The organism is Desulfovibrio inopinatus DSM 10711 (assembly GCF_000429305.1).
Lineage (GTDB): Bacteria > Desulfobacterota > Desulfovibrionia > Desulfovibrionales > Desulfovibrionaceae > Alteridesulfovibrio > Alteridesulfovibrio inopinatus.
The window spans coordinates 115,344-200,190 of record NZ_AUBP01000012.1 but is presented as its reverse complement, the minus strand read 5'-3'; the positions used below and the strand labels follow the sequence as shown (position 1 = coordinate 200,190).

Here is an 84,847-nt window from a genome sequence, read left to right as displayed (position 1 = left end):
TTTTACCGATCGCCAAGCGCTCCAAAACGTCCATAGGAAACTCCTTATTGGATAAGGTTTCGTCTGTGGAGAGCTGGGGGGAGGGGAAGAGGGAAGAAACCGCTTTCCTCAAAAGGGGTTTTTTCCCTCTTCCCCTCCCCCCAGCTCTCCACAGACGAAACCTTATCCAATAAGGAGTTTCCTATGGACGTTTTGGAGCGCTTGGCGATCGGTAAAAATTTGACGGAAGAAGAAGCCTTGGAATCGTTTCGCGCCATGTATCGCGGGGATATGCCGGCATCATGTGTCGGAGCCTTTTTGATGGGGCTGAAAACCAAGGGCGAAACCAGTATGGAACTCGCCTGCGGTGTGCGGGCAGCGCTTGAAGAAGCTCGGCTGGTCCAAGGTTTGAGCGGAAAGCGTATCGATACTTGCGGTACCGGCGGCGACAACAAATGCAGCTTCAACTGCTCCACAGCCGTGGCCCTGACATTGGCTGCCATGGGGTACGATGTCGTCAAGCATGGCAACCGGGCCGTCTCCAGTTCCTGCGGGAGTGCCGATATTGTTGAAGCGTTAGGATTACCCCTTGTGGTGGAACCCGATGCGGTACCCGCTGAATTGGCGAAAAACCACTTTGTTTTTCTGTTTGCTCCCAATTTTCACCCCGTCTTCAAGCGCATTATGCCCATTCGAAAAGAACTTGGTGCACGCACATTGTTTAACTTGATGGGCCCCTTGCTCAACCCGGCCCGCCCCACGCACCAACTCCTGGGCGTTCCGACAGCTCGGTTTGTCCCGCTCTTGGCTGAAGCTCTGAATTTAACCGGCTTGCAAAAAGGCGCGGTTGTGCATGGCCATGGTGGGTTTGATGAAATCAGCCCGTTTGGTCCGGCCGATGTCATGTGGGTGAAAGACGGTTGGATGCGGAAAGATCTGATCGACCCCAAAGATTACGGCTTCGGTGCTCACAAACAATCCGATGTCGTGGTGTCCGGTCGAGATGAAGCGCTTGGTGTTATTACCGAACTGCTGTCGGGCAAGGGGCCTGAGGCTATGCGTGACATGATTGTTCTGAACTTGGGCGTGTGCTTGCACTTGCTTGAAGACGACCTGCCGCTTCGTGATGCCTTTGAAAAAGGGATGGAAGCAGTAAAAGCCGGCGTTGCCGCCAAGGTCTTTCCCAATGTCATCAATGCTTGAGAAATTTGCAGAAGCCAAAGCCGAGGAAATCGCATCACTAAAGGTCCTGGCCGCAAGTGGCGCCTTTCCTGAGCCGTTAATCGTTCAACGTCCTCAATTTAAAGCGGGGCTTCTCCAACCAGGGCCACAGGTTATTGCCGAATACAAGCGGGCATCTCCGTCAAAAGGAGACATTAACCTCGCGGCGTCTCCGGCAGAAACGGCCGAGGCCTATGCTAAAGCCGGTGCGGCGGCCTTGTCGGTGTTGACCGAAGAAGTCTACTTCAAAGGGAAGTTGGAGTTTTTGGCACAAATGACCGGTCCCGGCCTACCGCTGTTACGCAAAGACTTTATTTTGCACCCGCTGCAGGTTCGAGCCACGCTGGCCACCCCGGCATCAGCCATTCTTTTGATTGTTCGCATGGTTACGGATGCAGAACTGCGCAATTTATATGAAGTCTGTACGGAGAACGGATTGGAAGCCGTTGTGGAAGTTTTTGACCAAGTCGATCTCGATCGTGCACAAATGATTTCTCCAGAGATTATTCAAGTCAACAATCGCGATCTCGACACTCTACAGACCGATCTTGCCGTATCTGAACGACTTATTGCCGGTAAACAGGATGGTCAAGCATTCATCTGCGCCAGTGGCATTTCTCGACCGGATGAAGTGACTCGATTGCATGAACTGGGTTTCGATGCGTTTCTTGTGGGAACGTCGCTGATGTCGGGAGCTGATCCGGGCCAGGCACTTGCAACGCTTACAGGACGGAATACATGAGCGTGGTAACGATTAAAGTTTGCGGTATGACCCGGCCCGAAGATGCCGCAGCATGCGTTGCGCTTGGTGTCAATATGCTTGGGTTTATTTTTGCCAGTAAAAGTCCTCGCAACATCACTCCCGAGCATGCTGCTTCCATTGAGACACCGGGCGTGTTGCGGGTCGGAGTTTTCGTTGAACAAACGGTTGATGACGTGTTGGCGATCATAGACGAGGCCAAACTTGATATTGCCCAACTTCACGGTGGACAAGATCAGGCATTCTGCCAGGCAATCGGACCGGAGCGCGTTATGCGTGTCTTTTGGCCCATGCGCTATGATTCAACCGCAGCTTTCGAAGCGGAGTTGGCCGCTTATGCTGATTCTGCTCATCGTTTCCTGTGTGATGCCGGTTCAAGTGGAGGCGGGCATGGGGTCAGCCTTGATTTTTCTCGATTGACCAACCTCCAATCTCCGCGTCCCTGGCTTATCGCCGGCGGGCTCGGACCGAATAACGTCCTTGATGCGTTGACAACCACGGCAGCCGGCGTGGACATCAATTCGGGTGTGGAAGAGGCACCCGGTAAGAAAGATCATGATAAACTCCGCCAGACCATTGAGCGGATTCGGAGTCGATATGAGTAAAGGGTATTTTGGCGAATTCGGTGGGCTTTATGTTCCCGAATTGCTTATTCCCCCGTTAGAGGAAGTGGAAGTCGCCATGCGCGACATTGTCCCCAGTGAAGCATTTCAGAAAGAGTTTAAAGAGATTCTCACCGACTATGTGGGACGTCCGTCTCCTCTCTATCGGTGTCCCAACTTGTCGGCCGATCTCGGTTTCAATCTTTACCTGAAGCGCGAAGACCTGAACCATACCGGTGCGCACAAGATCAATAATACGATCGGCCAAGCGCTTTTGACCAAACATTTGGGCAAGCCCTGTATCATGGCTGAGACCGGTGCCGGTCAGCACGGTGTGGCCACGGCAACGGCGGCGGCTATGCTTGGTTTGTCCTGCATTGTGTTTATGGGCGCAACCGACGTGAAACGTCAGGCCCATAATGTGCGACGTATGGAACTTCTGGGAGCCGAAGTGGTTGCGGTGGAATCGGGAACCAAGACGCTGAAAGACGCGATCAACGCGGCCTTGCGCTATTGGATCGCCGAACAACGCACCACGCACTATTGCTTTGGTACCGCTGCCGGTCCGCATCCCTTTCCGTTGCTGGTACGGGAATTTCAATCCATCATCAGTCGGGAAGCCAAAGCGCAATTTATGGACAAATGCGGCAAACTTCCCGATCTAGTTGTTGCGTGTGTGGGTGGTGGGTCCAATGCGATTGGTGCCTTCCATGAATTTGTCCCCCATCCCGAAGTCGAGCTTATCGGGGTGGAAGCTGGCGGAACGGGTGAACCCGGTTGCTATAACTCCGCAACCTTGAACCAGGGAACGCTCGGCGTTTTTCATGGCGCGAAGACGCTGTTGCTGCAGACCGAAGAAGGTCAGATTATGCCGTCGCATTCTGTTGCTCCCGGTCTGGATTATCCCGGCGTGGGACCGGAGCATGCGCAACTCTTAAAATCCGGTCGTGCTCGATATGAAACCATTATCGATGAAGTGGCTTTGAAAGCCTTTCATACTTTGTGTCGGCGCGAAGGCATCATCCCGGCGTTGGAAAGCTCTCACGCCCTGGCCTGGGTGCTTGAAAATGCCAGCACGATCACGCCGGGCAGTAACGTCATGGTCTGCCTCTCCGGTCGCGGTGATAAAGACCTCGGTATTATTGAAGAATATATGAATGCAAAGAAGTAAGGGGGATGCCTCCGGCGGCTCTGCACTCACTTTTCGAGAAGGATTCTCGAAAAGTGAGTGCAGAGAATCTTCAAAAACTTTCGCTGGTTATTGAGCAATGCTTGCTTTATCGGTGCGTCATTCGCATTCTGATCACAAAGCGATCCTCATAAAAAGACCCGATAAAAGTTTTTGAGAGAGAGGATGGGGTCTGGGGAAGGGGAGAGAACTTTTTTCAAAAAGTTCTCTCCCCTTCCCCAGCCGCCGGAGGCCGCCTTGTACTGTAATATCAATTTGATAAGGACCATGCCATGAGTACGTCGCTTTTGACGAAAAAGATAGAAGAGGCCAAGAGCCAGGGCCGAAAGGCGTTGATACCGTTTTTGCCGGGCGGATTTCCCGATCGGGATCGCTTCTGGCAGGAACTGGAAGCCCTGGATGCAGCTGGTGCCGATATTATTGAGATCGGGGTACCGTTTTCTGATCCGGTGGCCGATGGACCGGTGGTAGAAAATGCATCGTTGGATTGCTTGCGTGACGGAGTCTGCCTGTCCTGGATTCTGTTTGAATTGGAAAAGCGCAAAGAGAAACTTTCGGCAGGCATCGTGCTGATGGGGTATTATAACCCGTTTTTGCAATATGGCCTGAAAAATTTTGCACGGGACGCCGCAAAAGCTGGAGTGTCCGGTGTAATTGTTCCGGATTTACCACTTGATGAAGCCAGAGAGTTCAAAGATGCTCTGGCGGCACATGGGCTTGATCTGGTGTTTCTTGTTGGGCTCAATACGTCGGGTGAACGCCTGGATAAATACGCGGCCGTTGCGTCGGGATTTATTTACTTTGTTTCAGTGCTCGGCACGACTGGCGTACGAGAAACGCTTCCGGAAGAAATCGCGGCGAAACTCGCTGATGCTCGGAAACATTTCAATGTTCCCATGGCGCTTGGGTTTGGCATTAAAACACCAGAACAATTAACGGCATTCGGAGACAGTATCGATGCGGTTGTGTTCGGAAGCGCACTGATTAAATATATTCGAGATGGTGGCGATGCGACTGGCTTTATGGCGGGCTGGCGGTAAATTTTCGCCAATGTAATTGTGTGACAGGGAGGCCAATGGCCTCCCTTTTTTTGGGATGTAAAACTATGTGGTTCCTGTTCGCATTATGCACAGCTTTGGGCCAAGCACTAAAAGACGTGCTGATGAAACATACGGTCAAATCCGTTGATGTCCTTGTGGTGACATGGAGCTACTATGCCGTTGCTTCTCTTTTTACTGGCATTGTTGTTCTGTTCCACGGCATTCCATCAATTGGGCCAGGATATATGCCGTCACTCGCCATCACCTCGGTGGTGTTGAGTATTGCCGCCATTTTGTACACCACGGCGCTGAAGTCGTCGGATTTGTCATTGAGTGCGCCTATGCTCACCACGACACCACTTTTTTTGCTCGTGACATCGCCACTTATCGTTGGAGAATTTCCAGATGTGACAGGACTTTTCGGTGTGGTGTTCATCGTGGTGGGATCTTATGTTCTGAATCTTGGTGAACGGAAGCGGGGACTGCTTGCTCCACTAACAGCCATTGTCCGAGAGCGTGGCCCACGATATATGCTTATCGTCGCGCTCCTGTGGAGTATTTCCGCCAATATTGATAAAATTGGCATACGCGACAGTGATCCTTTGTTCTGGTTGTTTTCTGTTTTCTCAGGCGTCTGTTTGATTTTGACACCATTGGTTCTTCTTCGAAGCCGTGACAAATTGCACGTGTTGCTTCATCGTCCCTTGCCGTTTCTCGCCATGGGCATGTTGGAGTCGACATCGATCATGGCCCAGATGTATGCTCTCACATTGGCCATTGTGCCGTATGTTATTGCCGTAAAACGTATGAATGCAATTTTCGGTGTGCTTTTTGGCGCGTTGTTTTTTAAAGAACAGGGGTTGCGGCATCGCCTTCCCGGCGCTGGACTTATGGTTGCCGGCGTCGCCCTCATTGCACTTTCCGGATAGAGACTTATAAAGAAAAGCAGGTTGCACAACGACGAGTTTGACAGGAGAAGGCCATGCACGAAGAAAGCCTAGGGCGTACGATAGAGGATTACCTCACCGGCGAATCGATTGAAGAAACGTCGTATGAAGAGTTTCGGCAGGCGTTGGCGCGGTTGCTTGTGGAAGAAAAAGGCTATCCGAAGGCAGCTCTTGTTGCAAAAACAGGAGTGTGTTTTCCCGTTGAAAATCAAGATTACACACGTATGGTTGACCTTGCGGCCTATGACCCGTCGGGCGACCCTCTGATGATCATTATTTTCTGTTCGGGGTCCGTCGGATCATATATTCGTGAAACGCTTGCCTCGGCCCGACTTTTCGCACCGAAGCCTGCGCCGCTGGCATTGGTGACGGATACGAAAGAAGCCGTCTTGCTCGAAACCGCGTCGAGTCATACCTTGGCCGAAGGAGGAACTCGCGTCATTCCTAGCTATGAAGAGGCGATGACACTCGCCCGTAATGCCCCGGTTGAACCGCTCAATGAAGAGGCCGCGAATCGTGAAGGGCGCATTCTCTATACATACAGTGAATTTTTATCCGGTGGCTGCTGTGGTGCGGCATGCCGACCGCAAGCGCAATAACTCGATGCATGAATGAGGCGGCGTGATGTCGCCTTCTCTTCGACAGCTTCAAGTCCCACCTGTGTGTAGGTGGGACTTTTTTTGTTTTCTTGACGCAATTCGTCTCCAGAGGCATAGGAGTAGAATGCTGAAACATGCTCGGCATACTGTCGTTTTCTGTAGAGAGAAACAGACTGTATGTACTTCCAGCAATTTTACATATCGTGGAGACAGCAGACATGAACAAGGCTATCGCAGAGGATGACCGATGTAATGATGTGCGGCTTGGAACGCATCCCGAAGAAATAAAACAGGCTGTTTTAGATAATCTGTACTATAATCTTGCTCAACACCCGGTGATTGCTCAACCGCGTGATTGGTTTATGGCTGTCGCCTATACGGTGCGTGACCACATGCTTGGCAAGTGGATGAAGACACTTGACCGTATCGTGGATGGGGAAAACCGTCGGATTGTTGCATATCTTTCCGCGGAGTTTCTCATTGGTCCACAGCTAGGAGCCAACTTGCTCGATCTTGATCTTCTTGAACCGATGCGACATGCGCTGGCACTGTTGGGACAAGATCTTGACGAAATCATCATGCAGGAAAACGAACCCGGATTGGGAAATGGTGGACTTGGGCGTTTAGCAGCCTGTTTCATGGATTCCATGGCCACGTTGGATGTACTCGCCGTGGGATACGGCATCTACTACGAGTTCGGCATGTTTCGTCAGCAAATTCAGGATGGTCGCCAAGTCGAAATGGCCGATAAATGGCTGGCTCAAGGAAACCCCTGGGGGATGCATCGTCATGATATTCACTATGACGTTGCGTTCGAAGGGACAACCGAAGCGTATACGACTGACGATGGCGCCGTACGGGTACGCTGGAATCCTGGAGGAAAAATTCGGGGAGTGGCAATGGATATTCCGGTTGTCGGCTACCGGAGTGAAACCTGCGATATTCTGCGATTGTGGCGGTCCGAAGCGGTGGAAGGCCTTGATTTCGAGGCTTTTAATCAGGGTGATTATTTCGGTGCTGTACAAGATAAAGTTATTTCGGAAACGCTTTCGAAAATTCTGTATCCCAATGATGAACCGGAAATCGGGAAGCGTTTACGCTTGGCTCAGCAGTATTTTTTCGTGTCCTGTTCGTTGCAAGATATGATTCGCATGCAAAAAGCATTGGAGAAACCACTCGAAGCTTTCCATGAACAGTTCACGATCCAACTCAACGACACACATCCCTCTATTGCCGTGGCTGAACTCATGCGGTTGTTCGTCGATGAGTATGACATGGATTGGGACACGGCCTGGAACACGACCACGAAGACATTTTGCTACACGAACCATACACTCTTACCCGAAGCCTTAGAACGGTGGGCAATCCCTTTATTTGCTCAGATGCTTCCTCGACATTTGGAAATCATATACGAGATCAATCGCCGTTTTCTCGAGGTCGTGGCCGACATGGCGCCAGGTGATGAAGAACTTGTGAAACGATTGTCTCTCATTGACGAAACCGGACCACGGTATATTCGGATGGCGCATCTTGCGTTTGTGGGGAGTCGAGCGGTGAACGGCGTGGCTGCACTCCATTCAGAGTTGGTGAAAACCGATGTACTCCGAGACTTTTATGCACTGTGGCCGAAAAAGTTCTATAACGTGACCAATGGCGTGACTCCGCGACGATGGGTAGGGCAATCTAATCCTGGGTTATCGGACTTGTTTGCAGATACCCTTGGTACGGATTGCTTGAAATGTCTTGAAAGTTCCTTACCCAAGCTGGAAACACTGGTTGAAAAAGAACAATTCCGAATGGCCTGGCATGCGGTGAAGCAGGAAAACAAAATTTTGCTTGCCGATGCCGTGAAGCAGCGCACGGGAGCAGACATCAACCCAGACAGCATGTTGCAGGTTCTTGTCAAACGTATCCATGAATACAAACGTCAGCACTTGAGCGCTTTGCATGCCATTACGCTGTATAATGCGATCAAGCGTGATCCGGGTCGGGATTGGACGCCTCGCACGATTCTCTATGGCGGGAAGGCCGCGCCCGGATATTACATGGCCAAGCTCATTATTCAGCTCATCAATGCCGTAGCCGACGTGGTCGACAACGACCCCGATGTGGATGGGCGGCTGAAGCTCGTATTTGTTCCGAATTTCAATGTGAAAAACGGGCAGATGATCTACCCGGCGGCCGATGTCTCCTTACAGATTTCCATGGCCGGCAAGGAAGCATCGGGAACAGGGAATATGAAATTTACCCTGAACGGCGCACTGACTCTGGGAACACTCGACGGGGCCAACGTCGAAATCCGGGAACGCGTCGGCGCAGAGAACTTTTTCCTGTTTGGTCACACGACGAATGAAGTCAAAGACATCAAACGGCACGGGTACAATCCGCGTGCGATTGCCGAGTCCGATCCAGTTATTATGGAAGCTCTGGACCAGATCGCTGGCGGCGTCTTCTCCAAGGGAGATAAAGATGTCTTCCGTCCGCTCGTTGATAACCTGCTCTACCAGGATGATTATCTTGTCTTGGCAGATTTTGATTCCTTTGCCAAAGCGCAAAACGACGTCGTCAATGCCTGGGCTGATCAGGACCACTGGACGCGCATGTCCATTCTCAATGTCGCCCGTGCCGGCTTCTTCTCGTCGGATCGTTCGATTCGGGATTATTGTCGGGATATTTGGAATATTACGGTTTAGAGCGTTTTGCAGTGAAGCGGAAGAATGCCTCCGGCGGATCAAGAAACTTTTTGGAAAAAGTTTCTTGATAATCTTCAAAAACTTTAGATGGTTACAGTGTGGATTGAAATGAACGATATATCTGCCGGAATCTCAAATTGTTTTACATAAACGGGAAACGTTCTCATAACATGTCCCCTCCGGTGTTTCCGGAGGGGACATGTTATTCCCAAAAAACGTTGATGATATTCAGCGATCAACGCCCGTGAGCCACCGTGCCAGAAAGGGATCGACAACGCGGTAGGCACCAGACGCATCTTTTTCAATGAGATCTTGTTCCAACAGCTTGTGTTGTGCGTCGACAATGGTTGAGGCGGCCATTTCCGAACGACCGATAAAACGCGCACTCGTGAGCTTGCCTTCCTTCTGTTGGGCCAAAGTCTTGAGAAGGCGAAGCTGTTGCAGAGGCAGGCCTTGGATGATGCCGGCAAAACCGTACTGTTCTTTGGCCAAGACGGCCTCTTCTGCGCGCTCCAGGTCTTTCAGCGTGGCCTCTGTGTCTGCCATGTAGAAGAGCTCTTGCGCGACATATTGCATATAGTAGGCATGACCTCTGGAATGCATCGCAATACGTCGTGCGATGTCTTCGGGAATGGTTTTGCCGGCTTGGGTGAACTGTTCCTGAAGAAACACGACGACATCGTCTTCCGGGAGTGGTGCCAATTCTTCGTTACGAGCGAGTTTGAAAAACGGTCGTTTTTTATCGTTGAACATGGCCAGTAAGACGCTTCGCCGACTGCCCAGAAAAAAGAAACTCGCCGGAACGCCTTGAATGTTTGACCGGAGAATACCTTCCAATTCAGCCGTCTCACGCAGTCTTGTCAGCTCCTGAAATTCATCCATGATAAAGCAACACCGCACATCATGATTGGTCACAAAAGCTGCCAGCTCTTTCACTGTTTGACGAAACAGGGTGATGTCATCCAGGTTGGTATCCGGAGCCACCGTCAACTTGTAGCCGGTTTCACTGATTTTCACGATCGGTTTGAACGTGGTCAATACGCGTAGATACCGCGTCCCTTTTTCCAACAGCGATTCTTTGCGGTGAAGTGCCGAAAACAATCCTTGCATGATTTCTTCAGCAACGCCTCGCACCGTGGTGACGGTCGAAAAGTCCGCGTACGCACACACAAACCCTTTCTTCATGAGTCGGTCTTGCACCCGAAGAAGCAACGATGTTTTGCCAAAACGACGGGGCGAAAACAGGACGACCTTGAGATTATCCTCAGCATAGCGCTCGAAGGTCGTCAGCTCGTCTTGGCGATCACAGAACGCGGCCTGTGTCGAAAGTCGTTCAATGGTGAAGGGATTAGACACGGCATTCCTCCAGATATATTGAATCGATATTTCCGGATCATTTTATTCAATACTATTGAAACGGCAAGTCCGAATTTTTTGTGTGATTGTTTGATGGAACGTTGGCAAGAGCCTGTGAATACGAAGACAATTGTTGCGGATGAGGGAATACGGTCGGAACCAAAAGGGTCGAGATTCAGAAAAAAAGACGCCCTCATACAAGGGCGTCTTGAGATTGACAATATGTTGGTATTGCTTGGCGTTACTTCCGCTTCAACGCCGCCAATCGATCGGATATGGCGGTCGGCTTTGCCGGTTCGCCGGCGGCTTCTTTCATGGCTTCGGCGAGAGCGTCGTTGCCGACGGTTTCCTGCTTGGTGGGTGCCAAGAGTTTGGCTTTTGTGCGGGCGGCGTCGGCCTGGGCATTAGCTTTATCGGCTTCGCGGCGCATGGCGTCCAGGGCGCTGCCCAGGTCGTCGGACTGTTTGCGCAGACCGGCGAGTTCGGCGGCGCGTTCCGATTGTTCCTTGGCCTGACCTTCGCGGATTTTGGCACGTTCCATATCGCGTTTGGCGGCGTCCAGGGTCTTTCGAGCGGTCTTGAGCTTGTCGGCTGCAATTTTTGCAACGTCTTCAAGTTCCTGCATGAAAGCTTTGGCCTCTTCGGCTTCCTGGATTTCGCGTTCGATATCGGGCTGCATCTCTTCCAGCGTGGCCACGACCTGTTCCATGGCGGTTTCAATCTGGCTGTTGCCCGGATCGGCGGTCAGCTTTTCCTGGAGAATTTCCGCTGCTTTGAGGCGCTGATTGTAGAGCGCTTCAATTTCATCGGCCTCTTTCTTTTCTTTTTGGTAGCTTTGCCGAGCTTCGGCAACTTTTTGCGTCAGGCTGTTGAGTCGTTCTTCCATGGATTCGATTTCAGCGGCCGAAGCGGCTTCAGGATCCCACGATGCCAATGACTGGACAATGGATTTGCCCGCATCCTGGGCCTTTTGTTTGCCGAAATTCTTGACGAACTGAAAAAAACTCACACTTTCCTCCTTGTTCTCAAACAGGTGCTGGAAAAAATGGCGTAAATTGCCTCCGGCAGCGCTGCAGAATGACTGCAGAAAATCATCAATCACTTCTCACGGGTGCTCCAGCTGCCGGCATGAACGTAAAGGAATAATCACGATTTGCCAGAAATCAATAGATGGTTTTGACAGAAATTGGATTGAGATTGAGGCCGAGCATGATGTGAATGGCGGTCTCGTCGTTATCGGATTCCACGGAGACCAATGCGAATTCGGCCAGCTCAGGGTCTTTGGAAATGAGACGACTGTACAGCATGCAAGCGTGCTCCACGACATCGGGATCAGCGGCGACGGGATCGGAAGCGATAGTCTCCGTAAAGATGACCGGCGTGAACCGCTCCTGGTTGCGGTCGCCCCACATACGTGCGTACTCCATGCCGTCAATAGCGAAACCACGCCATCCGAGGAGGCCGGATTCTTCATTGAGCCAGAAGTCCCAATCCTCTGAGCTGCCCGGATAGATTGTGTCATGACTGACAAAAATGCGGCATTCGCTAATGGCATCCGGCCGTGTGCTTTTTGCATCGGGAACAATTTGTAGCATGGCATGGTTATCGTCGTCATCTTCCAGATAAAAACGATAGACCGTATTTCCTGCCCAGGAAACGGTGCCCATCGCTGAAATAACCATTTCCGGCGCATAGGGCTCTATCACGAGGTTGTCTCCCCCGAGAATCAAGGGCGTCTGGTCGAGTTGTACCTTGCCGCCGAGGTGTAAACCCAGCGGTGCGTCCGCGTCCACTCTCGTCGGGTTGCCTGTGGGGATGCCAAATAATCCATCCTTCAAGGCTGCTGCTTTTTTCCCGGCAATTTTTTTGAAAAGTCGAAACGAAGACATGGTTACTCCAGTTGTTGTCATGTGTATATTGCATCAGAAAAGAGAATACGTTTTCCCCAAATTCTCTCTCACGCGATCCCTTCGTGTATCACCGTTTTACCAAGCATTTCGTTAAAGAGGTTTGCGGAAGAGGGGTGAGAGGAAGGGGGTTCCGGGGGAGGGAGAGCGGGGAGAAACCGCTTTCCTCAAAAGGGGTTTCTCCCCGCTCTCCCTCCCTCGGATCGCCGCAGGCGAAATCTTCTTCGTTACCTATTGAATTCCGGCACGCCGCAGCATTTCGGGTTGCGCCTGCGTGAGCTGAAAGGTCAGGGCATCAAGGGCTTGCATGCCGCTTTCTTTTACCCATTCGGTGCGAACAACGAAAATGGCTTCCACGGCCAGTGTTTCGACGGCGCCACTGAACAGCCAGCCGCGTTGAAGGTAGGGATAGATATTGCCCGGAATGGTGACGAACGTATAAATGCTATTCCCGTTTTCATCGGTTTCGTCATTGAAATCCCAGTCATCCACGGCCACGAGCCGCAGCGGCGCGTCATTTTTAGCCATAGCTTCAGCTTTGTCGAGCAGGGGACTGCGCAGACCAGAAACGAACATCATGATGGCGTTGTCGTTGTTTGCAACTTTTTCCAGAGCGGTGTCGTAATCCATGTATTCCACGGGAATGGCAGCATAGGAGGCATCCTCGCGGCACAGGCCTTCCCAGGTCATCGCCGTTCCCGATCCCTTGGGACCGATGTAGAGCACATGTTTTTTCGGATTGATATCCTTGACCGACGAAACGCCGGCATTGCGATTGGCGATCATTTGGATGGCTTCAGGATACAGCGCGGCCTGTTCGGAAACGAGTTTCGAATCGGGATAGAGTTTCTTATACATGATGAAGGCATCGGACTGCACAAGACCGGCATCGGCTTTACCTGTGTGGAGGAGCTTGAGATTGTCGAATGAACCGGAGGTATTGAGAAGCTGAATGTCAATGCCGACTTCTCCTTGTTGGAGAAGCGTGCCGAAGTAATAATAATTGCCCGATTTGGAACCGGTCGCAACGCGTAATACGGGAGCTTGATCGGCTTTGGCGGCGAGGGCATCGGCCGACAAGGCCACATCGGCTGGCGTGTCCGACGGGAGATAGGACGGATCGGCCGGGCCGGATATTTGTCCGGTCTCTTTGTCGAGTTCATTGAGCTTGGCCTTGAGTTCGGCGTTGTCTGCGGCAAGTTTATCAGCCTCGGCACGCCATTCCTGGTAGCCGGGATCATTGGCGTGATTGTGGGCAAATTGGGCCGCATGACGATTACTGCCGATATTGTCGAGTATCATCCATAAAAACATGGCATCCCACATGCCGAACGAGGGGCGGGAGGCGTACACCCAAGGGCTCGCACTCCAGCCGCGGGAGTTGTAATAGGCGTTACGCTGAGAATAGTGGGTGTCATAGCTAAAATTGTTTGGTTTTTTCGTGTTTTTGAAAATTGGCTCGTTCGCGTACTGCTCCGCATAGGACTTGGAGCTGGACGGAGACGATGATTGTTTGAATTTCGACTGCTCGGCCTTGTAGGCATTATATGATGATGTCGACTGCCTTTTGGCAGAGGTGGACGAGACGGATTTATCAAACGAAGACGACGAGCCTGGCGCCGACGAACTGCCGGATTTGGAATAGGTCGATTTGCTCGAAGAAGACGATGACGAGCTGCTTGAAGACGGCGCGGAAGAGGTCGAACCGGAGCTGGGCTTGCTGTATGTGGACTTGGACGACGATGTTGATTTCTTTGACGACGATGAACGCGACTTCGAGGACGACGACCCGAAAATACCTCCGCCGCTTCGGCTTCCGAAAATTGAGGAAGACGATGAACCTCGGCTATACGACGATGAACTCCGATACGATCGGGAAGAACTACTGCGACGCCTGGCGAACGCATCATGGTCAAGCGTTAGGCTGAGTCCGATAAGGACAAGTATCGGCAATATAAAGAGCAAACGGCGATTTTGCATGGAATCTCCTTGGCCGGTTGGATGCTGTGTCAATCGAAAACGCCGGCTGAAACAATGGACAACCGGACGATGAGAATACTCTAAAAGAGGGGATTCGTACAGAATGGTAATGTGCGAGAAGAAGTCAAGTGAGGGCCGGCCGAAGCCGGCCCCGCTGGAGGTGGGCTGAATGCAGGGAAAGCGTTATTTAAAGCCTTTGCAGTTAGCGTAATACGTCACCGTGGCGGCCCAGTCAGAGAAGATACCGATGACGCCGACATCTTGAGCAAGAACATCGATGGTGTTCATGATATCACCGGGATTGTTGGTAATATCGTTGACAGTCTGGTAATACCAACCACCGCCGTCACGCAGAGGGCCGGAGCGTTCCAGGCTCCAGGTGATGATGTCGAGACCGGCCGCTTTCGCCTGTTTGGCGTATTCCGACGCGGCGAGTTTACCGTCTTTGACCGTCATGAGCATCCACAAAGGCGGGGCGATGATGTTGACGTCTTTGGCGGCGAGTTCTTTCATGGACGGTTTCCACGTGGCGGGGTCTTCGATATTGAAGCCGTCGAGCGTTTCATCGCGATCGTCGAGGAACACCGCTTGTTTGCCGAATTCGGGATCGGCTTTGATCCAATAGAGAATATCATTGAGATTAAACGATTGTGCAAAAACGTTTTCCGGCGCAACACCGGCTTCTGTATACTCATCGATCATCTTCTGCGCGTAGGCTTCCTGTGTGAAATTGCCGTCATAGGGCATGTCCACGCTGGCACTCTTGAGTTCCGGCGTCATCTTCACGCCAAGTTCCTTAAACAGGGCGATGCTTTCCTTGTGCGTCATGACCGTGCCGGGGGAATAGAGGTCGGTGCGCCAGCTCGGGGTGGCATCCATGTATTCTTCCACTGTGGTGGCTTTGGGATTGCTCGCATCCATCTTGGCTTTCAGCGTCTTGAATTCGGCCAGGGTGATGTCGCTCGTGCAGCATTTGGCTGAAGCCGGCTTTATGACTTCGCCGGTTTTGGGATCGATTTCAGCCGGGGTAAACTGCTGGGTGCATTTCGCGGCCAGTTCCGGAATGGCGAGGATATTCGTGGTCGTGTGGAGATCGCATTGGGAATGGCGGCAAACGAGTTCCTTGTCTTTCGTGAAGGTAACATCGCATTCAATGATGCCGGCACCCATGCGGGCAGCGGCAATGTACGATTCGCGAGAATGTTCGGGAAACATCATGCAGGCACCACGGTGCCCGATGGAAAAGTTGGAGGTGGAGGGTTTTGTATTCACACATTTTTCAAGTTCGCTTTTCAGCGGGCTCGCATCCATGTCGTTGACAAGATAATAAGGCCGGGGGCCCAGCTGGACATTTTCTGCGGCACAGGATTGCCCAGGGCAGAGAAAAAATACCGTACACAAACCGAGCAAGGCGGATACGCGAGAGAAGTTCATACTGTTTTCCTTGTAAAGGTTATCTCCGTACTCATGTTCCGTGCATGTCAAATCAGCATCCTGTACAGTATTGATATGGCAAGTTGGTCAACGGTACGTGTCAATATGAAGTTCTTTGCAACGATGTATTGTCAATGCGATTCGTTTTGGAGCCAGGTTCGAGGAGGAAAAGCACCTCTGGAGAAAAACGCGCCATTCTTGCTTGGATACCGAGAATTGGATACGGAACCTGAAACTAATTGAACGTATTTTAACCATTGAGAGTTTTTCATGGAGCAGTCTATACATATCCTTCCATCCAAGCTTGCTCCGGCAGTGGCTCCGGATTTGGTACCTCGCGAAAATATCCAAGCCTTCGTGAAAGCTGTTATCGAATCACCGATTTGTCTCTATGTCGCAGGAGCCGGATATGGGAAAACATCATTGGCCGCTCAGGTTGTCGAACAGGCCGGTATGCAAACGCTCTGGTATGGGCTCGACGAGTTCGACAGAGATTTCAATACGTTCTTGAGCTACTTGATTGCCGGGGCACGACAGTATGTGCCCGACTTTGGAGCAGAGATTCTTCCTCGACTTGCAGCACCTCTTGTTCTGGATTCTGTGCGACAATCGGTGCTGTGTGCGTTTGCGAGTGAAATCGGAGAGCACATTCAGGCCCCACTCTTGATTGTTCTGGATGATTGCCACCGTCTTGGGGAAAATCCCGATATTTCTTCCTGCGTTGAATTTCTCATGGAGCGCCTTCCAACCACGGTGCATTGGCTCCTCTTGAGTCGAACACAACCTGCGTTTCGACTGTCGTTGTTTCAAAGTCGCCGTCAGGTGCGTGCATTCGGGGAAGCGGAACTTGGATTGTGCCAGATGGAGAGTGACCGACTCTGCCGGCATCTTGTTGGAGAAAGCATCGATTCGATAACATTAGTTGAAAATTATCGTCGAAGCCGTGGGTGGGCGGCCGGGATCGTTTTGTTGTGCTTGGCATCGCCTGAGTCACGAGATGTGACCACGCATGAGACCGTCACAAACTACTTTGAAGAGAATGTGTTATCAGGCTTGCCTGATGAACTCTCTGACTTTATGTGCAAGACGGCGTTGTTGGACTGGATGGAACCGTCGATTTGCAATGCTGCGCTCCAGCGCAGTGATACGTCTGCCGTTTTGGAACAGCTTTGCCGAAATCATGTGTTTACCTTTCGTTTACCTGGCGAGAACAGTTACTGTTATCATCATTTGTTGCGCGATGGTCTGCGCCGTCAAGCCAAATTGCGCTATAATCGGCAAGAGTTGACGGATCTCCTCTGTTCCTTTGGTCGGATATTGGAAGAAAAAGGTCACGGGCAACAGGCGTTACGCTTGTATATGAGCGAAAATTTACACGATGAAATCTGTCATGTGTTGGAGCCGTTGGTGCGAGTGGAAGATTGGGCTTCATATTCATTTGCATTGCTCAGTGAAGCGCTTGATACACTGCCTGATGAAATCGTGAAGCGGCACCCCCGTGTTTTTCTTTTCAAAGCTCGCCTCGCCTCCATTCGTGGGAACATGGATCAAGCCGTTGCTCAGTTTCAAAACGCATTGCATCTTTTCCGGGCGGCCAACGACACGCTTGGAGAAGAATCCTGCTTGAGGGAAATCGGCGTCCATGAATATTTTCGAGGCAATATCGTGAGTGCCTATGAGAATATGTATGCACTGTGGGAGACATCACAATCTGATCCCTGTGTTCGAAGTGATATTGCCGGTTACTGCATTTTCTTTGCATCGATATTGGGAAAATTCGAGGCTGCCGATACACTGCTTCATGAGGCCATGGGTTTAACAGCCCAAAGCGGAAATCCCATGAGGAACTTCAGTCGTCTGTGGATTCGGTTTTGCCATATCATGCGGCAACAGGCTGCAGGGCATTTTGTTGAGGCCGATATTGCAACGACCCGAAGCCTGGAGGCCTTCGAGGCCATGGGAGCAGAATTGATTTTGCCCCTTGTGCATGCGCACAGTGCATTGATTGCACGGTATCGACGGGATTTCCATCGTGGAAAGGCTTTGGCTGAAAAAGGGTTGGAAATGGTCAAACACCTTGGTGTCTTTGATCATCAATACGGATGGTTAAGTTACTCTAAGGCTCGCAATGCAATAGAGCTGGGTGATCTTGACGATGCCCGTCAGTCCGCGGAGGTGGTGTATGATATATTTACAGCTCTGGGGCATCCTTGGGGAAAATCTGTCTACCATGAATTGATGGGCGTCCTGTGTACAGCCGATGATGATTGGCATGGAGCACACGCTTCGTTTGCGCGAGGTCTTGCGTGTATTGAAGGGAAAGGCCTTGTAGCGTGGCAAGGAGAACTTGCGCTTCAACTGGCCCGTACTTTGGTGGAGTTGGAACGGTATGACGAGGCGCTGCACATGATGACAACAAACGGTGCAGGCATTGATCTCTCGACCTTTCTTCGTTTTCAACGTGCCGTGATTACGGCGCGCATTGATGCATTATCCGGGCGATCCGCTTCGGCCGATGTCCATTTTGCCGAGGCTATTCGACTCGGTTCACAGTATGATTATGGGGCATGGTTGGTTGAAGATATTCCCCATTTAGTCCCTGTTTTGGTTCGCTATGTTGCGTCAGAAGAAAAAAGCGCATTTATTGATTCGGTGATGAAACGTCTCGATCATGAGACTGTTATGCAGTTGCGTCATGTTGCCCGCACAGGAAAAGGCGTGGAACGAACCACAGCCGCTGCCATGGTGACATCAAGTCCGTCTCCGGTGCCTGTTCCATTACATGTTACGTTGCTGGGGCGTTTTACGGTGACGCTCGGTGAGACCCCTCTTGTTGATGAAGTGTGGCGGAACTTCAAAGCCTTAACGATCTTCAAGTATTTGGCGCTCAAAAGCGAAAGCGGATTTATTGATAAAGATATTTTACTTGAGCTGGCATGGCCGGATGAAGATCCGCAGGTGACAGGAAAACGGTTTCATGTCGCAATGACCTTTTTACGCAAGTTGCTGGAACCCAGCCTTCAGCGAGGGCAACCGTCCTCGTATCTGTTGCGACGCGATAATAGTTATCGTCTGGAGACGGGGCAGGATGGTTCGATTGATGTGAAGCAGTTTTATTGTGCGGTTCGAGATGCCCGGTCGCTGGACCGTCATTCTTCGGACGAGGCGGCTCCCGTCTGGAACAAGGCGAAGTCCTTGTACCACGGTCCGCTCTTTGGGGAAGACCCGGAAGAAGACTGGTTTCGAGGAGAGCGACTGAACCTGCACAACGAATATGTGGAATGTATGTCTCGGCTTGTTGCCTCAGCGTGGGGAAATCAGGATTGGCAAGGCTGTATCGAGCACGCTGAAGCCTGTCTTTGTGTGGATGGGCATGTCGAGCCCATTTATCGATACTTGATGCAAGCGCATGCCGAACGTGCAGATATGGCCGCTGTCCACGATATCTTCGAACGGTGTCGCTGTTGTCTTCAAGACGAACTTGGGATTTTACCGAGTACAGAAACCAAAGCGCTGTATCAACGTCTTGTGTCCGACCTCGTGGAAAGCTGAGTTCCGCAATGTGATACGTTCAATTTTGCTTATTTTTAAAATTTCGCTTTGATTAATTCCCACCCGATTAATTCTCGCTTAATTCGTCCGGTGTAGAGGCTCCATTGATGTGTTGATTGGCTACGCAGTGATGCGTGGTGAACATTCTGGAGGTCTATCATGCTGGATTTGGTGATTCGGAGTGGAGGACGATTTTGGAGCTGGATAGGATTGCTTGTGGCCGTCATTGTCGGAGCAGGCATTGCCTACTTATGGCAGTTGAAAATGGGGTTGACCATTACAGGGTTGTCCCGGGATGTGTCCTGGGGGTTCTATGTGGCGCAACTCACGTTTCTCGTTGGGGTCGCTGCTTCTGCCGTCATGCTCGTGTTGCCGTATTATTTGCATAATTTCAAAGAATTCGGAAAAATAACGATTGTTGGTGAATTTACCGCAGTCGCGACAATTTGCATGTGCCTCCTGTTTTTGTTCGTCGACCTGGGACAACCGGCTCGCGCATTCAATGTTTTTCTTCATCCCACACCGAATTCAGTTATTTTTTGGGATGGAACCGTGTTGTCCGCATATATGCTGGTGAATATCATTGTGGGGTGGAATGTGCTGCAAGCCGAGCGTAACGGCATGGCGCCTCCGACATGGATAAAACCGCTTATTCTTTTCTCTATCCCTCTGGCATTTTGTATTCATACCGTGACAGCGTTTCTCTATTGTGGCTTGCCTGGCCGGAGTTTTTGGCTGACCGCCATTTTAGCGCCGCGTTTTCTTGCATCGGCATTTGCTTCCGGACCGGCCTTTCTTATTCTCTTACTATATATTTTGCGACGAGTGTCTGGGTTTGATGTTGGTGAAAAAGCTATTGCCGCTTTGATGACGATTATTCGGTATGGATTGTTGGCAAACCTGTTTTTTCTTGTGTGCGAAGCCTTTGTCGTGTTTTATTCGAACATTCCCGAGCATACCGCGCATTTCATGTATTTATATGCAGGGTTGGAGGGGAAGCATGCGCTCGTTCCTTGGATGTGGCTCTCGGTCGTGCTCATGGTAGCGGCCATGTGGTTATTGCTTGTGCGCAGAGCCTACAGCAATCCCCGCCTTATCCCTGCGATATGTATTATGGTGTTTCTTGGAACATGGATCGATAAAGGACTGGGGCTTATCGCCGGCGGGTTCATTCCATCTATGACACATGAGATCACTGAATATGTTCCGACAGTGCTTGAGGTTGTCATATCGATTGGAGTCTACGGGATTGGAGCCCTCATTTTGTCAATCCTTCTTAATGTCGTCGTCCGGGTCAGGCAGGATCGGGCTGGCCGCTTAGCGAAGGCGTAGTTAATCGCCCATTTCCAGTTCCTCCTCGCGTTACAGCATGCAGAGGTAACGTGGCTTTTGAACATACAATCAGGAGCATCCAGTGCAACACGCTGAAATGATGGAGTCATTACGTTCCTTGTTAGAAAGTGCCGACCATGTCGACGTGAAAACCGTCACGAGCTCAGTTGATATGAAATCGTTTGTGGCAGGACTGATCAATTGGAGACCAGCATGGGCTCGTGTGTTGTTTCGTATTCGTAATATCTTCGCCAAATGGTGCGGGTTGGAATATGACTTTCAACCGTCTCCGAAGTTGACGGCGGAAACCGTACCGACCACACCGGGTGATCCTGTCGATTTTTTTGAGCTGCATGCATACAGCCCGGAGCGGTTGTATGTGATGTTTGCGAGTGACAAACACCTCGATGCGTATCTTGCTGTTGTGCCTGAACCTGGGTCCGAAGGTTTGGTCAATTACAGCGTGTATACCATTGTCATGTATAACAATAGGTTGGGGCCGATCTATTTCAACGTTATTCGGCCGTTTCATCATCTTATCGTTCAGGCGATGGTCCAAGCGGCAGCCAAGGGAGTGGAAGAAGTCCCTTGTGCTGCATGCTGAGGGCTATTTCACCCCGTATCGTTTCAGCTTCTTGTGTAAGGTTGCGCGAGTGATACCAAGACGTCTCGCCGCTTCGGACTTGTTGTTGTCGCATGCGGCAAGGGTATCGAGAATGGCGCGTTGCTCGATATCCTCCAGGGTATGCGAATCTCCCGCCATGGGTGATGGTATGCTCGATTCTCCTGGATAGGCTTTCATGATGGCAAGGGGGAGTTCGTTTTCACCGATGCGGTCCGTCTGCGTGAGTATGACTGCACGCTCTACGGCATTTTCGAGTTCTCGAACATTGCCCGGCCAAGTGTATTTGAGCATCATATCCATAGCTTTGGGCGTGAAACCGCGAACGGATTTTCGGTTCTTGTCGGCAAAAACATTGAGGAAATGCTCAACAAGAAGCGGAATATCGTCCAAACGTTCGCGCAGTGGTGGAACATGAATCGAAACGACATTAAGCCGGTAATAAAGATCTTCACGGAATCGGCCGGCTTCAACTTCTTTGATAAGGTCACGGTTGGTTGCCGCTAAAACGCGAACATCAACTCTGAGCAGATCGTCACTGCCTAAGCGTTGAATTTCACCCTGTTGAATGGCTCGGAGCAGTCGGGCTTGGATTTGCGGGGCAATCTCGCCGATTTCATCAAGAAATAGAGTGCCCCCATGTGCCTTTTGAAAACGTCCTTCACGGCGTTTGTCCGCTCCGGTAAACGCGCCTTTTTCATGGCCAAACAGTTCGGATTCGAGAAGAGTTTCGGTTAATGCGGCACAATTGACACTCACCAGGGGGCCGGCGTTTCGGGCACTGGCCATGTGCACGGCTTTGGCGATGAGTTCTTTGCCTGTTCCCGATTCACCGGTAATGAGCACGGTTGCTTCGCTCGGTGCGACGGTTGCGGCAAGCTCCAGTACATCACGCATAGCGCGGCTTGATCCGATGATGCCGGAAAACACATCCGTATTCGCCAGTTTATCGCGTAAGTCTCGATTTTCCGTTTTGAGCTTGAGATGTTCGATGGAGCGTTCCAAGGTGATGCGCAAATCATCGAAATCGAGCGGCTTCAATAAATAATCGTACGCCCCTCCCTTGACGGCATCGACGGCGGCCGATACCGAACCGTACGCCGTCATAATGAGGACGGGAATGGCCGGGTTATAGGCTTTGATATGTCCCAGTGCGGTAATGCCATCCATACCGGCCATACGCACATCCATGAGAACGGCATCAAATGGTCGATGATGGATGATTTCCACAGCCTCTTGGCCATCTCCGGCTTCAACAGTGCCATATCCCCACCCCGACAACATGGTTTTGAGCATGAGACGGTGTGCGTTGTCGTCATCGACAATAAGGACCGTTGGTTTCATTCTGGCTCCTCTATGCTTCCAGAAGAACACCCCACTCAGGCACGAGGGAATCTGAGCGAAACCGTTGTTTCCTGACCGGGGAGGGAAGAGATGGTGACATCTCCTCCGTGAGCTTCCATGATTTTTTGAACAATGGACAAGCCAAGTCCTGTCCCACTCGGCTTGGTGGTGAAATACGGATCGAAAATCTGAGCGAGATCTGTTTCGGCAACGCCTGGGCCGTTATCGGTGATGCGTACAACGAACATGCCATCTTCGGTTATGGCCGCGATGTTAAGTTTGCCTCCTTCTGTCATGGCCTGAATGGCATTCAGACAAACATTGAGTAGAGCTTGAGAAAAGCGATCGGGGTCAAGGTGAGCGACATGTGGGGCATGGGATGTCGAAATCGTCAGTTCGATGTCGGCGTCTCGTGCATCGTGTTCGACGAGATGCGCCACCCGCTCCACAATGGGGATGGGATCGACTTCACGCGGGTTGACATCGGTCGGCCGAGTGAAATCCAGAAGCTGCGTAATGACTCGGTTGACACGATCGACTTCACCCACCATAACCTTGGCGATATTTTTGTCGTCCGATCCTTCCTGGAATCGGTTTCCGAGATGAATGGCGAATCCTTTGATGGAGCTTAAAGGATTACGGATTTCATGGGCAACACCGGCAGCCAGACTGCCAACGGCCGCTAATTTTTCCTTACGTCGGACTTCATTCTGCAATCGTTCCAGTTCCGACAAATCCTCGAAGACAAACAGTCGCCCGGCGATATCGCCCGCTTCAGCGGCAATAGTTGAAACGCCGACACTGAGTGGTAGGGCGCTTTCATTGGAGGGGTGGATCGTGATATGTCGTCCGGCTATTTTTTCGCTTGTGTCTTGATCAAAAAAGCGATGCAGCTCGGCCGGCATGACTTCTGATGCCGGTTTGCCTGGTTGTATGTCGGAGGGCAGAGCAAAAAGTCGCATGGCGACATCATTGACATAGGTGACGTTATTCTGGCGATCCGTAACGACCAGACCAACGGGCAAGCTGGAGATGACTTCCGAGGCAAAAATACGAGATTGTTTGAGTTTCTGTCGCGATGCCCGGATACGTTGTCCAAGGTACAGTATTCCTACTCCGGCCAGACCGATAATGAACAAGATGACGGCATTGAGGATGGTGCCGTGAATATCGGCATCTCGGGCGTCGGCATAGGGCGTGTCGTCAAGTCCGACAAAGATGACAAGTTTATCGTCATACAGCTTTGCTGCTTCGTCACTCGGACACGTTCCGGGGCAAAGGAAGCGAGGCATACCACGGTGCTTTCCTCCTCCTCCTTCTCCGCCGCCTCTTCCTCGCCATTCTCCCTGACCTTTGAGAAAGGTACGATAGACCGTAAACGACTTTTTTCCGGTATCGTCCGTGGACAACTTCCACTTTTCTTCAGGCGTCGGGTCGAGCGTTTTCATGGTTTCCGGAGAAAACAGTCGTGTTCCAATCATATCTTGATTGCTGTGAGCTAATACCAGACCGGTGGCATCGGTGATGGCAAGAAAATGTACATCTTCCAGTTTGGCCGTTTCTGTCAGAAGAGATTGCAATCGGACACCCGAACCAAAATGTCCTCGCATCCCCGTACGCGTTCCAGCTTCGAACGCCCGGATAAGGCCGGCTCCTTTTTGAACCATGATGCGCGTCAGATCGATTTCATGACGATGGATGTTCAAAAAAGCCATGATTGTCACAACTAAAGCCAAAATGCCCGTTGCTCCAAATAAAAGCCACGGAGAGGCAAAGCGATTTGTATCGCGGTCCATGTCTTCAAACGAAAATTGCATTGCTGACGTGGTCCTGGTCAATGTGTTTAATTTTGATACGTTCATACGGCACTTTGTGTTTAAAAGCTATACGCTTTGTGGGGGACGAATTGAGAAGCCTCAGGATCTTTGGTTAAATATGTTTGGTATTTCAGTGTGATAAAATTTTTTAACTCTGTGGCACATGCCTTGCTGGTGTGATATTGCAATCAATGAACCACCAACCTCCCAAGGAGTGAGTCACATGAAAAAGATCTTTATCCCTTCCCTGTTTGTTATCTCCATTCTTCTCATCGGCTCGGCCGTCAGCTTTGCTGGTCCTGGATGGGGCCGCGGCGGATGTCCTGGCTACGGAAACACTAACACTGCACAAGTACAGATTCCGGCAGACAAGCAGGATGCCTACAATGCGTTGCTCGAAGATCACCAAAAGACCATGTATAATTTGCGTGAAGATATTTGGGCCAAGAACGCAGAGCTGAAGGCCATTTCGGGAAGCGCCAATGTTGATCAGGCGAAAGTACAGTCGCTTATTTCGGACATTCGGAATTTGCGTCAAAAGATGTACGACTCCAATCAAGCTTTTGTCGCGAAGGTTCAAAAGGAAATTGGTGTTGATATCAGCGCTGGCTGTCCGGGATATGGCTCCGGTCGTGGTATGGGGTACGGTCACGGCATGGGCTATGGTCACGGTATGGGCTACGGCAATGGAATGATGGGTGGATACGGGAATACGAACTAGTACCAATCCTTGAAATTTCTTTTGAAAAAATCCCCGGGACTTCGACGAAGTCCCGGGGATTTTTTCAGCACGCCTTTTCGCCTGAGTTTCAGGACGGAAATACCATCATGATCTTGTTGTTCGTTCTTGAAATTGCTCATTTTTCTATCTAAGAAAGGGAAATGGGTTGACTCGCGCTTTCGCGCCATATCTTTAATACGGAAACTTCAACGCATGCATTGCAAGGGACGACGTTCATGCGCAAAATAACTTCTCTTACGCTGTTTCTCTCTGGTTTTTTTGTCATTCTCACCAGTGTCATTCTCTATCTTGAGCCCCATGGTCGTGTGGCGTATTGGGCAGATTGGACCATGCTAGGTTTGACCAAGGATCAATGGGATGCCATGCATCTGACAACGGGATTCCTGTTTCTTTTCGCCTTGCTTTTGCATATTTATTATAACTGGAAGCCTATTTTGGCGTACATGAAGAATAAAGCCAAAGAAATGGTTGTGTTTACTAAGCCATTTACCATTTCTTTGATTATTACGTTGTATGTCGCTATCGGGACACTGTTCCAGTTGCCTCCTATGCAGCAAGTGCTTGATCTTGGAGTCTGGATTAAAGAAGGGCATATCGAAACATATGGCAATCCTCCGTTTGGGCATGCCGAACTGTCATCACTCAAGAAATTTTCTGCGTACCTCGGGCTGAATGTCGATGATGCTATAGCGGCCTTGAAAGAAAATGGTGTCCGCGTCGAATCGGCCGATGAAATCATCAAAGATATTGCACGGAACAACAATCTGTCGCCACATGGGGTTTTTGAAAAAATGAAACTGTCTGGAGCCGTCAGTTTGCCGCAACAAGCTCCGGAAGGGACAGGACGGTTAACCATTGCCGTGTTTTCCAAACAATTCGATATCAATCAAGATGAGCTTATTGCCTTCTTGAAAACAAAAAATATAACGGCTACGCCTGAGATGACATTCAAAGAAGCGGCGAATGCTTCGAATCAATCTCCGCATGATGTGTATATGATGATTCGTGCGTGGAGAGCCGGAAAAGAGTAGCGCATACATTCTTTCTCATCTCGGGAGGGGATGACGAGTCCCCTCCTGCTGCCATCTCCCCTCACTATATTTTGTATTGATACGTTCTGCTTTTGCAACTTCCTGTATTCGCATCCCTTACGATCCTGAGGGAATTGCGTTATCATTTTATTCGTTATGATGACGAGTTACGTCATGGCGGTTTCTTGTGGAGTGGGGGGCTTTTTCTCTCTCCTCGATGAATCCGTTGGGAAAAATATTATGGTTCACACGAAGCGTTTAACCATAACGATTCGTGTGTTGCCGGAGGCTCATATCGTGTTGGTAAAGGGTCGTCTTGCCCCAAGTCCGAGTGGGGTGATGCATTTAGGCAATGTATGGGCGGGGTTGCTCGCGTGGCTTGCTGCTCGGCAAGCTGGTGGGAGCATGGTGTTGCGCATCGAAGACTTGGATCCGGCCCGATCAAAACCGGAGTTTGCACAGCGAATCATCGCCGATTTCCGTCGACTCGGTATTGATTGGGACGAGGGGCCCGATGTTGGAGGGCCGCATGGTCCGTATGTGCAGAGCGCGCGGCGAGAGATATATCAGCATGCGCTCGACCGGCTGAGTCATGAGTGTCGGTTATATCCATGTTACTGTACGCGCAAGGAACTCCTCCAAATGGCGCAAGCCCCACATGTTGAAGACAAAGGACCGACCTATCCCGGGGTCTGTCGAACACTTGCAGAAGCGGAGCGAAAGGAACGGGAGCGGGTGAAACCTCCCTCAATGCGACTTTGGGTCGACGAGAAGAGTGCCGTCGAATTTACAGATCTCGTTGCAGGTCCGGTGTCGTGTCATGTTGCATCTGAGTGCGGTGATTTTGTTTTGCGCCGGGCTGATGGTGTCCATGCCTATCAGCTTGCTGTTGTCGTTGATGACGCTCTTATGGGAGTGACACACGTTGTACGCGGTGATGACCTTCTTGATTCCACGCCGCAACAGATTTTGCTCTTCCGCTTGTTGGGCTACACCCCTCCCGCATACGGCCATATTCCATTGTTGGTTGGGGAAGACGGAAGACGGTTGTCAAAGCGACATCACGATACAGGGCTTGATGTTTTATTCGATGCTGGCGTCTCGCCGAGGCGAATTATTGGGTTCTTGGCATATAAAGCAGGGGTGCTGGATCGTGTGGGGCGGGTGCGACCACGTGATTTGCTTGGAGAATTTTCTTTTGAACGCTTACCGAAAGGACCAGTGGTGGTGACGCACGCTGATATGCGTGCGTTGATGAGTACATAACCACCGCGCGCAGGGTGCGCGCGGTGGGAAAGGACAACACTACGCGGTTGTATTGATGATATTGCCGATCGGAGCATCGGCCAACGTGACCATTTGACGGTCCAGATTGTTGACGAGGCTCGATTGGGCTTGAGCAGCATCATTGATGGCCATACTCTGTTGGTCGGCCGAATAGTTCGTTCCGGTTTCTTGTGTCGATTGGTAGTTCGTGATGCTTGGTGTAGGACTTATGCCGGTCAATGGTGAAATGCTCATGTCCTGCTCCCATTATTCCTGAGATGTATTCAAAAAAATATAGGTCGGTTGTTTCATAGCGTCAAGACGCGGATGGATTCGCGATGACTTCGGCTTTTTCGAGAATGACCGGATCGACGGGAACATCGTTATACGGGCCCTTTGATGTGGTTGGGACTGATTTGATGGCGTCCACAACATTCTGCCCTTTTATGACTTTTCCAAAAACGGCATATCCCCAGCCCGTGGCGGTTTTGCTCGTGTGATCGAGAAAACCGTTGTTGTTGACATTGATAAAAAATTGGTTCGTCGCAGAATGCGGGTCCATGGTGCGGGCCATGGCAATCGTATACATAGTATTTTTGAGTCCGTTGTCGGCTTCATTGCGAATAGCGGTATCGGTGGGGCGCTTTTCAAAGTTGGCGTCGAAGCCGCCTCCCTGGATCATAAATCCATCAATTACCCGGTGAAAGATCGTACCGTCATACACACCGCGTTTGACGTATTTGAGAAAATTTTCAACGGAGACAGGGGCATCCTTGGGATCGAGTTCCAGGACGATATTCCCCTTGTTGGTGGTAAGTTGAACATACACCGGTTCTTGAGCGTGAGCGCGAGTTGAGAAAACGCACAAGCAAAAGCATAGCACAGCAGAGATGGCTGCAAGACGACGAAATACGGTGTTGGGAGTCATGGAGTGGGGCCTCCTCGGGTAAGGTGTCACAAAGATGAATTGGCTGTACCATAGAGACAATAAAAACGTCACGATGTTTGGGAACGTTTGATCATAGTATACGCTTCATTGATTTCGCGTGTTTTTTGTTCCGCAAGCTCACGGAGTTCCGGGCCGAGATTTTGAACTTGGTCCGGATGATAGGAACGGATTTTTTCACGATAGGCTCGTTTCACTTCCTCGGCTGTTGCCGAAGGAGATACGCCAAGAACTGTGAAATATGGAGTCATATCCGGTTTTTTGGATTTGGTGTTGGTTTGGGCTCGGGCTTTGCGCTTGGCCCGTGATGCTTCCCGCGCAGCTTGTTCGGCCGCTTTCTTCGCCGCTTTTTCAGCGCGCTCACGACGCAGCTCCTCTTCGCGACGGCGTGCTTGTTCCAGGTGTTGGCGTTCAGCTTGTCGTCTTTTGGCTTCGCGTTCCTCTTCCCGGCGTCGTCGTTCGCTTTCGCGCTGCTTTTCCAGGCGTCGTTCTTCTTCTTCGGCGATACGGGCTTTCTCACGGGCTTCAAATTCTTCTTGGAGACGTCGACGCTCTTCGGCTTTCATGCGGCGTCGAGCTTCGGCTTTGCGCTGAAGAGCGGCTTCACGCGTTTTGAGAGCGGTCAGGACCTGCTCGGTTGTCGGACTGGAATTATTCTCCGAAGACGTGGAAGGTCGTGACGTCGTTGATGGCCGTTTATACTCCCTTTGTTCAGGAGGGATGACGGAGGTGGGCGGTGTGCGTCGCCGAGAGGATGACAGTGTTGGACGTTCTCGTTTCGTAGACGAAGGAAATGGCTGCTGTGGGGTGGGGTGGCGAAATCGTAAGAAACGGTTTTTTCCTGTGAGCCTGTGTTCAAGAGCGGAAAGTCCCGCTAAGAGCTGTTGACCACGCCTCTTGATGCTATTCAATGGCATAACAGCGATCTGACGGAAAGATTTCCCCTCCAACTGATCACGATGCCGAGAAAGGTAGCCTCCAAGGATGAGTATCGCACTAATCAGTGCTAATGGAAAAATTTCCAATATCAGCCGCTTCAACACAGGTGGACTAAAATTTCCACGCTCCAGAATGAGAATCGTGTTGATGATGTTGTCGGCTAAGTTGATGTTGGGCACCACCAACCGAAAGGCAAGGAAACAGAATAGGGTGGTCAGCGTCGTTGTGACGATGAACCGTTTGGCGAACTGCTGTTTATTGGCTTTGCCGGCAGAAGAACCGAGCGCACATACGGTAAACAGCAGGCCCGTAATTAGCGAAATGATGAAATCGATCATGCGGTGAAAGCGGCTGACGAGGCAATCCTCGAATTCGAGGCCTGTCATCATGTCCTGGATTGCCGTTTACGAGGCTTTTGGGGTAGCGTTTTTTTGTGAGTCTCGCCACTGCTTTTTTTTCGATTTCGACGTATTGTTGAATTCTTGATCGAGAGCTTGATAGACTGTTTGAAAAATATGCTGTGTAAACCCGTACAAAATGAAGTGAAGCAGCTTTATTGGGGGTAATGTGGGGCTTGAAAAGAAAAAAGTGGCTTCAAATGAAAAAAAGAGAAGGTATTTGGAATGGAGAAGTTGACATTCATTATCAAGTGAATTACAACATGTTTAACCGTCACTTCTTTGTCTCTTTTCGAGACATATTCGGCATGTCGTCGGCTATGACACCTAGAACCGTCACGAAATGAAAGGACTGCACAATGCACAGATACAAAGACGCCATGTGCCCTCTCAATCAGTTTCCGAAAGGAAGTAAAGTCACCATTGCGGACTATGATGCTGGTTGCCAGTGTCGAGGTCGTCTCTGCGCTTTGGGATTGACACCGGGAACCACGGTTGAAGTTTGCGAATCCGGCATGGGACCGTGCAAGCTGCGCGTGCGGGACAGTGAACTTGTGCTCGGTTGCGGTATGGCTGAAAAACTTTTATGTGCGCCTGCCGCGTGATCGGTCGATAAATAAAATTTTATACTGCGCGTGCTCTTGTAGGAATGAGGCGTAGAGACTGTTTTGTATTGGACGTGATGGTAACACGAAAATTTTTCTTTCATGTTTTTGTCACGCCAGTGACTAACGAGTGCCGCAGTTGAGTGAGAAGTTGTTATGATGAATCTTGACTCATTACTTGTGTTGGCTATAGTTGCTGTTGCAGCCGTGTATATTGGACGGCGGATCATGCTGTCATCTCGAGGCAAAGCCGGGTGCGGCTGTGGTTCCGACTGCTGTTCGGGCGGTGGAAGTCATGCCGTGAATGGATCATGCTCCAGTGAGGGCACGTGCCAAAATTCTACAGGATGTTCCTCGATCTCTTCCGAGAAAAAAGACGGCATAGAGGATCTCCGTTCTTTTCCACCCCAATAACATAAGACCGCTATTGGGCGGTTTTCTAAAAACCTCCCTTCGTGGGAGGTTTTTTTGTGCAAAACGTTTTCTTTTCAGATAGAGTGCGTTTCACAGGCACACTCTTGTCACCATATCGTATCTATCGGAGTTGATGTACACATGGAACAAATTTCTCTTCGCAAGCTCAAGGTTGGTCAAAAGGCCCGCATTGCCCGAGTGTTGGCAGAAGGTGAACTGGGGCGGCGTATTCGGGATATGGGATTAGTTCGAGGTGCAGACATTGAAGTTGTGGGAAGGGCACCACTTCGCGATCCTGTTGCATTACGATTGAAGGATTTTACGCTGACTCTGCGCAATAATGAAGCGGACCACATTTTTGTGGAAGAGCCAAGCGATGGAGACACCGGGAGCGCAGGCGCATGAGCACGTTGTTTACCATGGCTTTGGCCGGGAATCCCAACGCCGGAAAAAGCACGTTGTTCAATGCCTTGACCGGTTCTCGGCAACATGTCGGAAATTATCCCGGTATTACGGTCGATAAAAAAGAAGGGACAGCCAAAAGTGCCGCCGGTGATATTCATGTCGTCGACCTGCCCGGCACGTATTCGTTGACCGCGTATTCTTTGGAAGAGGTGGTCGCGAGAAATTTTCTTGCCGATTGTCGTCCCGAGGTGGTGGTGGATGTTGCCAATGCCGGAGCGCTTGAGCGCAATCTGTATCTTGCGGTGCAGCTCCTCGAAATGGGGATTCCGGTGGTGCTTGGGCTGAATATGATGGATGAGGCTGAAAAAAAAGGCCTTACTATCGATGCAGATCGATTGTCGCACCTCATGGATTTGCCTGTGGTCAAACTTGTGGCTCGGAAGGGGCTCGGTGTCTCCGAGTTGCTTGAGGAGGCCATAACTGTTGCGCGATCTCGGCAGGGGGATTGGCAACCGCTGACGATTTCGTATGGCCCCGATCTCGATGAAGCATTGCTTGATATGACAAGTCAGATCGAGGCGAAAGGATTTTTGACAGATCGATATCCTGCGCGGTGGATTGCGCTTAAATATATGGAATCAGACGATGAGATTAAGCGCCAGGGCAAGCTGGTCGATGCTGAATTGGCAGCTGATCTCGAAGCGCGGGTTGCCCGTGAAACCGAACACTGCCGAGCAACCCTGTCGACATATCCTGAAGCCGTCATCGCGGATTACCGATACGGCTATATTGCGTCCATGCTGAAGAAGGGCGTGTTGCAGCGCGATACACGCGAAGAACGCATTGCCATGTCTGATCGGATGGATTTGATTTTGACGCACAAGTTTGCGGGTCCACTGATTATGCTGGGCGTGTTGTACATGGTGTATCAGATTACATTTTCTTTGGGTGAAATCCCCATGGGCTGGACCGAAGCGTTTTTCTCCTGGTTGGGGGATGTGGTGGTGGCTCTTGTGCCGCCCGGTCTGCTCCAGTCGCTTATTATTTCGGGTATCATCGATGGTGCCGGTGGGGTGCTTGGTTTTGTTCCGCTGATCTTACTGATTTTCTTTCTCATCGCATTTCTTGAGGACTCGGGCTACATGGCTCGCGTTGCCTATATGCTGGATCGCGTTTTTCGAACGTTCGGTCTCCATGGGTGTTCGGTGATGCCGTTTCTTATCTCCGGTGGTATTGCCGGCGGTTGTGCCGTTCCTGGTGTTATGGCAGCGCGGACGTTGCGTAGTCCCAAGGAACGTTTGGCTACCATCCTGACCGCTCCGTTTATGACCTGTGGAGCCAAACTTCCGGTGTTTATTCTGCTCACCGGCGTCTTTTTTCCCAAATATCAGGCCCAAGCCATGTTTGGGGTCACGCTGGTGGCATGGAGCGTCGCTCTGCTCGTGGCCAAGGTGCTTCGGATGACGATTATTCGTGGTCCGAGTACACCGTTTGTCATGGAACTCCCACCCTACCGATTACCCACAATGCGTGGACTGCTCATTCACACGTGGGAACGGACCTGGCAATATATTAAAAAAGCCGGCACGATCATTGTGGCGATTTCCATTCTCATTTGGGCATGCATGACGTTTCCCAGCCCGTCGGCGGAAGAGCTTCAAGCATTTGAAACCCGTTCGGTGGCGATTTCAACCGAAATGGCAGCTTTGTCAGGACAAACCGATGATCAGTCACGACAAACATTGAATGACCTGCAAAGGCAACTTGATACGATCGAGAAAGAGCAATCTGGATTTGCTTTACGTCGATCGTTGGCGGGGCGCCTTGGTGTGGCTCTGGAAAGCGTATCATGGTTGGCGGGGTTTGATTGGCAAACGAATATTGCACTCACCGGCGGTATTGCGGCCAAGGAAGTTATCGTTTCCACCTTGGGGACCGCATATTCACTCGGTGGAGGCGGACCAGAAGTAACTGATTCTTTGGCTGAACGATTGGCTCATGATTCCAGTTGGACTGTGGTCAAGGCGATGAGCCTCATGGTCTTTATTTTGCTGTATGCTCCATGTTTTGTCACCATCGTTGTGATGGCGAAAGAAACTTCGTGGAGATGGGCGGCATTCAGCGCCGTGTTCAATACCGTACTGGCGTTCACGTTGGCGACGCTTATCTACCAGGTCGGAATCATGATTTGATGCCGTTTGCTTGGCAAACGTTGATATAGCAAAAAGCGGCGTGTCTCTGGAGTACCTCTGAGACACGCCGCTGTATTTTGGTCAGGGGAGTTGTTACTGTAATGGGATCGGTAAAGATCGGGATATTCACGGTTGAATGCAGATCAAAATGAAGAAGGGCGGAAATGACACTCTCCGCCCCTTTCTTCATTTATTTCAACATATCCTTGCCACAACCGAGGCCAAGGTCGAAGACATCGATGTCCTGAAGGAGAACAACACCGTTTTGTCCATCGGCATCCATGATTTTGAGTTCGTGTACGCCTTGTCCGCCAGGGCGGTCGAGCCAGAGACTGGCGATGACGCCCGTTGGCAGGACGCACGGAGAGTTATCATTGTTATATTGCGCGTTGACTCTTACCGGCGTGGTTTGTCCGGCGGGCAGTGTATAGATGGCTTCTCCCCCCCAATCTCCTTCGTACACAATATTGCCCTGTAGTGCGTAATCCGGTTGATGCAAGGCTTGTCCTACGGTGGTCACCCCTGCAGGAGTATCGGACGGCGTGGTCACAACACGAAAACCGGACCCATCGGTGCCAACTTCACAGATGCTGGCTGTTGTCGGTTCTTCGAAATTACGACAGTTGAAAAGCGTGGTATGGCCGTCTTCGGATATGGCAGGTTGTTCGTTGCGGGAAAACGTGGAGGATTGTGTCAGTAAGAGCGGGGTTCCCCATACGCCGGAAACGCGGGTAATGGCATATAAGTCTACATCGTGCGGTCCGTCGGTACTTGAATACACGACAAGATTCCCCGTGGAGTCAATTGCGGAAAATCCTTCACTATGCACGAGATTCGCACCTGTTCCAACTGTCTCGCCTTGTGTAAAATCGATTGAGACACGAGCTAAGCACGCCCATCCTGTGCATCCGAAGCGTTCTGTTTCGAGTAACAACCATTCTCCGTTCGGGGAAATATTGAGCCAACTATCGTCTCCCGCAGAGAAAGAACTATCGAGACGGGCCGAAACATCGATAGGGGTGGCTCCAGCCTGCGGACGGATGAGATAGACGCCGCCTGAAGCCAGACGGTAACTGATGATGCCGGCATTCACTGAATCCGTATCGTTGATGATGAGATGAAGTGCCGGAATGATGTCGTCGGAGTTGGACGTTTGTGCAAAAACCGGAACAGTCATGGCCAAAACCAACAGAAACGAGGCAATGATGTACATCGAAGTCTCCTTTATGGTGTCGCAATGCAAGGAAGGAACGAGGCTCTTGGTGTTTCCGCAAAAACGCACCGGAAAGAAGGGAGGAGGGAGGGGCGGAAACACCGCGGTGTGTTCAAGCATATAGCAAAGTTCAGGCCAGTGGAAGGGATTCGCGTCGCATAAGACGATGATGTTGGGTTTTGTGGGATGTTAAAGGCAAAGACTCACGCCAGATGGCTCGCGAGTAGCAAGGAACATGCTGTGAAGACACGAGAGATATGGACTTTGCCCGGCAGGAAGATCATTGATGGTTTCGACTTTGATTCGTGGAAGTGGTGAAACCGTTCGGGTAAGAAGATGGGTGAGCGGAAGAAGATATCGTTCAAGCCCTGGGCTGTCGGGCGGTTCATGAAATATCAGATTTTTTCCGAGGCGTTGTGAAAGAAAAACAAGCCGATTTCCGTGATAACAGAGATGCGTTGTTGGTCGACGGTCGGGATGTGTTGCGCGTAAGCCGGAAATAGAAAGGCCACAGACCGATGCCGGGTCGGCAGCATTGATCCAGTAGACGGCATCAGGGTCGGGAGGAGACGTAACGAGGTCCGGGGCGGCAAACTGTGGACCGGGAATTTCGTCGAAAAAGACTCCGGCGAGGACTTCTCCGGAAAATTCCATAAGCCGGAGGTCTCGGAAAAGACGACTCCATGAAAACGCGGGCAATTCTCGGCGAAGTAAATCGCGAAACAGAATGCCGTATCGGTCGAGCAGGAGACGAATACGTTCCCGACACCGTTCTTGCTCATCTACCGCGTCACGGGGTGGAGTCGGCGGAGGAAGCAACCGCCAACTCCCGCCGAATGGAATATGCGATTTCCATTCGGAAAAACGCGGGGGACGCCGTCGTCCGCGTCTGCTGCTGGACCGTCCCGATGTTGGTCGAGAGGATGCGGAAGTGGGGGCAGAGAAGTTTTGGGCAAGCCCCTGGCGAAGCGCTGCAAAGCCGGTATTAACGACGTACCCTTGCCATACGGCTTCCCAGATTTGCGGAGTCAGTTGAGAAACTCCGATCCCGGCATGCCGGGCCAGTGTCGTGACATCGTAGGCCGCGTGCGGGTCAACGAAATATTGGGCGAGTGCTTGGGAGTTTTCGTTTGGGGACGTGTTATTGAAGGCAAGAACGCGTTCGTTTTCCGGGCACAAAAGAATGGTCTTTTCGCCTTGTCCGAACCAGAGAAGATCGGATTGCGAGAACAGGCTATCAAACCGGGCCATATCGTATCGTGTGACGCGAGCAGGAATGATTTCTGTCTCAAGAAGTCCTACCGGAATGGGCAAGCAGGAAAGCAATGTCACGCGGTCGTACAAATCGTCTTCGTTTTGTCCTGGGGGGATAAGTCCCTGGCGGGTAGCAAGCACAGCAGGAAGATGGTCCAGGGGCTGCGTCACAACGCGGCGACGTGCTGCTTGACGACAGAGGCGTAAGAGAATGGCATCGGACTCTGCATCAAGCAAAAGGTTTTGTGACGCATCGATCCCATGCATCGGTACCGATTGAATGATTCGATGTGACGCAAGAAGAAGCCCCAGAAGTTTTTCCAAGTCGCTTTGGTCCGGCAAAAGCTGGTTCTGGAGAACATCGGACGAGAGGGGGCCGACATAGGAAAGCCATTGGAGCAGAAGGTCGGCACGACTGCTGTCATCAAGGTTGAGCGGCGCGGGAAGAGGGTATTGACGGTCGTTGAGGTCGAATACGGTGATGTTTTGGAATTGGGGAAAAGCGGCCTGTATATGCGGAAGGTTTTCCACCGCGGCGATAAATGAATGAGTATTCCTTGCCTTCGGAGAGAGACATCGACAGAGGCGAGAACGAACATGTTCGGAAAGCAACGTTATGTCAGGCTGCCCGTGCAGGGCGGTGAGCAGGTCATGAAATTCATTCTCTGGAATGAGCAGGCGGTCTTTTACATGATCAAGGAAGTCGATGTCGTCGGCGGGGCCGTATCCGGGAAAAAGTCGTTTTCGTTTGGCCGTGAAGGTGGCGACAATATCGGGATCAAGCACAGGATGGGCTTCGTTCCCGGTTTGGATTTCGGCAAGAAGCGAAGCATCCAGCCCCGGCCCATTTCCTTGGGGAGATGCTTGCGGCGTGTCATCCTCGTACATGAGTTGGTTGATTTGCGGCCAATCGCCAGCGCGTGCAAAGGGGCTTGGTCCATACGTACGTGCTTCGAGAATGGTGATATTGCCGGCTTCGATATCGGCCAGATGTCCGCGTAAGCCATCCATGTCGAAGGCGTCGTGGAGACATTCACGCCATGCTTCGAGCACTATGGGAAAGTCGGGAAGTTGGCGGACGGTTGCGAGCATTTTCTTGGCGCGAAGCCGCGTCAGCCAGAGCGGGGTGCGTTTGTTGAACCCGGCACGGGGTAAGAGCAGTGCCCGACCGGCACATTCTCGAAAGCGAGTCCCGAAAAAGCCCGTGGAGTCCAGGCGAGCTGCCACAAGTTCATCGATGTTGTCCGGATTGAGGGATCGCAAAACAGCTTGAAGGTCGAGTTCGTCTGGTTGTTGGAGTCCGGCGAAAACGAGCAGGTCATCACCGGCGAAAACCGCCGTTTGGCAGCCGGTATGACGCAAGGCTGCAGCCTCCAACGCCAGGGCAAGAGGGCGAGTTTGCGGGAGGCCCCACGGACAATGCAAGCTGAGTTGACCACCGGGGGCGCCGCCAGCGGCCAGACTGGCGCGTTCGATAACGATGCGAGTCGAGCCTGGAAGTTCCGTTTTCAAAATTCGACGCTGGGTTTCGAGAAAATCCAAGAGGCGTTCAACTGCGGGCGTGTCGAGGCCGCTCCTCTTCATAAGATCGTGGGCAAGGTCGGGGGCGTCGCGTCGTTCGTCGAGTTCGGTCAACAACGTTGCGACATGTGTTGAAAAATGGGTATCGCGACCACGCTGTTCGCCTTTATAGAATGGAGCCGGCGCATTGGATCGGGAAGCCGGTTCGGCAAGTACATCAGCGGCCGTGATGTCGGTAATGCGCCATAACCCGGCACCGAAAGGGAATGTTTGTCCTATGGTTGCTTCCCAGACAAATTCTTCATCCAACTCCCCAATAATGGATTTGGTCCCGGCATGACGCAGGCGGAAATACCCTCGATCCGGGATAACGCCGCCGGAAAGAAAGACACGTCGTGCCGACGACGGTTTCGCTGAGATGGTGTTATCGAGTCGATCAAAGTGGACTTGTGGCGTCAATTCGGCCAGTCGCAGATGCTCAAACCGGCCGGCCAGCATATCGATAACGCCATCGAATTGTCGGCGACTCAAGGTGTGGAAGGGGTAACTCAGACGTAATTCATCGAAAAGCGTATCACAATTGCGTGGTTGGGTGCAGCTCATGGAGACAATGATTTGTGCCAGCACATCGAGCGGACCGAGGACAGGCCGAACCGGTTCGATGTCGCGTTGAGCAACGGCCATCCCGAGTGCTGCGGCTTGAAGCAAATCAAGGCCATGGCTGGGATAGAGGGTTGCGTGGCTTGTCTGACCAACGCCGTGGCCGGCTCGACCAATGCGTTGCAATGCCTTGGAGACAGACGGCGGTGTTTCAACAAGAAGCACTTCGTCGAGTTCCCCGATATCGATGCCGAGTTCCAAGGAGTCCGTGGCAACAATGGCTTTGAGTTCGCCGTGTTTGAGTCGGGTTTCAACACTTTGCCGAATAGCCTTCGACAAGGAACCATGGTGGGAAAAAGCAACCGGCTCTATGTGGTCGGACGGCTGTTCGTTCAAGAGCCGAGTGAGGCGTTCACACAAACGGCGGGTGTTGGTGAAAACGAGCGTGGACCGATTGGAGAGAATGCGCGGCACCATACGAGCGGCCATGGCATCCCAAACCGGTATATCGGATTTGGGTAAGATTTTGTCCGAATGGCTCGGCATGGGATCGGAAATCGTCAGTTCAAGCCCGTGAGATGTTGTGGGGTCCGGGGACAGGACGGTCATGGGACGTGGAACAACACGGCCATTCGCTTGACGAACAAATCCTCCGACAAAGGCTGCAGCGGTCTCACGCGGTTGAATGGTGGCTGACATGGCAATACGTTGAAAGTTGCCGCTCAGGGCAACAAGTCGATCTACATTGGCCATGAGATAGGCGCCACGTTTGTTTGACATGACGGCGTGGATTTCATCGAGAATGACCATGGATAACGCGGAAAACAGGTTGGAACCCGGTTGTGTGGTCAACAAGATACCAAGACTCTCCGGCGTGGTGACAAGAATTTCAGGCGGTCTGGAGAGCATGCGACGCCGTTCGGACGACGGCGTATCGCCGCTTCTCGTCATAATGCGTACAGAATGAACGGGCTGTTCCGCTTGGGCAAACGCTTCAGCAATGGCACGGGCGGGCTCACGTAAGTTTTGGGCGACATCCGTATTCAGTGCTTTGAGCGGGGATATGTACAGGATGCGTACCTCGCCGGGAGAGAACGCTCCGGTCGCGAGTTGGTTCAGCCCATAGAGAAATGCCATAAGGGTTTTACCTGACCCGGTTGGAGCGCAGGCCAGTACGTGATCGCCACGGGCAATAGCCGGCCATGCCTCAGCTTGAATCGGGGTGGGGGAGCCGTATGTCTTGGAAAACCAATCGGCAATGAGGGGATGGAAAATATCACGTAGACTCATGTTGATAGACCTTGAAGAATAGCCAGAGGAACGTTGCAAGAATAATTGATATTACCATGGATATGCTTCTGAGGCTATGGTATTGGGCAGTATGAAGCAATGGGATAGTGCAATCGTGGAGAAGAGAACACAGAGGCAATCGAGCAAACGGCGTATGGTACGCTTGGCAGCTTTGGGTCTCGTTTTAAGTCTGATTTTTTTAGGGATAACCGGAATTGTTGTCGATACAAAAGGGAATATTCCATGGGATGTGGCATTTTCTCAATGGATGAAAGGAAAACGCACGATCGGCATGGGGGATACATTTTTTTTGATAACGCTTTTCGGCAAATGGTTCGTGACCGTTCCTGTGATGGCATGTGGCGCATGGGGCTTGTATCGGTTGGGTGATGCTATTGCAATGCGGGGCCTGTTGGTGAGTGCCGGTCTCGATTATGTATTGACCAATGTCGTGAAATGGCTCGTGAAACGACCGCGTCCGAGTGGCGCCGTATATAGCGAATCATTCTATTCTTTCCCCAGCGGGCACGCCAGTATAGCCATGGCGTTGTACGGATTTTTCGTGTATCTTTTGTTGACTCGACGCAAGACAGGTGTTTCTGGAGGCGGCATCGTTGTACAATGGGGCTTGGTTGTCTTTGCCGTACTGATTGTCGCTCTTGGAGTAAGTCGCCTCTATCTTGGCGTACACTATCCGACCGATGTTGTTGCCGGATATGTTTTAGGGGGGATATGTCTCGTTGTGGGGGCATATAGCATGGAAAACGGACGCTCGACAGATCGCCAGGTCTGAGGAGGATATCATGAGCCAACGGAAGAAAGATGACGAGATGGTCGAGTTGGAACAAGAGTCCGTTGACATTGACGAGAGAGATGACATTGATGAAATGACGACGTTGTTCTTGGGAAAATCGACAAGCGGACCGGTCGGTTTTGACCTGGATGCAGACATGGAAGCACGTATGACCACGTGTGTGTCATCCACGCTGCAATAATTTATGCGTCATTTTTTTTAGAATTGTAGACGAGCTTGAGGTAACGAATACCTCCGACGAGATGCGCGTTTGGCAGGCTCTCCCAAAGCGTATGTATTTTATCGAGCCTGAAGTAGTTGCGAGCATCTTCTTCTGTATCCCATTCGGAAATAATATTGAGTTCGTTGGGGTTCTCAAGACTTTTGAAGATTTGAATCTGTCGACAGCCGCGTTGTTGTAATAAAGACGGTGTGATTTTTTCTTCAACAATGTAGATCAATTCTTCGATATTCTCGATATTTATGCGGACAATGGTATGCATGACATATCCTTTGGAATGCGGTTGTGATCTCTCTTTGTGAGGTTGAACGTGCATACTAATCCGAAAGTTTGCTATTCGACAACGCCCAAAACGCGAGACAGCCGCCTCTATTGGGAGGCGGCTGTCTCGCGTTTTGAACGTTGTCGAGCAGGCAAAGAGGTTTACGGAAGGGCGGCGGTCACATCGTCAAAAGCTTTCTTCAGTTTCGGTCCAAGTGCGGCAACCGAACCAACGATAACAGCAGCGATCAAAGCGGCGAGCAGGCCGTATTCAACAGCGGAAGCGCCTTCGTCGTCTCGCAAAAAATTCATCAGTGCGTTCATGGTAAACTCCTTGTATTAAAAATAAAGTTGTATCGTTCTCGTTACGTTTTGATTGGTATAAAGCACGAGTTGTGCCAAAAAAGCGCAGATTTCTGTTGAAATGTGAAATGTATGTTTTTCTATTTAATTTTAGTGTGTTATGTGAAAAATAGATTTGTTGCCTTGAGAAAACGATCACAGTACATGATGTATTACCTCCGTTCGATCACATTGTAATGGATCTACTCTCGGGGAATAATGGAGTGTCAACACAACGTGGATTGTTTTTTTACTATCGCTTGATGAAAGATATGAAATAAAGAAAAAGGAGTTGTTCATGTCTGTCATAAATCTTGAGTCGGCACTGAAATCGTTTGAAGAATTTTGGAGTCCGCGCATCGTCGGGCAAGTGAACGATGTACATATCAAATTGGCAAAATTGCAGGGAGAGTTTGTTTGGCACAGCCATAAACAAGAAGATGAGTTGTTTTATGTCATACATGGCCAACTGGTCATGCACTTTCGAGATCGGCAAGAAACGCTTCGTCCCGGAGAGATGATTGTGATTCCTCGTGGAGTGGAGCACAAGCCGGTATGTGCTGAGGAAACACATGTCCTTCTTGTGGAGCCGGTGGCAACGGTGAATACTGGTGATGCTGGCGGAGATCGGACGGTCGCACCGGTTTGGGTCGATGGTGCTGGTCCAGGAACGGTGTAGCGGAACATTAAAAGAAGAAAAGGGGTACGGTAATGCGTTCTGTATGGAGTCTTCTTGGCGTGATTGTTCTGTGTTTTTGTGTACAGACGGCGTTCGCTGGCCAATATAGCGTCGCTGGTGTGGACGACGATGCTGTGGTCAAGGATTTTGTCCTGAAACTGAAGGGAATAGTAGAAAAGAATGATGCGGCTGCGTTTGCTCAGATTCTTTCATATCCGTTGACAGTTCGTAGCGACAACGGTGTCGTGGCGACCGTCAAGAACGAGAAACAAGCCGTGCAGAAGTATAGCGTGATGGTCAATGCCAAGGTCAAGCAGGCCGTGCTTTCGCAGGATCCGGATACATTGTTCGCAAATTATCAAGGTATCATGATTGGAGACGGTGAAATTTGGCTTAGCCCCGATGAACACGGGCTGCTTAAAATCATTGCCATAAACCAGTAGCCCCCATTCCAAATACAAAACGCGCCGCATTCGTCAAAGCAAAGCGGCGCGTTTTTCTTCATAACCGTTTCGACAATGCTTAGAACAATGCCGGCGTAAAAACCTCGTAGAGCAGCAGATCTTCTGTGACATTGAAGATACGATGCTTGGCTCCTTTCGGGACACATACAATGCTTCCCGGTTCAACCGGAAATTCACCTTGGCCTTCAACAAACATGGTCCCTTTGCCCTGGAGCGGGAAGGCGATGTCCACCTGTTCGGCATGGGTGTGCTCAGGCACTTCCTTTCCGACAGGAACGCTGACCAGCACACAGGAGACGTCCAGTCCATGTGCGGCCTTCGTCAGCATGAGTTGGAGATCGACACCCTCGGCAACAGGATGGGGTTTCTTCGCGATCTCGTCCAATTTTTGCAGAATCGTCATAGCCGGTTCTCCTCAAGTTGCTCGTTGCGTCCCGTGCACCCTGGCCAAACAAATACGAAAATCGTCTGAAAAGCAAGAAGTTCCGGCACGTTTCTCTCAATCGTTTCGGACTTACCCTCGATTGCCAGAGCAACTCCCTCCATCGTTTTGGTTATGGTCTCCGTCTGTTGAATCCGTTCCATCCTTTTTGCCGCGTTCTTCCATGACAGATTCAATTTGAATACGGTTCAATCGATCTTCGGTCATAAGATCGTGAATGTATTGGCGTGTCCTCAACAAGATTTCCTGGTTGCTGCCGCGGAGCGAGCCTTTGGATCGACCGAGGATTTTGGCAGCGGTTTCTCGTATTTCTTCAGGATTATGGCCAAGGTTTTCAGCTTGATCTCGCATATCCGTGGTGATGGGGACGAGTGCTCCATTTGGATTAGCTGAGGAGACGATCAGTGCCATGCCATGGTTAATCGTGGAGACAGCTCCTGTCGTTGCGGAGGTGAATAAAGCTGGTCCGCCGGACAATACCGCCACCACAAGCCGCATTGCATCGAGGATAAGCAACAAATCCGTTCCACGGACCCCGACAACACCACGGAGGGTTTTTATCTGGAATCGGTTTTCTTGCTTGGAAACGACCGCTCCGGTGACAGCACGAAAGACGCCTTTGCCAATTTCCATAACAAGTTTATCTGAGGTCGGGGCGTTGGGATCATAGACAAAATCGGCCAAGACAATTTCGCTGTTCTCTGCCAGAGCGAGACTTGCTCCATCCCAGAATGTGAAGACGGCTTTGGCTTTGTCGCCAGACTCCACAATATCCTGTAGAAAGACAGGGCTCTGCGTTTGAAGAGTGCGTTTCCATTGTTTTGATTCTCGTGCTGCAACATAGTGTTCCACGTCCAACGCATAACCTACAGGCTCTGACGACTGTGCTATCGCTTGTGGAACATATGAAAACAACATGACGATTGCCGAAAGCAAGAGCAACCTTGGTGATTTCATAATGATCTCCTTTGGAAAATAACGATATATCGTTGATATGAAGGGAAGATATCCGTTTATATCATTTCTCTCAAATAGTATGCCATAAGAAAATGCCGTTCACTTCATCGCTGAACTTCTCAGATTGTTGGATGAACGGTTTTGGGGTAGCACTGGGCCATGCTCGAATCGCAATACCTTATCGATATCCTGGATTCCGTCAGTTATGCCGTCGTGGCCATTGATTTAGATGGTAACGTGATGTGCTTGAACCGCCCTGCACGACTTTTTTTGACAAAGCGTGGGCGCGATATTGATGGATGTATAGGGGGGCCTGCTGAAGTCATTTTGCCCCTGGCAGCACCATTGGCCCGTGAAGCCGTGAAAACCACCGCGTTTCAACAAGGGTATGGTCGCATCGTGGACCGAGGACGCGACTTGTTTTTTGAGATTACACCGCTTTTTTCCAATGAAACATTGGCCGGTACTGTGGTGAGTCTTCAACGACCGGAACGCTTCGAAGAGTTGGCGACTCAACTTGATGGATATCAGAATATGGCATTACAGCTCAAAGCCGTGTTCGATTCCTCAAGCGATGGTATTTGGGTAACCGATGGTGAAGGACGGGTACTTGAGATCAACCGGGCATCAGAACAGCTCAATGCGATTAAAGCCCAAGATGTTGTCGGGAAACCCATGTATACCCTGTTGCGTAATAAAAGTTTCGTCAATGAATCGGTGACGTTGAAAGTCTTGGAGCGTAAGCGTCAGGAATCCATCATTCAGGACATTCAACGCACGGGAAAACAATTGCTTGTTACGGGCACCCCGGTGCTCAACGACAAGTCCGAAGTCGTTATGGTCGTGGTCAATGAGCGAGACATTACAGACCTCAACAACATGCGTAAAAGTTTGGAAGATGCCAAACGGGAAAAGGCGAAAGTACAGGATGAGCTGGCTGGCCTCACCATGCTCGAACTTGAAGGCCAAGGCATGGTTATGGAAAGCCCGGCCATGCGTCAGGTGACCACCACGGCTCTGAAGTTGGCGCAGCTCAATGCGTCGAATATTTTATTACTTGGCGAATCCGGTACGGGAAAAAGCATGTTTGCGAAATTCATTCATGCGCAAAGCCCTCGAAAAGACGCTCCATTTATGTCGGTGAACTGTGCGGCACTGCCTGAGTCGCTCATTGAGGCGGAATTGTTTGGGTACGAGAAGGGTGCATTTACCGGTGCGAATACCTCAGGGAAGGCCGGGCTTATGGAACTTGCCGGAAAGGGGACGTTTTTCTTCGATGAAGTCGGGGAAATTCCACTTACGGTTCAAGCCAAACTTCTGAAATGTCTGGATGAAAAAGAATATCTACCGGTTGGAGGTTCGACGCCGAAATCCCTTCGCTGCACCATCATCGCCGCAACCAATCGAGATTTGGAGGATATGGTTGCAAAAAAACTCTTTCGGGAAGATTTGTTTTACCGATTGAATGCCTTGGTCTTACGTATTCCCCCTCTGCGGGAGCGTCCTGAAGATATTTATGAGTTAGCTAGCCATTTTCTTGATGAGTATTGTAAGCGCTACAATGTCCGAAAGACCATGAGCGGGCGCGGTGTTGAACGGTTGTTGCACTATAGTTTTCTGGGTAATGTCCGAGAGCTTCGTAATATAATCAAAAAAGGCGTCGTCATGACCGATGAAGAATCTCTGGATGATTTTCTTGGTCAAGCCTTAGGTGATACTGATCACAACGTGGGCAACGGGACGGACTTTAACTTAGCCAAGGCGTTGACCGAAGTGGAGCGGGCGTGTCTGGTTCGTGCAAAACAACGAGCCCATTCAACACGTGAGATGGCACGTCTTCTTGGACTCAGTCAGCCAACCGTGGTACGTAAGCTACGGAAGCATGGGCTATAATACGCTCTAAATATTTTTCATCAGAGTCCGTTTGTAATCGCATCGGGCACGATAATTCATTTCTGAATCGATTTGCCCTGTGCTTGTCGTTGCGTAAATTTCTCTCTGTTCTTGGTCAATCCTCAATAATAAAACACTTTTTTTGTGTTGTCTTTGTTGTCGTCCGTTAATAATGTATCATTTCTCGTTTGATTGATTGCTTGATCGATTCGATCTTGAATCGAAAAAGAAGAGCTTGGCAGTGGTGTGTGGCGGAAATTGATTCGTTTTTGAATCGATGATATGTAACATAAGGGTGGTGTTTATGTAATGCATTGAAATTTAGCCATATTTTTATCTGGTTCGCAATTTGCTGAGAAGAGGAAATCGTCTAACCTCAACCAAGAATGAACAAATATGGCAACAAACAGCGAGTTGTACACAAGACGGGAAAAGGCTGTAGCAAAAGGAGTCTCCAACCTGGCTCCTATTTTTGCTGAAAAGGCGCAGGGTGGCATCGTCACCGATGTTGAGGGGCGTGAGTATATCGACTTTGCCGGTGGCATCGGTGTGTTGAATGTCGGCCACTGTCATCCCAAAGTGGTTGCGGCCATCAAAGAGCAGGCCGAAAAGCTCACCCACTCTTGTTTTCACATCGTGATGTACGAAGGCTATGTGGCTCTGGCGGAAAAGGTATGCTCCATTGTTCCGGGGGATTTTCCGAAAAAGGCTGCCCTGTTCAATACCGGGGCCGAGGCTGTGGAAAATGCCATCAAAATTGCTCGATATGCGACGGGAAAACCTGGAGTCATTGCTTTTGAAAAGGGATTTCATGGCCGCACGCTGTTGACCATGAGCCTGACGAGTAAAGTTAAACCCTATAAATTTGGTTTTGGCCCGTACGCTCCGGAAATTTATCGCATCCCGTATGCCGATTGCTATCGCTGTCCGATGGGGAAAGCCTATCCGAGCTGTGGCGTGGCGTGTGCCGATCTCCTTCGGAATTTCTTTATCAGCTATTCTGCTGCGGAAAACATTGCTTGTCTGCTTGTTGAGCCCATCACCGGCGAAGGGGGATTCCTGACGCCTCCTCCTGAATATTTCCATAAACTCAAAGCCATTTGTGAAGAAGTCGGTATTGTTTTCATTGCCGATGAAGTCCAAACCGGTATGGGGCGCACAGGAAAAATGCTGGCGATGGAGCACTGGGGTGTTGTTCCCGATTTGACCTGCATGGCCAAGAGCATGGGCGCAGGTATGCCAATCTCGGCGGTCGCCGGGAAAGCAGAACTTATGGATGCTCCGCATGTCGGTGGACTCGGTGGCACCTATGGCGGCAACCCCATTTCGTGTGCAGCCTCGTTGGCGGCCATTGAGGTGTTGCAAAGCGACGGATTCCTTGACCGAGCGAATGAGCTTGGACAACGTTTTCGCTCTCGTCTTGAAGCTTTGCAGAAAATGTACCCCATTATTGGCGATATTCGTGGCAAAGGCCCCATGCTGGCCCTGGAAATCGTCAAAGATCCCAAAACAAAAGAGCCAGATGCGGCCAAAACCAAGGCCATTGCCAGCCAGTGTGTGGCAAATGGGCTCATTTTGTTGACCTGCGGCAATTTCGGAAATGTTATCCGTACGCTTATGCCTCTTGTCATCACCGACGAAGAGCTTGAGCGCGCCATGGTCATCCTTGAGGAAGCAATCGCGGCCCACGCCGCGTAATCCGGGCAACCGTTCATCAAAGGAGAGTATCTCATGAAGCGCTTTTTTCTGTGTTTCGCCACTGTCTGCCTGAGCTTGGCCTTCGCCATGCAAGCCACTGCCGCCGGTACGGTCAAAGTCGGCAACATTCTGCCTCTGTCTGGCCCGTCTGCATCCGTCGGTTTGCAAGGCAAGAATGCACGCGAAATGGCGGTTGAAGAAATCAACGCAGCAGGCGGCATCAAGTCTCTTGGCGGTGCCAAAATCGAACTGCTCTATGCCGACTCCAAATCCGACCCTAACGTCGGCGTGACCGAAGCCGAGCGCTTCATCAATAATGATAAAGTCAATGTTCTTACGGGCGCGTGGAACTCCGGGGTCACCTATCCTTCCACAGCTGTTGCCGAACGCTACGGTATTCCCTACATCGTGCCCGTGTCTGTTCGTGACACCATCACGGAACGTGGCTTCAAAAATGTGTTCCGTATTGCCGCTAAAGACTCCTGGTGGACGCGTGACCAGTTCGCCTTCCTCAAAGAAATGGAAAAGGAGTTCGGCGAAGATCTCAAGACCGTCGCTTTTGTCTATGAAAACGGCGACTGGGGAACGGGATTTGCGGCGCAGTGGGAAAAGCTGGCCAAAGAAAATGGTTTTGAAGTCGTATTGAACGAACCCTATCCGTCCACGGCGACCGACCTGACCCCAGTGGTCAATAAAATTCGTCGTGCCCGTCCCGATGTGCTGTTGCTGACCTCCAATGCGGCCGATGCTATTCTGCTGACCAACACACTGGCCGACTATAAAGTTCGTCCCAAAGTTATCCTCGGTTCCGGTGGCGGCCATGCCGACCCCACCTTCCTCAGCGGTGCCGGTAACAACGCTCGCTATGTCTTCGACATTGTGGAATGGGAAGCGGACGTTAACAAACCAGGAGCCAAAGAAACCAACGCGAAATATAAAGAACGTTACGGCTCCAACCTGACTGGTGAAGCTGTTGACGCGTATGTGGCCATGTATGTCCTGGCCGATGCACTTGAGCGCGCCGGTTCCCTTGAGCCCGCAAAAATTCGTGAAGCACTGGCCTCGACCGATCTCAAGACCGGCCCGGGCATGATTGTCACCTATGACTCCGTCAAGTTCGATGAGTCTGGACAAAACGAAAATGCTGCCCTGTCGGTGGTTCAGATCAATGATCTCGGGAGCGGTCTGGAACGCATTACGGTTTGGCCCAAGAGCGCTCGTCGCGCCGGATATACGCCTGTTTTCCCCATGCCGAAAAACTAGAACCGTAATCATCGAGCAGCATCTCCAGCCCGGAGGTGCTGCTCGACATTACTCGGGGCTTTGGAGAATCACATGGACTTCATCTTCTTTTTACAAGACCTCATAAACGGCGTGCTCATGGGGCTGATTTACGGCCTGGTTGCTTTGGGACTGACGCTGATTTTCGGAGTGCTCAAAGTTATCAACTTTGCGCATGGCTCTTTTATCATGGTCGGTATGTTTGTGGCCTACTGGGCTGTCAGCTTGACGGGATTGCATCCCTACCTCGCGCTTGCCCTGGTTGTTCCGACCATGTTTATTTTTGGGTATTTCACCCAGGATCTGTTGATCAAACCTGTCTTTCGTGCCGAACGTGATGTTCGTGAACCCACGACAGTTATTATTGTCACCACGGGAATGTGGTACATTCTTGATAACTTGGCTCTGCTCATCTTTGGTCCAGACTACCGGGCGCTTTCGCCGAACCCCTTGAAAGGGCAGATGATCGAGCTGGGACAACTCTTTATTTCCGTGCCGAAACTCTGGGGTGCTCTGGCCAGTGTGGCCACTGCCGTTGGCCTGTTCCTGTTTCTTTCCAAAACCCGACTTGGTCGCGCTGTGCGTGCTACCAGTCTGGATCGCGAAGCCGCCGGTTTGATGGGCATCAATCAGTGGAAAATTTATAATATCGCTTTTGGCCTGGGGACGGCCGTAGCCGGGATTGCCGGGGTCGCGTTGACACCGTTTAACAACGTGTATCCAACCGTCGGTATTCCGTTTGACGTTAAATCCTTCGTCATTGTCGTGCTCGGTGGACTCGGCTCCATTCCTGGAGCGCTCATAGGCGGGGTGATCATCGGACTTATAGAGTCTCTCGGTCCGATTTTTATGACCTCGACCTGGACCGAAGCCATTGTTTACGGATTGTTCCTCCTGGTCCTGTTCGTCAGACCGACGGGATTGTTCGGCCAAAAATTCGACTGGTAACAAAAAGGTGCACCTTTTATGCAACGCGACACCTTCAAAAAATACAGCCTGGCCGCACTTGTGGCATTGGCATTTGCGTTTCCTTTGGTCGTGTCCAACCCGACCTATGTTCACATTCTTATAATGCTCTATCTCTTTGCCTACATGACCACGTGTTGGAATGTGGTGGGTGGTTTTGCTGGCGTGTTACCACTTGGACACTCCGTATTTGTTGGGATTGGAGCCTACACATCCACCGTACTCTGGTTGCAGTATGGTATAAGCCCGTGGCTCGGTATGTTGGTCGGCGGGGTGATTGCCGCCGCCGTGGGATATCTCATCGGCAAGCCGACATTGAAAATGCGCGGAGCTTATTTTGCCTTGAGCACCATGGCCTTTGTGGAAGGCGTACGTGTCATTGTTGAAAATGTGGATAAGATCGGGCCCTTTAAACTCAATGGTCCCCGTGGACTCAACATTGCGCCATTGCCGCCTGAGGCTGCCGGCTTTTGGTCGTTCCAATTCGATTCGAAAGAGCCCTATTACTATATTATTCTCATTATGCTCATCGCGATGGTGGCATTGACGCGATTTCTCTCTCGGTCCAAGTTGGGGTACTGTCTCTATGCTGGTGGTGAAGAACCGGAAGCTGCGCAGGCGCTTGGCGTCAATGTTACGCGGTACAAGATTATTGCCATGATCATCAGTTCCTTTTCCATTGCTTTGGCCGGAACCTTCCTGGCGCAACTAACACTCTTTATTTACCCGAAAAGCGTGCTGACGCTCGATTTATCGTTTGAGCTTGCGTTTATCGCACTAATCGGTGGACGAGGGAGCATTGCCGGCCCCATCATCGGAAGTTTTCTCTTACGTCCGGTAGGGGAATTTAGCCGAATATATCTCGCCGATTCCTTGCCGGGCATGCACCTTATTATTTACGGGGTCATCCTGATTGTTGTCATGCTCTATCAACCTCGCGGATTGACCGAGCCGTTGACCCGACTGTTTGACCGGCTGCTTGATCGTTTGTTTGGTAAAGAAACGCCTCCAAACGGAAAACCCTCAGCCGGCAATTCGTCCTCATCACGTTCTGCTTCCACTGAGGTGACGTCGTCATGAGTATGCTTGAAATTCAAAATATGACCAAGGACTTTGGTGGGTTGCGTGCAATCGACGATTTGAGCATCACCATTGAGCCCGGACAGATTCTTGGACTCATTGGCCCCAACGGGGCCGGGAAGTCGACCGCCTTCAACTGTGTGGCAGGTGTCTATAAACCCACTGTCGGTCGCATTTTGTTCGATGGCGATGACATTACTACGGCAAAGCCCTGGGACTTATGCAAGAAAGGCATGGCCAGAACGTTCCAGATCGTTAAACCGTTTGCGACAAAATCTGTTTTGTTCAATGTCATGATTGGGGCGTTTGCTCATACCGATCACACCGGTCGTGCTGAATCCATTGCCATGGAAACGCTCGAATTCCTCGATATGGCCGATAAAAGGGACATCTCTGCAGGATCCTTGACGATTTCTGATCGAAAGCGTCTCGAGATTGCTCGAGCCTTGGCAACGAAGCCCAAACTCCTCCTGTTAGACGAAGTCATGGCCGGCCTGCGTCCAACTGAAGTTGATGATATCATTGAGGTTTTTCAACGTGTGCGTGATAGTGGCGTCACGATTTTCGTCATTGAGCATATCATGCGCGCGATTATGACGTTGTCTGATGAAATCGTCGTTATCCAATTTGGCAGGAAAATTTGTCAGGGCAATCCTGAATATGTCGCCTGCGATGAAAACGTCATTAAGGCCTACCTGGGAGACGATTATGCCATTTCTTGAGATCAAATCCCTCAATGTATCCTACGGTGACGTCCAGGTCATTTTTGATCTGAGTCTCAATGTCAATAAAGGGGAAGCTGTCTCTATCATAGGTGGCAACGGGGCTGGAAAAACAACGTTGCTGAAAACGTTGTCTGGCCTGCTTACTCCCCAATCGGGAGACGTCATCTTCGATGGTCAGTCGGTGTATGGTGCGGCTCCCGATGATGTGGTGAAGGCTGGTATTATTCACGTGCCGGAAGGACGTCGGCTGTTTTCGTTAATGAATGTTGAAGACAACCTTCTTGTCGGCGCTTATAATAAAAAGGCCTATGAACAGCGAAAAAAGACGCTGGAATATGTCTATGATATGTTTCCGCGTTTACGCGAGCGTTCGGAACAACTTGCAATGACGTTGTCCGGTGGAGAACAGCAAATGGTGGCCATTGCTCGTGGGCTTATGGCATTGCCTAAAATTCTCATGCTCGATGAACCGTCACTTGGACTTGCTCCTATCTTGATGCAAGAGATTTTTCGCACCGTTCGGCAGATCGCGGATGCAGGCACGACCGTTCTCCTTGTGGAACAAGATGTGCGTCAGTCGCTTGGTATGTCGGACCGAGGGTATGTCTTGGAACATGGCCGTGTGGCGATGGAAGGACCAGCCCAAGAACTTGTGGAGAATCCTCACGTCAAAACAGCGTATCTGGGGATTTAACGGAAGCAAATCGCCTACTGTGACCGGAGGGAGAAGACGCGAAAAATCCTTTTGTTAAGAACGTGGATTTTTCATTTGTCTCTTTCCTCTGGTCTTTTTCCCTCTCACTGCTTTTCCTCAACCTTTTCCATCGGCGCATTTTCTCCAAAGGGGATGAATCGGAAGCGCTATGTCTTCTTGTCGAAAACTGCACGACGGTGGAATCAACAAGATGGAAGACGATGTATGTACGGATTTCACGGACGAATGTTATTCATTGATCTGACACAATGTGAGGCGCGTATTGTTCCGACACCCGCTCTTGCCGCTGAGGTTTTTGGGGGAAAAGGACTCGCGACACACCTTATGCTCGAACATATTCCTGCTGGAGCGGATGCGCTTGGACCGGAGAACCGGTTGATCTTTGCAGCAGGACCGTTTTGCGGGACACGAATTTGGGGAGGAAGCCGGTATGGCGTCTTTACAAAGTCACCGCTGACCGGTGGATACTGTGAATCGTATTCCGGCGGTGCCGCTCCGGAATCGGTCGATGCTGCTGGGTATGACGCCGTGATTGTGTCCGGTACGGCTGCTGTCCCCACGGTCTTGCGCATTCATCCGGAGGGATGCGATTTTCTTGAAGCTGAAGATATCTGGGGCATGGAGTCCTTTGCCGCCGAAGATGCTGTGAAACAGCGATTCACGCTGGAGAAATCTGAATACGGCAAACCCGCCGCATTGGTCATCGGTCCGGCAGGAGAGCGAGGCGTACGCTTTGCCGTAATCAACAATGATTATTGGCGATGCGCAGGTCGAACCGGTGCCGGTACGGTCATGGGGTCGAAACGCCTGAAGGCAGTTCTGTTCCAAGGCGATCGTAAACGGCCTTTGGCGGACACTGAAGGGGTAGCAGCGTATTCCAAGGCGTTTGCTGCTGCCGGGAAGGATAATCCCGGCGTAAAGGCATACAAAAAATTCGGCACCACGATGATGGTTGCCTTGATGAATACCGCCGGAGCTTTCCCGACGCGATATTGGGAAGCAGGGGAATGCGAGCATTGGGAGAAAATTTCCGGAGAAACATATCACAATGAGCATGACATCACCGCGCATGCATGCCGGAAATGCTTCATGGCTTGTGGGCGCATGGCAACGATCTCCAAAGGGCGGCATACCGGCCTCAAGCTTGAGGGGCCAGAGTATGAAACCATTTATGTTTTCGGTGGGCTGTGCATGATCGACGATATGGCCGAGATCGCCTATCTCAATGATCTCTGCGATCAACTCGGCATGGACACCATTACAGCCGGCAACCTCTGCGCGTTTGCCATTGAAGCGGTTAAACGGGGCAAACTCGAATACGATATCGATTACGGACAGGTTGATGCCATTGCAGGCCTGTTGCGTGAGATTGCCGCCAGGACTGGGACTGGAGCATTGTTGGCAGATGGCATTGTTCCGGCCGCCAAGACGTTGGGGCTTGAAGATCTTGCCGTGCATGTCAAAGGTTTGGAGCCCCCTGGATATGATCCGCGGGCATTGAAAGGCATGGGTTTAGCGTATGCGGTCTCCTGTCGCGGAGCCTGTCATTTGCGGTCTACTTTTTACAAGCCGGAACTGGCCGGCATGATTGCCCCCGATGCCATTGAAGGCAAAGCAAAGCTCTTTACCGACTTTGAAGATCGTTTGACCTTGTTCGACACGTTTATATTGTGTCGGTTCTATCGTGACTTATACTCTTGGGAAAAACTCATCGAACTGATGCCGTATGTTTTCGGACAGGAATTGACGAAAGATGATTTGCGCCGCATCGCTTCACGGGTGACCGACATGACGCGTGAATTCAATTTACGTGAAGGCCTGGGGCCGGAAACGGACACACTTCCGCAGAAACTTCTTACCGAAGCATTGCCCTCGGGAAAGCGCATCACACCACAAGAAATTGAACAGCTTGTTGCCGATTATTATGCAGAACGCGGCTGGGATGCGTCAGGTCGTCTCCAATATTGAGTGAGACGCTAATAAATTGAAACGCGTCAGATGCACATGCACTCTGACGTGTTTCGTTTTTTATTTGTGATTGGTTTCAGGAGGGGGCGTATCCGGCAATAATTCTTCCGGAATACCCATGTCGATCATTTTGTCGATGACGCGACGTGAAATGCGTTTTCCCTGGACAATATACGTAACAAACGAGGGATCGACATCAAGGCGACGGGCTAACTCTAAATTTCCTAGCTTGTGATAGGTTAGCCAGGTACGAAGCGCCGTTTCCCGGTCAACTTCATTTAAATTGAGTTGAAGGTGCATAGCTACGGCATTTTGACAAAAAATTGTCAAATATGAAAGGAAAAAGTCTCCTGAAAAGAGATGAAACTATCGTTTCGGGGGACGTCCTGGGCCTGGACCAGGCTCCGGGAGAAGATGTTTCGGAATGCCGAGGCTAATGAGTTGTGTAATCAAATGTCGGGAGGGTCGCTCTCCTGTGATAACACGTATGATCGTACCGCTATGCACGTTCAATTGTGTTGCTAGATTTTTAATTTCAATGCGATGATACACCAACCATGTCCGTAAGGCAGTTTCACGATCCACTTTGCTCAGATCAAGGATATCTCGCTTCTTGTCATCCAATGCATATCACCTCTACCGTCATTCAGTTCGACTCGTTGACGAAAAGGTATGGCAAAAAATTGACTTAGAAGGAAGAGGTTTTCCTCTTGTTTTCAATGATTTTTAACAAAAGCGTGTGCATGAAATTTCAAGAATCCTCTTGCGGTAACAGCTCTGACGGTATGCCATAGTCTATCAATTTTTGAACTGTTGATCTGGAGTTACGTGTTCCACGTATGACTCTGGATATTGTTGACGGATAGACGCCAAAATGATCAGCAAGCTGCTTTTCTGAGATGTTGTGATAGACAAGCCAGCTTCGAAGAGCTGTTTCTCTGTCAACTTTGGCGAGATCAAGGCAAAGTGGTTTTCGTTTGGAGGCGATCATGGCAATATCGTCGAGTTGCTGCTTAACCTGCGTTGCGCAAGTGGTCGATGTTGTCCAGAAACCACGCATACGTGGTCGCAATGCCATCCTTGAGTGAAATGGTCGGCGTCCAACCTATGCCTGTGAGCTTCGTCGTATCAAGAAGCTTGCGCGGAGTGCCGTCGGGTTTATCCGTATCGTACACAATCTCTCCCTCAAAACCGACAACCTGGGCGATCAGTTCAGCAAGTTCCGCTATGCGGAGATCTTTTCCTGTACCGACATTGACTATTTCTTCATCACTGTAATTTTCCAGACAAAACACAACGGCATCAGCCAAATCGTCCACATGCAGAAATTCTCGAAGGGCTTGACCAGTACCCCACACCGTCACGGTTGGGTTGCCCTGGATTTGGGCTTCATGGAATTTACGTAAAAGCGCCGGAAGAACGTGAGATGTGGTCAAATTGAAGTTATCGCCCGGACCATACAGGTTGGTTGGCATAAGGCTGATGGCATCAAAGTTGTATTGTCGACGGTAGGCCTGCGCCATTTTAATGCCGGCGATTTTGGCAATAGCATACCATTGGTTGGTCGGCTCAAGAGCGCCCGTCAGCAAGGCATCTTCGGTCATCGGTTGAGGAGCAAATTTGGGATAAATGCATGATGAACCAAGAAAAACGAGTTTTTTTACACCGTTTCGATACGCTGCATCGATAACGCTGGTTTGAATGAGGAGATTGTCCCGAATGAAGTCGGCCGGGGTGGCGTCATTGGCATAAATGCCGCCGACTTTTGCGGCGGCTAGAATGACGGCGTCGGGTTGGGTGTCAGCATAGAAACGATCAACCGCGATGCGGTCACACAGATCGAGTTCACTATGCGTGGCCGTTAATATTTCAACATCGCTGTCGCGTTCAAGGCGGCGGGCAACGGCCGAGCCTACCAAGCCCCGATGTCCTGCAACATGTATTTTTTTCCAGGAAGACATATTTCTGCACTTGGTTCGAGGTGAAAGAAGAAGAAAAAACGGGGAATACTTTTCAGTCTAGACATTCACTCCTTTCATAAGGGCCTCTTCAAATTTTTTCAAGACAACGTCTTTGCTTAAAAGTCGATTTGCTGCAAATCGAGCGCTGTCTGAAGGGGAGGTGGTGTCTTGGGCAAGAATACGATTCAACGCGCAGGCAATATCATCATGGGAGGTGTGTGCAAGGCTGATTGCATCTTCAGCGTTTTGGACCAGATCTGGAGCTGCCGTTGCAAGCTCGGAAGAGGCCAAGAGGCGTCCTCCACACGCGAGAATCGGACCGATTTTCGAAGGAAGGCACGCTGTGGCGACTCCTGAATTTTGTACCGCATAATGGACATCTGCTCCAGGTAGCATGCCGGGAAATTCTTCAGCGGAAAAAAGTGGCCCAAAGACGACATTTCGCAGGCCCATGGCCTGCACGGTTGATTCGAGTTGCTGTTTGATCGGACCATCTCCACAGAGTGCAAATTGGAGGAGAGGCTGGTCTCTGTATCGGGCTGCAAGATGTATAAGACCGGGCAAGTGCTGTTTGGCACCCATACTGCCACAAAACAAGACGACAAGAGACTGAGGGGCAAGGCCCAGGCGCTGACGAAGACGAAGTCGGGCTGCCGGGTCTGGTCGGAATTGATCCATATCCACCCAATTTGGAAAAATATGGTGTTGTGCGACAGTAACACCATGATGTGCGAGTGTTGCTGCCATGGGAGCGGATAACGTCGAAATACCGTCGAATGCACGAACCAGGCGTGAACCAATGGTTGCAGCCCACCGCCCTCCTGTTTGTCCTAAAAATCCCAGACGGGAGGCAAGGTGCCATTCAAGGTCATGAAGGTGGAGCCAAGTCGGAGCATGGACCATTTGAGCTACGAGGAGTGCTGTCGGAGCCGATGTCAACGTTGGCGCAATGGCAAGAACACGATCGGGACGAAACCGACGAGAAACCGCTAACGCCACCGGCAAGACAGAGAGACCGAAACTTGTAAGATGGAGAAGTCGACGGGCGCCTGACGGTGTTCTTGGAATCCACACTGGACAACGTGTTACGTGAATGGATGCCTTGGCATTGTGAGAGGTGGCATCGGGGAGGTCGGTGTGCGGTGTGCGTCGCCATTGTGGGTAATATGGCGGTCCGGCAAGAACATGGACATGATGACCACGTTGGTTCAGAAATTGCGCAAGGTCCGTTGTGTACGGACCGACCCCGACGAGTTCAGGAGAATAATTGAGGCCGATAATGAGAATACGCATGATTACAGAGTATATCGCTCGCCTTACGTAGAGGGAAAAGAGGTCGATTATGAAGATGAGGAACGTAATCTTCTTCGGATAATTGATATACGGTATTCGTACCAACTCATCAAGATGATATAGGATATACCCGGCCATCCATCGAGAAATCCGGCTCTGGCAAACATGAAATATGCAAACCGTATGAGCCATCGGCAAGGGAGCCGAGAAAATATGCGCTTTTGAGCTTGGCGTCGCCGATTGAAGTCTTTTGCGAACAGGGCAACGTGCATGTCGGTCGTCATTGACTGCATATCAGGTCGAGCGCGCATTTCCAACAAACACTGTTGCGCTTCGAACTCAGCATATACGCGGTGTCGGTCAAGCCATTGGGCAAGGCCTTTGCTAAATGGATAATGATCAAGCCACCCATCGACATCGGCAAGAGGGCCGTCGACGACGGCTTGTTGATGAACCAGCCGAGTGAAATGAACTTTCTCCGGCCGTAACAAACGCACATAGAGTGGAGTGGTTTGGACTCGACGGAGAACTCGACCGTGAAAGAAATCTCGCCGCTTAACCCGAAAGGCTGCGATATCACCTGATTCTTGTGATGCACGCACCAGATTGTCGGCCAACTGTGGACTGACTCGTTCATCGGCATCGAGCACAAATACAAAACGATGACGATAGGGGATTGCCGTGAGTGCGTAATTGAGGTTGGAAGCGTAATCATCAAAACGGCGCTGGTAGACGCGTGCGCCGCAAACGCTTGCAATATCTGGTGTTCCGTCCTCTGAGTATGAGTCCAAGACGACAATGTCGTCGCAAAACGACACGCAATCCAGACAATCTGCCAGATTAAGCGATTCGTTTTTTGTCGTCACGAGAATCGAGATCACGTCATTTCGGGGGGAAGCACCGGCGTGCCGGAATCGGTTTCCGGGTTGAGGATATGATCAATGGCTGTTTTAACGGGCATGAGCATGCCGGCTGCAGCCGTGATGTCTTTTGCTTGCGCTGCATTTTCCATAGTGAGGGTATGTTGCGCGAGTTCATAGAGGCCCAGGTTTTGGAAATTGCCTTTGAGGCTGTGGGCCCAATACCGCACTTTGGTCACATCGTTGTGATCAAAACTTGATTCCAGGCCCACGAGACCTTCGGCCAGCGTCTGTTTGGCGACCGTAAGAAGCTCTTCGACATCCGATTCCGGCAACCCTAACGTCTGCGTGAAGTGCAGGTGGATTGTGTCTATGAGGCGGCTACTCATCCTGGGACGCTCGTGCTGAAAATGTTTTTAGGCAATAGCCGAGTAAAAGGTTTTGAGGCGCTCGTCATATGGTGGATGTCCGAAAAATGCCGATCCAGAAACGAGTACATTGGCGCCTGCATTGATAAGCTCTGCGGTATTTTCCGGGGTCACTCCACCATCTACTTCAATGATCGTCGAAGCATTCTGTTTGGTAATCATATCGGATAGTTCACGTACTTTGTCCAAACAGTATGGAATGAACGATTGCCCCCCGAATCCGGGGTTCACCGTCATGATGAGCACCATGTACAGTTTGGGTAAAAGGTACTCTACGACGTCGAGCGGGGTATGAGGATTTAACGCAACGGCGGGCTTGGCACCGAGACGAGCGATTTCTGTTACCGTCCGGTCCAGGTGCGTGGAGGCTTCGGCATGAACAGTCAGCACATCGGCTCCAGCATCAATAAATGATTCGAGATAGCGTTCGGGTGCTTCAACCATCAAGTGCACGTCAAATACGAGGCGGCTTGCTGGCCGCAATGCTTTGATGATGGGTGGACCAAGTGTGATATTGGGGACAAACTGGCCGTCCATGACGTCCCAGTGGACCCATTCGAGACCGGCCGCTTCGAGTGCGGTCAATTCTTCACGCAACCGACCGAAATCCGACGATAAGAGTGATGGAGAAAGAATAAACGGCGTTGACATAACGAGGTCTCCAGGCCGGATGTCCGGCTATTTCATGGAAAAATCCACTTTGATCTTGTACATACGCGAAGCCGGCAGGTTGAGAATGGAAATACCGGTTGCTTTGGTGATGGCGGCCAATTCTTGTGCGACGTACTCGGGAGAAGGGCCAATGAAGGTGAACCAGATATTGAGGCGGTGTCGACGAAGGTAATTATGGGTCACACCCGGATGGGCATTGACCTCGGTGACAAAGGCATCAATTTTCTCTTCAGGAACCTGCGCTGCACACAGCGTGCTGTGCCATCCGAGTTTCCGAGACTGAAAATTACCGCCAATGCGTCGAATGACACCTTGTTGTTTGAGGGCACGCACACGGGCCAAGACTTCAGCTTCGGTCAATCCGATCTGTCTGCCGACATCGGCATAGGGACGTGACGTCAAAGGAAAATGCGATTGAATGATATCGAGAATCTTTCTGTCCAGACGATCCATGGTACGCTCAGTGAAAAAAATGCATGGCAGAAGCGCCGATTCGACTAACTGCAACCCTGGCTACTATAAAAGAGGGTATTCCATCAAGATGAAGGACACTCCTGAAAGACGCGTCATGCCTCTCGCACAGTGGATGTGCTGAGAGGCATGACGGTGGAGTAAGACAGAACGCTTATTTACTGCTGGAACCGAAGATTTGCGGTGGCTTTTGGGTGCTTCCCGTTGCTGCGGGGTATCCAGGATACCGATACGCCTTTTCTCCGGTGTCGATCAGATGACTGGCTTCTTCCATGTAGTTGTTGTAGCGCTTTTTCAGTTCATAGAAACCGTGCCACCACGCGTAGTCCGGAGCCATCATCATGGTTCCCATGCGAGCACGTCGTCCTTCGTGGTGCCAGAGTTCGTAGAATTCGACCTCAATGCCTTCATCAAAGAATTTGTCTTTGCTAATGACGCCCTTTTCATACATTTCATCAAGTTTTTTCTTGGCCGGGATGAAATACACCGTGTTGTATTCTTCGACTGCACCGTCAAAACCGGTGTAGAAGTCATTAATCCAACCATCGGAATGGCATTGCTGGCAGACATTCTTCATCTTGTCGCGTTCCACCTTCCAATCGGTCTTGGCCGGAAAGGCGGCAAAGTCCGAAGGACGAACCGTCAATGGAGCTTGGGTTTCCCACGACAACCGTTCCGTGACGTCGTGCGAGGTTCTTACTGTGCCGGTACCCGACATGTGGCATGCCGCGCAGGTGGGGGCGCGGTAATCGACGCCGGCCGTCCAGGTGCCTGGAGCCGCATCGAAATTGTATTCGCTTTGATAGGCACTATAGATAGCGCCGTGTTTTGATTCTTCAAAAATTTCAATTTGCGGGTGATCCGGACCCAGGTGACACTGATCACATGCATCGGGCTTTCTGGCTTCGGCCGTGTTGAAGCGGTGCCGCGTGTGACAGGAGGTGCACGAGCCCTTGGAGCCGTCGAGATTCAAACGGCCGACGCCGACATTGGGCCACGTGGCCGGATCGACTTTTCCGTCTTTCATGGCGACAATAGTGCCGTGACAGGCAAAACAACCGGTTTTTCGTTCTATGGCCGAGTTCATACCGTCGTTGAGCCAGGGGTCGATTTTCCAGATGATTTCCAATGTATTTGCGTGTTTGCTTCGGCTATATTGTTCGGCTTCATCCGGGTGGCAGCGGGAGCAATCTTTGGGGGTGACCACGGCCGCCACCGGGACTTCATATTGTCGTTTGCCATAGGGAAGTTCGGCACGGTCATAATACTTCGCGTGATCGGTGGCGATATCATTATCTTCGGGTTTCGCCATGTGGCAGTCAATGCATGAAATATTAGCAGATGCATGTCGGCTTTTGGCCCAGTCGCCGAAAATACCCGGAGTTGTTTGTTTGTGACATTCGATACAGGCAACGGCTTGATCGGTCATGGCACGACTGATGCGAAAGTCCTTTGCTGTACTGAAATTGGGTGTCTTTCCTCCGGCCTCGGACGCTGTGCTCTGGCTCGATGTATCCTGGGCCGCAACGACTCCGACAATGGCCAAGGCCAGAAGGAGCGCCAGACCGAGGATAGAGAACCGTGTCCGCAGTGTCGTCTTCATGTCTCTGCCTCCATGCTGGTGGGTTTAGAGGTTCGGCAGTCCGTTCGCCTGATAGGGGAGGTCGAACTGCTTATAGTTGAAGAGATGCCTGGGTTCATGCACGAGGTCACGGTGACAGTCCGTGCATTTCTTCTCATTTCCCGGACGGGCATACAGCACGGCGCGGTGAGCGAGCATGGCACCGCGTCGGTTGGGGATATAGAGAATGTTTTGGTGACATTTCAGGCACGTGGTATTGTCGAAGTGTTCATACACGGCCTGTTTGGCGGCAAGTCGATCGTACCCATCAGCGCCTTCCGTGAGGTGCCCCCAGTAGTCCTTGATGCCATGATACGTTTTGGCAACAAAGAACGTCAGTGTCTTTTCCGGAGGAGGAAGGTGACAGTCCATACATGAAGCGGAAAGACCTTGTGCATTGTTGACGTGAGTGGACAATCTCCAGTTATCCACTGCGGGTTCGATTTCGTGGCAGCTTCGACAGAATTCCGGTGTTGACGTACTCACCATGGCACTCATGGCAATCATGAACACTGGAAAAGCGAGGACCATGCCGACAACGATACAGACAAGGGGGAGAAGAATATTCTTGGGAGATGTCATGCGCGCCTCCTGTCTTGTATGGGACCCAATGCACGTGTGTGCACGGAAGAGAGTCCACCTATTCAAAAGATCATGACAGGTTTTGCATGGGAGAGGAACGATTTTTTCAGTCGTTACGTTTTGGCACGAAAGACAACAGATGTTTTGCAAGGATGGAAAATTGTTCTTGTTCGGCTATATTGAAGCGTAAGACGAGTTCAGCAATGTAGAGATGGGACATTTCCGGTGACAAACAATGGTAATGATGAAGCCATGTTTCGGAAAATGACCGAAATTGTCCCTGATCGAAACGAAATGATTTATCGGTGAATTTGGAGAAAAAGATACGTTTGGCTTTTTTGCAGCAACAAAACAACAAGGTGTCCCATGGTGGTGTTGCTTCGCAGTAGACCATTGTTCTCCACGTTTTGAGCGCGAGAGGGAGACTGAAGACGTCGCGGGCAGCGCGCCCTGGAAGCATTTGCATCCGGACGATACCAGCTTCTTCTGCAACACCAAACACGGGAGAACGGCATTCCAGGCAAACGGCGTCATCATCGTCTTCGATATTCGGACAGTATTTGACGGGCTCGTTGCGATTGTCGAGTAATCGAGCCGCAACATCGGGGTGTTGGGCGAGAATGGCGAGACGAATCGTCATGAAGGCTTTGTATACCGTTTGATATGTTAACTTGAGAGCATCTGCGGTGTTTGCCACGGGCTTTCCGTCAATAAAAGCGACCAAAATGATAGCCCAGTATTCTGGAGGCAGGTTTCCCCGGTTGATCCACCGTCGAGAAAAGCAATGGAACGTATACTTGCATCGACTACACCGAAAGCGTCCATCACGTAGCCCATATGTCGTGTGCTCGTCGCATTTTGGGCAAGCCGGGGTTGTGGTTATCCCGGCCAGCCTCATAAAATAGCGTCGTGCAGATTCGGCTGTCCACGTCGTTGGAGGGACAGACGGACACGGGAGTGTTGTCACAGGTCGATCCCATTTTTAATGGTTTCGATTCCACCCACCCGGTCGACAAATCGGGCTGTTCGAATACGTGTTTTGCACTGGGTCGCATAGAATTCGAGAAGCCGTTTGGCGACATCAAGAGCCTCTTCATCATTGAGACCTTCGGCAACAACGTCCGCAATACGCGGTCGGGCGCCAGCGTTCCCGCCAAACGTTACCGTCCAGCCGTTTTTTTTGGCTAAGAATCCCAGGTCTCGTACCCGTGATTCGGCACAACATCGTGGACAGGCTGAAACCCCGATTTTGACTTTAGCCGGCAAATCTATGCCGGACACAAGGGCTTCCAATTGTTCTCCGAGGTGCAAAGCGTCGGCAACGGCGAATTTGCATCCTTTGGTTCCTGGGCATGCTTGAACGTAATGTGGGATAGGAGCCATTGATTTGTTATCACCGATAATATCAGCGAGAATGGCTGGTTTGTCTTTGGGGTCGAATCCCGACAATAATATACGTTGTCCTGAAGTGAGTTTGATATTGGGGATATCGTAGCGATGAATAACGTCGGTCAAGTTATCCCATTGTTCACGCGAAACATCACCCATGGCGATTCTGGGTTTGACGACATCAATGCTGGGAGTCGGATTCTTCATATGTATGTGGGGTTGAGGTGCATGGGGTTGTTGTTCACAATCAGCCGCTCCCAAATGGAGCGGCTGCTAGGAGAGTTCGTTGTGCATTAAATTGGAGGTGCAATGCAAACAAGGACACGCATGCGGGTTGTTGCACGCACACCATGAGGTTCGGCGATATCGGCAATCAAGACATCTCCAGCCTTGGCGGGGAGTGTCTTGTTTTCTCCGAGGAATTCTCCTTCTCCTTCGACAACGGTGAGCATGAGTTCCCCTTCGATATCATGCGAATGAATCGGCAATTCTTGGCCCGGTTCAAAATTAAAGTTGAGGATTTTGAAATAGGGCGAATCATGAACGAGAAGCGATCCCATTCCTTTTTCCTGAAAAGGCCCTTTCTCGAAAATATTCAGTGTCTTCATTCTGTTCTCCTTCTGTTTGCTGGTGACGGGGCACGGCGTTATATACGAGCCACCCCGAGAAAGACGGCATGGAGTCCTGCTGCCAATGCAAGAAAGACATGTTCAGCCTTTCGGGAGGAACGATTATAAATACCATAGCCTATATGGTTTTTATTGCACACCCCGATGCAATCTCCACAGAGTGTGCACGCAAGACCTGGCTTTTTGCGTTCAAGGTCGAGAGCGGTCAACGCATCGTAACGGCAGACGCGGGAACAGGCTCCGCAGGCCGTGCAGTCTTGGCTAATAATGATGCGCCATGGACTGAGTTTCCCCCAAATATTGGCAATGAGTCCCATAGGGCACCATAGCGTGCAGTGGAGCATGTGGCCGTTTCTCGAAGATGCCGCCATAAATGCAAGTCCGATAAGTCCAAATCCGGCTGCAACGGAAACGGCTACGGTTGGAGAAGCCTGCTTCCATCCGAAGAACGCCGCCATACCAACGGTGAAAACCAGAGTAACTGTTCTCCATGCAACAGGTCGTCCTCCTAATCCCATTTTTCCCGGCATCATGCGGCGACAGGAGATATCATCCCACGCTCCGATATAGCAGAGGCGAGAGCACCACGCAGGTCCGAGGATCAGGACGGAGGCCGAAAACAGGATGAGCATGAAGTATCCCTGACCTCGATATATCGGACCGGCCAAAATCAAAGCAGGCACAGGAAGATGCAGAGTGCCTGTCATGAGCATGCGCGATATACCAGCCAGGCCGAGAAATAATTGTGCAAAGAAGGCGGTTGAGAACAAGGCCCACGTGTAGCGGCGCGTTTGTCTGGCCGTGGTGCGGTTGAGAAGTCGCCCGGCGACCCATGCAGCATAGGTCGCAAGGAAGATTATTTCGAGCTGTCCCCATCCTGGAAAAAAGCGATCAACCAACAGGAGAGGAAAAGGCGCCATAGAGCGTACTGCTTCAAGAAGAGCTATCGTCAACACGAATGCTCCGGCTTGTGCTCGTGCTGCCTCATTTTGCCGTGGAAATAGCGTTTTGGCGGTGGGGGTAGCTAAAACAGCCAAAGCCGAAACGGTCAACGCCAACACTGTTGTCATAATAAAACACAGACGGACCCAAGGCGCATTCGCCATGTGGCGAAAGAGAATAAGGTCATGGCCGACAAGTAGCCAGTTGATGGCCCCAGCAACCATAATACACATCAATACCAATCGAGCCCAGGCATATCGTGTATAAAGAAGAGCCGTACACCACAATATCGCGCCGAATAGTCCCAAGTTGCCCATGCGAAGAGCATGTGCAGCAAGTAATAAGCTGGCAAAGCTGACCAAGACACGAATAACTATTGGCATGATAGACGTTCTCCTTACAGAGCAATATAGCTACATACGTGTCTGCCCGCTTTGACATAGATCAAGAGAAAGGAAAAAAGTAGCAAAAATGTACAGTGTCGTATTTATAGCGGAGGCTCGTTTCCGTTATATGATGTCTTTTAGTGCGCGATAATAAGACGAAGAATATTTTATGAAGCGTATGGTATATCCATGACACCAATCACAAGAGTTCTACTGTCTGCGACGTGGTTGCGAGTTTTTGAAATTCTGTGTATGCGTATTTTTTCATTTCTGACAGTTGCACATGATGGATTCATATAGCGTAACGCTCTTTCGAGGAATGCGACGTGATGAGATCCATTCGATGATCGTCGTTTTTTCGTGCGCATCTCGATTTACACATGAGCAACGGCCATGCCATGGTTTGCTATGGGGACATTCATTAGGCTTGAAGTCTTTTGTTTTCAGTTTGATGAAGCGGTGCCGCTTCGTGAGATCTTTGGCAAGGAAGCTTCGATCATGCTATGATTGAAGGAATATGAAAGGACTTTTTCGTCGCGAAGCTTTCACTTCAACGTCTCTACTTTCAAGATTTGCCATACTGGTTTATCTCCTGAGCGTGGAGTGCCTCTCCCAATTGGTAATGTACTTTCTTGAATTCGCATCACCATTATTCTGTTTTTTTATTTCTTCGACCTGTTGGAACGCTGTGAAGGTTCTCCTTCTAAGAGCTGTGATGTCGACTTCTCTTTACGTATGCTTAGAATTTTCGGCGATGTTGATCGCTCTTGATTTTGCGTGAATAAGTTCTGCTTTTGTATGGTATTGAATATGGCGAATGAGATTTCGTGTAGCAGACTTTTTTATGTGCTTTCTGATTTATATGGTATACGTTCTTTCATGCGTCATCTGCAGGGAGTGAAAGATTTGCATTGTTGCCGTGTGAGGGACTAGAAAGGAGGCTTGTAATGCATAAATTGCGCATTGCTGGCGCAGTTCTATGGATAGCGCATCGGTGAAAAGGATACCCCTTCCCTGTTGGGGAACATGAAGGGGATATTCGCCACAGAGAGATGTTGGGGAACATCAACCTGTGTTTGGGGGCCGAATGTCGACATATATGTTGGATGGGGGAAAGCTCTCTCCGCCTTGCAGTTCTGAAATACTCTGTACAGCAGCTTTTTTCGAAGTCCTGCGCGAACGGAAGGTATGCTTAAGTCCAACGTTGTGAAGGTGAGTCCGGCGTGGTCAAATTGACTGAAATCATAACAGCGTATTTGGCTCTGCCATAAAAGATGGTCTCTTTGGTTTCCAAAATCAGGAATTACTCTTCTATTGTTATTGTATCTTTGCCGTAAGTGCAAAGAAGCTGTGTGATGAGTGAATGAGTACAGTATGACATTATGTTGATTGAAGGAGTTGCTCCATGGGACGTACAATAAACTGTCGCAGCATCAGTTTCTTACTAGCAGGTATAATTTCAGCGATCACTGTTATCTGTGTCGCTGGCATCATTCTTTACGTTTCCTCTTCGACATCGCAGACCACGAGAGAACTTGGAGAGGAAACAGTCGAGGTCTTCACGACAGCTATACTTGGCTCGTTGGAAGAGAACATCGAAAGTAACATCAGTTTGGCCTCGGTTATATCAGGCCAAAACGCAATAGAAAATGCTGCATTATTAGGAGATGGACGACTCGCTCAAAAGGCTGTCACTGCATTCCTTAATGCGTATAAAACAACGTTGGCCATCGTCGTTTTTAACGCTCAAGGGGAAATACTTGTTAAGGAATCTCAACCTGGGCTGAATGTGAAACTTGATTCCGTCAGCAATACCGATTTCGGTCAGGCTATCCTTACTGGAAGCGAATCTTTTGTCTCTCCAAAAGTGATCGTTTTAGGCGATGATGGTTCGGGCCTCACCTTTGCTACGGCGAAAGCTATTGTCAATGCTGAAGGAAAGAATATAGGCGGAGTCGCTATATTTTCCGATTTTGGTTCGTTTACCAAAAACTTGCTTGCTCCCATTTCGATCGGGAAACATGGATATGCATATCTTCTTGATGCGGATGGCCAGTTTATCGCGCATGCAACAAATTCAGATTTGGTCTTGAACAAAAGTCATAATCAAAGTTTTGTAAAACAGGCTTTAGCACAAAAAACTGGTGTTATCGATTACACTTGGGAAGGCCAAGAGAAGGTAGCTGCGGTCAAAATTGTACCGGAGACAGGTTGGATTGTGGCGATGAGCGCTCACGTCGACGAGCTTGATGCTGCTGCCGTTTCTCAGCGAAATATCTTGCTTATCTCCGGGCTTGTTATTGTCGTCTTGTTGGTCAATGTTATCATGTTGGCTTTAGGCCGTATTGTGATTCGTCCTGTAAAGCAGTTACAGAATTTTACAGAAAAAGTGGCTGAAGGAGATTTCACGGCGCAATTACAAGGAAATAACTATGTCTGTGAGATGCTTGTATTGAAAAATGATATTATGTCCATGTACGGCATGATCAAAGAGAAGGTCGGGTTTTCCGATGGGTTGCTGAAAAACCTTGTCGCACCGCTCATGGTGGTCAATGTCGGAGGAGAGCTGACATGGCTGAATGTCGAGGTCATGAAGCTCCTTGACCTGGATGGAAAGCCTGAAGATTATTTGGGTCAGGACTTTTCTCAATTTTTTTATGGTGAGAAGCGTGAAACCAATACGTGCAGAGCTATCAAAGAGAAGAAACGTTTATTCCAAAAAACCGAGGTAACGACGCAGAAAGGCAATTTAAAGTATATCTCTGTTGTTTCGGCTCCGTTGTTTGATCTTGATGGTAATTTGCTTGGAGCCTTCACTACGGTGATGGATTTTACCGGTATCAAAATCAAAGAAGATCAACTTATCGCTCGAAATCAGAAGGTCGCCCGAGCTGCGGAAGATGCCAACGGTATTGCCGACCAAGTCGCGTCAGCTGCGGAAGAGCTCTCCGCGCAGATAGAGGAATCCACTCGTGGTGCAGACTATCAACGCAATCGAACCTCTGAGGTCGCAACGGCAATGGAGCAGATGAATGCGACGGTCCTTTCTGTTGCGGAGAATGCCGCACGTTCTGCTGAAATGGCTGAAGAAGCAAAGCAGAAGGCACAGGAAGGGGAAAAGAATGTCGATGATGTCGTGAGAACCATTGCGCTGGTGAATACGAAAGCCGAAGGACTTAAAGCCGATATGTCAGAGCTTGGTAAACAAGCGGAAGGCATCGGACAGATTATGTCTGTCATCAATGACATCGCAGATCAAACCAATCTTCTTGCCTTGAATGCGGCAATTGAAGCCGCTCGTGCCGGCGATGCTGGTCGAGGATTTGCCGTTGTGGCCGATGAAGTGCGGAAGCTGGCAGAAAAGACGATGACAGCAACCAATGAAGTCGGTCAATATATTCGATCTATTCAAGACAGTGCCAAGAAAAATATTACGGCGACCGAAGAGACCACACAGGCAATTTCGGGGACGACGGAGACCGCAAAAATGGCGGGTGCAGCATTGCAAGAAATCGTCGCGATGGTTGAACAGACGGCCGACCAGGTGCGTAGCATTGCGACGGCTTCAGAAGAACAATCTGCGGCCAGTGAGCAAATCAACCGCTCTACGGATGAAATTAACGCCACAGCTTCGGAAACGGCTGAAGCAATGGTTCAATCTGCTCAGGCCGTGTCTGATTTAGCAAACCTGTCTACCCGGTTGCGCGAAATTATCACCGCGATGCAGCAGGAATAACTTTGTCCCCATGTTGGGGGAATGCACATACCGCAATGCGGCGGACAGTATGATCAAGAGGGCGCGAGGATTTTCGCGCCCTTCTTTTTGGGCGTGTAAAGGGAATGTGGTAGTTGGAACTCTCGGTAGGGGAGATTTTTCTCAACTATTTTCGAAGAATAAGAGAAGACGAAAGGGGGTATGGTTGAAGAAAAAGTACTTTCTGTGAATGCTTTTTAGAAAAAAATGATGTATATGGAATATTTGAATGATGATGTTGCAGGTTATACGTGATTTTGTATGATGAGTTACAACCATGTTTTGTGGTGTGAACAGTGTAGAGAGTAAGGATGATATAAAATAACGGAATTTAGGTGTTGTGTTCGTGAAATATGTATTAAAATTCGGTCTTATGACAAGGACGGCTTTTCTTACTTTAACGATATTGTGCATAACATTGTTTGCCATTGTGACAGGTTTGTACTCTTTTCATCAATATAAATTGACAATTGAAGAGATTACTGGGCCTCAACTTGAGTTGTTGTTGACGGCAACGAAGCTATTGCAACAAAGTGACGCAATTATAAGTAGTAGTTCAAGATTATTATTGGCGACAAAGCAAGAGGATCGACGGCGTGCACTCTTTGAAATTGCGGACCGGAGTGATTGGATGGATAAGCTTATTGTCCAATTACAAAGCCTTAGTCAAAAATCTGAATCGTTTTATGAAGTGCTTCTGGCAAAGGAAAATCTTATAAAGAATCTTCATGAACTCGATGCCATAGTAGAGCAACGTATACTTTCCAGTCAGGTTTCACGTGATTTACCCCCAAATGGTGGGAATGAGATGAAGGAGTCGTCGGAGATGACACAAGAACTCAATTCCGTAATGCAAAAAAATAGCCTCTATTCCACTGAGTTGAGTATTGCCGTTGGATATCATGTTGCCAAGGTCAAAGACCTTATTCTTGAGAATGCAGAACATCTTGAAAAACATATCGATAGCCGACGATATGAATTAATAGCCGCCGCGATGTTGTCTGTCGCTACTGTTTTCGCTATCGCATTTTATATTCAAATGTCTATTGTTCGAAGAATACTCCGTCTCCAAAAAGCGGTTGAGGATGGTAAGCCGCTCCCTTCTGATATTCCTATTGCCGGAAATGACGAAATCACAAAATTGGCCCAGACCGTAAAGATGTATGTGGAAAAAGGAATATTGGACGAGGCGCATATTCTCAATATCAACAAAGAACTCTCATTTCTCGCTACGCATGACTCACTGACGACGCTCTATAATCGACGTCATTTTGAAACTCTTGCAGTACAACTGACGGTGTCGTCAGATATTCTCTACAGTATAGTTATTATTGATATCGATAATTTTAAGCGCATTAACGATGCCTATGGTCATAAAACCGGAGATTTGGCTTTAGTGCATATGGCCACGACCATCAAGTCAGGATTACGAGGCTCAGATATTCTCGCACGGTATGGAGGAGAGGAGTTTGTCGTGATGATGCTGAATGCAGACGACAACGTTGCCTTCAACGTGATCGAACGTATTCGTCATACCGTTGAACGGACACCGTTCCAAGCCGATGTTGGTGCCATTCACATGACGGCAAGCTTTGGTCTTGCTCAATGCAATGATGAACAGCAAACAGTTGACGAGTGTTTGCGTTGCGCCGATGTGGCCTTATACGCTGCCAAAAATGGTGGGCGGAATACGGTAGTCATTTATACACCGGAGTTGAATGATTCATAAAGAGGCACAGCCATGCGTACTATCTTTTATTGCTTTACCGTGGGAGTCCTGGTCTTGTTTATGCCATTTACCGCCAGCGCCGTCAGAGATAGCATTCGGGTTGGTATTCAGCTTGAACCTCCAAGTCTCGATCCGACGACGACGGCATCTTCGTCAACTGGTGAAATCACATATGACAATATTTACGAAGGGTTGACGAAGATTGACAGAGACGGGAATGTACAACCTCTCTTGGCGCGATCTTGGGATATTTCGTCGGATGGATTAACCTACACATTTACGTTGCAAAACAATGTGCATTTTCATGATGGTAGCAAACTGACACCGGAAATCGTCGTGTTTTCATTGAAGCGTTTGGTGTATGGTCTTCCACCAAATCCTCAAAAGGATCTTTTTGAAGATATCGCTTCCATTGAACTCGTTGGCTCTAACCGTGTCAAAGTGACTTTGTCCGAAGCGAATTCTGATTTTCTTTTTAATCTTGGTCTGCCGGCTGCGGTTATTGTGCATCCTGATTCTACCTCGACCAATCCTATTCATCCTATCGGTACTGGACCGTATGCCTTTAAAGAATGGATAAAAGAAGATCGTATTGTTATGGATGCGTTTTCTGGATACTGGGGGGCATCTCCTTCTATTCGACATGCCGAATTTATTTTTACACCAAGCAGGATACAGATTGAATCTGCCCTCGCGGAAGGCCTTGTAGACGGCTATCAAGATGGCAGTGGACACAATCTTCTGGAGAAATTTGCTTCACGCCGAGACTATGTCATTACCAAAGGATACAACAACGGAGAGATTATTCTTGCTATCAATAATGGCAAATATCCTTTGAACGACATCCGCGTTCGACGAGCCTTGGCGTATGCCATCGACAAAAAAGTTCTTGAGCAGGACCCTGATCTCAAAAGCGGACAGTTGATCGGAAGCCACTTTTCGCCGCGACATCCGGCGTATATCGATCTGACAGGACGGTATCCGTATAATCCAGATAAAGCCCGAGAATTGCTTCATCAAGCAGGTGTGGAAGACGGATTTCTGTTGTCGATTGCTGTTCCGCCCACATCGTATGCACAGATTTCATCATTCCACATTGCTTCGCAGCTCGAAGCGGTTGGTCTGAAAATCAAGTTGATCAAAATGACTTGGGCCGAGTGGATGAGTCAGGTCTTTACAGCGAAAGACTACGATTTGACCATTATCTGCCATATCGAGCCCTTTGATATCCATATTTATGCCAAAGACGAGTACTATTTTAATTACGATAACGCGCGATTTAAAAAGCTTTGGCGCAAAATCAAAGCAACACAAGACCAGGAAGAAGGAAATAAATTACTTGGTGATGCTCAACGCATGATTGCCGAGGATTGTGTGAATGTCTTCCTGTATATGAAGCCACAACACGCTATTTGGCGATCAGATCTACAGGGAGCATGGGTCAATGCGCCGATGAGCGCCATTGTGCTTTCTGATATGCACTGGATTCATTAGGCAACGCCCCATTACGGAGAACATGTTCCACGGGGTGACATTATGTCCAATATTGATTGGCCAGATCGATATAAAAATTGCGCAACTCCTGCGGCAACGGCAGCTTGTCATCCAAAGACAAAATCCGGAATCCCGTTGCGAGGCGACGTCGGATTGAGGGTAAAGCCGTCAAACGTTTGATGGGAGCGTCCTTTTGGGTAAGCCGAGTTGCGTGGGCAATGATTTCACGAGCTCGAGCGACGTCGGAATGACGTTGCCGCACACGGTCGCGGCCAGCTTTGGCTATATCCATGAGCTTCGGGTTTGATAATGCTTGCTTGGCAATTGATGCCGCGAGCGCCGCATTGTCTCGAGGGTAGGTGAGAAGGTGGGTGCCAGGCGTAAAAAGTTCTGTCAGGCCGTTGTGAGCTTCCTCGGTCAGCAAAACCGCTCCACAAGCCATGGCCTGAAAAATGCGAAAGTTAAGTTCTTCGGCCGCACTTTGATTCAACACTATACGGCAACGATTGAATATCGGCACGTAATCACCCTGTTTGATCACCAGGGGGCAGTGTTTCTTGAATTGAGCAAGAAATGGTGCTCGCCGGATATTGATGGACCCTGTGACCGTTCCGACAAATCCTACGGGGATGTCGCGTGAAATTCCTTGGTCCGCGTCCCGAGTGAGATTGCAGAAGAGAGGAAACCACTTGGCCGGTCGGGCTGGAAACTCTTTGGCGAACCCATCGACATAATCGCGTTGGGCGACAAGTACCATATCAAAGGCGGAGCTGTAGGCTTGGTGCCAAGGGTTGCAATATTGATCAATGGTGTAACCGATAATGACGGCGTTGAGGGTTTCAAGGCCGAGAACTTGTGGTGGTTTACACTGATCCACCCAGACCACGAGGTCGGGCTTGAATTGTTTTGAGGTAAGAATATGCTGGAGACGTTTGAGTGACATCGGTTCATCTAAACGAACCGTGCAATGGGGCGAAGTGCCGATGGAGAGCACATCGTGCCCAAGTTGCTTGAATGCGGGGACAAAGTCGAGGCCGTCGATATTGAGAATACGCATGGGAAAGCTCACCGTCTTTTTCTTTGAGATGACACAGTCGTTGGGGAAGTGCAATTCACTTCAGGGGTTGTTTTTCCGGGCATGCCAATGCTAGGTTCGGGAATATCTTTCCAAAGGAGCCACGTATGGACACGGCATTTCGTTTTTCCCTGACTGAAGAAGAAAAAGAGTGTCTGAAAACTCTTGTCCGGTATAGCATCAGTGAAAAACTCTCGCCAACCGGCACGCCAGTGCCGCCACCAGTGAGCGATAAACTGCAGGAAAAGTTCGGTGCGTTTGTGACCTTGAAGCGTGAAGGACGTCTTCGGGGGTGTATCGGGCACCTTGTTGGTGATGAACCATTGTATGCGACGGTTTTTGAGATGGCTCGGCAGGCCGCTTTCGGAGACCCACGTTTTCCTCCATTGAGTGCGGCAGAGTTCGATGACCTGAATATCGAGATTTCCATCCTTGGGCCGATTACAGTATGCCCCGATCCGAAACAGATCGAAATTGGGCGCCATGGGCTTATCATCCGGAAAGGCCCCTATTCTGGATTACTCTTGCCACAAGTTGCGGTGGAGTGGAAATGGGACCAATTGACCTTCTTACAACAGACTTGCCGGAAAGCCGGGTTGCCTCCAGAAGCCTGGAAGGATCCCGATACGCAGCTATTCTGGTTTGAGGCAGAGGTTTTTTAAGAGGAAAAGGCAAGTATGGCTTGAACAGGAGATGGGCGTATTGCTCTTGAGGAGCAGTGCAGTGAATTGTGTTCAAGCAACATGGACACACTGCTAAAGGCCAAGGCCCCGGCAGTGTGTCCATGTATTGTACTGTGAAATTGTCTTGAGTGCGTTTTGTTCGGAGAAACGATTATTCGGTTGGCTCACTGGCCTTGTATTCTTCAGCAAGGCTAGCAACCAGTTCGGCGACAGGAATAATTTTCTCGACGCGCCATGCATTGGCGCCAGCAAAGAGGAGGCCGTCGTTGACCTTGCCTTTCTTGGCATTGATCAGGGCTTCGGAGATGCAAAATTGAATAGTGTCGAAACGGCAGCCTTTCATGCATCGATAGGCGCAGCCTTCGGGGCGATTCTTATCAGCCTGTGCGTTGTCGAGAAATATATTTTTGATGGCACGTCCCGGTAAGCCAAGGGGGCTTCGCATGACGGTGATATCGCCCAGTTTGGAGTCGACGTATCGTTGTTTGAATTCCGGTGCGGCATCGCATTCGTTGGTGGCGACAAATCGAGTTCCCATTTGGCAACCGGCTGCGCCAAGATCGAGCATGCGTCGGATGTCTGCCCCCGTATAGACTCCACCGGCTGCAATAACCGGTATGGGATCTCCTGACGGAGTTTTGAAGTCTGCAGTTGCTTCAATGACTTCAACAAGCAATTTTTCCAGGACAAAGTCGTCGTGTTCGACCTGGTCGGGCTTGAAACCGAGATGCCCACCAGCCATAGGGCCTTCAACAACGAGTGCATCCGGGAGCCGCTTGAAGCGCGACAGCCATTTCTTACAAATGATCTGGGCAGCTCGGCCAGAGGATACGATAGGTGCAAGTTTCGGCCCTGTTTCAGGATCGATATGCTCCGGTAAAGAGAGGGGAAGGCCGGCGCCAGAAAAAATGATGTCCACACCTTCTTCGGCAGAAGTGGAAACGAGCGTGTCATAGTCGGTGAGCGCGACCATGATATTGACGCCGATAATACCTCCCGGAGCATTCTCTTTGGCGAGACGGATATGACGTCGTAATGCGCGCTGATTGGCTTCCACCGGTCGGCTCGCATAGTCGGGTTCATCCCAGCCTATACCGGCTGTGGCGATGACACCGACACCACCGGCACGAGCGACTGCGGCAGCAAGTCCGGAAAGGGACACGCCGATACCCATGCCACCCTGAATGACAGGGAATCGAATGTCCAAATTCCCGATATGAAGATGTGGCAATTTCCCGAAGTCTTGAGGGGAAGCACTTGGTTTCTGTGACGTCATGAGATGAAAAAGCCTCTTGGAATAGGAAGTGATCGAATAGGACCCGCATCGCTCGTACACACCAAACGGTAATCAAGCCGTTTGTGGTAAACAAACGGAAGACAGCCAAGGGAAATGCGAGGGATGTGCGCCTGCCTGCGTCGGAGGAAAGTGAAAGTGATCCAGACGTGGTTGGAGTCTCAGTTCTCCTAACCCTAGAGTGAAGATAATAAACCGAATGTGATCACTTTCTGGTCACATGAGGGGGCGAACTCTTCACACAAGGGACATCGTAAAAATATAATGAAAACAATACAAATCAGCGTTACGAATTTGTTACAACACTATACGCTGATTGTGAGCTAGACGCAAATCTTTTCCGCAGATCGTATACCGAACTGAAGTGCATGACAAGGTGGCCGTATACGCTCTTGTGAATAATCGGAATAATGAGATGAATTCCCCATGTATCATCCGCGCGGTGACCAGTTTGGGGGGATGACGCATAGCAAGGCATGTGCCGTCCCCTCAAACTGGTGTAAGGCCGGATGAGGCTTGCATTAAGCTTTGGTAAAACCATGAACAAGGCCAACAATACGATCGAGAGCAGCTATAGGCTCGGGATTCTGAAAAATATTGCGACCGATACACACGCCGGAGGCTCCACAATCCATGGCTTCGGTAATGAGTTCACAAAAGTCATCGAAGAGTGGCCGGCTCGGACCGCCTGTCAGCACCACCGGGGAATTGGAGGTGGAGACAGCTGCCGAAAATGTTTTGCTGTCACCGGAATAGGGAACTCCGATGATATCGGCACCGAGTTCCGAACCGAGACGGATGCAATGTCCAATAAGGATGCGATCGAGTTTGTCAACAATTTGTCCACCTTCGGGTTGGATAACAGCGAGGACGGGGATACCCAACAAGTGGGCATCGTCGGTGACCTGTCCGAGATCGGTCAGCATTCGGTCTTCGAAATCATTCCCGATGTTTATGTGGAGAGAAACGAAATCCGCACCTAATCGTGCAGCTTCGTGAATGGTGCACACAAGAGTTTTGGCATAGGGAGGCAAGCCGTGCTTTGTGCTTCCGGAAAGTTGGATGCCGAGATGTGTGGACATGGGAACATCTGCAATACGACGTCGGGCTGTTCCTTTATTGAGAACGACTGCCTGGACCGAATTCGTTGATACGAGATTGAGCAGGGTCGGTACATCGTCGAGTCCTTCAACCATGCCATCAGAGATGCCGTGGTCAAGAGGCAACATGACAATACGATTACTTTCAGGATGAAAAAGGCGTCGCGTTTTTCGCTCAAGCGGAGTCATTACATCACCTTGGAGATTGAATTGAAGCTGAGTGCGGAACGTCGGAGGTCCGATCTCCTGTAACCATAAGGTAGCAGGCTCAAGCCTTGGTAAAGGAAGTATTGTAGTGACAACTACTTATCTGACCATAACAGCCTGTTTCCTTTGCGAGTAAGAAAGCCAAGCGGTAACGGGGCATCCGTGCCATTGAGGCCGTCATAATAGAGCGGAGCAAGCGGGCCCGGTGATTTGCCCACGGGGGGCTGGTGGCGGCTTTGGCCGCTTTGAAGGCCTAAGAGTGCTGCGACATCGGTTTCAACAATACTTTCCTTGTCGGGAGAAGAAGGAACAAGAGCCCTGACTCTGGGATGAGGACGGAACCGATGTTTTTTTTCAGCACCAAGATAATATCCTTGAATACGAAGTCCAGGTGCGAGGACGGCAGATTCTGCCAGAAAAAAGATTTTCTCACGAAATCGATAGAACATGCCGGGAGGGAGGCCATCCCAATAGGCTCCACTCATATCCATGGAATTATCGAAAACAACATGTGGACCCGGAAGAAAAGAAGCTGGTTTCAAGTTCTCAATGGCATGAGATTCGTCGAGATGCGTTCCTGTTGAATCAGACTTGATAAAGGCGCTCATATAAAACCCTTGGGCTTGGGAACGATCTTCGTCAACGCGGAGTACCCCGTCCAGCTCTGCACGAGTTGGATCGTGAAATGCGAACCCGGCAGGAGGAGCGAGTGGGGACAAGAGCAAAGGAAGATGTTCAAGAGCGTAGGCTGTCTGATCCTCGTTTTCCGCTGGATTGGTCGTACACGTGGAATATACGATACGTCCGCCCGGTTTTACAAGTGCGCATGCGGCTGTAAGTAAGCGGCGTTGGAGATTGATGAGAGGTTCAACCTTGTCGGGGCTCCATACGTTCATAACATGGGGATTTTTTTTGACGGTTCCCCATCCGCTACATGGCGGATCAAGAAGAATGGCATCGAAAACGGGTGCATTGAAGGGGAGGCGCGTTCCGTCGTGACCACACGAAGCCAAGTGGATCAAGCCCATACGAAACAAGTTTCTTCGCAGGTTGGACAGACGTTCCCCTTCGGGTTCATTGGCGAGGACAAATCCTGTTGGCCCCGTGAGTTGGGCAAGAAATCCGGATTTGCCGCCAGGACTCGAACACATATCGAGAACACGGCTTCCCGTGGCTGGAGCCAGCATGAGCGGCGGCAGCATGGATGAGCGGTCTTGAATGTAAATCAGCCCAAAACTCGCGGCCAGGGACGAACCCAAGGCAAACGGTTCAACCGTCAACTTGGCACAAACCGATGAGAACGGTTCTGGCGTAAAACGAAACCCTTGGGCTTCAAGAAGCGCCACAACTTGTGGAATTTGCGATTCCGGGCAGGTAAATCGAAAAGAACGTGTGTGCGTCATAAAGGTGGTTCATGCCCGGATTCTGCCGTAAGAGCAAGCGATCTGTATCGTTCGAAAGTGTACGTTTTAAATAGAGTGAAACAGGGTGTAGGGTGCATCCTCTCGTGGAGTACGTATTGCTGTGGACATACTGTGTACACATTTTGAGATGTAATATGGCGCTGTAGCTCATTGAGCATGTATTGCAGTTGTGATTTTTTTTGTATGGTAAGTCGAAAATAATTTATTTTAAAATGATAATCTGTTGTTTTCTCTCATTATTTTTTTAGTTCTAATATGTTTTTTGACAAAATTGAGAGTTTCATGTCAGGATATCTCTCATCTTTTTCACGGGAAACTCACCACTCTATGACTTCATACCTTCGTATTTTGTTGATCGACTGCTCGACGCAGTCCCAGAATTATGTTCGGCGCCAACTCGATGAAGCCGGAGATAGCGTACAAATTACCTCTGCTTCTACTCTTGCAGAGGTGAACGATTACTTTCAATCCAATACATATGATGTCGCGCTGTTTGTGTTGCGGCGTCATGGACTTGATTCCTCTGTCATTCTTGAAACTCTGCAGGCGTTTGGTCGATCAATCAATGTTATTGCGTTAGCGGATGACGGTTGTGAACACGATGCGATGGCTTTGTTTCACAGGAATGCCGTACAGGATGTTATTCTGAAAACAGACATGTCTCGCCTTATTCCTGCGCTTCACCGTGAAGGCGAAACATCTCGACTACAACGGGAATGCGTTCACCTGGAAAACGAATTCCTCCGTCAACAAACATTTTTTTCTCAGCTTTTTGAGAATTCTCCACAAGCGATTGTCATATTAGGGGCTACCGGTTTGGTCATCGATGCCAACGCCAGCTTCGAACGACTTTTTCAATATTCCAGTACAGAAATGTGTGGCAAATACCTACGCGATTTTATTGTCTCGGATACCTATCAGGAAGAATCGGGTGGGCTGTACTTCCAGGCTTTTTCTTCCGGGGCTGTCACTCGCGAAACTATGCGTCTTCGTAAGGATGGTGTGCTTGTACCGGTATCCATAGTAGGACATCCCATTGTTTCTCATGGTCAAGTTTTAGGGTCGTTTTGGACTTATACAGACATCCGAAAACGAAAAGCTGCAGAGTACAAGATGCTTGTTCAAGAGCGGAAATATCGCAGCATTTTCGAGAATGCAGGGATTGGACTGTATCAAAGCACTCCTGCTGGCCGGTTTCTTGAAGTGAATCCGGCGATGACGAAGATTTTTGGATTTACAACAACAGAAGAACTCATCGCATATCATCAAGATATCGAATCGAGTCTGTATGTTTCTGCTCAAGATCGTCGGGACTTTTTGTGTCTCATGGACGAGAATGGAGAGGTCGAGAACTTCGAATTTCGCGCATACACGAAGTCAGGCGAGGTCATTTGGTTATCCAATTACGCCAAAGTGATCCGTGAGATTGAAACCGAGGAAATCGTCTTCGATGGCGTTATTCAAGATGTGACGAGTCGAAAGTTAGCTGAATTCGAATTACGGCGGGCCGAGGCAAAGTACCGTGGCATATTTGAGAATGCGCAAGAAGGGATTTTCCAGACCTTGCCGGAGGGGGGCTATCTCAGTGCCAACCCGGCCCTTGCCCGCATGTACGGCTATGATACTCCTCAGGAGCTCATTGAAAGCTTGAAAGATATTAAAGCCTGTCTCTATGTCGATCCTCGACAGCGTGATGCATTTGTCCAGATACTGACCGAACGAGGGGAGGTGATGGACTTTGAGTCACAGATCTACCGCAAAGACGGTTCGATTATCTGGATTAGTGAAAGTGCTCGATCGGTTTACGATGAAAATGGCGTGCTCTTGCATTATGAAGGACTTGTTCAGAATATTACGCGACGTAAGAATGCCGAAGAACAATTACGGCACCAGACATTCCACGACAACCTGACCGGGTTACCCAACCGCTCTCTGTTTCTCGATAGACTTGCTTGGGTCATAAAACGTCGAATCCGTAAGGCGGATTATCTTTTTGCTGTGGTATTTCTTGATCTGGATCGCTTCAAAGTCGTCAATGATTCCTTGGGACACACCATGGGAGATGACTTATTGCGCCAGGTGGCTGAACGTCTTGAGAAGTGCTTACGCCCTTCGGATACCGTCGCTCGGTTCGGTGGAGATGAATTCGCTATCTTGCTTGACGACTTGGGGGACCTGCTCGACGCCACACACATTATTGAGCGTCTTCAAGAGACGCTGGCTCAACCCTTCGAGTTGGACGGCCGCCAAGTCTTCACGACCGCCAGCATTGGTGTCGTGCTCAGAACATGGCCGTATGAAAACCCTGAACATATCGTTCGTGACGCCGATATTGCCATGTATCGTGCGAAGTCGCAGGGAAATGGACGGTACGAAGTTTTTGATCCTAAAATGCACCAAGCGGCGAGAAGTTTGCTTCAGCTTGAGACCGATTTGCGGTCTGCCGTGGTGAATCAAGAATTTTTTATTGAATTTCAGCCTATCATCCACCTTGCGGAAGCGCGCATAACGGGATTTGAAGCGTTAGTACGGTGGCAACACCCGACCCAGGGGCGTATTCCTCCTGACCGGTTTATTCCCTTAGCTGAGGAAACTGGACTCATTATCCCTATTGGATCGTGGGTCCTTGAAACGGCCTGCGCTCAACTCCGTGTATGGCAAGATGCCTTTCCACAACATGAGAATTTGACCATGAGCGTCAATCTCTCTGCAGAACAGTTTGCGACGCCGGTTCTTGTTCGGGAAGTGTCCGATGTATTGAAGAAGACCGGGGTGGCCCCACAGACGCTTCATTTGGAAGTTACGGAAACGCGTTTGATGGAAGATGCCAAATTTGCTGCTAAAATGTTGGCTGAGTTAAAACGGCTGGGGGTTCGTATTAGCGTGGATGATTTCGGCACGGGATATTCATCGCTTGCTTACTTGCACCGCTTTCCTATTGATACATTGAAGATTGATCGAGCATTTGTCAGTCGCATGGGAGCGGACCGGGAAAACTCGGCGATCGTCAGCTCGATCGTTAGTCTGGCTCATGGATTGGGGATGGATGTCATTGCTGAAGGCGTTGAAGCCATTACTCAGGCTGAAGAGTTGGTTGGTCTTCATTGTGAATATGGTCAAGGATTTTTTTATTCTCGTCCTGTGCCGTGTGAAAAAGCGGCTCAACTTCTCGCATCATTGTTTTTCCCATCAGAGCCTATTCGGTCGCAAACAGCCTAAATTCTCCACGGGGTAACGGAATCCTGCGCGGGGTATGTTGGTCTATCACTGAGGACGTCTTTCCATCGATTTGGGATTGAAAATACAAAGAGCCGGCGACAAAATACTGCCGCCGGCTCTTTGAGATATTCGTGAACGAATCGATTTAGGAAGACGTTTTGGAGTCTTTGTGTTCCGGTGTTTCGCCAGAATCGTCTGTATCAGAGGCCTGATCGTCTTCGGCTTCCGTGGTTTTGGTCGATTCCGTGGTATTGTCGACTTCATCCGAATCGGTGGGATCGTGTTCACTGGATGTCTCAGTAACATCGGTTTCAGTCGAAGCTGTCACGTCCTCCGTCTCTGCGGCATCGTCTTCGCTGGCAGCATCCGCGGGTGTGTCATCAGAAGGCGGCTCAGGAGTTGGTTCCTCGTCATCTTCATCAGTGTCCTCAACCGGAACTTTTTTCTTTTTACCGAAGAAATAGGCCACCCAAATACCGATTTCATACAGGATCATCAGCGGAAGAGCCATCATGCACTGGCTGATGACATCGGGTGGAGTGATGATCGCACTGACCACAAAGGCAAGCAATAACGCGTATCGCTGAAATTTGCGAAGAGATTTGGCGGTAACCAGGCCAAGGCGCGCTAAAAAGAAAATGAAGACTGGCAGTTCAAAAACGACACCAAATGCAAAAAGCAGTGTGACTGTGAAGGAAAAATAATCCTTCATGGCCGGCATCGGAACAATGTTTTGGTCCCCGAAGCTCATGAAGAATTCGAAGCCAAAGGGGAAAACGACAAAGTATCCGAAAAGAGCACCGGCAACAAAGAAAAAAGCGGAAAAAAATGAGACCGGAATGATCAGGATGCGTTCTTCTCGGTACAATCCTGGAGCGATAAATCGCCAAACCTGAAAGAAAATATACGGGCTGGCAACGAAAAAGCCGCCAACAAGGGCGACTTTGACATATGTAATGAATCCTTCAGCAACAGACGTATAAATAAGCGTACTGTTTGCTGGCAGTACCTTAATCAACGGCTCCATAAGCACTTTGAACATTTGTTCGGCGAAGTTATAGCACCCCAGAAAGCCGATGCCCAAGGCTATAAAACACCGCAGCAAACGGCGACGCAGCTCTTCCAGGTGCTCCAAGAGCGGCATTTCGGGACCTGCAGCGCTCATGCGGTGGCCTCTTCTGTGTTTTCAGCCGTAGCACGGGGAGTCAAGCCCGATCCCAAGTCAAGCAGGATGGGGGATGCCACAAAAATTGACGAGTAGGTCCCAGTCACAATACCAATGATCATGGCCAGAGCAAAATCGTGAATGACCCCACCGCCGAAGAAGAACAAGCAGAGCAACACGAGCATGGTTGTTCCTGACGTCAGGATTGTACGTGACAGAGTCTGGTTGATACTTTTATTGATGACAGGGCCGAATTCGGGCGATTTGGTGCCGCGAAGATTTTCTCGGATGCGGTCAAAAACGATGATCGTATCATTGAGCGAGTATCCGAGAATGGTCAAAAGGGCTGCGACAATCGTGAGGTCGAATTCTTTTCCCAAGAGTGAGAAGATGCCGATAGTGATGATGATATCATGCATATCGGCTACAACTGCGCCGAGCGCATATTTTAGACGCAGGATAAAACAGAGAACAATCGTGAGCGCCAATGCAGCAAAAATGAGATACCCCATGGGAAGCCCGAAAAGACGAAGGATATACAACCCACCAGCGAGTCCGCCGGCCATGAGACCGGCCGCCATCCAGCGTTGCTCAAATCGTCCGGAAATATAAATCGCAATAAACAAAACGGCATAGAATATGGCTTCCATGGCTTTGGATCGTAGGTCCGCGCCCACTTTGGGACCAACCATCTCCATTCGTTGCACTTCGAACTTTGCATTATCAATATTTTTCGAGAGTGCTTCTTCCACGCGCTGTTGGAGCGCGTTTTGATCAAGGCCATCGCCCGACGCACGAACAAGGTACTCATTGTCTTCGGATTGTCCGAAACGCTGTACAACAAGCCCTTCCAAGCCTACCGGAGACAAGGCGGATTTGATGTCACCAGCGTCCATCTCTTTGTCAAACTTGAGTTGGATAGTCAGGCCGCCAGCAAAGTCGACACCATATTTGGGGCCCCCCTGGACAATAAGGGAGCCGATGCCGAGCAGTATGACGACAGCCGACAGGATATACGCGAGTTTGCGATATTTCAGGAAATCAAACGTCGTATTGGGAGAAATGATTTCAAAACCCATGGAAAGCGCTCCGAGTCGATCAGGCGGCCATATTGAATATGCTCTGGCCGCGCCGAAGGCGGTTTGGTCGTGTTGCGGTGCCGTGAAAACGCCGTATCCTGTTTCACCGGCAACGAGATGCCGATTTGGTCGAAGTGGGATTTCTTCGACATTTTCTGGCGTATTGTCAAGGCTGGTACGCGGCCCGGCCAGACAGGGAAGATATGGCTATATCCATTTTTTCTTGATGAATATCCATACACCAAACAGCGATAAGATAATTGAACAGCCTCCAAGAATCGTAAATGCGTACAGGTTGTGTTGAAGAGGGAGCTCAATGTTCATGCCGTATACGCTGGCGATAAGGATAGGAATTTGTAAAATAATGGTGACAGCCGTGAGGAATTTCATGACTACGTTGAGGTTATTTGAGATAACCGAAGCAAACGCATCCATCATGCCACTTAAAATATTACTGTAAATTTTTGTCATGTGGATCGCCTGCAGGTTTTCCGTCACCGTGTCTTCCAGCAGATCTTTCTCCACTTCGTTCAGGTCGATGATATCACCGCGTTGCAATCGAGTCATAATGATTTCATTGGCACGGACCGATGTCATGAAATATACAAGGCTTTTTTCAATATTGAGTAGCTTGATAAGGACTTCGTTCCGCATGGATTTATGCAGTTCGGTCTCAAGTTGATTCGTCTTTCGATTAATTTCTTTGAGATGTTTTAAAAAGAGCACTGCGGTGTGGTGAAAGAGTTGTATAGCGAATCGAGAACGATCGTGCAGACGGAAATTTTTTACACGAGAAAGCGCGAAATGTTCAATGATATCATTTGGCTTGAGGCAGACCGTGACAATGAATCGGTCTTTGATGATGACTCCCACAGGCAGTGTGGTGAACGGGACATCATCCATATCTTCTTCTTCGTTGCGTACAGGAGTATGAAGTACAACGAGGAGGGCTCCGTTTTCCATCTCAATACGCGCGCGTTCGTCGATATCGAGCGGATCTGCGAGAAAGTCTATGGGGATGCCGGTTTCTTCGGAGAGTTCTTGGAGTTCGCGTTCGTTTGGGCGTATAACATTGACCCAGGTGTTGTCCTCAATGCGATCCACCGTTGTCAATTTGCCATCAATAGACTTGTAAATCGTGATCATACCGGATTCCTTGCAGTCAAAAAAACGGCGACGCCGGAAGGCGTCGCAAAAAAAAACGTCGGCAGCATGTGCCGCCGTACACAATAAGAAAAAGGCACTCCTTTCAGGAGCACTGTATCGCCTATGGCGCGAGAAGGCCGGGCGGCGATTAAATACCGTCTTTGACTCGACCTGAAGCGGCCTTACCGACCTTAAAAAACCAGCTTTCCGGATTCACATTGGTCGACGATTTTCCGGACATGCGCTGGAGCAAAGGGATACGCCCAGCCAGATCCGGCCGGGGGCTTAGACCATGATAGTCAACATTCGGAGCATGAGCCGTCGTGTCTTCTGTTTCGGCAAGACAATAGCCATTTACCGCGGACAACACATTGTCCGTGGGAAAAAGGGAACCTGAAGTATTGCACAGCTCACCACCTTTTGCGCACAACGCAACAAATACGGCGGCTAGACAAAAGAGTTTGAAAAAGTATCCCATAATAATGGCGGTCCTTCGATTTTTTCAAACCGGACGGGGGTGGAGCACTTTCGTCGATGTGCTCCTCAAAA

The 84,847-nt window shown here is 50.1% G+C and carries 72 protein-coding genes and 1 pseudogene; 35 read left to right on the top strand and 38 right to left on the bottom strand.

The genetic code is table 11. From position 1 onward, the window contains the following. Positions 1–183 precede the first annotated feature (183 nt). The 8 genes from trpD (at position 184) to G451_RS0111505 (ending at position 9,030) form a co-directional block, all read left to right on the top strand. A complete protein-coding gene (trpD, locus tag G451_RS0111545) occupies positions 184–1,182 on the top strand; it encodes an anthranilate phosphoribosyltransferase (protein ID WP_027184387.1) in 999 nt (332 codons plus the stop codon). Then, positions 1,175–1,942 carry an indole-3-glycerol-phosphate synthase gene (locus G451_RS0111540; RefSeq protein ID WP_027184386.1) on the top strand — a complete coding sequence of 256 codons (768 nt, stop codon included), beginning with the start codon at positions 1,175–1,177 and terminating at the stop codon, positions 1,940–1,942. The genes trpD and G451_RS0111540 overlap by 8 nt, the downstream gene beginning before the upstream one ends. Then, positions 1,939–2,565 (top strand): phosphoribosylanthranilate isomerase, encoded by a 627-nt coding sequence (locus tag G451_RS0111535; RefSeq protein ID WP_027184385.1) that lies wholly within the window; start codon positions 1,939–1,941, stop codon positions 2,563–2,565. Before G451_RS0111540 ends, G451_RS0111535 begins: the two co-directional genes overlap by 4 nt. Continuing rightward, on the top strand, positions 2,558–3,733 hold the full coding sequence (gene trpB, locus G451_RS0111530; protein WP_027184384.1) for a tryptophan synthase subunit beta: 1,176 nt from the start codon (positions 2,558–2,560) through the stop codon (positions 3,731–3,733). Before G451_RS0111535 ends, trpB begins: the two co-directional genes overlap by 8 nt. A gap of 290 nt (positions 3,734–4,023) precedes the next feature. After that, positions 4,024–4,791, top strand: coding sequence for a tryptophan synthase subunit alpha (gene trpA / locus G451_RS0111520; protein ID WP_027184383.1), 768 nt, complete (start codon positions 4,024–4,026; stop codon positions 4,789–4,791). Positions 4,792–4,856: 65 nt separating this feature from the next. Beyond that, the gene (locus tag G451_RS0111515) at positions 4,857–5,720 is read left to right on the top strand and encodes an EamA family transporter (RefSeq protein WP_034641970.1); all 864 of its coding nucleotides are present in this window, start codon (positions 4,857–4,859) and stop codon (positions 5,718–5,720) included. Between the two features lie 53 nt (positions 5,721–5,773). Then, on the top strand, positions 5,774–6,337 hold the full coding sequence (locus G451_RS0111510; protein ID WP_027184381.1) for a type I restriction enzyme HsdR N-terminal domain-containing protein: 564 nt from the start codon (positions 5,774–5,776) through the stop codon (positions 6,335–6,337). Positions 6,338–6,555: 218 nt separating this feature from the next. Next, positions 6,556–9,030 carry a glycogen/starch/alpha-glucan phosphorylase gene (locus G451_RS0111505; RefSeq protein ID WP_027184380.1) on the top strand — a complete coding sequence of 825 codons (2,475 nt, stop codon included), beginning with the start codon at positions 6,556–6,558 and terminating at the stop codon, positions 9,028–9,030. 228 nt (positions 9,031–9,258) lie between these two features. Here G451_RS0111505 and G451_RS0111500 read toward each other — a convergent pair whose 3' ends face one another. From G451_RS0111500 to G451_RS34120, 4 genes are all read right to left on the bottom strand, one after another. Continuing rightward, positions 9,259–10,386, bottom strand: coding sequence for an AAA family ATPase (locus G451_RS0111500; RefSeq protein ID WP_027184379.1), 1,128 nt, complete (start codon positions 10,384–10,386; stop codon positions 9,259–9,261). A 241-nt stretch (positions 10,387–10,627) separates the two neighbouring features. After that, the gene (locus tag G451_RS0111495) at positions 10,628–11,395 is read right to left on the bottom strand and encodes a coiled-coil domain-containing protein (RefSeq protein ID WP_027184378.1); all 768 of its coding nucleotides are present in this window, start codon (positions 11,393–11,395) and stop codon (positions 10,628–10,630) included. 154 nt (positions 11,396–11,549) lie between these two features. Then, complete coding sequence (locus G451_RS0111490; protein WP_027184377.1) at positions 11,550–12,275, bottom strand: DUF2491 family protein; 726 nt, start codon at positions 12,273–12,275, stop codon at positions 11,550–11,552. A gap of 249 nt (positions 12,276–12,524) precedes the next feature. Continuing rightward, positions 12,525–13,607, bottom strand: coding sequence for a TAXI family TRAP transporter solute-binding subunit (locus tag G451_RS34120; protein WP_169727869.1), 1,083 nt, complete (start codon positions 13,605–13,607; stop codon positions 12,525–12,527). Positions 13,608–13,944: 337 nt separating this feature from the next. Between G451_RS34120 and G451_RS34115 the strand changes: the two genes are divergently transcribed. Then, a complete protein-coding gene (locus tag G451_RS34115; RefSeq protein WP_027184375.1) occupies positions 13,945–14,346 on the top strand; it encodes a hypothetical protein in 402 nt (133 codons plus the stop codon). 110 nt (positions 14,347–14,456) lie between these two features. Here G451_RS34115 and G451_RS0111475 read toward each other — a convergent pair whose 3' ends face one another. Continuing rightward, positions 14,457–15,707, bottom strand: coding sequence for a glycerophosphodiester phosphodiesterase family protein (locus G451_RS0111475; RefSeq protein ID WP_027184374.1), 1,251 nt, complete (start codon positions 15,705–15,707; stop codon positions 14,457–14,459). Between the two features lie 270 nt (positions 15,708–15,977). Here G451_RS0111475 and G451_RS0111470 point away from each other — a divergent pair, with 270 nt between their 5' ends. From G451_RS0111470 to G451_RS28965, 3 genes are all read left to right on the top strand, one after another. Further along, positions 15,978–19,259 (top strand): ATP-binding protein, encoded by a 3,282-nt coding sequence (locus G451_RS0111470; RefSeq protein ID WP_027184373.1) that lies wholly within the window; start codon positions 15,978–15,980, stop codon positions 19,257–19,259. A gap of 159 nt (positions 19,260–19,418) precedes the next feature. Further along, positions 19,419–20,591 carry a sulfate reduction electron transfer complex DsrMKJOP subunit DsrP gene (dsrP, locus tag G451_RS0111465; RefSeq protein ID WP_027184372.1) on the top strand — a complete coding sequence of 391 codons (1,173 nt, stop codon included), beginning with the start codon at positions 19,419–19,421 and terminating at the stop codon, positions 20,589–20,591. An 82-nt stretch (positions 20,592–20,673) separates the two neighbouring features. Beyond that, on the top strand, positions 20,674–21,195 hold the full coding sequence (locus tag G451_RS28965) for a DUF2867 domain-containing protein (RefSeq protein WP_051261407.1): 522 nt from the start codon (positions 20,674–20,676) through the stop codon (positions 21,193–21,195). A 3-nt stretch (positions 21,196–21,198) separates the two neighbouring features. Here the strand turns inward: G451_RS28965 and G451_RS0111455 are convergent, their stop codons facing one another. Together G451_RS0111455 and G451_RS0111450 are read right to left on the bottom strand one after the other, a co-directional pair. Beyond that, a complete protein-coding gene (locus G451_RS0111455) occupies positions 21,199–22,557 on the bottom strand; it encodes a sigma-54-dependent transcriptional regulator (protein WP_027184371.1) in 1,359 nt (452 codons plus the stop codon). Positions 22,558–22,592: 35 nt separating this feature from the next. Then, complete coding sequence (locus G451_RS0111450; protein ID WP_169727868.1) at positions 22,593–24,374, bottom strand: ATP-binding protein; 1,782 nt, start codon at positions 24,372–24,374, stop codon at positions 22,593–22,595. A gap of 223 nt (positions 24,375–24,597) precedes the next feature. Between G451_RS0111450 and G451_RS28960 the strand changes: the two genes are divergently transcribed. The 3 genes from G451_RS28960 to gluQRS all read left to right on the top strand — a co-directional run bounded on the left by G451_RS28960 (position 24,598) and on the right by gluQRS (position 27,413). Beyond that, on the top strand, positions 24,598–25,095 hold the full coding sequence (locus tag G451_RS28960) for a periplasmic heavy metal sensor (protein WP_051261406.1): 498 nt from the start codon (positions 24,598–24,600) through the stop codon (positions 25,093–25,095). Positions 25,096–25,331: 236 nt separating this feature from the next. Continuing rightward, positions 25,332–26,147: a DUF4405 domain-containing protein gene (locus G451_RS0111430; protein WP_027184369.1), complete on the top strand. Its 816-nt coding sequence runs from the start codon at positions 25,332–25,334 to the stop codon at positions 26,145–26,147. Positions 26,148–26,321: 174 nt separating this feature from the next. Continuing rightward, complete coding sequence (gene gluQRS, locus G451_RS0111425; RefSeq protein WP_245587810.1) at positions 26,322–27,413, top strand: tRNA glutamyl-Q(34) synthetase GluQRS; 1,092 nt, start codon at positions 26,322–26,324, stop codon at positions 27,411–27,413. A gap of 39 nt (positions 27,414–27,452) precedes the next feature. On the opposite strand, the gene G451_RS0111420 is transcribed toward gluQRS, so the two are convergent. The 3 genes from G451_RS0111420 to G451_RS32685 form a co-directional block, all read right to left on the bottom strand. Further along, positions 27,453–27,668: a hypothetical protein gene (locus G451_RS0111420; protein ID WP_027184367.1), complete on the bottom strand. Its 216-nt coding sequence runs from the start codon at positions 27,666–27,668 to the stop codon at positions 27,453–27,455. A gap of 61 nt (positions 27,669–27,729) precedes the next feature. Continuing rightward, positions 27,730–28,341 (bottom strand): peptidylprolyl isomerase, encoded by a 612-nt coding sequence (locus tag G451_RS0111415; protein WP_034641806.1) that lies wholly within the window; start codon positions 28,339–28,341, stop codon positions 27,730–27,732. A 68-nt stretch (positions 28,342–28,409) separates the two neighbouring features. Beyond that, positions 28,410–29,687 (bottom strand): DnaJ domain-containing protein, encoded by a 1,278-nt coding sequence (locus G451_RS32685; protein WP_084448516.1) that lies wholly within the window; start codon positions 29,685–29,687, stop codon positions 28,410–28,412. Between the two features lie 368 nt (positions 29,688–30,055). Here G451_RS32685 and G451_RS0111405 point away from each other — a divergent pair, with 368 nt between their 5' ends. The 3 genes from G451_RS0111405 to feoB all read left to right on the top strand — a co-directional run bounded on the left by G451_RS0111405 (position 30,056) and on the right by feoB (position 33,312). Further along, a complete protein-coding gene (locus G451_RS0111405; protein ID WP_027184364.1) occupies positions 30,056–30,301 on the top strand; it encodes a FeoA family protein in 246 nt (81 codons plus the stop codon). Between the two features lie 555 nt (positions 30,302–30,856). After that, complete coding sequence (locus G451_RS0111395; RefSeq protein WP_027184362.1) at positions 30,857–31,120, top strand: FeoA family protein; 264 nt, start codon at positions 30,857–30,859, stop codon at positions 31,118–31,120. Then, the gene (feoB, locus tag G451_RS0111390) at positions 31,117–33,312 is read left to right on the top strand and encodes a ferrous iron transport protein B (RefSeq protein WP_027184361.1); all 2,196 of its coding nucleotides are present in this window, start codon (positions 31,117–31,119) and stop codon (positions 33,310–33,312) included. The genes G451_RS0111395 and feoB overlap by 4 nt, the downstream gene beginning before the upstream one ends. 190 nt (positions 33,313–33,502) lie before the next feature. On the opposite strand, the gene G451_RS0111380 is transcribed toward feoB, so the two are convergent. Together G451_RS0111380 and G451_RS0111375 are read right to left on the bottom strand one after the other, a co-directional pair. Further along, positions 33,503–34,525 (bottom strand): hypothetical protein, encoded by a 1,023-nt coding sequence (locus G451_RS0111380; protein ID WP_027184359.1) that lies wholly within the window; start codon positions 34,523–34,525, stop codon positions 33,503–33,505. A 189-nt stretch (positions 34,526–34,714) separates the two neighbouring features. Continuing rightward, complete coding sequence (locus tag G451_RS0111375) at positions 34,715–39,190, bottom strand: DEAD/DEAH box helicase (RefSeq protein ID WP_034641802.1); 4,476 nt, start codon at positions 39,188–39,190, stop codon at positions 34,715–34,717. Between the two features lie 115 nt (positions 39,191–39,305). Here G451_RS0111375 and G451_RS32680 point away from each other — a divergent pair, with 115 nt between their 5' ends. Next, entirely contained in the window at positions 39,306–39,983 is a 678-nt protein-coding gene (locus G451_RS32680) for a phosphatase PAP2 family protein (RefSeq protein ID WP_169727867.1), read from the top strand. A gap of 10 nt (positions 39,984–39,993) precedes the next feature. Continuing rightward, positions 39,994–40,185, top strand: coding sequence for a hypothetical protein (locus G451_RS0111365; RefSeq protein WP_027184357.1), 192 nt, complete (start codon positions 39,994–39,996; stop codon positions 40,183–40,185). A 1-nt stretch (position 40,186) separates the two neighbouring features. Here G451_RS0111365 and G451_RS0111360 read toward each other — a convergent pair whose 3' ends face one another. After that, positions 40,187–40,486, bottom strand: a complete 300-nt coding sequence (locus tag G451_RS0111360) for an antibiotic biosynthesis monooxygenase family protein (RefSeq protein ID WP_027184356.1) — start codon at positions 40,484–40,486, stop codon at positions 40,187–40,189. 161 nt (positions 40,487–40,647) lie between these two features. After that, entirely contained in the window at positions 40,648–40,809 is a 162-nt protein-coding gene (locus G451_RS33640; protein WP_084448513.1) for a Flp family type IVb pilin, read from the bottom strand. A gap of 316 nt (positions 40,810–41,125) precedes the next feature. On the opposite strand from G451_RS33640, the gene G451_RS0111350 reads away from it, so the two are divergent. Further along, complete coding sequence (locus G451_RS0111350; RefSeq protein ID WP_027184355.1) at positions 41,126–41,506, top strand: cupin domain-containing protein; 381 nt, start codon at positions 41,126–41,128, stop codon at positions 41,504–41,506. Between the two features lie 32 nt (positions 41,507–41,538). Beyond that, positions 41,539–41,949, top strand: coding sequence for a hypothetical protein (locus G451_RS28945; RefSeq protein ID WP_051261404.1), 411 nt, complete (start codon positions 41,539–41,541; stop codon positions 41,947–41,949). 79 nt (positions 41,950–42,028) lie between these two features. On the opposite strand, the gene G451_RS0111340 is transcribed toward G451_RS28945, so the two are convergent. Together G451_RS0111340 and G451_RS0111335 are read right to left on the bottom strand one after the other, a co-directional pair. Next, entirely contained in the window at positions 42,029–42,373 is a 345-nt protein-coding gene (locus G451_RS0111340; protein ID WP_027184354.1) for a cupin domain-containing protein, read from the bottom strand. A 111-nt stretch (positions 42,374–42,484) separates the two neighbouring features. Beyond that, complete coding sequence (locus tag G451_RS0111335) at positions 42,485–43,369, bottom strand: FecR family protein (RefSeq protein WP_051261403.1); 885 nt, start codon at positions 43,367–43,369, stop codon at positions 42,485–42,487. Between the two features lie 159 nt (positions 43,370–43,528). Here G451_RS0111335 and G451_RS0111325 point away from each other — a divergent pair, with 159 nt between their 5' ends. The 8 genes from G451_RS0111325 (at position 43,529) to G451_RS0111290 (ending at position 53,695) form a co-directional block, all read left to right on the top strand. Further along, on the top strand, positions 43,529–45,262 hold the full coding sequence (locus tag G451_RS0111325; protein ID WP_027184352.1) for a sigma 54-interacting transcriptional regulator: 1,734 nt from the start codon (positions 43,529–43,531) through the stop codon (positions 45,260–45,262). A gap of 396 nt (positions 45,263–45,658) precedes the next feature. Continuing rightward, positions 45,659–46,960, top strand: a complete 1,302-nt coding sequence (gabT, locus tag G451_RS0111320; RefSeq protein WP_027184351.1) for a 4-aminobutyrate--2-oxoglutarate transaminase — start codon at positions 45,659–45,661, stop codon at positions 46,958–46,960. Between the two features lie 33 nt (positions 46,961–46,993). Continuing rightward, positions 46,994–48,223 carry an ABC transporter substrate-binding protein gene (locus G451_RS0111315; protein WP_051261402.1) on the top strand — a complete coding sequence of 410 codons (1,230 nt, stop codon included), beginning with the start codon at positions 46,994–46,996 and terminating at the stop codon, positions 48,221–48,223. 72 nt (positions 48,224–48,295) lie between these two features. Beyond that, entirely contained in the window at positions 48,296–49,189 is an 894-nt protein-coding gene (locus G451_RS0111310) for a branched-chain amino acid ABC transporter permease (RefSeq protein WP_027184349.1), read from the top strand. An 18-nt stretch (positions 49,190–49,207) separates the two neighbouring features. Then, positions 49,208–50,287 carry a branched-chain amino acid ABC transporter permease gene (locus G451_RS28940; RefSeq protein WP_051261401.1) on the top strand — a complete coding sequence of 360 codons (1,080 nt, stop codon included), beginning with the start codon at positions 49,208–49,210 and terminating at the stop codon, positions 50,285–50,287. Beyond that, positions 50,284–51,009 carry an ABC transporter ATP-binding protein gene (locus tag G451_RS0111300; RefSeq protein ID WP_027184348.1) on the top strand — a complete coding sequence of 242 codons (726 nt, stop codon included), beginning with the start codon at positions 50,284–50,286 and terminating at the stop codon, positions 51,007–51,009. Before G451_RS28940 ends, G451_RS0111300 begins: the two co-directional genes overlap by 4 nt. Beyond that, on the top strand, positions 50,996–51,706 hold the full coding sequence (locus tag G451_RS0111295) for an ABC transporter ATP-binding protein (RefSeq protein WP_027184347.1): 711 nt from the start codon (positions 50,996–50,998) through the stop codon (positions 51,704–51,706). Before G451_RS0111300 ends, G451_RS0111295 begins: the two co-directional genes overlap by 14 nt. Before the next feature lie 225 nt (positions 51,707–51,931). Further along, positions 51,932–53,695, top strand: a complete 1,764-nt coding sequence (locus tag G451_RS0111290) for an aldehyde ferredoxin oxidoreductase family protein (RefSeq protein ID WP_027184346.1) — start codon at positions 51,932–51,934, stop codon at positions 53,693–53,695. 60 nt (positions 53,696–53,755) lie between these two features. On the opposite strand, the gene G451_RS0111285 is transcribed toward G451_RS0111290, so the two are convergent. The 14 genes from G451_RS0111285 to G451_RS0111215 all read right to left on the bottom strand — a co-directional run bounded on the left by G451_RS0111285 (position 53,756) and on the right by G451_RS0111215 (position 64,926). After that, positions 53,756–53,995, bottom strand: coding sequence for a hypothetical protein (locus G451_RS0111285; protein WP_034641866.1), 240 nt, complete (start codon positions 53,993–53,995; stop codon positions 53,756–53,758). Positions 53,996–54,061: 66 nt separating this feature from the next. Continuing rightward, positions 54,062–54,319, bottom strand: coding sequence for a hypothetical protein (locus G451_RS0111280; RefSeq protein WP_051261400.1), 258 nt, complete (start codon positions 54,317–54,319; stop codon positions 54,062–54,064). 389 nt (positions 54,320–54,708) lie between these two features. Then, positions 54,709–55,656: a GDP-L-fucose synthase gene (fcl, locus tag G451_RS0111270; RefSeq protein WP_027184342.1), complete on the bottom strand. Its 948-nt coding sequence runs from the start codon at positions 55,654–55,656 to the stop codon at positions 54,709–54,711. 57 nt (positions 55,657–55,713) lie between these two features. After that, positions 55,714–56,949 (bottom strand): WcaI family glycosyltransferase, encoded by a 1,236-nt coding sequence (locus G451_RS28935; protein ID WP_051261399.1) that lies wholly within the window; start codon positions 56,947–56,949, stop codon positions 55,714–55,716. 47 nt (positions 56,950–56,996) lie between these two features. Continuing rightward, on the bottom strand, positions 56,997–57,830 hold the full coding sequence (locus G451_RS0111260) for a glycosyltransferase family 2 protein (protein WP_027184341.1): 834 nt from the start codon (positions 57,828–57,830) through the stop codon (positions 56,997–56,999). Continuing rightward, positions 57,827–58,198, bottom strand: a complete 372-nt coding sequence (locus G451_RS28930; protein ID WP_034641796.1) for an Hpt domain-containing protein — start codon at positions 58,196–58,198, stop codon at positions 57,827–57,829. The genes G451_RS0111260 and G451_RS28930 overlap by 4 nt, the downstream gene beginning before the upstream one ends. A gap of 27 nt (positions 58,199–58,225) precedes the next feature. Next, positions 58,226–58,888, bottom strand: coding sequence for a ribulose-phosphate 3-epimerase (gene rpe, locus G451_RS0111250; protein ID WP_027184340.1), 663 nt, complete (start codon positions 58,886–58,888; stop codon positions 58,226–58,228). A 27-nt stretch (positions 58,889–58,915) separates the two neighbouring features. Next, positions 58,916–59,362, bottom strand: coding sequence for a siroheme decarboxylase subunit alpha (gene ahbA / locus G451_RS0111245; protein WP_027184339.1), 447 nt, complete (start codon positions 59,360–59,362; stop codon positions 58,916–58,918). Between the two features lie 172 nt (positions 59,363–59,534). Then, entirely contained in the window at positions 59,535–60,983 is a 1,449-nt protein-coding gene (locus G451_RS0111240) for a multiheme c-type cytochrome (protein ID WP_027184338.1), read from the bottom strand. Between the two features lie 24 nt (positions 60,984–61,007). Next, positions 61,008–61,583 (bottom strand): cytochrome c3 family protein, encoded by a 576-nt coding sequence (locus G451_RS0111235; RefSeq protein WP_027184337.1) that lies wholly within the window; start codon positions 61,581–61,583, stop codon positions 61,008–61,010. A 106-nt stretch (positions 61,584–61,689) separates the two neighbouring features. Continuing rightward, complete coding sequence (locus tag G451_RS28925; protein WP_034641793.1) at positions 61,690–62,550, bottom strand: transposase; 861 nt, start codon at positions 62,548–62,550, stop codon at positions 61,690–61,692. Next, a complete protein-coding gene (locus tag G451_RS0111225; protein WP_027184336.1) occupies positions 62,547–63,179 on the bottom strand; it encodes a nitrite/sulfite reductase domain-containing protein in 633 nt (210 codons plus the stop codon). The genes G451_RS28925 and G451_RS0111225 overlap by 4 nt, the downstream gene beginning before the upstream one ends. A gap of 86 nt (positions 63,180–63,265) precedes the next feature. After that, positions 63,266–63,580, bottom strand: a complete 315-nt coding sequence (locus G451_RS0111220) for a cupin domain-containing protein (protein ID WP_027184335.1) — start codon at positions 63,578–63,580, stop codon at positions 63,266–63,268. A gap of 38 nt (positions 63,581–63,618) precedes the next feature. Next, on the bottom strand, positions 63,619–64,926 hold the full coding sequence (locus G451_RS0111215; protein WP_027184334.1) for a 4Fe-4S binding protein: 1,308 nt from the start codon (positions 64,924–64,926) through the stop codon (positions 63,619–63,621). Between the two features lie 1,408 nt (positions 64,927–66,334). Between G451_RS0111215 and G451_RS0111205 the strand changes: the two genes are divergently transcribed. From G451_RS0111205 to G451_RS0111195, 3 genes are all read left to right on the top strand, one after another. After that, the gene (locus tag G451_RS0111205) at positions 66,335–68,665 is read left to right on the top strand and encodes a methyl-accepting chemotaxis protein (protein ID WP_027184333.1); all 2,331 of its coding nucleotides are present in this window, start codon (positions 66,335–66,337) and stop codon (positions 68,663–68,665) included. 649 nt (positions 68,666–69,314) lie between these two features. After that, complete coding sequence (locus tag G451_RS32675) at positions 69,315–70,412, top strand: GGDEF domain-containing protein (protein WP_051261397.1); 1,098 nt, start codon at positions 69,315–69,317, stop codon at positions 70,410–70,412. A 12-nt stretch (positions 70,413–70,424) separates the two neighbouring features. Beyond that, positions 70,425–71,906, top strand: a complete 1,482-nt coding sequence (locus G451_RS0111195; protein ID WP_027184332.1) for an ABC transporter substrate-binding protein — start codon at positions 70,425–70,427, stop codon at positions 71,904–71,906. A gap of 40 nt (positions 71,907–71,946) precedes the next feature. Here the strand turns inward: G451_RS0111195 and G451_RS0111190 are convergent, their stop codons facing one another. Then, a complete protein-coding gene (locus G451_RS0111190; protein WP_027184331.1) occupies positions 71,947–72,963 on the bottom strand; it encodes a glycosyltransferase family protein in 1,017 nt (338 codons plus the stop codon). Positions 72,964–73,088: 125 nt separating this feature from the next. Between G451_RS0111190 and amrA the strand changes: the two genes are divergently transcribed. Next, the gene (amrA, locus tag G451_RS0111185; protein WP_027184330.1) at positions 73,089–73,643 is read left to right on the top strand and encodes an AmmeMemoRadiSam system protein A; all 555 of its coding nucleotides are present in this window, start codon (positions 73,089–73,091) and stop codon (positions 73,641–73,643) included. Positions 73,644–73,815: 172 nt separating this feature from the next. On the opposite strand, the gene G451_RS0111180 is transcribed toward amrA, so the two are convergent. The 3 genes from G451_RS0111180 to G451_RS0111170 form a co-directional block, all read right to left on the bottom strand. Continuing rightward, positions 73,816–74,940 carry an NAD(P)H-dependent flavin oxidoreductase gene (locus tag G451_RS0111180; protein WP_051261396.1) on the bottom strand — a complete coding sequence of 375 codons (1,125 nt, stop codon included), beginning with the start codon at positions 74,938–74,940 and terminating at the stop codon, positions 73,816–73,818. 539 nt (positions 74,941–75,479) lie between these two features. Beyond that, positions 75,480–76,247, bottom strand: a complete 768-nt coding sequence (locus G451_RS28915; protein ID WP_034641790.1) for a class I fructose-bisphosphate aldolase — start codon at positions 76,245–76,247, stop codon at positions 75,480–75,482. 113 nt (positions 76,248–76,360) lie between these two features. Then, positions 76,361–77,668 carry an RsmB/NOP family class I SAM-dependent RNA methyltransferase gene (locus G451_RS0111170; RefSeq protein ID WP_027184328.1) on the bottom strand — a complete coding sequence of 436 codons (1,308 nt, stop codon included), beginning with the start codon at positions 77,666–77,668 and terminating at the stop codon, positions 76,361–76,363. Between the two features lie 348 nt (positions 77,669–78,016). Here G451_RS0111170 and G451_RS28910 point away from each other — a divergent pair, with 348 nt between their 5' ends. After that, the gene (locus tag G451_RS28910; protein WP_051261395.1) at positions 78,017–80,908 is read left to right on the top strand and encodes an EAL domain-containing protein; all 2,892 of its coding nucleotides are present in this window, start codon (positions 78,017–78,019) and stop codon (positions 80,906–80,908) included. Positions 80,909–81,299: 391 nt separating this feature from the next. Here G451_RS28910 and tatC read toward each other — a convergent pair. The 4 genes and pseudogenes from tatC to G451_RS0111145 all read right to left on the bottom strand — a co-directional run. Further along, positions 81,300–82,052: pseudogene (gene tatC / locus G451_RS28905) on the bottom strand (twin-arginine translocase subunit TatC); the annotation flags it as partial. Positions 82,053–82,069: 17 nt separating this feature from the next. Beyond that, on the bottom strand, positions 82,070–83,152 hold the full coding sequence (gene secF, locus G451_RS0111155) for a protein translocase subunit SecF (RefSeq protein WP_027184327.1): 1,083 nt from the start codon (positions 83,150–83,152) through the stop codon (positions 82,070–82,072). A gap of 207 nt (positions 83,153–83,359) precedes the next feature. Next, a complete protein-coding gene (locus G451_RS0111150) occupies positions 83,360–84,298 on the bottom strand; it encodes a magnesium transporter CorA family protein (protein ID WP_027184326.1) in 939 nt (312 codons plus the stop codon). 148 nt (positions 84,299–84,446) lie between these two features. Continuing rightward, positions 84,447–84,776, bottom strand: a complete 330-nt coding sequence (locus G451_RS0111145; RefSeq protein WP_027184325.1) for a S1 domain-containing protein — start codon at positions 84,774–84,776, stop codon at positions 84,447–84,449. Positions 84,777–84,847 lie beyond the last annotated feature (71 nt).

Excerpts from the sequence above, each read along its gene's own strand:
- G451_RS0111470 (WP_027184373.1), top strand. The coding sequence starts at position 15,978 with ATGGAGCAGTCTATACATATCCTTCCATCCAAGCTTGCTCCGGCAGTG.
- G451_RS0111310 (WP_027184349.1), top strand. The coding sequence starts at position 48,296 with ATGGACTTCATCTTCTTTTTACAAGACCTCATAAACGGCGTGCTCATG.
- rpe (WP_027184340.1), bottom strand. The coding sequence starts at position 58,888 with ATGTCAACGCCGTTTATTCTTTCTCCATCACTCTTATCGTCGGATTTC.
- G451_RS0111335 (WP_051261403.1), bottom strand. The coding sequence starts at position 43,369 with ATGAAATCACCAAGGTTGCTCTTGCTTTCGGCAATCGTCATGTTGTTT.
- G451_RS0111535 (WP_027184385.1), top strand. The coding sequence starts at position 1,939 with ATGAGCGTGGTAACGATTAAAGTTTGCGGTATGACCCGGCCCGAAGAT.
- G451_RS0111405 (WP_027184364.1), top strand. The coding sequence starts at position 30,056 with ATGCACAGATACAAAGACGCCATGTGCCCTCTCAATCAGTTTCCGAAA.
- G451_RS28935 (WP_051261399.1), bottom strand. The coding sequence starts at position 56,949 with ATGCGTATTCTCATTATCGGCCTCAATTATTCTCCTGAACTCGTCGGG.
- G451_RS28930 (WP_034641796.1), bottom strand. The coding sequence starts at position 58,198 with ATGAGTAGCCGCCTCATAGACACAATCCACCTGCACTTCACGCAGACG.
- G451_RS0111415 (WP_034641806.1), bottom strand. The coding sequence starts at position 28,341 with ATGACTCCCAACACCGTATTTCGTCGTCTTGCAGCCATCTCTGCTGTG.
- G451_RS0111180 (WP_051261396.1), bottom strand. The coding sequence starts at position 74,940 with ATGACGTCACAGAAACCAAGTGCTTCCCCTCAAGACTTCGGGAAATTG.
- G451_RS0111475 (WP_027184374.1), bottom strand. The coding sequence starts at position 15,707 with ATGAACTTCTCTCGCGTATCCGCCTTGCTCGGTTTGTGTACGGTATTT.
- G451_RS0111365 (WP_027184357.1), top strand. The coding sequence starts at position 39,994 with ATGAGCCAACGGAAGAAAGATGACGAGATGGTCGAGTTGGAACAAGAG.
- fcl (WP_027184342.1), bottom strand. The coding sequence starts at position 55,656 with ATGTCTTCCTGGAAAAAAATACATGTTGCAGGACATCGGGGCTTGGTA.
- G451_RS33640 (WP_084448513.1), bottom strand. The coding sequence starts at position 40,809 with ATGAACGCACTGATGAATTTTTTGCGAGACGACGAAGGCGCTTCCGCT.
- feoB (WP_027184361.1), top strand. The coding sequence starts at position 31,117 with ATGAGCACGTTGTTTACCATGGCTTTGGCCGGGAATCCCAACGCCGGA.
- amrA (WP_027184330.1), top strand. The coding sequence starts at position 73,089 with ATGGACACGGCATTTCGTTTTTCCCTGACTGAAGAAGAAAAAGAGTGT.
- G451_RS28910 (WP_051261395.1), top strand. The coding sequence starts at position 78,017 with ATGACTTCATACCTTCGTATTTTGTTGATCGACTGCTCGACGCAGTCC.
- G451_RS32675 (WP_051261397.1), top strand. The coding sequence starts at position 69,315 with ATGGATAAGCTTATTGTCCAATTACAAAGCCTTAGTCAAAAATCTGAA.
- G451_RS0111380 (WP_027184359.1), bottom strand. The coding sequence starts at position 34,525 with ATGTACATCATTGCCTCGTTTCTGTTGGTTTTGGCCATGACTGTTCCG.
- G451_RS0111325 (WP_027184352.1), top strand. The coding sequence starts at position 43,529 with ATGCTCGAATCGCAATACCTTATCGATATCCTGGATTCCGTCAGTTAT.
- G451_RS0111205 (WP_027184333.1), top strand. The coding sequence starts at position 66,335 with ATGGGACGTACAATAAACTGTCGCAGCATCAGTTTCTTACTAGCAGGT.
- G451_RS0111215 (WP_027184334.1), bottom strand. The coding sequence starts at position 64,926 with ATGCCAATAGTTATTCGTGTCTTGGTCAGCTTTGCCAGCTTATTACTT.
- G451_RS0111225 (WP_027184336.1), bottom strand. The coding sequence starts at position 63,179 with ATGAAGAATCCGACTCCCAGCATTGATGTCGTCAAACCCAGAATCGCC.
- G451_RS0111290 (WP_027184346.1), top strand. The coding sequence starts at position 51,932 with ATGTACGGATTTCACGGACGAATGTTATTCATTGATCTGACACAATGT.
- G451_RS0111235 (WP_027184337.1), bottom strand. The coding sequence starts at position 61,583 with ATGACATCTCCCAAGAATATTCTTCTCCCCCTTGTCTGTATCGTTGTC.
- G451_RS0111360 (WP_027184356.1), bottom strand. The coding sequence starts at position 40,486 with ATGCATACCATTGTCCGCATAAATATCGAGAATATCGAAGAATTGATC.
- G451_RS0111395 (WP_027184362.1), top strand. The coding sequence starts at position 30,857 with ATGGAACAAATTTCTCTTCGCAAGCTCAAGGTTGGTCAAAAGGCCCGC.
- G451_RS0111315 (WP_051261402.1), top strand. The coding sequence starts at position 46,994 with ATGAAGCGCTTTTTTCTGTGTTTCGCCACTGTCTGCCTGAGCTTGGCC.
- G451_RS0111340 (WP_027184354.1), bottom strand. The coding sequence starts at position 42,373 with ATGACGATTCTGCAAAAATTGGACGAGATCGCGAAGAAACCCCATCCT.
- G451_RS0111145 (WP_027184325.1), bottom strand. The coding sequence starts at position 84,776 with ATGGGATACTTTTTCAAACTCTTTTGTCTAGCCGCCGTATTTGTTGCG.
- G451_RS0111430 (WP_027184369.1), top strand. The coding sequence starts at position 25,332 with ATGCGCAAAATAACTTCTCTTACGCTGTTTCTCTCTGGTTTTTTTGTC.
- G451_RS28945 (WP_051261404.1), top strand. The coding sequence starts at position 41,539 with ATGCGTTCTGTATGGAGTCTTCTTGGCGTGATTGTTCTGTGTTTTTGT.
- G451_RS0111505 (WP_027184380.1), top strand. The coding sequence starts at position 6,556 with ATGAACAAGGCTATCGCAGAGGATGACCGATGTAATGATGTGCGGCTT.
- secF (WP_027184327.1), bottom strand. The coding sequence starts at position 83,152 with ATGGGTTTTGAAATCATTTCTCCCAATACGACGTTTGATTTCCTGAAA.
- G451_RS0111450 (WP_169727868.1), bottom strand. The coding sequence starts at position 24,374 with ATGCAATTTTCGTTTGAAGACATGGACCGCGATACAAATCGCTTTGCC.
- G451_RS0111295 (WP_027184347.1), top strand. The coding sequence starts at position 50,996 with ATGCCATTTCTTGAGATCAAATCCCTCAATGTATCCTACGGTGACGTC.
- G451_RS0111515 (WP_034641970.1), top strand. The coding sequence starts at position 4,857 with ATGTGGTTCCTGTTCGCATTATGCACAGCTTTGGGCCAAGCACTAAAA.
- G451_RS0111195 (WP_027184332.1), top strand. The coding sequence starts at position 70,425 with ATGCGTACTATCTTTTATTGCTTTACCGTGGGAGTCCTGGTCTTGTTT.
- trpA (WP_027184383.1), top strand. The coding sequence starts at position 4,024 with ATGAGTACGTCGCTTTTGACGAAAAAGATAGAAGAGGCCAAGAGCCAG.
- trpB (WP_027184384.1), top strand. The coding sequence starts at position 2,558 with ATGAGTAAAGGGTATTTTGGCGAATTCGGTGGGCTTTATGTTCCCGAA.
- G451_RS0111350 (WP_027184355.1), top strand. The coding sequence starts at position 41,126 with ATGTCTGTCATAAATCTTGAGTCGGCACTGAAATCGTTTGAAGAATTT.
- G451_RS28940 (WP_051261401.1), top strand. The coding sequence starts at position 49,208 with ATGCAACGCGACACCTTCAAAAAATACAGCCTGGCCGCACTTGTGGCA.
- ahbA (WP_027184339.1), bottom strand. The coding sequence starts at position 59,362 with ATGGATCGTCTGGACAGAAAGATTCTCGATATCATTCAATCGCATTTT.
- G451_RS0111375 (WP_034641802.1), bottom strand. The coding sequence starts at position 39,190 with ATGAGTCTACGTGATATTTTCCATCCCCTCATTGCCGATTGGTTTTCC.
- G451_RS28915 (WP_034641790.1), bottom strand. The coding sequence starts at position 76,247 with ATGACTCCGCTTGAGCGAAAAACGCGACGCCTTTTTCATCCTGAAAGT.
- G451_RS0111300 (WP_027184348.1), top strand. The coding sequence starts at position 50,284 with ATGAGTATGCTTGAAATTCAAAATATGACCAAGGACTTTGGTGGGTTG.
- G451_RS0111510 (WP_027184381.1), top strand. The coding sequence starts at position 5,774 with ATGCACGAAGAAAGCCTAGGGCGTACGATAGAGGATTACCTCACCGGC.
- G451_RS0111285 (WP_034641866.1), bottom strand. The coding sequence starts at position 53,995 with ATGCACCTTCAACTCAATTTAAATGAAGTTGACCGGGAAACGGCGCTT.
- G451_RS0111150 (WP_027184326.1), bottom strand. The coding sequence starts at position 84,298 with ATGATCACGATTTACAAGTCTATTGATGGCAAATTGACAACGGTGGAT.
- G451_RS0111190 (WP_027184331.1), bottom strand. The coding sequence starts at position 72,963 with ATGCGTATTCTCAATATCGACGGCCTCGACTTTGTCCCCGCATTCAAG.
- G451_RS0111540 (WP_027184386.1), top strand. The coding sequence starts at position 1,175 with ATGCTTGAGAAATTTGCAGAAGCCAAAGCCGAGGAAATCGCATCACTA.
- G451_RS0111490 (WP_027184377.1), bottom strand. The coding sequence starts at position 12,275 with ATGTCTTCGTTTCGACTTTTCAAAAAAATTGCCGGGAAAAAAGCAGCA.
- G451_RS0111240 (WP_027184338.1), bottom strand. The coding sequence starts at position 60,983 with ATGAAGACGACACTGCGGACACGGTTCTCTATCCTCGGTCTGGCGCTC.
- trpD (WP_027184387.1), top strand. The coding sequence starts at position 184 with ATGGACGTTTTGGAGCGCTTGGCGATCGGTAAAAATTTGACGGAAGAA.
- G451_RS0111220 (WP_027184335.1), bottom strand. The coding sequence starts at position 63,580 with ATGAAGACACTGAATATTTTCGAGAAAGGGCCTTTTCAGGAAAAAGGA.
- G451_RS34120 (WP_169727869.1), bottom strand. The coding sequence starts at position 13,607 with ATGTTTTTATGGATGATACTCGACAATATCGGCAGTAATCGTCATGCG.
- G451_RS0111455 (WP_027184371.1), bottom strand. The coding sequence starts at position 22,557 with ATGAAACCAACGGTCCTTATTGTCGATGACGACAACGCACACCGTCTC.
- G451_RS0111170 (WP_027184328.1), bottom strand. The coding sequence starts at position 77,668 with ATGACGCACACACGTTCTTTTCGATTTACCTGCCCGGAATCGCAAATT.
- G451_RS0111420 (WP_027184367.1), bottom strand. The coding sequence starts at position 27,668 with ATGAGCATTTCACCATTGACCGGCATAAGTCCTACACCAAGCATCACG.
- G451_RS32685 (WP_084448516.1), bottom strand. The coding sequence starts at position 29,687 with ATGATGACAGGCCTCGAATTCGAGGATTGCCTCGTCAGCCGCTTTCAC.
- dsrP (WP_027184372.1), top strand. The coding sequence starts at position 19,419 with ATGCTGGATTTGGTGATTCGGAGTGGAGGACGATTTTGGAGCTGGATA.
- G451_RS28960 (WP_051261406.1), top strand. The coding sequence starts at position 24,598 with ATGAAAAAGATCTTTATCCCTTCCCTGTTTGTTATCTCCATTCTTCTC.
- gluQRS (WP_245587810.1), top strand. The coding sequence starts at position 26,322 with ATGGCGGTTTCTTGTGGAGTGGGGGGCTTTTTCTCTCTCCTCGATGAA.
- gabT (WP_027184351.1), top strand. The coding sequence starts at position 45,659 with ATGGCAACAAACAGCGAGTTGTACACAAGACGGGAAAAGGCTGTAGCA.